The organism is Pelagovum pacificum (genome assembly GCF_016134045.1).
GTDB classification, from domain to species: Bacteria; Pseudomonadota; Alphaproteobacteria; order Rhodobacterales; family Rhodobacteraceae; genus Oceanicola; species Oceanicola pacificus_A.
Genome location: NZ_CP065915.1, coordinates 1,617,185 through 1,728,551 on the forward strand (window position 1 = coordinate 1,617,185; position 111,367 = coordinate 1,728,551).

Annotated in this window: 109 protein-coding genes, 3 tRNA genes and 2 pseudogenes (2 of these 114 cut by a window edge); 63 read left to right on the plus strand and 51 right to left on the minus strand. The window is 65.6% G+C overall.

Annotated elements, in window-relative coordinates; all coding sequences use genetic code 11:
• A protein-coding gene (locus tag I8N54_RS07975; protein WP_140193069.1) for a CoA-acylating methylmalonate-semialdehyde dehydrogenase crosses the window boundary here: on the minus strand, positions 1-788 show its 5' portion. The gene continues 712 nt to the left of window position 1, outside the view; the window shows 788 of its 1,500 coding nt (coding positions 1-788); it begins with the start codon at positions 786-788; the stop codon falls past the left edge of the window.
• An 89-nt stretch (positions 789-877) separates the two neighbouring features.
• Here I8N54_RS07975 and I8N54_RS07980 point away from each other — a divergent pair, with 89 nt between their 5' ends.
• The 5 genes from I8N54_RS07980 (at position 878) to I8N54_RS08000 (ending at position 4,348) form a co-directional block, all read left to right on the plus strand.
• Entirely contained in the window at positions 878-1,747 is an 870-nt protein-coding gene (locus tag I8N54_RS07980) for a LysR family transcriptional regulator (protein WP_140193068.1), read from the plus strand.
• A gap of 57 nt (positions 1,748-1,804) precedes the next feature.
• Entirely contained in the window at positions 1,805-2,239 is a 435-nt protein-coding gene (locus I8N54_RS07985) for a CBS domain-containing protein (RefSeq protein WP_140193067.1), read from the plus strand.
• Positions 2,240-2,320: 81 nt separating this feature from the next.
• A complete protein-coding gene (coaD, locus tag I8N54_RS07990) occupies positions 2,321-2,824 on the plus strand; it encodes a pantetheine-phosphate adenylyltransferase (protein ID WP_140193066.1) in 504 nt (167 codons plus the stop codon).
• The gene (locus I8N54_RS07995) at positions 2,821-3,576 is read left to right on the plus strand and encodes an alpha/beta hydrolase family protein (RefSeq protein WP_140193065.1); all 756 of its coding nucleotides are present in this window, start codon (positions 2,821-2,823) and stop codon (positions 3,574-3,576) included. The genes coaD and I8N54_RS07995 overlap by 4 nt, the downstream gene beginning before the upstream one ends.
• 16 nt (positions 3,577-3,592) lie before the next feature.
• The gene (locus I8N54_RS08000) at positions 3,593-4,348 is read left to right on the plus strand and encodes an alpha/beta hydrolase (RefSeq protein ID WP_197097457.1); all 756 of its coding nucleotides are present in this window, start codon (positions 3,593-3,595) and stop codon (positions 4,346-4,348) included.
• Between the two features lie 102 nt (positions 4,349-4,450).
• Here the strand turns inward: I8N54_RS08000 and I8N54_RS08005 are convergent, their stop codons facing one another.
• The 10 genes from I8N54_RS08005 to I8N54_RS08050 form a co-directional block, all read right to left on the minus strand.
• A complete protein-coding gene (locus I8N54_RS08005) occupies positions 4,451-4,609 on the minus strand; it encodes a DUF1127 domain-containing protein (protein WP_197097456.1) in 159 nt (52 codons plus the stop codon).
• A 194-nt stretch (positions 4,610-4,803) separates the two neighbouring features.
• Complete coding sequence (gene gap, locus I8N54_RS08010) at positions 4,804-5,805, minus strand: type I glyceraldehyde-3-phosphate dehydrogenase (RefSeq protein WP_140193063.1); 1,002 nt, start codon at positions 5,803-5,805, stop codon at positions 4,804-4,806.
• Positions 5,806-5,890: 85 nt separating this feature from the next.
• Positions 5,891-6,034, minus strand: a complete 144-nt coding sequence (locus tag I8N54_RS08015; protein ID WP_140193062.1) for a glyceraldehyde-3-phosphate dehydrogenase — start codon at positions 6,032-6,034, stop codon at positions 5,891-5,893.
• Positions 6,035-6,113: 79 nt separating this feature from the next.
• The gene (locus tag I8N54_RS08020) at positions 6,114-6,482 is read right to left on the minus strand and encodes a VOC family protein (protein WP_140193061.1); all 369 of its coding nucleotides are present in this window, start codon (positions 6,480-6,482) and stop codon (positions 6,114-6,116) included.
• Between the two features lie 148 nt (positions 6,483-6,630).
• Positions 6,631-7,440, minus strand: a complete 810-nt coding sequence (locus I8N54_RS08025; RefSeq protein ID WP_140193060.1) for a substrate-binding domain-containing protein — start codon at positions 7,438-7,440, stop codon at positions 6,631-6,633.
• A gap of 7 nt (positions 7,441-7,447) precedes the next feature.
• Positions 7,448-8,194 carry an ATP-binding cassette domain-containing protein gene (locus I8N54_RS08030; RefSeq protein WP_140193059.1) on the minus strand — a complete coding sequence of 249 codons (747 nt, stop codon included), beginning with the start codon at positions 8,192-8,194 and terminating at the stop codon, positions 7,448-7,450.
• The gene (locus I8N54_RS08035; RefSeq protein WP_140193058.1) at positions 8,184-8,894 is read right to left on the minus strand and encodes an ABC transporter permease; all 711 of its coding nucleotides are present in this window, start codon (positions 8,892-8,894) and stop codon (positions 8,184-8,186) included. Before I8N54_RS08035 ends, I8N54_RS08030 begins: the two co-directional genes overlap by 11 nt.
• A 117-nt stretch (positions 8,895-9,011) precedes the next feature.
• Positions 9,012-9,650, minus strand: a complete 639-nt coding sequence (locus tag I8N54_RS08040; RefSeq protein WP_140193057.1) for an HD domain-containing protein — start codon at positions 9,648-9,650, stop codon at positions 9,012-9,014.
• A 169-nt stretch (positions 9,651-9,819) separates the two neighbouring features.
• Positions 9,820-12,483, minus strand: coding sequence for a DEAD/DEAH box helicase (locus I8N54_RS08045; protein ID WP_140193056.1), 2,664 nt, complete (start codon positions 12,481-12,483; stop codon positions 9,820-9,822).
• Between the two features lies 1 nt (position 12,484).
• The gene (locus I8N54_RS08050) at positions 12,485-14,122 is read right to left on the minus strand and encodes a site-specific DNA-methyltransferase (RefSeq protein ID WP_140193055.1); all 1,638 of its coding nucleotides are present in this window, start codon (positions 14,120-14,122) and stop codon (positions 12,485-12,487) included.
• Between the two features lie 204 nt (positions 14,123-14,326).
• On the opposite strand from I8N54_RS08050, the gene I8N54_RS08055 reads away from it, so the two are divergent.
• A complete protein-coding gene (locus tag I8N54_RS08055; protein WP_140193054.1) occupies positions 14,327-14,965 on the plus strand; it encodes a hypothetical protein in 639 nt (212 codons plus the stop codon).
• A gap of 72 nt (positions 14,966-15,037) precedes the next feature.
• On the opposite strand, the gene I8N54_RS20150 is transcribed toward I8N54_RS08055, so the two are convergent.
• The 5 genes and pseudogenes from I8N54_RS20150 to I8N54_RS08075 form a co-directional block, all read right to left on the minus strand.
• Positions 15,038-15,355 carry a hypothetical protein gene (locus I8N54_RS20150; RefSeq protein ID WP_231592408.1) on the minus strand — a complete coding sequence of 106 codons (318 nt, stop codon included), beginning with the start codon at positions 15,353-15,355 and terminating at the stop codon, positions 15,038-15,040.
• A gap of 130 nt (positions 15,356-15,485) precedes the next feature.
• Positions 15,486-16,088: pseudogene (locus I8N54_RS20350) on the minus strand (MobA/MobL family protein); the annotation flags it as partial.
• 337 nt (positions 16,089-16,425) lie between these two features.
• On the minus strand, positions 16,426-17,568 hold the full coding sequence (locus tag I8N54_RS08065) for an AAA family ATPase (RefSeq protein ID WP_140193052.1): 1,143 nt from the start codon (positions 17,566-17,568) through the stop codon (positions 16,426-16,428).
• Positions 17,569-17,728: 160 nt separating this feature from the next.
• The gene (locus tag I8N54_RS08070; protein WP_197097454.1) at positions 17,729-18,955 is read right to left on the minus strand and encodes a tyrosine-type recombinase/integrase; all 1,227 of its coding nucleotides are present in this window, start codon (positions 18,953-18,955) and stop codon (positions 17,729-17,731) included.
• Positions 18,956-19,119: 164 nt separating this feature from the next.
• Positions 19,120-19,209, minus strand: a tRNA-Ser gene (locus I8N54_RS08075).
• 253 nt (positions 19,210-19,462) lie between these two features.
• On the opposite strand from I8N54_RS08075, the gene I8N54_RS08080 reads away from it, so the two are divergent.
• From I8N54_RS08080 to I8N54_RS08100, 5 genes are all read left to right on the plus strand, one after another.
• Complete coding sequence (locus I8N54_RS08080) at positions 19,463-20,179, plus strand: 50S ribosomal protein L21 (protein WP_140193050.1); 717 nt, start codon at positions 19,463-19,465, stop codon at positions 20,177-20,179.
• A 6-nt stretch (positions 20,180-20,185) separates the two neighbouring features.
• Positions 20,186-20,455: a 50S ribosomal protein L27 gene (rpmA, locus tag I8N54_RS08085; RefSeq protein WP_140193049.1), complete on the plus strand. Its 270-nt coding sequence runs from the start codon at positions 20,186-20,188 to the stop codon at positions 20,453-20,455.
• A gap of 136 nt (positions 20,456-20,591) precedes the next feature.
• Entirely contained in the window at positions 20,592-21,131 is a 540-nt protein-coding gene (locus tag I8N54_RS08090; protein WP_140193048.1) for a GNAT family N-acetyltransferase, read from the plus strand.
• Positions 21,101-21,628, plus strand: a complete 528-nt coding sequence (locus I8N54_RS08095; protein ID WP_140193047.1) for a GNAT family N-acetyltransferase — start codon at positions 21,101-21,103, stop codon at positions 21,626-21,628. The genes I8N54_RS08090 and I8N54_RS08095 overlap by 31 nt, the downstream gene beginning before the upstream one ends.
• A complete protein-coding gene (locus I8N54_RS08100) occupies positions 21,625-22,119 on the plus strand; it encodes a GNAT family N-acetyltransferase (RefSeq protein ID WP_197097453.1) in 495 nt (164 codons plus the stop codon). Before I8N54_RS08095 ends, I8N54_RS08100 begins: the two co-directional genes overlap by 4 nt.
• Here the strand turns inward: I8N54_RS08100 and I8N54_RS08105 are convergent.
• The 3 genes from I8N54_RS08105 to gyrA form a co-directional block, all read right to left on the minus strand.
• The gene (locus I8N54_RS08105) at positions 22,110-23,372 is read right to left on the minus strand and encodes an RNA polymerase sigma factor (RefSeq protein WP_140193045.1); all 1,263 of its coding nucleotides are present in this window, start codon (positions 23,370-23,372) and stop codon (positions 22,110-22,112) included. The genes I8N54_RS08100 and I8N54_RS08105 overlap by 10 nt on opposite strands.
• 40 nt (positions 23,373-23,412) lie before the next feature.
• Positions 23,413-23,832 carry a YciI family protein gene (locus I8N54_RS08110; RefSeq protein WP_140193044.1) on the minus strand — a complete coding sequence of 140 codons (420 nt, stop codon included), beginning with the start codon at positions 23,830-23,832 and terminating at the stop codon, positions 23,413-23,415.
• 174 nt (positions 23,833-24,006) lie between these two features.
• On the minus strand, positions 24,007-26,715 hold the full coding sequence (gene gyrA / locus I8N54_RS08115) for a DNA gyrase subunit A (protein ID WP_140195544.1): 2,709 nt from the start codon (positions 26,713-26,715) through the stop codon (positions 24,007-24,009).
• Between the two features lie 244 nt (positions 26,716-26,959).
• On the opposite strand from gyrA, the gene I8N54_RS08120 reads away from it, so the two are divergent.
• Entirely contained in the window at positions 26,960-27,223 is a 264-nt protein-coding gene (locus tag I8N54_RS08120) for an usg protein (RefSeq protein WP_140193043.1), read from the plus strand.
• A gap of 55 nt (positions 27,224-27,278) precedes the next feature.
• Here I8N54_RS08120 and gpt read toward each other — a convergent pair whose 3' ends face one another.
• Genes gpt through fabI form a run of 3 tightly spaced genes read right to left on the minus strand, consistent with a single transcriptional unit; the run spans position 27,279 to position 29,226 of the window.
• Positions 27,279-27,782, minus strand: coding sequence for a xanthine phosphoribosyltransferase (gene gpt / locus I8N54_RS08125; RefSeq protein WP_140193042.1), 504 nt, complete (start codon positions 27,780-27,782; stop codon positions 27,279-27,281).
• Between the two features lie 11 nt (positions 27,783-27,793).
• Positions 27,794-28,405, minus strand: a complete 612-nt coding sequence (locus I8N54_RS08130; RefSeq protein WP_140193041.1) for a LysE family transporter — start codon at positions 28,403-28,405, stop codon at positions 27,794-27,796.
• Complete coding sequence (gene fabI, locus I8N54_RS08135) at positions 28,405-29,226, minus strand: enoyl-ACP reductase FabI (RefSeq protein WP_140193040.1); 822 nt, start codon at positions 29,224-29,226, stop codon at positions 28,405-28,407. Before fabI ends, I8N54_RS08130 begins: the two co-directional genes overlap by 1 nt.
• Positions 29,227-29,404: 178 nt before the next feature.
• On the opposite strand from fabI, the gene pdxH reads away from it, so the two are divergent.
• From pdxH to I8N54_RS08160, 5 genes are all read left to right on the plus strand, one after another.
• Entirely contained in the window at positions 29,405-30,010 is a 606-nt protein-coding gene (gene pdxH / locus I8N54_RS08140) for a pyridoxamine 5'-phosphate oxidase (RefSeq protein WP_140193039.1), read from the plus strand.
• Positions 30,011-30,123: 113 nt separating this feature from the next.
• Complete coding sequence (locus tag I8N54_RS08145; protein ID WP_140193038.1) at positions 30,124-30,654, plus strand: cold-shock protein; 531 nt, start codon at positions 30,124-30,126, stop codon at positions 30,652-30,654.
• Entirely contained in the window at positions 30,630-31,112 is a 483-nt protein-coding gene (locus tag I8N54_RS08150; protein WP_140193037.1) for a DUF192 domain-containing protein, read from the plus strand. The genes I8N54_RS08145 and I8N54_RS08150 overlap by 25 nt, the downstream gene beginning before the upstream one ends.
• Before the next feature lie 83 nt (positions 31,113-31,195).
• Complete coding sequence (locus tag I8N54_RS08155) at positions 31,196-32,032, plus strand: hypothetical protein (protein WP_140193036.1); 837 nt, start codon at positions 31,196-31,198, stop codon at positions 32,030-32,032.
• A gap of 67 nt (positions 32,033-32,099) precedes the next feature.
• Positions 32,100-32,176 (plus strand) — tRNA-Pro (locus I8N54_RS08160).
• Between the two features lie 6 nt (positions 32,177-32,182).
• Here I8N54_RS08160 and I8N54_RS08165 read toward each other — a convergent pair.
• The gene (locus tag I8N54_RS08165; RefSeq protein WP_140193035.1) at positions 32,183-32,650 is read right to left on the minus strand and encodes a hypothetical protein; all 468 of its coding nucleotides are present in this window, start codon (positions 32,648-32,650) and stop codon (positions 32,183-32,185) included.
• 553 nt (positions 32,651-33,203) lie between these two features.
• Between I8N54_RS08165 and I8N54_RS08170 the strand changes: the two genes are divergently transcribed.
• Entirely contained in the window at positions 33,204-36,869 is a 3,666-nt protein-coding gene (locus I8N54_RS08170; protein WP_140193034.1) for a vitamin B12-dependent ribonucleotide reductase, read from the plus strand.
• Between the two features lie 357 nt (positions 36,870-37,226).
• On the opposite strand, the gene ssb is transcribed toward I8N54_RS08170, so the two are convergent.
• Complete coding sequence (gene ssb, locus I8N54_RS08175) at positions 37,227-37,751, minus strand: single-stranded DNA-binding protein (RefSeq protein WP_140193033.1); 525 nt, start codon at positions 37,749-37,751, stop codon at positions 37,227-37,229.
• 143 nt (positions 37,752-37,894) lie between these two features.
• Here ssb and I8N54_RS08180 point away from each other — a divergent pair, with 143 nt between their 5' ends.
• Positions 37,895-38,488: a lytic transglycosylase domain-containing protein gene (locus I8N54_RS08180; RefSeq protein ID WP_140193032.1), complete on the plus strand. Its 594-nt coding sequence runs from the start codon at positions 37,895-37,897 to the stop codon at positions 38,486-38,488.
• Here I8N54_RS08180 and I8N54_RS08185 read toward each other — a convergent pair.
• The 7 genes from I8N54_RS08185 to miaA all read right to left on the minus strand — a co-directional run bounded on the left by I8N54_RS08185 (position 38,485) and on the right by miaA (position 48,050).
• A complete protein-coding gene (locus I8N54_RS08185; RefSeq protein ID WP_140193031.1) occupies positions 38,485-39,342 on the minus strand; it encodes a DUF1206 domain-containing protein in 858 nt (285 codons plus the stop codon). The two genes, I8N54_RS08180 and I8N54_RS08185, sit on opposite strands and share 4 nt — an antisense overlap.
• Before the next feature lie 69 nt (positions 39,343-39,411).
• Positions 39,412-41,493 carry a dipeptide ABC transporter ATP-binding protein gene (locus I8N54_RS08190; protein ID WP_140193030.1) on the minus strand — a complete coding sequence of 694 codons (2,082 nt, stop codon included), beginning with the start codon at positions 41,491-41,493 and terminating at the stop codon, positions 39,412-39,414.
• 220 nt (positions 41,494-41,713) lie between these two features.
• Positions 41,714-43,171 (minus strand): ABC transporter permease, encoded by a 1,458-nt coding sequence (locus I8N54_RS08195; RefSeq protein ID WP_140193029.1) that lies wholly within the window; start codon positions 43,169-43,171, stop codon positions 41,714-41,716.
• A 13-nt stretch (positions 43,172-43,184) separates the two neighbouring features.
• Entirely contained in the window at positions 43,185-44,243 is a 1,059-nt protein-coding gene (locus I8N54_RS08200) for an ABC transporter permease (protein ID WP_140193028.1), read from the minus strand.
• A 111-nt stretch (positions 44,244-44,354) separates the two neighbouring features.
• Positions 44,355-46,028, minus strand: coding sequence for an ABC transporter substrate-binding protein (locus tag I8N54_RS08205; protein WP_140193027.1), 1,674 nt, complete (start codon positions 46,026-46,028; stop codon positions 44,355-44,357).
• A 220-nt stretch (positions 46,029-46,248) separates the two neighbouring features.
• A complete protein-coding gene (locus I8N54_RS08210) occupies positions 46,249-47,073 on the minus strand; it encodes a helix-turn-helix transcriptional regulator (RefSeq protein ID WP_231592406.1) in 825 nt (274 codons plus the stop codon).
• Positions 47,074-47,177: 104 nt separating this feature from the next.
• Positions 47,178-48,050, minus strand: coding sequence for a tRNA (adenosine(37)-N6)-dimethylallyltransferase MiaA (miaA, locus tag I8N54_RS08215; protein WP_140193026.1), 873 nt, complete (start codon positions 48,048-48,050; stop codon positions 47,178-47,180).
• Positions 48,051-48,160: 110 nt separating this feature from the next.
• Between miaA and pyrH the strand changes: the two genes are divergently transcribed.
• From pyrH to lpxB, 13 genes are all read left to right on the plus strand, one after another.
• Positions 48,161-48,883, plus strand: a complete 723-nt coding sequence (gene pyrH, locus I8N54_RS08220; RefSeq protein ID WP_140193025.1) for a UMP kinase — start codon at positions 48,161-48,163, stop codon at positions 48,881-48,883.
• Between the two features lie 232 nt (positions 48,884-49,115).
• Complete coding sequence (frr, locus tag I8N54_RS08225; protein ID WP_140195540.1) at positions 49,116-49,676, plus strand: ribosome recycling factor; 561 nt, start codon at positions 49,116-49,118, stop codon at positions 49,674-49,676.
• Between the two features lie 78 nt (positions 49,677-49,754).
• Complete coding sequence (gene uppS, locus I8N54_RS08230) at positions 49,755-50,483, plus strand: polyprenyl diphosphate synthase (RefSeq protein ID WP_140193024.1); 729 nt, start codon at positions 49,755-49,757, stop codon at positions 50,481-50,483.
• Between the two features lie 4 nt (positions 50,484-50,487).
• A complete protein-coding gene (locus I8N54_RS08235; protein WP_269434055.1) occupies positions 50,488-51,288 on the plus strand; it encodes a phosphatidate cytidylyltransferase in 801 nt (266 codons plus the stop codon).
• Positions 51,285-52,457: a 1-deoxy-D-xylulose-5-phosphate reductoisomerase gene (gene dxr, locus I8N54_RS08240; RefSeq protein WP_140193023.1), complete on the plus strand. Its 1,173-nt coding sequence runs from the start codon at positions 51,285-51,287 to the stop codon at positions 52,455-52,457. Before I8N54_RS08235 ends, dxr begins: the two co-directional genes overlap by 4 nt.
• A gap of 3 nt (positions 52,458-52,460) precedes the next feature.
• Positions 52,461-53,798 (plus strand): RIP metalloprotease RseP, encoded by a 1,338-nt coding sequence (gene rseP / locus I8N54_RS08245; RefSeq protein ID WP_140193022.1) that lies wholly within the window; start codon positions 52,461-52,463, stop codon positions 53,796-53,798.
• 85 nt (positions 53,799-53,883) lie between these two features.
• Positions 53,884-54,021 carry a hypothetical protein gene (locus I8N54_RS20155; protein WP_232790452.1) on the plus strand — a complete coding sequence of 46 codons (138 nt, stop codon included), beginning with the start codon at positions 53,884-53,886 and terminating at the stop codon, positions 54,019-54,021.
• A 127-nt stretch (positions 54,022-54,148) separates the two neighbouring features.
• Positions 54,149-56,479, plus strand: a complete 2,331-nt coding sequence (gene bamA / locus I8N54_RS08250) for an outer membrane protein assembly factor BamA (RefSeq protein WP_140193021.1) — start codon at positions 54,149-54,151, stop codon at positions 56,477-56,479.
• Positions 56,479-57,081, plus strand: a complete 603-nt coding sequence (locus I8N54_RS08255) for an OmpH family outer membrane protein (protein ID WP_140193020.1) — start codon at positions 56,479-56,481, stop codon at positions 57,079-57,081. The genes bamA and I8N54_RS08255 overlap by 1 nt, the downstream gene beginning before the upstream one ends.
• A 60-nt stretch (positions 57,082-57,141) precedes the next feature.
• Entirely contained in the window at positions 57,142-57,633 is a 492-nt protein-coding gene (gene fabZ / locus I8N54_RS08260; protein WP_140193019.1) for a 3-hydroxyacyl-ACP dehydratase FabZ, read from the plus strand.
• A complete protein-coding gene (lpxA, locus tag I8N54_RS08265; RefSeq protein ID WP_140193018.1) occupies positions 57,630-58,415 on the plus strand; it encodes an acyl-ACP--UDP-N-acetylglucosamine O-acyltransferase in 786 nt (261 codons plus the stop codon). The genes fabZ and lpxA overlap by 4 nt, the downstream gene beginning before the upstream one ends.
• 6 nt (positions 58,416-58,421) lie before the next feature.
• Positions 58,422-59,231, plus strand: coding sequence for an LpxI family protein (locus tag I8N54_RS08270; RefSeq protein ID WP_140193017.1), 810 nt, complete (start codon positions 58,422-58,424; stop codon positions 59,229-59,231).
• Positions 59,228-60,370 carry a lipid-A-disaccharide synthase gene (gene lpxB, locus I8N54_RS08275; protein ID WP_140193016.1) on the plus strand — a complete coding sequence of 381 codons (1,143 nt, stop codon included), beginning with the start codon at positions 59,228-59,230 and terminating at the stop codon, positions 60,368-60,370. The genes I8N54_RS08270 and lpxB overlap by 4 nt, the downstream gene beginning before the upstream one ends.
• A 1-nt stretch (position 60,371) precedes the next feature.
• Here lpxB and I8N54_RS08280 read toward each other — a convergent pair whose 3' ends face one another.
• From I8N54_RS08280 to I8N54_RS08290, 3 genes are all read right to left on the minus strand, one after another.
• The gene (locus tag I8N54_RS08280) at positions 60,372-61,556 is read right to left on the minus strand and encodes a pyridoxal phosphate-dependent aminotransferase (protein WP_140193015.1); all 1,185 of its coding nucleotides are present in this window, start codon (positions 61,554-61,556) and stop codon (positions 60,372-60,374) included.
• A gap of 33 nt (positions 61,557-61,589) precedes the next feature.
• Positions 61,590-62,051 carry a redox-sensitive transcriptional activator SoxR gene (soxR, locus tag I8N54_RS08285; RefSeq protein WP_140193014.1) on the minus strand — a complete coding sequence of 154 codons (462 nt, stop codon included), beginning with the start codon at positions 62,049-62,051 and terminating at the stop codon, positions 61,590-61,592.
• Positions 62,052-62,113: 62 nt separating this feature from the next.
• Positions 62,114-62,803, minus strand: a complete 690-nt coding sequence (locus tag I8N54_RS08290) for a M48 family metallopeptidase (RefSeq protein WP_140193013.1) — start codon at positions 62,801-62,803, stop codon at positions 62,114-62,116.
• Between the two features lie 175 nt (positions 62,804-62,978).
• Between I8N54_RS08290 and I8N54_RS08295 the strand changes: the two genes are divergently transcribed.
• Positions 62,979-63,122, plus strand: coding sequence for a hypothetical protein (locus I8N54_RS08295; protein WP_197097452.1), 144 nt, complete (start codon positions 62,979-62,981; stop codon positions 63,120-63,122).
• A 3-nt stretch (positions 63,123-63,125) separates the two neighbouring features.
• Here I8N54_RS08295 and I8N54_RS08300 read toward each other — a convergent pair whose 3' ends face one another.
• Genes I8N54_RS08300 through I8N54_RS08310 form a run of 3 tightly spaced genes read right to left on the minus strand, consistent with a single transcriptional unit; the run spans position 63,126 to position 65,125 of the window.
• On the minus strand, positions 63,126-63,296 hold the full coding sequence (locus I8N54_RS08300; RefSeq protein WP_197097451.1) for a hypothetical protein: 171 nt from the start codon (positions 63,294-63,296) through the stop codon (positions 63,126-63,128).
• Between the two features lie 21 nt (positions 63,297-63,317).
• The gene (locus tag I8N54_RS08305; protein WP_140193012.1) at positions 63,318-64,673 is read right to left on the minus strand and encodes a DUF2927 domain-containing protein; all 1,356 of its coding nucleotides are present in this window, start codon (positions 64,671-64,673) and stop codon (positions 63,318-63,320) included.
• Positions 64,670-65,125 (minus strand): GNAT family N-acetyltransferase, encoded by a 456-nt coding sequence (locus tag I8N54_RS08310; RefSeq protein ID WP_140195536.1) that lies wholly within the window; start codon positions 65,123-65,125, stop codon positions 64,670-64,672. Before I8N54_RS08310 ends, I8N54_RS08305 begins: the two co-directional genes overlap by 4 nt.
• Positions 65,126-65,734: 609 nt before the next feature.
• Between I8N54_RS08310 and dksA the strand changes: the two genes are divergently transcribed.
• Both dksA and I8N54_RS08320 read left to right on the plus strand, forming a co-directional pair.
• On the plus strand, positions 65,735-66,157 hold the full coding sequence (gene dksA / locus I8N54_RS08315; protein WP_140193011.1) for an RNA polymerase-binding protein DksA: 423 nt from the start codon (positions 65,735-65,737) through the stop codon (positions 66,155-66,157).
• Between the two features lie 4 nt (positions 66,158-66,161).
• Complete coding sequence (locus I8N54_RS08320) at positions 66,162-67,310, plus strand: FAD-dependent monooxygenase (protein WP_140193010.1); 1,149 nt, start codon at positions 66,162-66,164, stop codon at positions 67,308-67,310.
• On the opposite strand, the gene xth is transcribed toward I8N54_RS08320, so the two are convergent.
• The 3 genes from xth to I8N54_RS08335 all read right to left on the minus strand — a co-directional run bounded on the left by xth (position 67,277) and on the right by I8N54_RS08335 (position 69,072).
• Positions 67,277-68,056, minus strand: coding sequence for an exodeoxyribonuclease III (gene xth, locus I8N54_RS08325; RefSeq protein ID WP_140193009.1), 780 nt, complete (start codon positions 68,054-68,056; stop codon positions 67,277-67,279). The genes I8N54_RS08320 and xth overlap by 34 nt on opposite strands.
• 100 nt (positions 68,057-68,156) lie before the next feature.
• A complete protein-coding gene (locus I8N54_RS08330; protein ID WP_140193008.1) occupies positions 68,157-68,534 on the minus strand; it encodes a hypothetical protein in 378 nt (125 codons plus the stop codon).
• Between the two features lie 211 nt (positions 68,535-68,745).
• Positions 68,746-69,072 (minus strand): HesB/IscA family protein, encoded by a 327-nt coding sequence (locus tag I8N54_RS08335; protein ID WP_140193007.1) that lies wholly within the window; start codon positions 69,070-69,072, stop codon positions 68,746-68,748.
• 151 nt (positions 69,073-69,223) lie between these two features.
• Here I8N54_RS08335 and I8N54_RS08340 point away from each other — a divergent pair, with 151 nt between their 5' ends.
• From I8N54_RS08340 to I8N54_RS08370, 7 genes are all read left to right on the plus strand, one after another.
• Positions 69,224-70,414 (plus strand): deoxyguanosinetriphosphate triphosphohydrolase, encoded by a 1,191-nt coding sequence (locus I8N54_RS08340; RefSeq protein WP_140193006.1) that lies wholly within the window; start codon positions 69,224-69,226, stop codon positions 70,412-70,414.
• 236 nt (positions 70,415-70,650) lie between these two features.
• Positions 70,651-72,393: an arginine--tRNA ligase gene (argS, locus tag I8N54_RS08345; RefSeq protein ID WP_140193005.1), complete on the plus strand. Its 1,743-nt coding sequence runs from the start codon at positions 70,651-70,653 to the stop codon at positions 72,391-72,393.
• Between the two features lie 92 nt (positions 72,394-72,485).
• A complete protein-coding gene (locus I8N54_RS08350; RefSeq protein WP_140193004.1) occupies positions 72,486-73,517 on the plus strand; it encodes an SPOR domain-containing protein in 1,032 nt (343 codons plus the stop codon).
• Position 73,518: 1 nt separating this feature from the next.
• A complete protein-coding gene (locus I8N54_RS08355; protein ID WP_140193003.1) occupies positions 73,519-74,505 on the plus strand; it encodes a glycoside hydrolase family 3 N-terminal domain-containing protein in 987 nt (328 codons plus the stop codon).
• Positions 74,506-74,516: 11 nt separating this feature from the next.
• The gene (locus I8N54_RS08360) at positions 74,517-75,293 is read left to right on the plus strand and encodes a segregation and condensation protein A (RefSeq protein ID WP_140193002.1); all 777 of its coding nucleotides are present in this window, start codon (positions 74,517-74,519) and stop codon (positions 75,291-75,293) included.
• Positions 75,290-75,928 carry an SMC-Scp complex subunit ScpB gene (gene scpB, locus I8N54_RS08365; protein ID WP_140193001.1) on the plus strand — a complete coding sequence of 213 codons (639 nt, stop codon included), beginning with the start codon at positions 75,290-75,292 and terminating at the stop codon, positions 75,926-75,928. The genes I8N54_RS08360 and scpB overlap by 4 nt, the downstream gene beginning before the upstream one ends.
• A gap of 87 nt (positions 75,929-76,015) precedes the next feature.
• Positions 76,016-76,204: a hypothetical protein gene (locus tag I8N54_RS08370; RefSeq protein WP_231592403.1), complete on the plus strand. Its 189-nt coding sequence runs from the start codon at positions 76,016-76,018 to the stop codon at positions 76,202-76,204.
• A gap of 110 nt (positions 76,205-76,314) precedes the next feature.
• On the opposite strand, the gene I8N54_RS08375 is transcribed toward I8N54_RS08370, so the two are convergent.
• Positions 76,315-76,668, minus strand: coding sequence for an MmcQ/YjbR family DNA-binding protein (locus tag I8N54_RS08375; RefSeq protein ID WP_140192999.1), 354 nt, complete (start codon positions 76,666-76,668; stop codon positions 76,315-76,317).
• A 56-nt stretch (positions 76,669-76,724) separates the two neighbouring features.
• Here I8N54_RS08375 and I8N54_RS08380 point away from each other — a divergent pair, with 56 nt between their 5' ends.
• The 4 genes from I8N54_RS08380 to I8N54_RS08395 all read left to right on the plus strand — a co-directional run bounded on the left by I8N54_RS08380 (position 76,725) and on the right by I8N54_RS08395 (position 81,415).
• Positions 76,725-77,255, plus strand: coding sequence for a DUF1697 domain-containing protein (locus tag I8N54_RS08380; protein WP_140192998.1), 531 nt, complete (start codon positions 76,725-76,727; stop codon positions 77,253-77,255).
• Between the two features lie 187 nt (positions 77,256-77,442).
• Complete coding sequence (cysS, locus tag I8N54_RS08385; protein ID WP_140192997.1) at positions 77,443-78,813, plus strand: cysteine--tRNA ligase; 1,371 nt, start codon at positions 77,443-77,445, stop codon at positions 78,811-78,813.
• Positions 78,814-78,907: 94 nt separating this feature from the next.
• Complete coding sequence (cimA, locus tag I8N54_RS08390) at positions 78,908-80,530, plus strand: citramalate synthase (protein WP_140192996.1); 1,623 nt, start codon at positions 78,908-78,910, stop codon at positions 80,528-80,530.
• A 120-nt stretch (positions 80,531-80,650) separates the two neighbouring features.
• Positions 80,651-81,415: a squalene/phytoene synthase family protein gene (locus tag I8N54_RS08395; protein ID WP_140192995.1), complete on the plus strand. Its 765-nt coding sequence runs from the start codon at positions 80,651-80,653 to the stop codon at positions 81,413-81,415.
• Between the two features lie 4 nt (positions 81,416-81,419).
• Here the strand turns inward: I8N54_RS08395 and I8N54_RS08400 are convergent, their stop codons facing one another.
• The 3 genes from I8N54_RS08400 to cobA all read right to left on the minus strand — a co-directional run bounded on the left by I8N54_RS08400 (position 81,420) and on the right by cobA (position 85,001).
• Positions 81,420-82,637 (minus strand): MFS transporter, encoded by a 1,218-nt coding sequence (locus I8N54_RS08400; protein WP_140192994.1) that lies wholly within the window; start codon positions 82,635-82,637, stop codon positions 81,420-81,422.
• A 26-nt stretch (positions 82,638-82,663) separates the two neighbouring features.
• Positions 82,664-83,923: a cobyrinate a,c-diamide synthase gene (locus I8N54_RS08405; protein WP_140192993.1), complete on the minus strand. Its 1,260-nt coding sequence runs from the start codon at positions 83,921-83,923 to the stop codon at positions 82,664-82,666.
• Between the two features lie 241 nt (positions 83,924-84,164).
• The gene (cobA, locus tag I8N54_RS08410) at positions 84,165-85,001 is read right to left on the minus strand and encodes a uroporphyrinogen-III C-methyltransferase (protein ID WP_140192992.1); all 837 of its coding nucleotides are present in this window, start codon (positions 84,999-85,001) and stop codon (positions 84,165-84,167) included.
• A 101-nt stretch (positions 85,002-85,102) separates the two neighbouring features.
• Here cobA and I8N54_RS08415 point away from each other — a divergent pair, with 101 nt between their 5' ends.
• From I8N54_RS08415 to pgi, 8 genes are all read left to right on the plus strand, one after another.
• The gene (locus tag I8N54_RS08415) at positions 85,103-86,143 is read left to right on the plus strand and encodes a cobalt-precorrin-5B (C(1))-methyltransferase (RefSeq protein ID WP_140192991.1); all 1,041 of its coding nucleotides are present in this window, start codon (positions 85,103-85,105) and stop codon (positions 86,141-86,143) included.
• Positions 86,140-86,868 (plus strand): cobalt-precorrin-6A reductase, encoded by a 729-nt coding sequence (locus tag I8N54_RS08420; RefSeq protein WP_140192990.1) that lies wholly within the window; start codon positions 86,140-86,142, stop codon positions 86,866-86,868. The genes I8N54_RS08415 and I8N54_RS08420 overlap by 4 nt, the downstream gene beginning before the upstream one ends.
• A complete protein-coding gene (locus I8N54_RS08425) occupies positions 86,865-87,494 on the plus strand; it encodes a DNA-3-methyladenine glycosylase family protein (protein ID WP_140192989.1) in 630 nt (209 codons plus the stop codon). Before I8N54_RS08420 ends, I8N54_RS08425 begins: the two co-directional genes overlap by 4 nt.
• Positions 87,488-88,159: an alpha/beta hydrolase gene (locus I8N54_RS08430; protein WP_140192988.1), complete on the plus strand. Its 672-nt coding sequence runs from the start codon at positions 87,488-87,490 to the stop codon at positions 88,157-88,159. The genes I8N54_RS08425 and I8N54_RS08430 overlap by 7 nt, the downstream gene beginning before the upstream one ends.
• Positions 88,160-88,332: 173 nt before the next feature.
• Complete coding sequence (locus tag I8N54_RS08435) at positions 88,333-88,917, plus strand: HNH endonuclease (protein WP_140192987.1); 585 nt, start codon at positions 88,333-88,335, stop codon at positions 88,915-88,917.
• A 152-nt stretch (positions 88,918-89,069) separates the two neighbouring features.
• Positions 89,070-90,524, plus strand: coding sequence for a glucose-6-phosphate dehydrogenase (gene zwf / locus I8N54_RS08440; protein WP_140192986.1), 1,455 nt, complete (start codon positions 89,070-89,072; stop codon positions 90,522-90,524).
• Positions 90,525-90,626: 102 nt separating this feature from the next.
• On the plus strand, positions 90,627-91,298 hold the full coding sequence (pgl, locus tag I8N54_RS08445; protein WP_140192985.1) for a 6-phosphogluconolactonase: 672 nt from the start codon (positions 90,627-90,629) through the stop codon (positions 91,296-91,298).
• A 4-nt stretch (positions 91,299-91,302) separates the two neighbouring features.
• Complete coding sequence (gene pgi / locus I8N54_RS08450; protein ID WP_140192984.1) at positions 91,303-92,904, plus strand: glucose-6-phosphate isomerase; 1,602 nt, start codon at positions 91,303-91,305, stop codon at positions 92,902-92,904.
• A gap of 90 nt (positions 92,905-92,994) precedes the next feature.
• Here the strand turns inward: pgi and I8N54_RS20160 are convergent, their stop codons facing one another.
• The 4 genes and pseudogenes from I8N54_RS20160 to I8N54_RS08465 form a co-directional block, all read right to left on the minus strand.
• Positions 92,995-93,528 (minus strand): fasciclin domain-containing protein, encoded by a 534-nt coding sequence (locus tag I8N54_RS20160; protein ID WP_231592628.1) that lies wholly within the window; start codon positions 93,526-93,528, stop codon positions 92,995-92,997.
• A 75-nt stretch (positions 93,529-93,603) separates the two neighbouring features.
• Positions 93,604-94,125, minus strand: a pseudogene (locus I8N54_RS20165) (fasciclin domain-containing protein); the annotation flags it as partial.
• 106 nt (positions 94,126-94,231) lie between these two features.
• Positions 94,232-95,524 carry a T6SS phospholipase effector Tle1-like catalytic domain-containing protein gene (locus I8N54_RS08460; RefSeq protein WP_140192982.1) on the minus strand — a complete coding sequence of 431 codons (1,293 nt, stop codon included), beginning with the start codon at positions 95,522-95,524 and terminating at the stop codon, positions 94,232-94,234.
• A gap of 77 nt (positions 95,525-95,601) precedes the next feature.
• Positions 95,602-95,675, minus strand: a tRNA-Gly gene (locus tag I8N54_RS08465).
• Between the two features lie 134 nt (positions 95,676-95,809).
• On the opposite strand from I8N54_RS08465, the gene I8N54_RS08470 reads away from it, so the two are divergent.
• Positions 95,810-96,604, plus strand: a complete 795-nt coding sequence (locus I8N54_RS08470) for a class I SAM-dependent methyltransferase (RefSeq protein WP_197097450.1) — start codon at positions 95,810-95,812, stop codon at positions 96,602-96,604.
• On the opposite strand, the gene I8N54_RS08475 is transcribed toward I8N54_RS08470, so the two are convergent.
• Entirely contained in the window at positions 96,601-97,824 is a 1,224-nt protein-coding gene (locus I8N54_RS08475; protein WP_140192981.1) for a glycosyltransferase family 87 protein, read from the minus strand. The two genes, I8N54_RS08470 and I8N54_RS08475, sit on opposite strands and share 4 nt — an antisense overlap.
• A gap of 60 nt (positions 97,825-97,884) precedes the next feature.
• Positions 97,885-99,927, minus strand: a complete 2,043-nt coding sequence (locus I8N54_RS08480; RefSeq protein ID WP_140192980.1) for an ASKHA domain-containing protein — start codon at positions 99,925-99,927, stop codon at positions 97,885-97,887.
• A gap of 182 nt (positions 99,928-100,109) precedes the next feature.
• On the opposite strand from I8N54_RS08480, the gene I8N54_RS08485 reads away from it, so the two are divergent.
• The 4 genes from I8N54_RS08485 (at position 100,110) to I8N54_RS08500 (ending at position 106,452) form a co-directional block, all read left to right on the plus strand.
• Positions 100,110-101,222 (plus strand): hypothetical protein, encoded by a 1,113-nt coding sequence (locus I8N54_RS08485; RefSeq protein ID WP_140192979.1) that lies wholly within the window; start codon positions 100,110-100,112, stop codon positions 101,220-101,222.
• Positions 101,223-101,299: 77 nt separating this feature from the next.
• Positions 101,300-102,748, plus strand: a complete 1,449-nt coding sequence (gene guaB, locus I8N54_RS08490; RefSeq protein WP_140192978.1) for an IMP dehydrogenase — start codon at positions 101,300-101,302, stop codon at positions 102,746-102,748.
• Between the two features lie 95 nt (positions 102,749-102,843).
• Positions 102,844-104,019, plus strand: a complete 1,176-nt coding sequence (locus I8N54_RS08495) for an RsmB/NOP family class I SAM-dependent RNA methyltransferase (protein ID WP_140192977.1) — start codon at positions 102,844-102,846, stop codon at positions 104,017-104,019.
• A gap of 162 nt (positions 104,020-104,181) precedes the next feature.
• Complete coding sequence (locus I8N54_RS08500; protein WP_140195532.1) at positions 104,182-106,452, plus strand: ATP-binding protein; 2,271 nt, start codon at positions 104,182-104,184, stop codon at positions 106,450-106,452.
• Positions 106,453-106,902: 450 nt separating this feature from the next.
• On the opposite strand, the gene I8N54_RS08505 is transcribed toward I8N54_RS08500, so the two are convergent.
• On the minus strand, positions 106,903-107,808 hold the full coding sequence (locus tag I8N54_RS08505; RefSeq protein ID WP_140192976.1) for a LysR family transcriptional regulator: 906 nt from the start codon (positions 107,806-107,808) through the stop codon (positions 106,903-106,905).
• Between the two features lie 232 nt (positions 107,809-108,040).
• On the opposite strand from I8N54_RS08505, the gene I8N54_RS08510 reads away from it, so the two are divergent.
• The 4 genes from I8N54_RS08510 to ccmE all read left to right on the plus strand — a co-directional run.
• On the plus strand, positions 108,041-108,967 hold the full coding sequence (locus tag I8N54_RS08510; RefSeq protein ID WP_140192975.1) for a lysophospholipid acyltransferase family protein: 927 nt from the start codon (positions 108,041-108,043) through the stop codon (positions 108,965-108,967).
• Positions 108,948-109,760, plus strand: a complete 813-nt coding sequence (locus I8N54_RS08515) for a glutamate racemase (RefSeq protein WP_140192974.1) — start codon at positions 108,948-108,950, stop codon at positions 109,758-109,760. Before I8N54_RS08510 ends, I8N54_RS08515 begins: the two co-directional genes overlap by 20 nt.
• A 78-nt stretch (positions 109,761-109,838) precedes the next feature.
• Entirely contained in the window at positions 109,839-110,867 is a 1,029-nt protein-coding gene (gene argC / locus I8N54_RS08520) for an N-acetyl-gamma-glutamyl-phosphate reductase (protein ID WP_140192973.1), read from the plus strand.
• A gap of 155 nt (positions 110,868-111,022) precedes the next feature.
• Positions 111,023-111,367: the 5' portion of a cytochrome c maturation protein CcmE gene (ccmE, locus tag I8N54_RS08525; protein ID WP_140192972.1), read on the plus strand. Its footprint extends 108 nt past the window's final position; only the first 345 of its 453 coding nucleotides appear in the window; its start codon is at positions 111,023-111,025; its stop codon lies off the right edge, out of view.

The window sequence follows — 111,367 nt, forward strand, 5'->3', positions numbered from 1 at the left end:
TCCATGTCGGCGTCGGGCATGACGATCATGTGGTTCTTCGCGCCACCGAAGCACTGCGCACGCTTCCCGTTGGTCGCTGCGCGACCATAGATGTACTGCGCGATCGGGGTGGAGCCGACGAAGCCGACCGCTGCGACCGTCTCGTTGTCGAGGATCGCGTCGACCACTTCCTTGTCCCCGTTGACGACCTGCAGCACGCCATCGGGCAGGCCGGCCTCCTTCAGCAGTTCCGCCAGCAGCAGCGAGGTCGAGGGCGTGCGCTCCGATGGCTTGAGGATCATCGCGTTGCCGGACGCGAGTGCGGGCGCCATCTTCCACAGCGGGATCATCGCAGGGAAGTTGAACGGCGTGATCCCGGCGACGACGCCGAGCGGCTGGCGCATCGAATAAAGGTCGATACCCGGCCCGCCGCTGTCGGTGAACTCACCCTTCAGCATGTGCGGGGCGCCCATGCAGACCTCGACCACTTCGAGCCCGCGCTGCACGTCGCCACGCGCATCCGGCAGGGTCTTGCCGTGCTCTCGGGAAACGGCTTCCGCCAGCTTGTCCATGTTCTCGTTGATGAGCTGGCCGAACTTCATCATCACCCGCGCGCGCCGCTGCGGGTTGGTAGAGCCCCAGCCCTTCTGCGCCTCGGCGGCACGGGCGACGGCATCGTCGAGCTCGGCAGCGGAGGCGAGCGGCAGGCGGGCCTGCACCTCGCCGGTGGCGGGGTTCATGACGTCGGCAAAGCGGCCCGACTTACCGGTTACGCGCTGGCCGTCGATGTAGTGGCAAAGGTCTTCCATGGCGTCCTCCTTCTTTGGCCCCCGGATACTCTTGCGAAAATGCCGGATAAAGAGAGAATGAGCCAAAGTCATTTTGCGGAAATGCCGGTATGAACTGGGACGATATGCGCGTCTTCCTCGCCGTGGCGCGGGGGGAGAGCCTCACCGCCGCAGGCAAGGTTCTGAAAATGGACCCCGGCACCGTGGGGCGCCGCGTCGCGCGGCTGGAGGAGGGGCTCGGCCAGCCGCTCTTCACCAAGAGCCAGCAGGGCTATGCCCTCACCGACTTCGGCACGCGAATGCGCGATCATGCGGGCGCGGCAGAGACGGCGCTCCTCGCGGCGATGGAGGAAGGGCAGGAGGAGACGGGCCTCACCGGGCAGCTCCGGATCGGGGCGCCGGACGGCTGCGCCAATTTCCTGCTGCCGGGGGTGCTGGCTCGGATCGCCGACGCCAATCCCGGGCTCGATGTGCAGGTGCTGTCGCTGCCCCGCGTCGCCAACCTCTCCCGGCGGGAGGCGGACCTTGCCATTACCGTCAGCCCGCCGGAAACCGGGCGGCTGACGGTTCAGAAGATCACCGACTATCACCTGCACCTCGCCCTCCACCGTGACATCGCGGGCGATGGAGAGGGGCTGCCGGTGGTCGGCTACATCCCCGACATGATCTTCGACCGGGAGCTCGACTACCTCGGTGAGCTCGGCGTCGAGCGTGTGCAGCGGGCGTCGAACTCCGTCTCCGTGCAGGTCCAGATGCTTCGCCAAGGCGGTGCGGTCGGCATCGTCCACGACTTCGCGCTGCCCTTCGCGCCGGAGCTGCGCCGGATCCGCACCGACGACGTGTCGCTCACCCGCAGTTTCTACCTTGTCCGGCACGCGGCGGACCGCCGGTCGGACCGGCTCAACCGGTTGGCCGCCGACCTGATCGAGGGGCTTCGGTCCGAAGTCGCCCGGCTGGAGCTGTTGGCGCAGAGCGCTTGACAGAACGACTGCGCCGCGCCGACGCTGGACGCACAAGGTGCAAAAGAGGAGGTTTGCATGCTCGTCAATCAGATCCTGCGGTCCAAGCCCTCTGAGGGGGTGCTGACCATGACGCCCGAGCGGAGCGTCTCCGAAGCCGCCGCCTTCCTGTCCGAAAAGCGCGTCGGCGCCGTCATCATCTCCAAGGACGGCGAGACTGCTGAAGGTATCCTGTCGGAACGCGATATCGTCCGTGAACTCGGCAAGCGCGGGGCGACCTGCCTCTCGGACACCGTGACGACAATGATGACGAAGAAGCTCGTCACCTGCACCGGCACCGACGAAGCCGTGAGTGTGCTCGCCAAGATGACCGAAGGGCGCTTTCGCCACATGCCGGTCATGGACGGCAAGACGATGGTCGGGCTGATCTCCATCGGGGACGTGGTGAAGGCCCGCCTGTCGGAGCTGGCGATGGAAAAGGACGCCCTCGAAGGCATGATCATGGGCCACTAAGCCCGCGGATCGGGCACAAGGACTTGCGCATCCGGTCGCAATAATGTTGCGTGACGCCGAGTTGTCACGCGGGAGCGGCCCATGCGCATCGGACTATACCCCGGCACCTTCGATCCGGTGACCCTTGGACACCTCGACATCATCCGCCGCGCCTGTGCGCTGGTGGATCGTCTCGTGATCGGTGTCGCGATCAACCGCGACAAGGGTCCGCTCTTCACGCTGGAGGAACGAGTCTCGATGATCGAGGCGGAAGTCCATGCCCTGCCGGAAGCCCACGCGACCGAGATCGTCGTTCACCCGTTCGAGAACCTCCTCATCGACTGTGCCCACGATGTCGGTGCGGGCCTGATCATTCGGGGCCTGCGTGCTGTGGCCGACTTCGAATACGAATACCAGATGGTCGGCATGAACCGGCAGCTCGACGATTCCGTCGAGACGGTGTTCCTGATGGCCGAGGCGCAGCATCAGGCGATCGCCTCCAAGCTGGTGAAGGAGATCGCCCGCCTCGACGGCGACGTCTCCAAGTTCGTCACACCCTCCGTCGCCACCGCGCTTGGCGGAAAATTCGGGACCGACGCCGGATGATGTCGCTGGTCTTCGGCTACGTCGGGGCGGGTATGCTGGCGGAGTCGCTCTATCCCTTCAGTCAAGTGCCGTTCGAAGCTCCGGGTTTCGCCCGCGTTGAGGTCCGCTCAGCGGACCAGAACCTGCCGGTCTATGTCCACGACGCCGGGCAGGGCGCGCCGGTCGTGCTCTACTTCATGGGCAACCGGGGGACGCTGGATTCCGTGCGCGAGGATCTGGAAATGTACGCCGACGGCGGCCGCTCCGTCATCGCGATGACCTACCGCGGCGGCGGCGGAGAACCGGGAGAGCCGACCGAGGCCGGCCTGAAGGCCGACGCGCTGTTCGCATTCGATGCCATCGACTACATCCTGCCATCGCACGGCGCCGTGGTCCCGGTAGGCTATTCGCTCGGCACCGGGCTCGCACTCCACGTGGCGGCCAATCGGGAGGCCGACGGCCTGATCCTCGTCGCGCCCTATTCGCGCGTCTGCGACATCGCCTCCGAACGCGTGTCTCTGCCGGTCTGCAACGTGCCGTGGCTCGACCGTTGGCAAAGCACGCTCGACGCGCCGCGCGTCGCAGAGGACGTGCTGCTGCTGCATGGGCTGGCCGACAGCCTGATTCCGGCGTGGCACAGCACCATCCTGCTCGACAGCCTGCCGGAGACGACCGAGGTCGAGGCCATCTTCATCGAGGGCGGTGAGCATACGACGCTGCCGGACTTCCCGGTATATGCCGCCTCGATCGACCGTTTCCTTGACGCGCGTTAGGCGGGCAGGGGGCATCTTGGCGGGTCTCTACCTGATCTACGCGCTTCTCGCCTCGCTGCTGGTGCCGACCTTCATCTACCCGTTCGACCAGACGCTGTTTCAGGCGCAGGGTTTCCGTCGCGTCGAGGTCGCGGACACGCCACCGCTCTATGTCCACGACGCCGGACCGGACGCGCCGGTCGTGATCTACTTCATGGGCAACATCGGCTCGCTGCAGTGGTTCGGGCCGGATCTTCAGATGCACGGAGCTGCCGGTCGCTCGATCGTGGCCATGACCTACAGGGGCGGCGGCGGAGAATCCGGACAACCGTCCGAATCCGCACTGAAGTCCGATGCGCTTGCAACCTTCGACGCGCTCGAGGCCGTGCTGCCAGACCATGGCCCGGTCATCCTGCATGGCTACTCGCTCGGATCCGGGCTCGCCTTTCATGTCGCCGCGCGACGTGAGGCGGACGCCGTCCTCGTCGTCGCGCCCTATGCGCGGCTGTGCGAGGTGATGGCGCAGAAATCCTGGGTGCCGGCCTGCCGCGTGCCCTGGGTCGATCGCTGGCAGAGCCTGCCCGACGCCCGCGCGACAGATGAGCCGATCCTGATCCTGCATGGCACGGCGGACGAGCTGATCCCGATCACGCAATCCGAACGGCTCGCCGGGGATAGCCAGGTAGGCCCTGTCGAGTTCCGGCGACTTAATGCGACTCACACCGATATCGTGGTGAACGACGCCTATGCGTCGGAGGTCGGCGATCTGATCGCCGGGGCGCTCGGGAACTGAGAGGCCCCTAAAAGCGAAAAGGCCGGCGATCCGCCGGCCTTTCACATCTGGTTCGTTCTGTTCCCGCGTATCGCGGGCTCCCCCTCCGTCTGCTGCACGGCCTTAGCGGCCGTAGACAGCGTTGGAAGCGATGGAGCGCGCGTCGCCGGGGAAGATGCCGAGGTCTTCGACCGCGAGGCGGGTCGGAAGAGCTTCGAGCTCACGGCGGGTGCGGTTGTAGAGGGCGCGTTTCTGCATGGCAGTGCGGAAGGTAGTGAACATGTTTGTCTCTCTTTCCTGTTCCTGAGGGTTCGTCCGTGTTCGGGACTACAAATACCAACGCTGCGCCGCAGCACAACTGACGGAACCCCAAAGCCGCCCTGCAGCAGATGCATGGCGAGTAAATTATTGATTAAAAAGAAAAAGACCGCCCGGTTGGGCGGCCTTTCTGCAGGTGCATATCTGCCTTGCGCTGATCAGACGTATTTGCCCATCTCGACGGCAGTATCAGACATCCGGTTCGAGAAGCCCCACTCGTTGTCGTACCAGGACAGGATCCGGCACATCGTGCCTTCCATGACCTTGGTCTGGTCCGTGTGGAAGACCGAGGAATGGCTGTCGTGATTGAAGTCGGTGGAGACGAGCTTTTCGTCCGTGTAGCCGAGGATGCCCTTCAGCGGGCCGTCCGCGGCGGCACGGATCGCGTCGTTGATCTCTTCGACGCTGGTCGTCTTGGCGGCTTCGAAGGTCAGGTCGACGACCGACACGTTCGGCGTCGGCACGCGGATCGCGACACCGTCGAGCTTGCCGTTCAACTCGGGCAGCACGAGGCCGACGGCCTTGGCGGCACCGGTCGAGGTCGGGATCATCGACAGCGCCGCGGCGCGGGCGCGGTAGAGGTCCTTGTGCATCGTGTCCAGCGTCGGCTGGTCGCCGGTGTAGGAGTGGATCGTCGTCATGAAGCCCTTAACGATGCCGATGCTGTCGTTCAGCACCTTGGCGACCGGGGACAGGCAGTTCGTCGTGCAGGAGGCGTTGGAGACGATGATGTCGTCCGCACCGAGCGTGTCGTGGTTCACGCCGTAGACGATGGTCTTGTCCGCGTCTGAACCGGGGGCGGAGATCAGCACCCGTTTGGAGCCGTTGTCGAGGTGGGCCTGGCACTTCTCCTTGGAGGTGAAGATGCCGGTGCATTCCATCACGACGTCCACGTCCGACCAGGGCAGGTCGGCGGGGTTGCGGATCGCGGTCACGCGCATCGGGCCGCGGCCGACGTCGATCGTGTCCTCGGTGGTGGTCACCGTCGCCGGGAAGCGGCCGTGGACGCTGTCGTAGCGGAGAAGGTGGGCGTTGGTCTCGACCGGGCCGAGATCGTTGATCGCCACGACCTCGATATCGGTGCGGCCCGACTCGATGATCGCGCGCAGCACGTTGCGGCCGATGCGACCGAAGCCGTTGATTGCGACTTTGACTGCCATGAGAGAAGTCCTCCGCTAGGGTTATGCGTAGTGTTTCGGCGCCAACATCGCCAAAAGCCGTGGAAGGTCAACCTTGTTGGCGCTCTCAGCGCCAGAAGGCGATCCATTCGATGAGCTGAAAGCCCTTTCGGGCCAGGAAGATCATGATCTCCCCGTCGTTCTGCGTGATGTCGGCCACGATGCATCCGACGAGCAGCAGCAGGATCCAGAAGGTGGCCGACTTCAACATGGCCACTTTGATAGAGCAGGCGCCGACGAACGCAAGACGGCTGGACCGGCCCCGGCGCGATGCCGGGACCGGCCGTCCGCTAGCCGTAGACGAAGGCGTTGAACTTGTTGCCCTCGGGGTCGCGGAAGTAGCCGCCGTAGAAGCCCTCTCCGCGCGGGCCGGGCGCACCTTCGTCGCGGCCGCCGAGCGACAGGGCGAGGGCGTGGAGCCGGTTCACCTGTGCCGCGTCGCGCGCCATCAGCGCGATCATCGCGCCGTTGCCCGGCGTCGCGGCCTCCCCGTTCCAGGGGCGGGTGACCATTATGAGCGGCCTCTTGGGACCGAAGCCCCAGGCGATCATGGTTTCAAGCGTGTAGGCCCGCGCGCCGCCGAGTTCGGCGAACAACGGGTCGAAGAAGGCTGCGGCGGCGGCCGGATCGGCGGAGCCGATCGTGACATATCCGATCATGTCGGGGTCTCTCGATTGCAGGAACATCCGCGCGCGGTCCGGAGACCGGCGCGATCGACGGCCCGACTCGCGGCCGGCGTCAGTGGGTATGGTCAGGCAATCGGCACATACACGGGATAGCCCGCGCGGACCCGCCGCTCAAGCCCCGCTACTCGGCGTTCGGAAAGAACAGCTGCTGGCCGTCGACTTCGAACGCCGCGATCGCCGCCTGACCGGCATCGCCGAGGATCCACTCCTCGAACGCCTCCGCCGCGGCGGTATTCGCGCTCGGGCAGTGATCGGGACTCACGACGATCACGCCGTACTGGTTGAACAGCGCCTCGTCGCCTTCGAACAGGATGGTCGCGTCGCCCTTGTTGGCGAAGCTGATCCACGTCGCCCGGTCGGTCAGCGCGTAGGCGTCCTCGGCCACTGCGATATTGAGCGTCGCGCCCATGCCCGACCCGGTCTCGAGATACCAGTCGCCCGAGGCGCCCGTGGGATCGACCCCGGCAGCCGACCACAGCGCCAGTTCCGCCTTGTGCGTGCCGCTGTCGTCCCCGCGCGAGGCGAAGGCCGCCCCGCTGTCGGCAATCGCGGCGAACGCGGCGGCGGCGGAGTCCGCCGTGCCGAGGCCTGCCGGGTCCGCCGACGGCCCGATCAGGACGAAGTCGTTGTACATCACGTCATGCCGCGCCACGCCGAAGCCCTCGGCGACGAAGGCTTCTTCGGCCGGCTTGGCATGCACGAACAGAAGGTCGCCATCGCAATTCTGCGCGTTCGTCAGCGCCTGCCCGGTGCCGACCGCGACAACCTGCGCGTCGATGCCGGTGGTCTGCTCGAACTCCGGCAGGATCGCCTCGTAGAGACCGCTGTTCTGGGTCGAGGTGGTCGACTGGATCAACAGACGGCCGGTCTCCTGCGCCGTCGCGGGCGCAGCGAGCAGCAGAAGGGCGAGGGCAATGGGGAACTTGGTCATGGTCTTCTCACAGTAGAAGCCTTCCCTCGAGGTAGGCGCGGGCATCCGCGCTCTCGGGGCGGGCAAGGAACTCTTCAACGGGCCGGTGTTCGGTGATCCGTCCGCGGGACAGGAAGGCGACATCCGTCGCCAGTCGCGCCGCCTGGGCGCGGTCGTGGGTGACCAGCAGGACCTTCACGCCGGACGAGGCCGTCGCCCGGATCAGCGCCTCGATCGCGGCGGTCGAGGCAGGGTCGAGGTGCGCCGTCGGCTCGTCCAGCAGCAACAGGTTGGGTCGCGCGGCGAGCGCGCGGGCGATGGCGAGGCGCTGCCGCTCTCCACCCGACAGCGACCGGGCGGGCGCACCGCTCTGCTCGGTCATCCGGGCCGTCACCAGCAACTCCGCCAGTCGCCCGGCCCGGTGCCGGCGGGGCACGCGCGCCAGCCGGAGCGCGTGCATCAGGTTGGCCTTGGCCGAGCGGTTGAGCAGCACCGGCGTCTGAAAGACAAGGGCAGGGGCACCCGTATGGGGCGCAAGCTCGATCTCGCCTGAATCCACCGGGATCAGCCCGGCAATGGCCCGAAGCAGCAGGCTCTTGCCCGCGCCGTTCGGCCCGAGTAGCGCGGTGATCCCCCCGGTCTTCAGTCCGAGCGTGACCTCGTCCAGCAGCGGTCGTCCCTGCCGGCTGATCGTCACGCCCTCGAGCGTCGCGATCGGCCGGACGAGCCCGCTCTCCGCCTTGCGGAACGGGAGGACCTGGCGATCAGCGGGCATAGGCGACCCCGTAGGCTCTCGGCCTCAACCCGAGCGCGGCGGCGTTCAGAACCAGCGACAGCGACAGCAGCACCAGCCCGAGGCCAAGCGCCAGCGACAGCTCCCCCCGCGATGTCTCGAGCGCGATGGCCGTCGTCATCACCCGCGTGACATGGTCGATGTTTCCCCCGACGATCATCACGGCCCCGACCTCGGCGAAGGCGCGGCCCATCCCGGCCAGTCCCGCCGTCAGAAGCGCCGGCCGTGCTTCCCACAACAACGTCGCGATCCGCTGGCCCTTTGTGGCCCGCAGCGCGCGGAGGGTCTCGTCGAATTCCTCCATCAGCTCGGCGATGGCGGCGCGGGACAGGGCAGCGACGATCGGCGTGACCAAGACGGTCTGTGCGACGATCATTGCGGTCGGCGTATAGAGAAGGCCGAGCGCCCCGAGCGGCCCGGCGCGCGAGAACCCCATGTAGAGCGCGAGCCCGACGACCACCGGCGGCAACCCCATCGCGGCGTTCAGCACAAGCACGAGCACCCGCCGCCCCGGAAACCTCAGCACGGCCAGCACTGCGCCGAGCGGCATGCCGATCAGGCAGGCCAGCGCCACGGCCGACAACGATACGCGCAGCGACAGCAGGATCACCTGCAACAGCTCCGCGTCGCCCGTCAGCACGAGCCGCAGCGCTTCGGCGAATGATGTGGCGATGTCCTCCATTGTGAGAGCCTAGCCACGGGCCGGGGAGCGCTGTCAATCGGGTGCCGCGCGCCGATGGCGCAAGCGCCGGTGAGCAGGTCGGAGTCGGGCACCGGGCAGTCCGTTTTTCGAGCCCGGTCAGCCGACCTCGTCCAGCAAACCGTCGTAGACAGCCGCGAGGCGCTGTGTCCGTTTCTCGGCCAGCCGTGATCCGGTGGCAGTCTGCATGTGCCTGCCGAGCGTCAACAGCTTGGTGCGGAAGTGGTCGAGCGCGAAGGCCGCCTCGTCGAGTGGCCGGTGCTCCGCCGCCGGATCGATCGCATCGCAGATCGCACCATTGCTGGCCCCGGCGATGTAGAAGCACAGCGCTGCGCCGATAAAGCCGATCGCGTCGAGCCGGTCCGCGTCCTGCAAAATCCGCGCCTCGAGTGTCCGTGGCGCGATCCCGGCTGAATAGCTGTGCGCCTCGATCGCGTGACAGACCCCGTCCCTCCGGTCAGCGCCCCAGCCGAGCCCGCCCAACACTTCGCGCGCCTTCTCTGCCGCGAGGGTGGAGGCCATCGACCGCCGGGGCGAGCGTTTGTCGACCCATATGCAGTCATGCAGCAGCGTCGCCGCCTGCAGCACCTCCAGATCGCCGCCCTCCGCCACGGAGATCCGCACCACATTGCGCCAGACCCGAAGCAGGTGCGCCCCGTCGTGTGCCCCGTCGATCGTGTCGAACGAATTGGGCAGCAGCGCCTGCGCCAGCGCGGGATAGGGTAATTCAGTGTGCATGCCACTCCTGTCCTGGGACAAGCCGCCAAGGGCGGCGATCGTGGGCGGGACAGGGGGAATAGTGGCGGAGAGACAGGGATTCTGAAAGTTTCCATAACATACTGTAAAGGTTAGTATCTTTATAGAATAGAGGACCTCGCACCCACAAAAACACCCACATCCAGGATCATTATAAGATGGTCTGGTCGATCAGATCGAACTTCCGCTCGGTCGGCATGCAGAACAAACACTTTCCGCCGCTTGCATCTGCCCAAACTGCGCCGATCCGGCGCTTGTCGCCTTCCCCTTCGTAGAGATGGCCCCCTTTGTATTCTACGGCGAGAATCCGGCCGTCAACGAGCATGGCCATGAAGTCGGGATAGAACTTTTGGTGCGGTAGTTGAAGCCAGAACGAAGTTTTCTTGCCTTCTACATTCCTGATCCAGAACCGCACCTCGTCCATGGAGTCGAGGTAGGCGGCACAATCGAACTCCTCCCCCGTGGGTTTCAGGTCGCCGATCAGCGGCGTGTAGTGTTTGTTGAACTTACGCGCTCCTGCATAGGGCTGATTGAAGGCGTATGACTGCTCGTCGAAAATCATCGACAAGTCTGAATGTGTTGCGAAGTCCTCGGCGTTGGTTGCGAAGAGGGCGGAGTAGTTGCCTGTCTCACGCTCCCCCCGCAAGTCGGCGATGAACTGGGATATGGCACGGCGCAGATCATGCTTGTTTCTTGCCAACACATGGAAGTCATGGCCCGAAGCGATCAGGGCTTCGATGGCTTTGATGATAAAAAGGATTGCGCTTGGCTTTGTGATATCAGGATGACGAATGCCACTGTCGATGAAGTTGGCGAGTCGCGGTAGGGTCCATGCAGGTTCTTGAACGACGGCGGCAAGTTCGCCCTGAACCCGCTTCGCAAAGTCGATCTCAACCTTCCCCTTGTCCGACACATCAATCTCGCCGCTCTGGCTTTCATCGACGATTTTGAAGCGGGTCGTGATGTCGGATGGGTCGCATTCATCCAGCCTCCAAGGCAGGTCGAGGAAATGCTCCTTCGAAAAGAGTTGCAATTCGCCCTGTTTTCGAAAGCCAAGCATCGGCACGATGAATGGCGGTTTCTCGTCGTCCTGTGATGCGGCCAGTTGAAAGTTGTTCGTCTTCGCGTAGAGACGATCAATCGCGCGACTGGCTTTTGGAGATTTCGCCAAGGCCAGCTGAAGCAAGTTCTTGCTCTCACGGGTCATCGGCCCCTTGTAGGTCATCGACCGTTTCTCAGGATCGTAGGCGACGCGATTCCGCACTGATGTGGGCAATTTTGCAATCGCTTCTTCGACCTCCTGTGCTGGCGTTTCGTCTTCCACCAGCGGATCAGATTCGTGCTCGAAGTCGTCGGCGGCGTCGGCAAAGCCCATGTCGCCCTGCGGCGAGACGATCTGGTCGGCTTCCATCTTATTGAAGCCTGCACCTTCGACGAGACCGTCTTTCAGCATCTGGGCAGTGCTGTCGAAACTCTTGGACGCAACAAAGGCGTAAGCCTGATTGAGCGCATCGCGGCGCTTTCGCTGTGCCTTGGGCATCCGCAATACGCGGCCAAGCACCTGTTCAATCGCTGTAGCTGAAACCTGCTCGGCCACAGAACACAGGACATAGGCAAAGGGGCAATCCCAGCCTTCTTTCAACTTCGACACGGTGATGATGTATCGAATGCGGCAATCGTGGTCGGCGATCTCGTAAGCGTCGAGGTCTTTGCGGGGGCCAGTATGGACGGCGATTTCGGCCTCTGGGATTCCCCGGTCTTTCAGGTGCTGTTCAACCTTGTCGTAGGTGATCCGAGTTGCATCCGTCGCCGACGCGCTTTGTGCCTGAAACAAAATGATAGGTCGGATGTATTCGCCTGTTTCCGCCTGCTCTGCCTTCGCCGCTTCCTCCAAAGCCTCGCGGCAGTCGTAGGCTGCGCCTATGGTCTTTTGCCAGTTGCTGTCAGTTGTCAGCTTGATCGGCATCTTGATCATTTCTTCCGCCTTCAACTCGGCGGCCGATACGGAATAGAGGATGTTCGACGCGTGCTTGTCGCGTGGCGGTTTGTGTTCGGTCTGCGGCGTGGCTGTTAGTTCCAAGATGAGCGAAGGACTGAACCGCGCCAGCGTATCGAACGACAGGGCTGTGCGGGCGTTGTGGGCTTCATCGACGATGACCATGGGCCGGTGCAGGCGCAACAAGTTCGCAAGAGATGCCACGGGTCGGCCAGCGCCCTCTACCTGCTCCAGGCGGGCTTCCTGCGCCTCTGTGAGGCCGCTGAAATGGTCCATCAGGCTTCCGGCGTCCTGATAGACCTTCAGGCCTTCTTCATTGGGCTTTCCGTTGTCCTTCTCGCGCCGGAATGACTGAATAGTCGAGACGATGACACATGCACCGCCCACGGCATCTGCGCGGGACATGGCCAGCGCCTCGCCCTTGGTCAGGACCGAGACATTGCGACCGAAGTCCTTGGCGAGGGCCGCGCGGTAGGGGTGATCGGGGTCCTTCAACGCGGCGACGGTTTGTTCAAGGATCGGAGTCGATGGCACCAGCCACAAGACCATGGGGTTCTTGACCTCCATGAACTCCTGCGCGGCAATTCCGACAGCGTATGCGCCCATCACGGTCTTGCCGCCCCCAGTAGGAATGCGCAGGCAAATATATGGCGTGCCGTCCGCGATCACGGGGGCATGGCGGTAGGGCATGTTTGTGGCTTTATAAAAAGCGAGGTTCGCTCCGTCTGGGCCGATAGCGCTGGCATCACGCAGGAAAGATCGCAAGCGGTTGAGCGTCGTCTGCTGGTATTCTTTCAACTCGAAGTTCGTTGCGGCCATGTCAGTTCCCCTCGATCTGGTAGGGGATTTGCTTAAAGATCACGCCTTCCGCTTTCAGGCGCTCGGCGCTGACGGTGCAGCCTTCGGCGTAGACGATCCGAACGCCACCGAAATCATTGGATGGGGCAGGCAGGTTCGCCAGCGCCTCAGGCGTGAGGACATTGCCCGAAGCCTCGCGGGCAAAGCCCTGTTCGGCGGGCGAGAACAACAAATAGACAGCCGTGTTCTTGTGGGTGCCGATGAAATGGGTTGAGCCATCAACCTTGGCTGGCAAGGGCGATCCGGTTTCGGAAAAGAATACATGCGCGGCAAGGTCAGGGAAGACCACACTACCGTCGATGTCGCCAAACTCGTTGAACAGGGGAGAGCCGAGGCGGCAATAGCGGAAGCCGCCGCCAAGAGGTGCAACTGGCTTTTCCGGATCGCCGCTCTTGTCATAGCCGTTTATAGCACGACGAAGTCGTTCGGCGGTGATGTCGGGGGCGATGGCTTCATCCATCTCGACAAGAATAAAACGACGGTTTCCGCCCTCCCGCTTATTGAGATCAAGGACGGAATGACCTGTTGTTCCGGAACCTGCGAAGGAGTCAAGAATGAGGTCGCCGGGTGCGGAACCAATCTCAAGAATCCTTTGAATCAAAGTGGATGGTTTGGGTGTTGCAAACACCTCGGATTGACCATGAAAGATTTCTAATATTTGCCTTTTGGCGGCTTGATTATGGCCAACATCATTGTGGAGAAGCACCGTTCGCGGAACAACGCCACCAACCTCGAACAAGAACCGCTTATATCGGGGAGTGGAGTTCGCACCGTTTACCCCCCAATAGATACGGTTATCATCAACATGTTTTCTGTATGTTCCTTCGGGGTATCGCCAGACCGCCGTGGGCGATGGCCAGATTTCTTCGCCTGTATTTGGGTTTTTCACCGCATACCAGCCGTTAGGCCTTTCCTGCTTGTTCTTATTGGAAGTGTAGTTATCGGATTGCCATCGCCCTCGTGGATCATTATCCGGGTTCCTGTATTTTTCATCTTGTGCCTCGGATCGAGAGATCTTGTTTGGCGACCACTGCGGCTTCTGTCTCGCATATACGATTACATAGTCATGATCATCGCTGAAATATTTTGCGTCATTTGCTGGCGCGTATTTCTTCTGCCAAACAAGCGTCGCAACAAAGTTTTGCGACCCAAATATCTCGTCCAGCATCATTCTAAGACGATGATTTTCATCGTCGTCGATGGAAATGAAAATTGCGCCGTCTTCCCGCAGAAACTCTCGCAATAGTCGCAGGCGTGGATACATCATGCAGAGCCATTTATCATGGCGGGACAGGTCTTCGGCTTCCTTGCCTACGACCTTGCCAAGCCAAGCCTTGATCTCTGGAGATGCGACATTGTCGTTATAGACCCAGCCCTCGTTCCCCGTGTTGTAGGGCGGGTCGATGTAGATGCATTTCACCCTGCCCGCGTAGTAGGGCAGAAGTGCCTTCAACGCCTCCAAGTTGTCGCCCTGCACCAGCAGGTTGCCAGCGTCTGGATCGCCCGCTGACAGCTTTCCATCGCAGTGGATCAGGCGGTAAGGCACTTCGCGGTGATGATTGACGACGGCCTTCTTACCGATCCAGTCCAGTGTGGGCATGTGGGGTCTCTCGCTCTTTCGCCGCCTCGGTCGGCGGCTTGTTCGTTGCGGGCACGCTACACGCGAAGACGGCGGAAGCGCAACGCATTCAAGCGCTTGCGGAGCGAGGTGACCGGCACCTTTGATTGAGGCAGAAATCTTCTTCCTTGGCCAAGGAAAGATTCACATGTGGTTCCTACAAGACACCAACACGAGGACAACCCCATGAACTCCTGCCCTATCGAAACGACGGCCCTTCTTGCACAGCCGCTCCCCCGAGATGCGAACGGGAACGCCCGCTACTTCATTCCCGAAAGGCGCATGCCCGTTGCACCGGGGTCGAAACTGGCACGAAAGGTCGGGCTTCGAAAGTATCGGGGCAAGGATTTAGGACCAGGGTTCGTGATTCAGGCTCACCATCTGGCGACGGCACTGCATGAGGTCTTCGCGGCTTTGGATCATCATGCGCCTGAAGGCGCGCCACACGCGTTTCGGTCGGACGGACCGCTCTTCTTCGCGCTGCGGCTGCCTGACGAACAGTATCGATATATGACTGAGTTATTCGAGGCGCTTGCTCCATGGCTTTTCGAGAAAACTGAAGCATTTTCGAAAATCGTCATTGCTTCAGACCTTCCGGCGTCCAAACGGGAAGCAGCAGTGAACATGCTGATGACGTTCCCAGTCCTCCGATCTGCAATGGTCCGCCAACTGTCCTACAGAACTGCGGGCCAATACTATGGCCTTGAAGTGCTGATCCGTAACGACGGTTTCGCAACAGATGAGTTGACGGACCTTACCGATCCCTCTCGTGATCATGCTGCGATTTCATCCTTTCTGGCGCGGCGCGAGCCTCCGCCGCGTTGATCGGTTCTGGGCGCAAGCGGCTTTGCCCATCAATAGGCAAAAGCCGCGCTCTTAAAGTGTCACGGAGCCAGATTAGTTCGCGATATATGCGCCGAACCCCATACCGACGGCCAGCACGACGGCGAAGCCCAAGGCGAGTAAGCGGAAACTGACTTCCGCTTCGCCCTGGGCGTTGTCGCCGGTTGGGATCGGCTGCGAACGGTGGGAGTTTGCCTCGTGCGCCAGTGTTTCGAGCGCTTTCTTGAGCGCCAAGAGTTGCTGCGAATGGTGGCGCTGGATTTCCAGCACCTTGGCCACTCCGCCTACCGCCCGCTCGGCATTCATCGCCGCGCCGGTCGCGCTGCGCTCCGCCTTCGTCATCATGTCTTCCCAGTCGATATTCTCGTTCATTGATTTCTTCCTTTGCTTGGTTGATTTCTCGGATGATCTTGTTGGCTTCGGCGCGGCTGTGACCTTCGTCTATGCCTCGCCATTTCTCTTTGCCCTTCGGTGTCTTGCCTCCGCTTGACAGGCGGCGTGCTGCTGGGCCTTCGTGAATTGTCGGAATCCGGTCGCTGCCCTGATTTTTCAGGGACAAGTGCGAAATGGTGGATTCCGGGCCGTATCCCCATCGCGTAATCATGTCGTTGTGCAGGTCCGCCCACATCTTCGCAGTCGTCTCGATGGCCTGCTTTCGGGCCATTCCGAGGGTGCTCTTTGGACGGCCCCGGCCCCCTGACTTCACCATCACATCGAACGCCACGAGGTGAAAATGGGGGTTCTGTTTGTCGTTGCCTTGCTTGTCGTGGACCGCCGCAACATACCCGGCGACACCGCATGTCAGCTTCTCCGCGAATGCCTGTGCCAGCGCCTCGCGCTGCTCTGGTGTGGCTTCCCTCGGGAGGGCGACAATGAACCGCTCGCAGACTCGCCCCTTGCGTTGCTGGGCGGCGTCCTCGGCGTTCTTTGCGGTGGCTGAGTCTGTCAGGCCTGTCAGCCGCTCACGCAACACGGTGCGGGCAGCGTGCGGACGGGTGATGTAGCGCAGATGGGCAGCAGTCTGTCCCGCTTTGGCCACCCGAGATCCAGCCGTGCGCTTTTCGGAAAATGTCTTCACTGAGTGTCGAAATGAAAAAAGGACCATTGCTCCGGCTCCGTTTGGTTTGGCGTGGATAAAAACTTAGTTTTTATCCGCTGTGCGCCTTCAACTCCCATGGATATAGGAACCCAAAAATGACTTCGGAAATTACTCAGTCCCTCTGTCGAATAATCCATCTGTCGCTTCGCCACTGCCAGAGTAAGCGCTTGGCAAACTACGACCACATTCCTCTGACAAAGGAGTTCGTCGATACAGTCGGATCGTAAATGGTCGATCTATTCGAGCGACGGATCTCAGAACTGGATAAGAAAACGCCCCCGGGTGGGTCGGGGGCGTCTTCGGGCGCTTTTGGGGGTAGGCCCTCGCGGCAGCGAGGGCGGTATTAGTGGATCGTAGGTGAAGCGTCTGGCGCCGAGTTCGGTGTCTCGCGTTTAGCTACGCGGAAGTGTCCATCTTCATTCTTCTCGATCTCGCCGGACTCCAACAATGTCTGGAGAAACTTGCGAACTATACGGCCAAGGCTTTCTGTATTGTCGCGGAGAGAGTTGAAAGGCGTGCCGGTGTTGTCGCGGATAGTCGTCGCGTCAAACCATTCGTTCGGCCTTGAAGTAGCGAGATCGTCGAGAACGCGTCGTAAATCGGAAAGGCGTTCATCGGCCTGGCTTGGCTTAGTCTGCTTTCTTTTTGTCTGCGCTGCGAGACTACTTTTTGGTTCGAATGGAACTGCCATGGGAACCGTGAGCCGGTCGCCTTCGCTGTCGATGCCTCCATCAAATGCTTGGATGCGGAAAGCTACGGGTTCGCCTTTTTTAACGGACCTTTGCTTGCGTTGGGCGATGAACACGACGCCCTTGGGCTGCTGCTCGTCCGCGCGGTGAAGGGTAAGCAATGTGTCGACATTGCCCTCCATCGCCGTCGATCCGCGCGGTCGATTTCCATCATGACCCGCCGTGTGATGGATAATCATCACATGTGCGCCGGTCTCTCGGGCCACTCGCTGGGCATTGCCAATGGCCCTACCCATGTCACGGGCCGAGTTTTCGTCACCCTCGCCAATACACAGGTTGAGGGTGTCAATGACTGTCAGCAAGCGGTCGCAGTTTGCCGCTGTTTGGTATGCGATCAATTCTCCCACAAAATGATCGATCTGACGATCGGAGCAGAGATTGATTGGCAGCGGGAAGATATTGAACGGACTTGCTGCATTCAATCCTGCGTTCAGGTAGGGGTGAGCGCGATCAGCGATGCCGTTGGGGTCTTCGGCGGCGACATAGAGAACCGCAGCACGGCAGGTCCGATATCCTGCAAAATCACGGCCCTTCGCTACATGCGCGGCCACTGCGGCAATTACGGCTGACTTACCGGTGTTTGGCGCACCGCAAAGCATGCTGACCTGACCGGCCATGAGCAGGCCCTTCACGACATATCGGCGGTCCCGATTGAGCTGGTGGCCGTTCACGGACAGCAGACTTTCTCCCATGAAGACGGTTGGCATGCTGGTTGAGTTAAGTAGTTGGCGAGACATGAAAGTTTCCTCTTTTTCAGATCCGGAACCACACCATTGCGGTCCGGACAGGAGGAAGATGGGAATCTTTCGGGACCGAACAAAACAAGAACACAAAAAAGTTCGGACGGACGGACATCCCCCCTACAGGGGGTGTCCGTCCGTCCGTATCCGGCGGCAGCTACTTTACAATTTCGGTCGTCCGGTCGATGCGATGACGATTGAGCAAATCCTCGTAAGTGCCGTCCTCGCCTGACGCCCACATCCCCCAGACCTCCATCAGGTCTTCCCGCTCATCAAGATACTTCGTGCGAAGGTAGGCGCTTTCGACTTTGTCTGGGTTGCCGTGGGCCAGAACGGCCTCTTTCACTTCTCGCGATGCACTTGTGAAAATCTCGGCCCAGTCTCGATATGCGCTGCGCATGCCATGAACCGTCGCATCCGGGTAGAAGCGCTTGAGCGCCTTGGCCATCGTGGCTTCGGATATCAATCCTGATTTTGTCCGAAGTGAGAAGAACACCAGGTCGGTGTTTCTGGGGCGGTCAGCATAGAGGTTCTGCAAGAGTTGGCGTGCAGCATGGGGAAGGGGAACCTCATGTTCCTCATCGGCCTTCATGTTTTCTGCCGGGATGATCCACCTTTCAAATCCCTCCGTAAATTGACTCCATGTCGCCTTTCTCACGGCTCCTGACCGCAGAACGGTCAAAATTGTAAAGCGCAAAGCCAATGCTCCGACCCCCGGCATTTTTTCCAGTTTGTGCATCAGGTCGGGCGTTTCGTGCCACGGTATGGCCGCGAAGTTTTGCACCTTCACCTTCTTTCGCGGCAGGGCTGCCCGCACGGCCTCAACCGGGTTGGCTGCGGAACGAAACCCCTGCACATTCGCCCAGTCGAAGACGACCTTCATTCTTTGAAGCACGCGTCGTGCAGTCTCATGCTTTTCCAACCAGATCGGTTGAAGAACTTCGATGATGTCTTGTGTCGTAATCTCATCGACCGCCATGTCGCCAATTTTGGGGAATGCGTAGTTTTGAAGTGTCGCAAGCCACTGTTCCGTATGCTTCCCGTTGCGGCTGGAAGTCCGGATGTTGAACTTGTGGTATTCGGTGGCTGCGACCTCGAAAGCCATGGTGTTCTTGCGAGATTGATGAACCTTCTTCGTCAAATCGCCTCCCTTGGCGGCGATGACGCGATATTCGTGCGCAATCTCACGAGCGTCGGCGAGCGAAATGACCATCGCGGACCCAAGGCCGAAGTCTCGGCGCTTGCCGCGCACCATGATGCGCAAGACCCACCGGCGAGCGCCGGAATCCGACACATAGAGGTAGAGGCCGCCCCCGTCTGTATGTCTACCCGGAGGCGCAGACCGAACGAAGGCGGCTTTCAGTTGTTTTTCGAAATGCGGCATACGCCGCTTCCCGGTCGATGACCTTTGCTGAATACTCATTTCGACACCCACATTCGCGCCCACATTTTTCGCAGGATAGCGCGAACAATGGACATGCATAAAGCCCTGAAAAGCCTAAACTCTTCAGTATGCTTGGCACATGGGAATGGGCAATTTTAGGGTAGTGGCGGAGAGACAGGGATTCGAACCCTGGGACCCCGTGAAGGGTCAACGGTTTTCGAGACCGCCCCGTTCGACCACTCCGGCACCTCTCCGCGGGGGTCTGACGGGCCATGTATCCAGAGTGCCGGACCTCTGCAACCCCGAAGTCGCAGGCTGTTTGCCGGGACCTGCGGCGGTGTCCCCGCGGCACTTGACAGAAAGGCCGAGGCGTCCGATAAGCCGCGCTCCCGGAATCGGGAAATTGATGAACCACGTCCGAAAAGGACGCGCAGTCACAGGGCGGCGAGAGCCAACAACGCCTTCACCGGAAGGGGCCCGAGGACGCGGTAGATAAAGGAAAGACGCATGTTTGCGGTTCTGAAGACCGGCGGCAAGCAATACAAAGTCGCCTCGGGTGATGTCATCCGGGTCGAGAAGCTGGCAGCCGACGCGGGCGAAACCGTCCAGTTCAACGACATCCTTATGATCGGCTCCTCCGTGGGTGCCCCCTTCGTCGAAGGTGCGGGCGTTCAGGCCGAGGTGATCGACCAGATCAAGGGTGAGAAGACGATCAACTTCGTTCGTCGCCGCCGGAAGCACAGCTCCAAGCGGACCAAGGGCCACCGTCAGAAGCTGACCCTGCTTCGCGTGACCGACCTGCTTGAGTCGGGTGCCGACAAGTCCGGCGTGAAAGCTGCCGTCGGCGCGGGCTCCGTCTCCGCTTCCGCGATGGCCGCCGCTGCACCGGCCGCGGAAAAGAAGGCCGCTGCCCCCAAGGCAGAGAAGAAAGCCGCTCCGAAAGCCGAGAAGACCGAAGCCCCGGCAGAGGCCGTCGGCTCGAAGCCGTCCAACCTGCTCGACGCCGCGCGCGACGGCAAGGCCGACGATCTCAAGAAGATCTCCGGCGTTGGTCCGAAGCTCGAGGGTCTGCTGCACGAGAACGGCGTTTTCCACTTCGACCAGATCGCCGCTTGGGGTCCGGAAGAAGTCGCCTATATGGATGATCGTCTGTCCTTCAAAGGACGGATCGAACGTGATAACTGGATCGAACAGGCGACCCAGTTCGCCGCCGAGAAGGAGTAACATCAGATGGCACACAAGAAAGCAGGCGGTTCCAGCCGTAACGGCCGCGACTCCGCGGGCCGTCGCCTCGGCGTGAAGAAATTCGGTGGCGAAGCCGTCATCCCCGGCAACATTCTCGCGCGTCAGCGCGGCAACAAGTACTGGCCGGGCCAGGGCGTGGGCCAGGGCAAGGATCACACGATCTTCGCGACCGTCGAAGGCAACGTGACGTTCCACAAGGGCCTCAAGGGCCGTACGTTCATTTCCGTGCTTCCGGTTGCGGAGGCCGCCGAGTAAGCCGGAGCGAACAAGACAGCAGCTCAGGGGGGATCGGCGGAGACGCCGGTCCCCTTCGCATTTCGGGACGGTCGTCCGGCCGCCCCGGCATCAGGATCGCACCATGCGCGTCCGAAGGGTCAGGAGGATACCCGTGATGTTCGATACCGACACCGACCTGCCGACGATCGAGACAGACCGTTTTGTCCTGCGCCCCGTGCGCAAGTCGGATACCGGTCTCATCACGTTCTACACCTCCGACAAGCGGGTCGCGACGATGACCCGCAACATTCCCCATCCGTTGCCGCCCGGCGCCGTCGAGGCGTTCGTGACCGCCCAGACCGCCGAGAACCGGAAAGAAGATGTCTGGATCATCGACGGTTCGGCCAAGGATCTCGCCGAGGTGCTCGGCGTCGTCATCCTGACCCGGCTCGACCGGGGCCAGTCAGAGATCCGCTACTGGATCGCGCCCGCCTTCTGGAACGCGCATTTCGCGTCCGAGGCCGTGGGCGCGCTGCTCGACGCCAACCCGCATGGATCGGGCGAGATCTTCGCCGAGGTGTTTCAGGACAACCCCGGCTCGGCGAGAGTGCTCACCAACTGCGGCTTCGACTACCTCGGCGACGCGGAAGCCTTCTCCGTCTCGCGCAACGCGATGGTGCCGACATGGACCTACATGCTGAAGACGGCCCGGTAACGCTCCGCACGGAGCGGCTGGTCCTGCGTCCGCCCGAGATGGCGGACGCAGACTGGATCGCCGCCGGTGTGTCGCTGCCCGAAGTGCAGCGCTTCCTGACCACGCCGCCGCATCCCTACCGGCATGAGGACGCTATCGAATTCCTGTCCGGTTGCGGACAGCAGTCCGGTGTTTTCGTCATCGTCGAGGGCGAACGGCCGCTCGGGATCATCGCGCTGGAGCCGGGCGATGATGGCGACGAGTTCGGCTACTGGATGCACCCGGACGGCTGGGGCAGGGGGCTGATGACCGAAGCAGGGCGCGCGCTTCTCGGACATGCGTTCGAGACCGGACATGAGACCGTCCTGTCCGGCCATTACACCGACAACCCCCGCTCTGCCCGCGTGCTGACGAAGCTCGGCTTTCGCGAAGCCGGAATGGCACGGCATTTCTGCAAGTTCCGGGGCGAGGAGGTTCCGGTCCAGCGGCTGTCTCTTCACCGGGACGAATGGCTGTGAGCCCGTCCCTCCGGTCGGCGCGGCTGCACTACGCGCCGCTCTCGGAGGAGGATTTCGACGCGCTCCACGACATCATGTCGGACTGGTCCGTCGTGCGGCAGCTTGGAAGTTGGCCCTGGCCGCCGGAGCCGGACTTCACCCGTCTCCGCTGTCGGCCCTATCGGGGGACCGGCTTCATCTACGGCGTGCGGCTCGACGGCGTCCTGATCGGCACGAACGGCGTGACCGATGGCGAGATCGGCTACTGCTTCGGGCGCGACTGGTGGGGTCAGGGCTTTGCCACGGAATCCTCACGCGTCGTTATCGAACAGGCGTTCAACACCGGGCTGACGTCCATCGCGGCGAAGGTCTGGGATGACAACGCCTCGTCCTACCGGTTGCTGACAAAGCTCGGTTTCCGCGAGACGCACCGCTTCAGCGAAATGTCGAAAGCCCGGGGCATCGAGACCGGCAGCATCGCACTCGTTCTCGATCGCGCCGACTACGCCTGACAACAGGCCCCCGCGCGCTTCAGCAGGTAGGTCCGCTCGCCCGTGTTTCTCGTCAGGGTGGCAGCGAGTTCGAACGCCTGTCTTGCTTCGGGCAAGTGTCCGAGACGGAAAAGGCAATCGGCCCGGGCCGCCGGTAGCGGCGCGTAGCCGGGCAGGACACCGGCCTGTTCGATATCGGACAAGTGCAGCAGCCCTTCTTCGGGCCCGCGCGCCATCGACAGCGCGATCGCCCGGTTCAGCGCGATGACCGGCGTGCCGGCTTGGTCCCAGAGGTCGTCGTAGAGAGCGGCGATCCGCTCCCAATCCGTCGCCGCGCCAGTCAGTGCGCGGGCGTGGCAGGCGGCGATGGCGCCCTGCAACGTGTAGGGGCCGCGCTCCGGCTCCAGGGCTTCGGCCCGCTCGAGCGCCTTCAGCCCGCGCCCGATCAGCAGACGGTCCCACGCGGCGCGATTCTGGTCGGGCAGGGCGATCGGCGCGCCATCTGGCCCGGTGCGCGCCCGGAGGCGCGAGGCATGAAGCTCCATCAGCGCGAGCAGGCCCCAGACTTCGGGCTCGTCGGCCATGAGACCGGCGAGGATACGCCCGAGCCGCTGCGCCTCCGCGCAGAGGTCGAAGCGGATCAGCGCCTCGCCGGAGGTCGCGGCGTAACCTTCGTTGAAAATCAGGTAGATGACTTCCAGAACGGAGGGCAGTCGCGCGTCCCGGTCCGCCCCGCGCGGGACCTCGAAGGACAGGCCGGCGTCGGCAATCGCCCGTTTGGCACGGGTGATCCGCTGGCCGATCGTAGCCTCCGTCGCCAAGAACGCGCGGGCGATTTCGGACACGCTCAGCCCGCCGATCAGGCGAAGCGTCAGCGCGGCACGGGCCTCCCGCTTCAAGATCGGGTGGCAGGCCGTGAAGATCAGGCCGAGCAGCTCGTCCCCTATGTCGTCGTCGAGCGCTTCCTCAAAGGCAGACGTCCGGAGCTGGTCGTCCTCAAGGTCGGCGGCGATCTCGGCGTGCTTGCGCGCCATCATCTCGCGCCGGCGCAGGCCGTCGATGGCGCGGCGCTTGGCCGTCGCCATCAGCCACGCACCGGGGTTGTCGGGAACGCCGTTCTTCTTCCAGTCGGTCATGGCGACGACGAGCGCATCCTGCGCCAGCTCCTCGGCGCGCGAGACATCACGCAGCATCCGGGCGAGGCCCGCGATGAGCCTCGCCTGTTCCATGCGGAACACCGTCTCGACGGCGCGGGTGGTCTCGGCGTCGGTCATCGCCCCCGACTATGCGTCCGCATCGGTCGGGGGCAAAGGGTCACTTGGAAGTCCGGTCACGCATCTCTTCTTCCTGCGCGCGCAGCTCGGGCGTCATCGCGTCACCGAAATCCTCCATCTCGAAGAAAGGGCGGATTTCGAGCTCGGACGCCTCGGGCATCGGGTTCGGACAGCGCTTGGCCCAGGCGATCGCCTCGTCCATGTCCTTGACCTGCCAGATCCAGTAGCCGGCGACGAGCTCTCGCGTCTCGGCAAACGGGCCGTCGATGACGGTGCGGTCGGCGCCATCGAAGCGGATGCGCTTGGCATGAGAGGTCGGCTTCAGGCCGTCGCCGTCCAGCATGACGCCGGCCTCGACGAGCTCCTGATTGAACTTGCCCATCGCCTCCATCTCTTCGGTGGTGGGCATGATGCCCTTCTCGCTGGACTCGGTCGCCTTGACGAACACGACTACACGCATGGTGATCTCTCCTGTGGTTGCGGGCCGCGATCGGCCCCGTACCCAAACGACGAACGGGTTGGTGCCAATCCGACAGCGGGCGGAGAACTTTTTCAAACTTTTTCGCAGAGCTGACGAGAAAGGGGCGCGAACCTGCTGGTGCGCGCCCCTCAAGCCGTTGGAAAGCGGGTGAAATTACTCTTCCACGTCGCCTTCGATCTCTTCGTCGCCCTGGTCGGCGATCCAGGCCACGCTGACGACTTCTTCACCCTTGGAGGTGTTGAACACCCGCACGCCACCGGCGGAGCGGGAGCGGAACGAGATACCGTCGACCGGCACCCGGATCGACTGACCCATGTTGGTGACCAGCATGATCTGGTCGTCGACCTCGACCGGGAAACTTGAGACGAGCGCGCCGCCGCGCATCGCCTTGTCCATCGCCGTGACGCCCATGCCGCCACGACCCCGGATCGGGTAGTCGTGAGAGGAGGACAGCTTGCCCGATCCCTTGGCGGTGATCGTCAGGATCAGGTTCTCCGCCGCCGACATCTCGGCGAACCGCTCGAGCGGCAGTTGCCCGGCCTCGACCGGGGCTTCGTCCTCGTCGGCCTCGACCTCATCCGTCGCGCCCATCTGGGCCCGCCGCATCTTGAGATAGGCCGCCCGTTCCTCGGGCGAAGCGTCGAAGTGGCGGATCACGGCCATCGAGACAACCTGATCGTCGCCCTGCAGGCGGATGCCCCGGACGCCGGTGGAATCGCGGCCCTTGAAGACGCGCACGTCGGTGACGGGGAAGCGGATCGCGCGGCCGGAGTCGGTCACGAGCATGACATCGTCATCCTCGGAACAGATCCGGGCGTTGACCAACCGGGTGCCGTCCTCGGGCAGCTTCATCGCGATCTTGCCGTTCCGCATCACGTTGGTGAAGTCCGACAGCGCGTTGCGGCGTACGTCACCGGCGGAGGTTGCGAAGACGATGTTGAGATCGTTCCACTCTTCCTCGTCCCGGTCGACCGGCATGATGGCGGCGATCGACACGCCCGTCGGCATCGGCAGGATGTTGACGATGGCCTTGCCGCGAGAGGTGCGGCCGCCCTGCGGCAGGCGCCAGGTCTTCAGCTTGTAGACCATCCCATCGGTCGTGAAGAATAGCAGCTGCGTGTGGGTATTGGCGACGAAGAGCGTGGTGACCACGTCCTCTTCCTTCAGCCCGCCACCGGACACGCCCTTGCCGCCCCGGCGCTGCGCGCGGAAGTCGGCGAGCGGCGTGCGCTTGATGTAGCCGCCCTGCGTGACCGTGACGACCATGTCCTCACGCTCGATGAGGTCCTCGTCCTCCATGTCGCCGGACCAGTCGACGATCTCGGTGCGGCGCGGCACGGCGAACTTGTCCTTCACCTCCTGCAGCTCGTTGGAGACGATCTCGAGGATGCGCTCCCGGGAGCCGAGAATTGCGAGGTATTCCTTGATCTTCCCGGCCAGCTCTTCGAGCTCGTCGGTCACTTCTTTCACGCCGATCTGGGTCAGGCGCTGAAGGCGGAGGTCGAGGATCGCGCGCACCTGCGTCTCGGACAGGTTGTAGGTGCCGTCCTCGTTCATCTTGTGCGTCGGATCGTCGATCAGCCGGATGTAGTCGGCGATCTCGGCTGCGGGCCAGCGACGTTCCATCAGGCGCTCGCGCGCCTCGGCACCGTCGGCGGAGGACCGGATCGTCTGCACGACCTCGTCCACGTTGGAGACCGCGACGGCCAGACCGCAGAGGATGTGGCTGCGCTCTCGTGCCTTGTTCAGCTCGTAGGCCGTGCGCTTGGCGACGACATCCTCGCGGAAGTCGACGAAGGCGGTCAGGAAGGCCCGCAGCGTCAGCGTCTCGGGCCGGCCACCGTTCAGGGCCAGCATGTTGCAGGCGAAGGAGACCTGCATCGGCGTGAAGCGGAACAGCTGGTTCAGCACGACCTCGGCGGTCGCGTCGCGCTTCAGCTCGATCACCACGCGGACGCCGTGACGGTCGGATTCGTCCTGTACGTGGGCGATGCCCTCGATCTTCTTGTCGCGGGCGGCCTCGGCGATCCGTTCGATCATCGTCGCCTTGTTCACCTGGTAGGGAATCTCGTCGATGATGATCGCCCAGCGGTCGCGGCGCAGCTCTTCGACCCGCGTCTTGCAGCGGATCACGACGGAGCCGCGGCCTTCGGTGTAGGCCTTCCGAGCGCCGGAGCGGCCAAGGATGATCCCGCCCGTCGGAAAGTCCGGGGCAGGGATGTATTCGATCAGCTGTTCGGTCGTGAGGTCGGGATCCTCGATCAGCGCCAGCGTCGCGTCCGCGACTTCGCCGAGGTTGTGCGGCGGAATACGGGTCGCCATGCCGACGGCGATGCCCTCGGCCCCGTTGACGAGGATGTTGGGATAGCGCGCGGGAAGGACTGTCGGCTCAAGCCGCTCGTTGGCGTAGTTCTGTTTGAACTCCACCGTGTCCTTCTCGATGTCGGTGAGCAGCGACTCCGCGCTCTTCTCGAGCCGGCCCTCGGTGTAGCGGTAGGCCGCCGGCGGGTCGCCGTCCATCGAGCCGAAGTTGCCCTGGCCGTCGATCAGCGGCAGCGACATGGAAAAGTCCTGCGCCATCCGCACGAGCGCGTCGTAGATCGCGCTGTCCCCGTGCGGGTGATAGCGGCCCATGACGTCGCCGACCGCCGTGCCGCACTTGCGATACGGCTTGTTGTTGGTCTGGCCGTTTTCCCAGAGCGTGTAGAGAATGCGGCGGTGCACCGGCTTCAGCCCGTCCCGGAGGTCCGGAATCGCGCGCGAGACGATGACCGACATCGCGTAGTCGAGATAGGAGGTCCGCATCTCGTCTTCGATGGAGATCACCGGCCCGGTCGGTCGTCCCGACTCGCCGCCGCCCATTTCTTCGCCGTTTTCAGGGGGTTGGTCTTCGTCGCTCACGTGTGTGCCCGTCTGGTCGTTTTCACTATATCTTGTTGATTTTACTCTATCAGAGCCAAGGGATTGGGCGCAACGCCAACCCGACCGGCGGCGCCCGATGTCTGGCAGCAGCCGCGCAGAGCGACTGCTAACACATTGTTTTCATTGACTTGTGCGCGGCTTCTGCCGCGAAATCAGGGGAGATGCAACCGAGCAGGAGAAAAACATGACCGAAACGGAGATGCTTCTGAAGGGGTATGGGCTGACGACGGCGGAGATGTTCTACCGGATGCCCGACCATCCGCATGTGCTAAACACCTTCGTCTGGCAGGACTACGACCGCGCACCGGACCACGATCGGCTGCTGCGCTTCATCGACTTCTGGAAGGAGGAGATCGAAGGGCCGCTGCACTCCGTCCGCTACACGCATCGTACGCTCGTCGCGCCCGGCGCGTGGCGGCATGTCGTGGGGGAGTTTCCGGTGCATTGACGACAAGGGCGGCGAACGCCCGTCAGGCAACCTTCGAGGGCCGTGCGAGCGGCCCTCAGTCCACCCCGCGGTAGGGCTGCACGTATTGCAGCGCCATGTCCCACGGGAAGAAGATCCAGGTGTCCTGGCTTACCTCGGTGATGAAGCTGTCGACCTGGTTGCGGCCCTGCGGCTTGGCATAGACCGTCGCGACGTGGGCCTTGGGCATGTGCGCGCGCACCACTTCGAGCGTGCGGCCCGTGTCGACGAGGTCGTCGACGATCAGAACCCCGGTCCCGTCGCCGACCAGTGCCATGTCGGGGAACTTGATCACCTTCGGATCGGCCTGCGTCTGGTGGTTGTAGCTCTTGACGCTGATCGTATCGACGGTGCGGATGTCGAGCTCTCGTGCGACGATCATCGCGGGCGCCATGCCGCCGCGGGTGATCGCGACCACTGCTTTCCAGTTGCCGTTGTCGGGCCCGTGGCCGTCGAGCCGCCATGCCAGCGCCCGCGCGTCGCGGTGAAGCTGGTCCCAGCTGACGTGAAAGCCTTTTTCGTGGGGAAGTCTGTCCTGCATGGCTCTCTCCTTTAGCCGAGCGCGACGCGGAGGCCAAGCGCGCCGAGAACGCCGCCGAGGCACCGGTCCGTCACCGGCTTCAGCCGGCGGTAGGCGGCGCGGGCCCGGGCCGCCGAGAAGGCCCGCGCGACGACGAGATACCACAGCACCTCGTCCAGGAACACGGCGGCGATGATGGCGATGAGCCACGGCCACGGCGTGCCCGGCGGCACGAGGCCTACGAACACCGCGCCGAAGAACACGGCCGGTTTCGGGTTGGCGATGAAGGTCAGCAGTCCGGTGCGGATGGCAGAGGGCAGGCTGCGGGCCACCGAGGTCTCCGGCTCGTCCATCGGTTCGGGCGCATGGCGCCACATGGCGACGGCGATCCAGACGAGGTAAAGCCCGCCGACCACCTTCAGCACCGTCAGCAGGCCGGGCAGCAGTTCGAACAGGAGCGCGAGGCCGAGCAGGGCGGCCGATGCCCAGATCGCCGCGCCCAACCCGAAGCCTAGGGCTAGGCCGGCAGCGGGGCGGAACCCCTCGGCGGCGGCAGTGCGCACGGCGACCACGAAGGACGGCCCCGGCGAGATCGCGGCGGCCAGATGGATCGCGATGATCGTGAGGAACGCCGCGGGCGCCATCACTTCTTCTGGGGCGTGACCACGTCGATGTCGGGCGCATCGACGGCCTTCATGCCGACGACGTGGTAGCCGGCGTCGACATGGTGCACCTCGCCCGTCACCGCAGAGCCGAGATCTGACAGCAGGTAGAGCGCGGAGCCGCCCACGTCCTCGATTGTCACGTTGCGGCGCAGGGGCGAGTTCAGCTCGTTCCATTTCAGAATGTAGCGGAAGTCGCCGATGCCGCTGGCGGCCAGCGTCTTGATCGGGCCGGCGGAGATCGCGTTGACGCGGATGTTCTTCTTGCCGAGGTCCTCGGCGAGGTAGCGCACCGATGCTTCCAGCGCGGCTTTCGCGACGCCCATGACGTTATAGTGCGGCATCACCTGCTCGGCCCCGTAGTAGGTGAGCGTCACGGCGGAGCCGCCGTCCGTCATCATCTTCTCGGCGCGCTGCATCACGGCGGTGAAGGAATAGACGGAGATATCCATCGACATGGTGAAGTTGGCGCGGCTGGTGTCGACATAGCGACCGCGCAGCTCGTTCTTGTCGGAGAAGCCGATCGCGTGGACGATGAAGTCGAGCTGGCCCCAGGTTTCCTTCAGGGACTCGAACAGCGCGTCGATCGAGGCCTCGTCGCCGACGTCACAGGGCAGGACCAGCGTGCTGCCGAGCTGCGCGGCGAGCGGATCGACCCGCTTCTTGAGCGCGTCGCCCTGGTAGGAGAAGGCGAGGTCCGCACCGGCGTCGGCGCAGGCCTTCGCGATGCCCCAGGCGATGGATTTCTCGTTCGCGAGCCCCATGATGAGGCCACGCTTGCCCTTAAGAAGTTCAGACCCCATCGCCACATCCTCGTCAGCCGGAACCGATTACCATATCGGCCTTGTTGCCAATCGTTTAGGCGATCGGCCGATCCTCTTCAAGTCGGCGTGACCCCGGTGTCGTGCGGTTCGGGGATATTGCGCGGCCTTGTCATTTGACTTAACTGCCGCGTCGAAACCAGCTTCCCGGACCGCTTTCATGGCCGAGCAGACAGACATTTTCGACGCGACGGACCCGTTCGTGCTCACTCGCCGCTGGCTCGCCGAAGCCGACGGCGCGGAGCTCAACGATCCGAACGCGATCGCGCTCGCCACCGCGGATTCCGAGGGGTTGCCGAACGTGCGCATGGTGCTTCTCAAGGACATTGAGGACGATGCCTTCGTCTTCTATACCAACTACGACAGTGCGAAGGGACAGGAGCTGAGCGCTTCCGGCAAGGCGGCGTTCGTCATGCACTGGAAGTCCCTGCGCCGCCAGGTCCGCGTAAGAGGCCTCGTCGAACGCGAGGATGGCCAGAAGGCCGATGAATATTACGGGTCCCGCTCGCTCAAGAGCCGGCTCGGGGCCTGGGCGTCCAGGCAGTCCCGTCCGCTTGAGAGTCGCGCTTCGCTGATGGCGGACGTGGCGCGAGAAGGGGTCCGTCACGGAACCGACCCGGCCCGCCCGCCGTTTTGGGGGGGCTTCAGGATCCGCCCGCTCGAGATCGAGTTCTGGGCGGATGGTGCGTTCCGTCTGCACGACCGGTTCCGGTGGACCCGCCCCGAGGCGTCTGCCGACTGGACGGTACAGCGGCTCTACCCGTAAGGGCAGGTTGTGCCGGCAGGCCGGTTGGCCTTTTTTGTGTAACGTAAGAGTGATGATACCTACTCCATGACTTAATTGGAGGCGCCGTCATGGCCCCTCTCAGGTTGGAAAGAATGAACAACGACGAAACTGATGGCACGGAGACGGTCCAGGGCCAGGTGAAGTGGTTCGATCCCGCGAAGGGGTTCGGCTTCATCCTGTCCGACGACGGCGGCCCCGACATCCTCTTACATGCGAATGTCCTGCGAAACTTCGGACAAAGCTCGGTCGCCGACAGGTCCGGGATCCTGGTGGAGGTCCAGGTCACTCCGCGGGGAAAGCAGGCGCTGGCGGTGTTGGAAATCACACCGCCGGAAACACCCACCACAACCGGGCTTTCTGATCTCGACGAGTTCGATGCCGAGGATCTCGCGCAGGTGGAAATCAGCCCCGCGCGGGTGAAGTGGTTCGACAAGGGCAAGGGATTCGGCTTTGCGAATGCCTTCGGCCTCAGCGATGATATCTTCGTCCATATCGAGGTGCTGCGGCGCTCCGGTCTTGCCGACCTTCAACCGGGCGAGGCCGTGTGCCTGCGCATCGTGGACGGCAAACGCGGAAAGATGGCGATGGAGGTTCTGTCATGGGAAGCGGCATTGAACGACTAGCGGCCGCCGCCGCGATCTTCGTGACGCTGGCGGGGCAGGGCGCGGCGCAATCGCTCTGCGCCGACGACCGCGTGACGGTGATCGGCGACTTCGGGCAGGCCCGTTTCACGGTCTCCGTCGCCGACGACAACCAGGAACGCGCGCGCGGGCTGATGTATGTCCAGGAGATGCCGACGATGGCCGGCATGCTCTTCGTCTACGAGCGCCCGCAACCGGCGAGCTTCTGGATGGAGAACACGTTGATCCCGCTCGACATGATCTTCGCGGGCGAGGACGGCACGGTCGAAACCGTCCATGCCGAGGCGCAGCCGCTCGACCGGACCTCAATCTTCGGCGGGGACGAGATCAAGTATGTCCTCGAGATCAACGGCGGCCTTGCCGAGCAACTCGGGATCGAGCCGGGCGCGATCCTGCAGCACCCGATGATCGGGCCGGAGGCGGCAGCCCCCTGCGGCTGACGTCCGAGTGATTGGAGGCGAATCGGACGAGCCGCTAAGCTCGTCCCATTACCTTTTCGATTCACTCATTCGAGGCACGTAAAATGTTCCGTATACAGACCATGACGGCTGCCGCGTTCGCGGTGGCCTTCCCCGCGATGGTGTCCGCCGACTACACTCACGCGCTTGGCGACCTTGCCGACCACTTCTCTCACGCGCCCCACACGAAGCCCGGTCTTCTGCAGATCCCGGTGCCCGTCGATCCCGCCCATCGGGCCGGCATCGGGGAGGCGATCGGCGATGCGCTTGGCGATCTCCAGCAACGGCCCGGCTGCGGGGCGCAGGCCCGTTCGATGGCGGAGCTGTCGGGGATGCTCGACCAGCTCGGCCGGGACGGAATCGACCCCGGCGCGCTCGCCCTCGCGCGCGGCCTGATCGACGACATGAGCGACTGCGCGCCGCTCGATGTCGCGATGCTGCCCGAGCCGCTGGTGAAACCAGTGCCGGCGCCGCTCCCGCCGGCAGCACAGGCAGCGCCCACCGTCGACCCATTGCCGCCGGCGGACGACACCCAGACCGGCGACGACTTCGGCACGACCGCGGTGAGCTTCGCCGGCACATGGACCAACGCGCGCGCCTACTGGGCGGTCAGCGGCACCGAGCTTCAGATCGGCGAACATACGGTCTGGATCGAACATGCCGCCGCCCGGTCGGGCGCTTTCGACTACCAGTACGTGATGAGCAACGGCGAAGACAAACGCCTGTCGGGCAGCTGGTCCGCACCCGCCGACCTCAGCCGGATCGACATCACCTGGTCCGACGGCGACAGCCAGAGCCTGCCGCTCAAGCAGCTCGGCCCGGACAAGGTGTCGGTCGAGATCGACCCACCGTTCGAGACGGATGAGCATCTCGTCATCGAATTCGACCGGATCGAGGGCTGATTCCGTCTCATTGGCGATGCCCGGTCTTTCCAAAGGCCGGGCTTCGTTCTAAGGACGCCAGCACGGTCGGGGCGTGGCGCAGTCTGGTAGCGCACCTGTTTTGGGTACAGGGGGTCGTGAGTTCGAATCTCGCCGCCCCGACCACTTCCCTCAGAAGGGCACGCCGCCCGCACGCGCCATCACGTCCCGCATCACGGACTCGGTTCGGGTGTCGGGAATGCGAATCACGCGCACGCCGCCGTCCTGCTGGGGGACGTTGATGTAATTGTCCGCGGTCACGACGATGCCATCCGCCGACTGGCGGCTGGCAAAGCTGATGACGAAGCGCGGCAGATCGTCGACCGTACCGTCGAACTCCAGGATCAGGGACGCCGCGGCCTCGACCGGTGGCAGGGACTCGCAGCGAATCTCGTTGCGGCTGTCCTCGACGAGTGTCTGGCCCGGTTGATTGCAGGCAGCCCCGGCGGCGGCGAACAGCCCGGCGGGATGTTCCGCGAACAGGGCCCGGCTCTGCCCCGGTGCGATTCCCTCCGCAGTCACCGGCACGGGCTCCGGCACGGGGGCCGTGGCCGACTCGCCGCAGGCGGCGAGAAGCAGGAACGGGGCGAAAAGACTCATCGGACGCATACGTATCTCCGGTCAGGCGCTTGCACCGTTGCATGTATGCCGCTGCTCCACCACCGGGGAGGGGGAGCGGATAAGATCATGCCCCGGCGGTGGATATGTCGGCGCCAAGGCGTTCGGGGCGCGGTATGCAGCAGCGAACTGCCTTGATTTTTTGCCATTTCCGTCGGCTGTCAGTCGGCCGTCCGGCGGAGGCAATGTGGATCAAGCTGTGGGAGAATCGCGGGGGACCGCCCAAGAATCGATCTTGGCCACTTCATCAACCACAGTCAGGCACATTTTGTTAAAAATGGTCGTTGACCCCCTAGGTGTAGACGGGCAATCTAGTGGCTGTCGACCGAGGGCACACAAGATATAGTGGATCCGGCGACGCAGGGACAGACATCACCACCAGATGGGGCCACAAGTTGTGGTCCTCCATACCTCGGACCCTCATTCCGGGGTAGATGTCCCGCGCGTCGCGCCCAGGTCGGTGCAGGCTAACCGGCGCCCGTTGCGGCGCAGCACGACCGAAACCGCCGGAAGGGCGGCACCAAAGGGGCAGAGAATGAAGATCGAACGTCGTTTCACCAAGTCAGGCCAGGACGCTTACGCCGACATCGAGTTCCGTGTGACCTCGTCGGAGATCCGCAACCCCGACGGAACGACCGTCTTCAAGCTCGACGATTGTGAAGTGCCGACCCGCTGGAGCCAGGTCGCCTCCGACGTTATCGCCCAGAAGTACTTCCGCAAGGCTGGCGTGCCCTCGAAGATCGAGCGCGTGAAGGAAAAGGACGTCCCCGAGTTCCTGTGGCGCGGCAAGCCTGCCGCCGATGCCGTGATGGGCGGTGAGACTTCCGCCCGCCAGGTCTTCGACCGTCTCGCCGGCGCCTGGACCTATTGGGGCTGGAAGGGTGGCTACTTCACCGACGAAGCCGACGCCCGCGCCTATTTCGACGAGATGCGCTTCATGCTTGCCACCCAGATGGCCGCGCCGAACAGCCCGCAGTGGTTCAACACCGGCCTGCACTGGGCCTACGGCATCGATGGCCCGGCGCAGGGCCACTATTACGTCGACTGGAAGACCGGCAAGCTGACCAAGTCGAAATCCTCCTACGAGCACCCGCAGCCCCACGCCTGCTTCATCCAGTCCGTCGAGGACGATCTGGTGAACGAAGGCGGTATCATGGACCTCTGGGTCCGAGAGGCGCGGCTCTTCAAGTACGGCTCCGGCACCGGCACGAACTTCTCGTCGCTGCGCGCCGAGGGCGAGAAGCTCTCCGGCGGCGGCAAGTCCTCCGGCCTGATGGGCTTCCTCAAGATTGGCGACCGCGCGGCGGGCGCCATCAAGTCTGGCGGCACGACCCGTCGGGCAGCGAAGATGGTGATCGTGGACGCCGATCACCCGGACATCGAGGACTTCATCAACTGGAAGGTCCTCGAGGAGCAGAAGGTCGCGTCGATCGTAGCCGGTTCGAAGATGCACGAGCAGAAGCTCAACGCCATCTTCAAGGCCATTCGCCAGTGGGACGGGGCAGAGGCCGACGCCTACGACCCCAAGGCGAACCCGGGGCTGAAAGAGGCGGTCCGTGAAGCCAAGAAGGTCGCCATTCCAGAGACTTACGTCAAGCGGGTGCTGGACTATGCCCGCCAAGGTCATACCAGCATCCACTTCCCCACCTACGACACGGACTGGGATTCGGAAGCCTACAACTCCGTCTCCGGGCAGAACTCGAACAACTCGATCCGCGTGACCGACGCGTTCCTCGACGCCGTCCGCAGCGACGGCGAGTGGGAGCTCATCAGCCGCACCGACGGGTCCGTCACCAAGACCGTGAAGGCCCGCGACCTGTGGGAGCAGGTCGGCCACGCCGCATGGGCTTGTGCCGATCCGGGCATCCAGTTCCACGACACCGTCAACGCCTGGCACACCTGCCCGGAAGACGGCCCGATCCGCGGCTCGAACCCGTGCTCGGAATACATGTTCCTGGACGACACGGCCTGTAACCTCGCCTCGATGAACCTGCTGACCTTCTACAAGGACGGCGAGTTCCGGGCGGAGGATTACATGCACGCCTCGCGCCTCTGGACGCTGACGCTCGAAGTGTCGGTGATGATGGCGCAGTTCCCGTCCAAGGAGATCGCCCAGCGGTCCTACGACTTCCGCACCCTTGGCCTCGGCTACGCCAACATCGGCGGGCTGCTGATGAACATGGGCCTCGGCTACGACTCCGACGCGGGCCGGGCCCTCGGCGGTGCGCTGACGGCGCTGATGACCGGCGTGGCCTATGCCACCTCGGCCGAGATCGCCTCCGAGCTCGGCGCTTTCCCGGGCTACGAACGCAACGCGCAGCACATGCTCCGCGTGATCCGCAACCACCGCACGGCGGCGCACGGCAAGCACGACGGCTACGAAGACCTCGCTGTGAAGCCGGTCGCGCTGGACCAGCACAATTGCCCCGACCAGCGGCTCGTCGCGCTCGCGGCATCCGCCTGGGACGAGGCGCTCGCCCTCGGCGAGAAGCACGGCTACCGCAACGCCCAGTCGACCGTCATCGCGCCCACCGGCACGATCGGCCTCGTCATGGATTGCGACACCACGGGGATCGAGCCGGACTTCGCGCTCGTGAAGTTCAAGAAGCTCGCCGGCGGCGGCTACTTCAAGATCATCAACCAGTCGGTGCCCTCCGCGCTCGAGACGCTCGGCTACGGCCCGGCGCAGATCGAGGAGATCGTCGCCTACGCCGTCGGTCACGGCACGCTCGGCAATGCGCCCGGTATCAGCCACACGGCGCTTGTCGGACACGGGTTCACCCGGTCGGAGATCGACAAGATCGAAGCGGCGCTGCCGTCGGCCTTCGACATCCGCTTCGTGTTCAACCAGTGGACGCTGGGCGAGGAGTTCTGCAAGAAGACACTTGGCATCCCCGAGGCGAAGCTGAACGACCCGACTTTCAACCTGCTGCAGCACCTCGGTTTCTCCAAGGCCGACATCGACGCCGCCAACGACCACGTCTGCGGGACGATGACGCTCGAAGGGGCGCCGCACCTGTCGCCGAAGCACTACCACGTCTTTGACTGTGCCAACCCCTGCGGCAAGAAGGGCACGCGCTACCTCTCCGTCGACAGCCACATCCGCATGATGGCCGCCGCGCAGAGCTTCATCTCCGGCGCGATCTCCAAGACGATCAACATGGCCAACGACGCCACGATCGAGGATTGCCAGAAGGCCTACGAGCTGTCCTGGTCGCTCGGCGTGAAGGCGAACGCGCTCTACCGCGACGGCTCCAAGTTGAGCCAGCCGCTCGCCGCCGCGCTGATCGAGGATGACGACGACGCCCGCGAGACGCTGGAGAGCGGCACGCCGAACGAGAAGGCGACCGTGCTGGCCGAGAAGATCGTCGAGAAGATCATCGTCAAGGAAGTCGAGCGTCAGCAGGCGCGCGAGAAGATGCCGCAGCGTCGCCGGGGCTACACCCAGAAGGCGATCATCGGCGGCCACAAGGTCTATCTCCGCACCGGCGAATACGACGACGGCAAGCTCGGCGAGATCTTCATCGACATGCACAAGGAAGGCGCCGGCTTCCGCGCGATGATGAACAACTTCGCCATCGCCGTGTCCGTCGGCCTTCAGTACGGGGTGCCGCTGGAGGAGTTCGTGGACGCCTTCACCTTCACCAAGTTCGAGCCCGCGGGCATGGTTCAGGGCAACGACTCCATCAAGTCGGCGACCTCGATCCTCGACTACATCTTCCGCGAGCTGGCGGTCTCCTACCTCGACCGGACCGACCTGGCCCACGTGAAGCCGGAAGGGGTCAGCTTCGACGACCTCGGCCGCGGCGAGGAAGAGGGCGTGTCGAACGTCCGTCCGGTTCCCGACAGCCGTGCGGCGTCGCCGATCGAGGTGCTGAAGCAGGTCGCCTCCTCGGGCTACATGCGCAAGCGCCTTCCGCAGGAGCTGATGGTCCTGAATGGCGGGGCAGGGGCGGTCGCGCTCGACGGGGCCGACCCGGTCGCGACGCTCTCGACCCTCGTGCCGGAAGTGGGCACGGCGACGGCGAAGGCCAGCTCTGCTGGCGCGGCGACCTCGAGCATGGCGCTCAGCTCTCGCGACAAGGCCAAGATGCAGGGCTACGAAGGCGACCCGTGCGGCGAATGCGGCAACTACACGCTGGTCCGCAACGGCACCTGCATGAAGTGCAACACCTGCGGCGGCACGTCCGGCTGCAGCTGAGGGGAGACAAGTCATCCGGTCATGGGGGATCCTCCGCCGTGGGAACGACGGAGACCATGACAGGCAAACGTTAAGACGAGGTTTCGGGGGCGTGGCAGTCAGGCTGTCAGCCCGCCTCCGACCCGCCCCCTGCCTAGAGGGGGCATGACGTTCAGGCCGCAGGCAGAAACCGGGCGGTACACATAATCGAGCCTGAACGGCAAAACTCAGGGGGCTTCGGCCCCCTTTTTCTTTGCCCGGAGGCGGACGACCGACCGGTTGGCGACAGGTGTAGCGAAACGGTCGGCTGGTCGGTAGCGGACAGCAAAACGGGGGCCCGTGGCCCCCGTCTGAAATCGTCCATCTGTCCGGTATCGGTCAGAACGGGATCTCGTCGTCCAGATCGCCGCCGCCGGACGGGCCGCCGTAGCCGCCTCCGCCGCCGCCGCCCTGATTGCCGCCGCCGTAGCCACCGCCACCGCCGTTGCCGCCACCATAGCCGCCACGGTCGTCGGAGTAGCCACCGCCGCCACCACCGCCGCCGCCTTCACCACGCCCGTCGAGCATGGTCAGCGTGGAAGTGTAGGGCCGCAGCACGACTTCGGTGCTGTAGCGATCCTGGCCGGACTGGTCCTGCCACTTGCGGGTCTCGAGCTGGCCTTCGATGTAAACCTTGGAGCCCTTCTTCAGATACTGCTCGGCCACGCGGACCAGCGGTTCGGAGAAGATGGCGACCGAGTGCCACTCGGTCCGTTCGCGCCGCTCGCCGGTGTTGCGATCCTTCCAGTTCTCGGAGGTCGCGATCCGCAGGTTGCAGACCTTGCCCCCGTTCTGGAACGTCCTCGTCTCGGGATCACGGCCGAGATTGCCGATGAGGATGACCTTGTTGACGCTGCCAGCCATGTCGCGCGCTCTCCTGCGTTCTAGAATCGTTCACGGACCCTACGCTTGCACCGGAATGGTTTACAGGGGCTTTCCCTACTTTTGCTGGTGAATCCGTCGTGGTTCTGTATCTTCGCCGGGACCTTAGGACCGGGGGATTTCAGATGACGTGGCGTATTGGCCTCGCGCTCATCGTGGCCGTGCTCGGTAGCACGGCTTCGGCGCAAACGCTCTCGACGGCGAATCGGTCGTCCTTGCTGAGCTCGCAGATCGACGTGCTCGATAACCGGGCATCCGCCCAGTACAATTCATCCGTCCGGCTGCAGCCGCCGCGCGTCGTCGTGCCGGGCTCGCCGCAGGCCGAGGGGCTTAACGTCTCCTACAGCGGCCGCTACAACGGACCGCTGCTTCAGGTCGCCCGCAGCGCGGCACGGCAGCACGGCGTGCCAGAAGAGCTGTTCCTGCGTCTCGTGAACCAGGAGAGCCGCTGGAACACCAACGCGCTGTCGCACAAGGGGGCGATCGGGTTGGCGCAGCTGATGCCGGAGACGGCGCAGTATCTCAACGTGAACCCGCACGATCCGCAGCAGAACTTGCAGGGCGGGGCGCGCTACTTGCGGATGCAATATGACCTGTTCGGCTCCTGGCGTCTGGCGCTCGCCGCTTACAACGCAGGTCCCGGCGCGGTTCAGCAGCACGGCGGCGTCCCGCCCTATCGCGAGACGCAGAATTACGTGCGCCTGATCCTCGGCAGTTAGGCGGCGGCCGCTTCGGCCTTCGCCTTCAGGCGCCGGCCGAGGCTTTCTACCCCGTCGTCGGCGATCTTCGGGATGATCCGGTAAGCCGCGTTGGTGAAGCAGAACAGCGCGAAGCCAAGCAACCCGATGCAGAGCAGCGTAACAAGGATCTGTCCGTAGACCTGCTCGCCGAGCCAGTCGAACGCGGTTCCCATGCCGCCGGCTTCGCTGCCGTCGGCGTGAAGCGCCGCCGAGATCACCAGCCCGCCGATGATCGCGATGGAGACGCCCTGCGCCGCCACGCCGGCCTTGAGCGCGGGATTCCACTTCATTGTGAAGCTGTTGGCGCGAAGCTCCTCGCGGTACTTCTCGGACCACGCCTTGTGCAGGTAGTAGAGACCCGCGCCGAGGATCACGAGACCCGCGATCCCGACAGCCCAGCGACCGCCGGGAGCGGACATGATCTGTTCCAGCATCCGTCCGGTGAACGAGCCTTCGCCGCCGCCAGCACCGCCACTGGCGAAGATGATCGAGAGCGCAAGCACCCCGAGCGCGCCGTGGATCACGCCGGTCACCAGCATCCCGATGCGGGCGACGATGCCTTTCGCCTCGGTGCCGTAATCCTCGAGATCCCAGATGCAATCGACGATGCGCCAGACCATGTAGGCGATCAGGCCCGCGCCGATCAGCACGAGGAGGATGTTGCCCCCTGGCGTTGTCTCCAGCGTCTGGAGCGCGCTGTTGGTGCCTTCGGCGTCACCGCCGCGCCAGATGGAGAAGAGGGAGAACCCCCCGACTGCAAGATACACGAGGCCTCGGCCCGCATATCCGATACGCATTACGGGCTTGGCCCAAGACAGGTCGGTGTCGCTCATGCAGTCCTCCGCGGTTGAAAGGCCAATGCGTGGAGGCCGCCGAGAGTTCCCGGATTCGTGAACTCTCCGTTATTCGGCGGCGACCTTGATGACCGGCTCCATGTTCGCGAACTTCTCGGCGGAGAGGTGGCACTTGATCTGGTGGCCCTCCGCGATGGTGACCTGCGGGGGCACCTCCGTCTCGCACTTGTTGCCCGGAACTTCGGATTTCCATCGGCAGCGCGTCTGGAAGGGACAGCCCGGCGGCGGGTTCATCGCCGAGGGAATGTCGCCCTCGAGCACGATGTGCTTCTTCTCGACCGACGTGTCGGCGATCGGCACCGCGGAGAGCAGCGCCTCGGTGTAGGGGTGGTAGGGCGGCGAGAAGACCTGTTCGGTCGTGCCGAGTTCCACCACGTGGCCGAGGTACATGACCATGACCCGGTCGGAGAGGTAGCGCACGATCGACAGGTCGTGGGAGATGAAGAGCAGCGTCGTCTTCTGCTCGCGCTGGATGTCCATCAGCAGATCGGTGACCGCCGCCTGCACCGAGACGTCGAGCGCGGAGACGGGCTCGTCCGCGACCACGATCCGGGCGCCGCCGGCAAAGGCGCGGGCGATGCCGACGCGCTGCTTCTGGCCGCCCGAGAGCTGACGCGGCATCCGCTCGGCGAAGGCGCGGGGCAGCTTCACGAGGTCCAGAAGCTCGAGCATCTTCTGCTCGCGCTCCTTCTGGGTGTTGCCGATCTTGAAGATCTCGAGCGCCCGGATGATCTGGTTGCCCACGGTCATCGACGGGTTGAGCGTGTCGAACGGATTCTGGAACACCATCTGAACGTCCGCGACCGTCTTGGTGTCGCGGCTTTCGATCGGCGTCCCCTCGATGTTGCGGTTGTCGAGCAGGATCTGTCCGTCCGTCGCCGTCTCGAGCCCCATCAGCACCTTGGCGAAGGTCGACTTGCCACAGCCCGACTCGCCGACAATGGCGAGCGTCTCGGACTCGCGGGCCTCGAAGGAGAGCGTCTCGTTCGCCTTCACGACCTTCTTGCCGCCACCGCCGAAGAGGGAGGAGGCCGCGACCTCGTAGTATTTCTTGAGGTTGTCCATCTTGAGGACGACATTGCCGGGCTCCGGCTTGGTCTTCCGGGCGCCGACCTCGGGCGGGGCCTTCCAGTCGATCTCCTCATAGCGCAGGCAGCGCGTGCCGTGGCGGTCGTCGCCGGCCACCTCGTACATCGGGATATCCTGCGCGTCGCAGCGGCCTTCCTCGAAGTAGTTGCAGCGCGGGCCGAAGTTGCAGCCGGGTGGACGTTCGTGGGGCAGCGGGAAGTTGCCGGGGATCGCGATCAGCGGCCGGTCGTTCTTGTTCGCGCCGGGCAGCGGGATCGAGCGGAACAGCGCCTGCGTGTAGGGGTGCTGCATCTTGTCGAACACGTCGGCGATCGAGCCCGTCTCGACCGCCTCGCCGGAATACATGACGCAGAGCCGGTCGCAGGTCTCGAGCACGAGGCCGAGGTTGTGGGAGATGAACAGCATCGAGGTGCCGTACTTCTTGCCGAGGTCCTTCACGAGTTCGACCACCGCCGCTTCGACCGTCACGTCGAGCGCCGTCGTCGGCTCGTCGAGGATCAGCAGCGACGGGTTGGCCATGAGCGCCATGGCGATGACGATCCGCTGCTGCTGGCCGCCCGACAGCTGGTGCGGGAAGCTCTTCAGCATCCGCTCGGGGTCGGGCAGTTTCACGTCGGTGACGACTTCGAGGGCGCGCTGGTAGGCTTCCTTTTCGGAGACGCCCTCGTGGATCATCGGGACTTCCATCAGCTGACGGCCGATGCGCATCGCCGGGTTCAGCGAGGCCATCGGCTCCTGGTAGATCATCGCGATCTCCTTGCCGCGGATGTCGCGCAGTTCGTCGGGACTCATCTCGTTCAGGTTGCGGCCCTTGAACTTGATCGACCCGCCGACGATGCGGCCGTTGACGCCGAGGTCCTGCATGACGCCGAGCGCGACGGTGGACTTGCCGCAGCCGGATTCGCCGACGAGGCCCATCGCCTCACCGGGTTGCACGGTGCAGGAGAAGTCCATCACCGCGGGGATCTCCCGCAGGCGGGTGAAGAAGGAGATCGAGAGGTTCTCGATCTCGAGGATCGGGCCGGTGTAGTCGTCTGCCATTGTTTCGATCCCTGTTATTGGTGTTGTTGGTTCGGGTGCGCATCAGGCGCGCACCCTACGGGGGCGACGCAGGGTGCGCCGTCACGGCGCATCGTGTCCGACGGTGTGCGTATTGCGGGTGCGCATCGAGCGCGCACCCTACGGGTGGGTCCTGAACCGTGCGTGAGCCCACCGGCGTAGGGTGCGCGTTCAATGCGCACCCGGTATCGGATGGACCCGCTCAATCCTTCAAACTCTCTTCGCGCAGGCCGTCGGCCAGCAGGTTGAGGCCCAGCACCAGCGTCAGCAGCGCCACGGCGGGCGGCAGTGCGGGGTGCGGGTAGATCGACAGAAGCCGGCGGCCGTCGTTGATCGTGGTGCCCCAGTCCGGGCTCTCGGGCGGAAGGCCGAGGCCGAAGAACCCGAGAGTGCCAAGCAGGATCGTCGTGTAGCCGATGCGCAGGCAGAAATCGACGATCAGCGGGCCCCGGGCGTTCGGCAGGATCTCCCACAGCATGATGTACCACGGGCCCTCGCCACGGGTCTGGGCCGCCGCCACGTAGTCCCGCGTCTTGATGTCGAGCGCGAGGCCCCGGACGATCCGGAACACCGTGGGCGAGTTCACGAAGACCACCGACACGAACACCACGAGGATGCCGGATGGCACGTCGAACCCGTCGAGAAAGCCAGGCAGGATGTGGATCGGCGAGTTCACCTCGGAGATCAGGGACAGGTAAATCCAGCCCGTGATGCCGAGCACGACCACCAGCAGCGGCGTGCGCAGCTTGGGTCGCGTGTAGTAGCGCGAGTTCAGCAGGATCGCGAGGAACACGATCGGGAACACGAACAGGACGGTCGCCATGTAGTTCGGAATGCCGGTGGCGATGATCTCGGGCGTCACCAGCAGGTAGAACAGCAGGATCACGGGGAAGGCGAGGATCAGGTTGGCGACGAAGCTCAGGAAGGTGTCGAGCTTGCCGCCGTAGTAGCCCGCCGGCAGGCCGAGGGTGATGCCCACCATGAAGGCGAACAGCGTCGCGAGAGGGGCGATCTGCATGACCACGACGGAGCCCTCGACCATGCGGCTGAAGACGTCGCGGGCGAGGTTGTCGCCGCCGAGCAGGTAGTGGGGGAACAGCCCGTCCTCCGTCGCGTCGGGGACCGGAACGCCCGGCAGCTTGTTCTTGAGCTCCACGATCTGGCTGAGCGGGTCGTGCGTCGTGATCAGGTCGAAGAAGCCGACGAAGATCGCCGTGAACACCCAGAACATGACGAGGCCGAAGCCGATCATGCCGATCGTGCTGTCGAAGAGCTTGCCGTAGAGGCCGGTCTTCCGCTTGGTGACGATCGACAGCACGAAGGTCGCGATCAGGGCGATCCAGACCGGCGTGAACCGGTCCGCCACGGCGCCGATCAGGCCGGCCGCGCCGTAGGGCATGACGATCCCGCCGACGATGTAGGCCAAGATGCAGGCCATTGTGCCGATGAACAGCCACTTCACCGCGTTCTCGAGCAGTGGCCCGACACCGCCGGAGCGCGCCAGCGTGCCGTCGGGATTGGCCCGCATGGTGACGGCGGGCACGAAGAAGGACAGGACGATCTGAACCACCACGGCGACGAGGAACAGGCCGCCGAAGGCGAAGAAGATCGGGTTCAGGACGCTCCCGAGGGAGCCGGTCCAGGTAAGTGGGTCTTCCATCTCTGCTGGCTCCTCAGGAAATACGGATGCGGGGGTTGAGGTAGATGTAGCCGATGTCCGAGATCAGCTGCGTGATCAGCACGACGAAGACCGAGACGACGGAGACGCCGAGCAGCAGCTCGATGTCGTTGTTGCCGGCGGCCTGGACGAGCGTCCAGCCGAAGCCCTTGTAGTTGAAGATCGTCTCGACGATCACGACGCCGTTCAGCAGCCACGGGAACTGCAGCATGATGACCGTGAAGGGGGCGATCAGCGCATTGCGCAGCGCGTGCTTCACCACGATGTTGCTGAAGCTGACACCCTTGAGCCGCGCGGTGCGGATATATTGCGCCGTCATCACTTCGGTCATGCTCGCCCGTGTCATGCGCGCGATGTAGCCCATGCCGTAGAGCGCGATGGTCAGGACCGGCAGGGTGAAGTTCACGAAGGTCGCGTCCTCCATCGCCGAGGTCGCGGAGCCGTTGAACCACCTGAGCCCAACGGCGGTCGAGGCGAAGACCGCGATGAAGATGACACCCGAGACATACTCCGGAGTGGCGGTCGTGATGATGGACAGGGTCGACAGGCTCCGGTCGGTGCGCGAGCCCTCGCGCATGCCCGCCAGGACACCGATCAGCAGGGCGCCGGGCACCATGACCATCATCACCCAGAACATCAGCTTGCCGGTGAGGGCGAGGCGGGTGCCGATGATTTCCTCGACGTTGGAGCGGAAGACCGTGGAATAGCCCCAGTTGCCCTGCAGGATGCCGCAGTAGGTCGAATGGCCTTCGGGCAGCGCGCCGTCCTCGCCGAGCTCGCCGCTGCAGCGCGACCGCCAGGTGCCATCGGTGCCTTCGATCACGTAGCCCGGCAGAACGCCCAGCCACTCGCCGTATTTCACGATCGTCGGCTGCAGGTAGCCCCGGTTGTTGAGCCAGGTCTCGACCTGCGCGTCGGTCATCCGGAAGTTGCCCTGGGTCTTGGAGAGCTTTTCGAGGTTCGGGTAGAGATTGGTCAGGAAGAAGACGATGAACGTGAGGCAGAGCGCGGTCAGGATCATCATCCCCACGCGCCTCAGTATGAACAGTCCCATGGCATCCCTTCGGTCTGGTGCGGGCCGGCCGGTATTCCGACCTTTCTTATCGGGAACGGGGTTCCCTTAATGAAGCGGGCCGCCCAATGGCGGCCCGCTCGATTTGTCGGCTCAGGCGGCGAAGCCGAGCTTGTAGGCGTGGATCTCGAAACTGGGGTGCATCTCCGCGCCGACCACGCCCGGACGGTAGTGGCGGTAAAGCGAGCGCCAGTAGGGCTGGATGAAGACCGCGTCGTCCTGCAGGATCCGCTCGACGTCCTCCATCACCGTCTTGCGCTGCTCGGCATCGGCGATCGACATCGCCTCGTTCAGCTTGGCGTCGAACTCCGGGTTGGCATAGCCCGTCTCGTTCCACGCCTCGCCGGTGCGATAGGCGAGCGCGATGACCTGCACGCCGAGCGGGCGGTGGTTCCACTCCGTCAGCGAGAAAGGGTACTTCGTCCAGTCGTTCCAGAAGGTCGAGCCGGGCATGACGGTCCGCTCGATGTTGATTCCGGCGTCGCGGATCTGCGCGGCGCAGGCATCTGCGGTGTTGCGGTTGAACCCGTCGTCGAGCGAGATCAGCTCGTGAACGAAGTCGGCCATGCCGGCTTCTTCGAGCAGGGCCATGGATTCTTCGGGCGCGTATTTGGGGCGGCCGATGTCGACATATTCCGGGTGCACCGGCGCAACGTGGAAGTTGTCGGCCTGCACGCCGAGGCCGGCGTAGCCGAGTTGCAGAAGGACGGCGTTGTCGACCGCCTGAACCAGCGCCTGTCGGACGCGCCGGTCCTCGTAGGGGAGCATGTCGCCGACCGGGGTCTGCTGGTTGAAGCGCAGAACCACGGTGGAGCCAGTCACGACTTCGGATTTCACCCAGCCGATCGCGTCGCCGATCTCGATGAACTCGTTGACGTTCTCGTAGAGCATGTCGACTTCGTCGGATTCCATCGCCGCGATCCAGGCCGAGGGCTCCGAGCCGTAGTCGACGTATTCGATCCGGTCGAGGTAGGCGCCCTCGTACCCCTCAGTGTTGTTGCCCCACCAGTCATGGTCGGTGTTCTTGACCAGCACGGCGCGCACGCCGGGTTCGAGGCTCTCGGGCAGGAAGGGTCCGGTGCCGACGGGGTTGTCGAGCATCGCGTTGGGGTCGTGGCTGGAATGGACGACGGCGGCCGGATAGTCGGCCATGCCGACAACGATCGAGATGTCGGGCACCTCGAGGCTGACGGTCACCGTGTAGTCGTCGACCTTGGTCACCGCGCCCTCGCGGAGCTGGTCGGTCTCGGAATCGATCAGGTTCGCCATGCGGCCAGCCATCGAGTTGCCCTCGACGTTGCGGTCGCACCAATATTCGAACATCCGCACCACGTCGTCGGCGTTGAATGCGTCGCCATTGTTCCAGGTGACGCCCTGACGGACGTTCAGGGTGTATTCGGTGGCGTCCTCGTTGGCCTCCCAGCTCTCGAGGAGCATGCCCCGAAGCGAGCCGTCACGGTTGTATTCGACCATGTACTCGAGCCAGCCGCGCATGAAGTTGCCGATCTCGGACCAGTCGGCGGTGCGCGGGTCCTTCACGGCGAGAACCTCGGTCAGGATGCGCATCGTGCCGCCGTCCTGAACGTCGGCGGCTTCCTGTGCCGTCGCCTCCAGCCCGAGCAAGCCGTAGGCCGCGACGCTGCTGACGCCGAGCGCGGTCGCGCGGGTCAGGAACTCGCGGCGGGACAGTTTCCCCTCCGCGACTTCGGCGGCGTACATGTGCGCCGCCGGGTGAATGAATTCTACGGATTTCTTGTTGTCGGCCATGCCGAACTCCCTGTCGTTTCTTGTCTTTACGTCTGACCCCGAAGCGACGTGCCCTGGCGAACCGTGGCGCGGTCCGGCCGGATGGCTGTCATCCCCTAGGCGACATTCCGCATGGTTTTGACCGTGAGGTCAACGACTTGATTCGGCACTTCGTGTCACAAAAACGACCTTTGCCTTGTCGTTGAGCGACAGGGTCCAGAATGCGGCAAACGGTCGGGAGTCAGTGGAGCAGGGGCGTCGTGGCCTTGCGGAAAGCGCTCGGCGTCTGGCCGGTCGCGGCCTGAAAGCTGCGGGTGAAATAGGCCGCCGACGAGAAGCCGAGCGCCGTGGCGATGTCCTTCACCGGTGTGCGCGAGCGGTTCAGCATCAGGCGGGCCTCGTAGAGGATCCGGTCGTTCAGCACGGCAAGTGCGGAGCGGTTGCAGGTCACCCTGCAGCATCGCGTGAGGTGGGTCGGCGTCACGCCGAGCGCGGCGGCATATTGCGCCACGCCCCATCCGGAGCGGTACTTGCGTTCGACGAGGTCGGTGTAGGCTGCGACGAGCCGCGCCTGCGTCGTGGCGCGGCGGGCCTCTTCCTCGTGGTGGTCGAGCTGGCGTTCGAACAGGACCGACAGCAGGCCGAGCTGGTAATGCGCCGCGCGGGTATGGGCCGTCTCGCCCGACCGCAGTTCCGCCTCGAGCAAGTCGAACTGGAGCGCCAGCTGCTTCTGCGAGACCACGTCACGAACCCGCAGGTGCACCGGCTCGTCCGGCCATTCCGAGGCCATCGCGGCGGGAATCGTCAGGATCTGCGCGTAGACGGTGTTGCCGACCTCGATGCCGTACATCGTGCCGGCAGGAATGAAGACGAGGTTGTTCGGCCCGTAGCCCGAGGTCAGCCCGGCGATGGTAATCCGCCCCTGTCCCTTGCCGACATAGATCAGGCGCGGGCTCGAGTGGCTGCGCATCGCTTCGGTACGCCAGCGCGTCTGGCCGGTGCCGTGGCTCAGCGCCCGCAGATCAAGGCTGTTGTTCATCTCGTCCCGCATCCCGTCGTCCAGCATCGCATCCCCGTCGCATGTTCGTTTTTCACAAGTTTCGACGGCGGAGGGCTTCGATCAAGCGTGACGATAGCGGTTTTTGTGAAGACCTGTGGATAAGACTGTGGTCAATCTGTGGAGGGGCGGTGGAGCCGTGTCCAATTTCCCATACGGTTCCGAAGCCAGGTCCTCTGACGCTTCGCATATTGCCGTGTTGCGACGACGGCACGGTCGCGCGCGACTTCAGGAAACAGTTCGCCCCGGACAACGCCGATTAATTCAGCAGCGCCGATGGCCTTGGACGAGGCGTGATGCGGCGAGAAGGTCGGCTCCATCCGCTTCGCCTCGTCCATCGCGCCCGAGTCGAGCATGAGGTCGAAGCGCCGCTCGATCCGCCCGGCCAGCCAGTCGCGGTCGGCGTCGACGACAATCGGCGTTGTGCCGGACAGCGGCAGCAGCGGCGGCGGTGTGTCCGCCTGCCAGTCCGCAAGCCCGCGGCCAGTGGCGCGCAGCACTTCCCACGCCCGCTGCACGCGCGCGCGGTTGCGCTGGTCGATGCCGTCCCGGGTTCGCGCATCGAGCGCAGAGAGAAGCCGGTCGAGGGGCAGGCCGTCGCCCTCCGCACGGACGTCCGACGGGGTTGGCGGAATCTCCGCAAGTCCTTCGGTTAGCGCGGTAAAATAGAGCCCGGTGCCACCGACGATGATCGGCCGCTCCCGCCCGTCGAGCAGCGGCGCCACCTCGCGCAGCCAGTCGCCGACGGAGTAGGCGCCATCGAACGGGACATGACCATAGAGATGATGCGGCACGCGCGCCTCGTCCTCGGGCGAGGGGCGGGCCGTCAGGATGCGCCAGCCGTCGAACACCTGAAGCGCGTCGGCATTGACGATCACGCCGCCCTGCGTCTCGGCGATCTCGAGCGCGAGCGATGATTTCCCGCTCGCCGTCGGCCCGGCGATCAGGACGGGCCGATCCGCTGCAACCGGAACGGGCAGTTTCATGCCGCAGTGCGGAAAAGTTTGCTGGTGCCGGTCAAAACCCGCCTCCGCGCCATTGTAAGGAGCTTCCTTTTGAGACATTTTGCCGGCGGCTGCAAAGAGGAGCGACCCCCATGAGCGACACTGGAAACTCGTTGTTCAAGAGGGTTCTTCTGAAGATCTCCGGCGAGGCCCTGATGGGCGACCAGGGATACGGCCTGCACCCGCCGACCGTCGCACGTATCGCCCGAGAGGTAAAAAGCGTCAGCGACATGGGCGTCGAGGTCTGCATGGTGATCGGCGGGGGCAACATCTTCCGCGGCCTCGCAGGTTCCGCGCAGGGGATGGAGCGGACGACCGCCGACTACATGGGGATGCTCGCGACAGTGATGAACGCGCTGGCGATGCAGTCCGCGCTGGAAGAGCTCGGCATCTTCACCCGCGTGATCTCCGCCATCCGGATGGACGAGGTGGCCGAGCCCTACATCCGCCGCCGCGCGGTGCGTCACCTCGAGAAGGGCCGCGTCTGCATCTTCGCCGCCGGCACGGGCAACCCGTATTTCACAACGGACACCGCCGCGACGCTGCGCGCCAACGAGATGGCCTGCGAGGCGATCTTTAAGGGCACCAAGGTCGACGGGGTTTACGACAAGGACCCCAAGAAGTTCCCCGATGCCAAGCGCTACGAGACGGTGAGCTACGACGAGTGCCTGCAGAAGCACCTCGGCGTCATGGATGCGTCCGCCATCGCACTGGCCCGCGACAACGACCTGCCGATCATCGTCTTCTCGCTGGATGAGCCGGGCGGCTTCCGCACGATCCTGGCCGGGCAGGGGACCTACACCCGCGTCGGCTGACCGGGCCTCACTGTCGCCATTGGGGTGCCGCGAGGGACCCGACTTATCCGCCATCTGACCGGACTGCGGCGCCCCGGCGGGAACGGCGGCATTAGTTTTCGTGCAACGCCCTGCGGAAGCTCTGCAGGAGCCCGCGCCCCGTCGCCCTATACAGCGCCGTAAAGGCAAGATATATGGAGGCCGACGCGTAGCAGGCACTACGCACATGACGCGAACCAAAGCAAAGAACTTCATGTCCGACGACTTTATTCTCGATACCGACGACCTTGGCCGCCGCATGGACGGCGCGATGGCGAACCTTCGTACGGAGTTCGCCTCCCTGCGCACCGGGCGGGCCTCGGCCTCCATGCTGGAGCCGATCCAGGTCGAAGCCTACGGGCAGATGACCCCGATCAACCAGGTCGGCACCGTGAACGTGCCCGAGCCGCGAATGGTCACCGTCAACGTCTGGGACAAGGGCCTCGTCAACAAGGTCGAGAAGGCGATCCGCGAAAGCGGTCTCGGCATCAATCCGCAGATGAACGGCACGATCATCATGCTGCCGATCCCCGAACTGAACGAAGAGCGCCGTCGCGAGTTGACGAAGGTGGCCGGTGATTACGCCGAGCGGGCCCGCGTCGCGGTACGCAACGTGCGCCGGGACGGCATGGACCAGATCAAGCGCGCCAAGGATCAGATGTCCGAGGACGACCAGAAGCTCTGGGAGACCGAGGTTCAGGAGATGACCGACAAGTACATCAAGATGGTGGACGAGTCGCTCGAGACGAAGCAGGCGGAGATCATGCAGGTCTGACCGCCGACCGGACGGACGAACGCAGGGGTCGGAGACCAGTGAAGCGGCCGTCTTGTGCCGCGAAGGAGTAGGCCAGTTATGGCGAAGGACACGATCACTCTCCCCGAGGGCCCGCGCCACGTCGCCGTCATCATGGACGGAAACGGTCGCTGGGCGCAGCAGCGCGGCAAACCCCGGCTGTTCGGTCACCATGCCGGCGCGAAACGCGTCCGAGAGATCGTCGAGGCTTGCCCCGACATCGGCGTCAAGTACCTGACCATCTTCGCTTTCTCGACCGAGAACTGGCGTCGCACCCAGACGGAAGTCGCCGGCCTGATGGGCCTGTTCCGACGCTATATCCAGCGCGAGGCCCGGGACCTGCTCCGCCGCGGCGTTCGCGTCCGGTTCATCGGCGACCGAATGAAGCTCGACGACAAGCTCGTTCAGCTGATGGACGACCTCGAACTGCTGACCGCCGACAACGACCGCGTCCACCTGACGATCGCCCTGAACTACGGCGGTCGTGACGAGGTGACCCGCGCCGCGCAGCGCCTCGCCGTCGAGATCGAACAGGGCCGCCTGAGCCACAATGACGTGGATGCCGAGACGCTCGGCCGATTCCTCGACACCCGGTTCCTGCCGGACCCCGACCTCGTGATCCGCACCAGCGGCGAGGCCCGGATCTCCAACTTCCTGCTCTGGCAGTCCGCCTACGCCGAGTACGAGTTCATCGACACGCTCTGGCCCGACTTCACGGACAAAGAGTTCACCCGCATCGTGACCAATTTCGCAGCGCGCGACCGCCGGTTCGGTGCCGTCAAGGCCTGAGCAATTGCCCGCCGGCGAACCTTCCGACCGCTGGTCCGACCTCCGGACACGGCTTGTCTCGGGCTCGGGGATGGTGCTGCTCGGCGCCGCCTCGATCTGGGTGGGCGGCGTGTGGTTCCAGATGCTCGCCGTCTTCGCCGTCGCGGTGATGGTGTGGGAGCTCTGGGGCATGATCCACCCGGACCGCCCGACCGACGGGATGTTGCTTGCCGCGCTCGTCGCCTCCGTCCTCTCCGGCTCTCTGATGGTCGACCGGAGCTGGTTCCTCGCCCTCCTGTTCATTGCTCCGATCATCGGCGGGTTCGCCGCCAAGCGGGAGCAGCTGACGTTCTTCGCCTTCGCCCTGGTGATCCAGATCGCGGGCTGGGGGCTCGTGACCTTTCGGCTCGACTACGGGGTGACCTGGCTTTTCTGGCTGATCATGGTGGTCGTGGTCACCGACGTCGCCGGCTACTTCGCAGGTAAGCTGATCGGTGGCCCGAAGTTCTGGCCGAAGGTCTCGCCCAAGAAGACGTGGAGCGGCACGGTCGCCGGCTGGCTCGGGGCCGGGCTCGTCGGCTGGGCCTTCGCAATTGCCACGCAGGCGGGGTGGGAGCTGGTTCCGGTGTCCATGCTGCTCAGCCTTTCCGGCCAGATCGGCGACATCTCCGAAAGCGCGCTGAAACGGCGGATGCGGGTCAAGGATTCCTCGACCCTGATCCCTGGTCACGGCGGTCTGTTCGACCGCTTCGACGCGCTGCTCGGCGCGTCGATCTTCATGCTCTTCACTGCCGCCGTGCTGGATATCCAGGGCCTGTCCTTTTGAAACGCGTGAGCATTCTCGGCGCGACAGGCTCCATCGGGCAGAACACGGTGAGCCTGATCGCCGCGGACCCCGACGCCTATGACGTCGTCGCCCTCACAGGTGGGCGCAATATCGATCAGCTCGCCGCCGATGCGATCCGGCTGAGGGCCGACGTGGCCGTGACCTGCTACGATGACCTGCTCGACGACCTCCGCGCGCGGCTCGAGGGGAGTGGAGTCGAGGCCGCAGCCGGGGATGCCGCGATGGCCGAGGCCGGGGCGCGGCCGGCGGACTGGGTGATGTCGGCGATCGTCGGGGCGGCGGGCCTCGTGCCCGGACTCGCAGCGATCCGGCAGGGGGCCGTTCTCGCCCTCGCCAACAAGGAAACGCTGGTCTGCGCCGGCCCGCTTGTGATGCGCGAAGTGGCGCAGCACGGCGCGACTCTGCTGCCGGTCGACAGCGAACATTCCGCCGTCTTCCAGGCACTCGTGGGCGAAGACATGGCGGCCGTCGAGCGCGTCATCATCACCGCCAGCGGCGGGGCCTTCCGGGACTGGCCACTCGAACGGCTCGTCACCGCGACGGTCGAAGAGGCGAGCGCCCATCCGAACTGGGACATGGGCCAGAGGATCACGATCGACAGCGCCTCCATGTTCAACAAGGGCCTCGAACTCATCGAAACGAAAGAGTTTTTCGGGCTGGACCCCGACCGTATCGAAGTGCTGGTCCATCCCGAAAGCCTGATCCACGCGCTGGTCGGCTTCACCGACGGAGCGCTGATGGCGCATCTCGGCCCGCCGGACATGCGCCATGCCATCGGCTACGCTCTGAATCACCCGCAGCGTGCACCGCTGCCGGTGGAGCGTCTGGACCTCGGCCGGATCGGCCAGCTCAACTTTCGGCCGCCCGACAGCGAGCGCTACCCGGCGCTGCGCCTCGCGCGTGGCGTGATGGAAGCGGGCGGTCTGACCGGCGCGATCTTCAACGCGGCGAAGGAAGTCGCGCTCGACGCCTTCATCGCGGGGCGGATCGGCTTCCTCGACATGGCGCATGCCGTCGAGGACACGCTGACGGCAATGTCATCCGACGCGAGCCTTCAAATGGACACCTTCGATCTCGATATGGTGCTGGACACGGATCAACGATCCCGCGTCCGCACCGACGAGATCATCAGCAGCATGGATCGGTAAGCATTGGATTTGTCGCAACTCGTCCCGCAATTCGGCGGGATCGCCTTCACCATCGTCGCCTTCGTCGTCGCGCTGTCGATCATCGTCGCCATCCATGAATACGGCCACTACATCGTCGGCCGCTGGTCGGGCATCCATGCCGAGGTCTTCTCGCTCGGATTCGGGCCGGTCCTGTTCAGCCGGGTCGACAGTCGCGGCACGCGCTGGCAGGTCGCCGCGTTGCCGTTCGGCGGCTACGTGAAATTCCTGGGCGATTCGAATGCCTCGAGCGTCGGGTCGGACGTTTCCGGACTGTCGGAGACGGAGAAGCGGCGCACCATGCTCGGCGCACCGCTCTGGGCGCGGGCGGCCACGGTCGCGGCGGGCCCGGTCTTCAACTTCGTTCTGTCCTTCCTGATCTTCGCCGCCGTCATCCTGTTCCAGGGGCAGGCGTCGGATCCGCTGACCGTATCGGACGTCCGCGACTTGCCTGATGGCTACGTGCAGGAGCTTCAGCCGGGGGACGAGATCCTCGCCATCGCCGGCCTCGACGCGCCGGCGCTGGCGGAATTCGATGCCTTCCTTCAGGAGCTCCCCGACGAGCGCGTCCTCGACTACCGCGTGCTGCGCGACGGCAACGAAGTGACAGTGCAGGGGCCCTATCCCTATCCGCCCACGGTCGAGGGGCTGAGCCCGCAATCCGCCGCGATGGATGTCGATTTGCGGATCGGCGACGTGCTTCTGTCGATCGACGGAGAAGAGCTCTGGACCTTCGAGGACCTGCGCGACGTGGTCTCGAACTCGGAAGGGCGCGCGCTGGCCGTCGAGGTTTGGCGGGACGGCGACGTGCTCGACTTCACGCTCGTGCCGCGCAGCGTCGATCTGCCCTCCGCCGACGGCGGCTTCGAGACGCGCTACCTAATCGGCGTCACCGGCGGTCTGTTCTTCGAGCCGGAGACCGAAAGCCCGGGCGTCTTCTCCGCGCTCGGCTATGGCATCATGCAGGTCTGGACGATCATCGTCACCTCGCTCGACGGTCTGTGGCACATGATCACCGGCGCAATCTCGACCTGTAACCTGAGCGGCCCGGTCGGCATCGCCGAAACCAGCGGCGCGATGGCGAGCCAGGGGGCGTCCAACTTCATCTGGTTCGTGGCGGTATTGTCGACGGCGGTGGGGATGCTCAACCTGTTCCCGGTTCCGGTGCTCGACGGCGGACACCTCGTCTTCCACGCCTACGAAGCGGTCGCCGGCCGCCCGCCGAGCGACGGCGCGCTGCGGGTGCTGATGGCGGCTGGCCTGTCCATCCTGCTGACGCTGATGCTGTTCGCGCTGGCCAACGACCTCTTCCTCTGCCCCTGAAACTCCGTTGCCGGAACACCTTTCCGCCACATTGTGATGGGAAATACCGGGGACTAAAAATTTTCAGGGCAGGAAGGTCTAGGAAATGCAGGCGCTCACGCAAGGTTACAATGGCGTATCGCTTCTGGTGAATCTGAACTGGGACCGTCTCCTCTACGGGGCGACGATCGCCGGTGCATTGTGGGCCGGGGCCTTCATAGGCTCGCTTCACACGGCACTCTGACGCCGTCCGACCTTCCCTCATCCGACCTAGCTCACGCGCCCCGATCCGGGGCGCGTTCTCGTTTTGACAAGACCCCCTGATCCCGATACCAGAGTTCAGCACTGGGATGTCTGCACGGACGGGACTTATGACTAAAAGCCGAAGCCACGCCGCCGCGTGGCCCATCGAACCGTCGGCGCTCTTCGCCGCAGCGCTGATGATCTTCAGCATCTTGGCGCTACCGGCCTTTTCCCAAACCTACAGTTTCAACTCGGTCACGATCGAGGGGAACGACCGGATCGAGGACGGCACCATCCTGTCCTACGCCGGCATCGCCCGCGGGCAGGCCGTCAGCGCCGCACAGCTCAACGACGCGACCCAGCAGGTGCGCGGCTCGGGCCTGTTCGAGACGGTCGAACTGGTGCCGCAGGGCAGCAACCTGCTGATCCGCGTGTCGGAATATCCCACGATCAACATCATCAACTTCGAGGGCAACGCCCGCCTCAACGACGACGTCCTGCGCAGCGTCGTCGCCTCTCAGGAGCGTCGCGTCTACAGCCCCGCCACGGCGGAGCGTGACGTCGCCGCGATCAGCCAGGCCTACGCCGATGCGGGCCGCGTCAGCGCGATCGTGCGGCCCTCGCTGATCCGCCGGGAGGGCGACCGCGTCGACCTCGTCTTCGAAGTGTTCGAGGGTGGCCTTGCCGAGGTCGAGCGTATCTCTTTCGTCGGCAACCGCGACTTCGGCGACCGCCGTCTGCGCGGCGTGCTCGAGACGAAGCAGGCCGGCGCGCTGCGCCTGCTGATCCAGCGCGACACGTTCTCGCCCGACCGGCTCGATTTCGACAAGCAGGTGCTGACCGACTTCTACAACTCGCGCGGCTATCCCGACTTCGTCGTCAACGACGTCGACGTGCAGCTGACCCGCGAGCGGGACGCCTACCTCATCACCTACAACGTGCAGGAAGGGCGCCGCTTCCGCATCGGCGGCGTCGGCCTGTCCAGCCAGATCCCTGAGGCCAATGCCGAGGAATTCCGCCGCGCCCTGCGCCTGCGCACCGGCAGCGTCTACTCGCCGGTCGGGATCGAAAACGACATCGCCCGGATCGAGAATCTCGCCATCCGCAAGGGTCTGTCCTTCGTCCGCGTCGAGCCGCAGATCACCCGCAACGACCGCGAGGGCACGCTGGACGTGAACTACGTGCTGGTCCCGGGCGAGCGTATCTTCGTCGAGCGGATCGACATCGAGGGCAACACGACCACGCTCGACCGCGTGATCCGCACCCAGTTCCGGACGGTCGAAGGCGACCCGTTCAACCCGCGCATGATCCGCCAGAGCGCGGAGCGCATCCGCGCGCTCGGCTACTTCGCCGACGCCAGCGTCAATGCGCGCGAAGGCTCCACCCCCGATCAGGTCGTCATCGACGTCGATGTCGAGGAACAGCCGACCGGCTCGCTTTCCTTCGGGGCGAACTACAACAGCGACAACGGCGTCTCGCTCGTCGCCAGCTTCCGGGAGCGGAACTTCCTCGGACGTGGCCAGCAGCTCGACTTCCAGATCTCCACCGGGGAATCCAATCGCAACTTCTCGTTCGACTTCGCGGAGCCGTTCTTCCTCGGCCGTGACCTGCGGTTCGGCATCGACCTGAACTATCGCACGACCGACAACCAGAACGCGCTCTACGATACCGAGCGGGTGAGGGTCAGCCCGAGCCTGTCCTTCCCGGTCAGCGAGAACGGCCGCCTGCAGGTGTACTACGCCTTCAACTGGACCGACATCACCGACGTGGCCGGCGACCGCACCGACCCGCCGGAGGACCGTGCCAGCCTCGTGATCTTCGAAGAGGCCGACCGCGGAGCCGTCGGCACGCAGTCGCTCGGCTTCGGCTACAGCTGGGACAGCCGCCGCAACGGTATCGACCCGACCACCGGCTACGTGCTGCGCTTCGGGCAGGAATACGGGATCGGCGACAACGAGTTCGTCCGCACCACCGCGCTCGCCGCCGCAGAGACCAAGGTCTGGTCCGAGGAACTCACCCTGCGCGCAACCGTCGAAGGCGGGGCGCTGCATTACAACACCGGCAGCAGCCGCGTGACCGACCGCTACTTCCTCGGCAGCAGCCTGATGCGCGGCTTCGAGCCGGGCGGCATCGGCCCGCGTGACGCCGACACCGACGACGCGCTTGGCGGCAACTACTTCGCCGTCGCGCGGCTGGAGGCGGAGTTCCCGCTCGGTCTGCCGGAGGAATACGGCATCACCGGCGGTCTGTTCCTCGACCACGGCTCCGTCTGGGACGTGGGCGACGAGCACGGCGCGACCGTTCTCTACAACGAGTTCGACACCCGCACCGTCGCCGGCGTTTCGGTCTTCTGGACCACGCCGATCGGTCCGCTGCGCTTCAACTTCAGCGAGCCGCTCGACATCCGTGAACGGGACGAGCCGAACAACTTCGACGTCACGATCTCGACCAGCTTCTGATGCGGCTGGTCGCGACGCTCGCGGTCGCGCTGCTGCTCGCCACCGGCGCGGCGGCGCAGGACGACGATCCGATCATCACGGTCGAACCGCCGGTGCAGCAGCCCGAGCCGGGGCAGGGCTCGGTGGTGCGCAGTCCCGTACTGACAATCGACCCGGAACAGATGTTCAGCCAGTCGCTCTACGGGCAGCGCATGGCGGACGAGCTGCAGGCCGAGACGGAGGCGCTCGCCGCCGAGAACCGCCGCATCACCGAAGAGCTCGAGACGGAAGAGCGCGCCCTGACGGAGCGCCGCCGCACCATGTCTCCCGAGGATTTCCGCGCCGAGGCCGAGGCCTTCGATGAACGCGTGCAGGAAATCCGCCGCACGCAGGATGCCAAGGAACGCGCCCTCGGCCAGACCCTGCAGGAGGGGCAGGACCAGTTCCTGCTCGCCATCCGCCCGCTGCTCGGCCAGCTGATGGCGGCGCGCGGGGCTGCGGTGATCCTCGACCGGCGCGACGTCATCCTCGGTGTCGGGGCCATCGACGTCACCGCCGAGGCGGTCCAGCTCATCGACTCAGAGCTCGGCACCGGCGAAGAGGCGCCAGTCGCGGAGGAGTGACCCGGCTTGCCCCGCTCCCGGGGGGTTGCTAACCAAGCGAACGACACTCGAGGAGCGACCATGACCGACGAAACCGCCGCCGCCGACGCAGCATCGACGCCGACCGAGGCCGACATCCTCCTGATCCAGTCGATCCTGCCGCACCGCTACCCGTTCCTGCTGGTGGACCGGGTGATCGACATCGACGGCATCAAGACCGCTCGCGGGATCAAGAACGTCTCGATGAACGAGCCCCATTTCCAGGGTCACTTCCCCGGCAACCCGATCATGCCCGGCGTCACCATCGTCGAGGCGATGGCCCAGACGGCCGCCGTCATGGTCGGCACCACCATGGGACTGACTGACGGCAACCTGTCGATCTATTTCATGGGCATCGACGCCTGCAAGTTCCGCCGCAAGGTGGTGCCGGGCGATCAGCTCCTCATGGACGTCACCACGACCCGCGGCCGCCCCGGCGGCAAGGTCTGGAAGTTCAGCGCCAAGGCGACCGTCGACGGTGAGATGGCGGCCGAGGCCGAGTTCACCGCGATGATGGAGCTGCCCGCCGCATGAGCGACATCCATCCGAGCGCGGTCATCGAGGACGGGGCGGAGATCGCCGCCGGCGTGAAGATCGGCCCCTTCTGCCATATCGGCCCGAAGGTGCGGCTTGCCACCGGTGTCGTGCTGCAGAGCCATGTCGTCGTCACCGGCGCCACCGAGATCGGTGAGGACACGGAGGTCTTTCCGTTCTCCGTCCTCGGCGCGATCCCGCAGGATCTGAAGTACGGCGGCGAGGAAACGAAGCTCGTCATCGGCAAGCGCAACCGCATCCGCGAGCATGTGACGATGAACGCCGGCACCGGCCACGGCGGTGGTCAGACGACCGTCGGCGACGACGGGCTGTTCATGGCCGGGTCGCACATCGCGCACGATTGCCGGATCGGCGACCGGGTCATCATCGTGAACCAGTCCGCCATCGCCGGGCATTGCGTGATCGAGGACGACGTGATCGTCGGCGGCCTCTGCGGCGTCCACCAGTGGGTGCGGATCGGCCACGGCGCGATCATCGGCGCGGTCACCATGGTGACCAAGGACGTGGTGCCCTTCGGCCTCGTCCAGGGTCCGCGCGGCGTGCTCGACGGGCTGAACCTCGTCGGGCTCAAGCGCAAGGGCGTCGCCCGCGAGGACGTCACCGCGCTGCGCGCCGCCTTCCAGACGCTGAAGGACGGCGAGGGGACCTTCGCCGACCGCGCCCGCCGCCTGCAGGCGGAGACGAAATCTTCCTACGTGCAGGAGATGGTCGGCTTCGTGCTCGGCGATACCGACCGCTCCTTCCTGACACCGGGGGGCTAGGCCGGGATGCTCGCACTCATAGCCGGGACGGGTGCTCTGCCGGGTCTGATCTGCGAGAGATTGCGGATCGAGGGGCAGAAACCGCTGGTCTGCGAGATGCGCGGCTTCACGCCCGACCTGCCCGAAGATCTGCCGCGCCTGCCGTTCCGGCTGGAGACGTTCGGCACGCTGCTCGCCACGCTCAAGGGTTATGGCGTCACGCGGGTCTGCATGGCCGGCGCCGTCCGCCGCCCGCCGGTAGAGCCCGACGCCATCGACGAGGCGACGCAGCCGCTGGTGCCGCGCCTGAAGGCGGCGCTGGCGCGCGGCGACGACGGCACCCTGCGCGAGTTCGTCGCGATATTCGAAGAGGCACGCATCGAAGTGGTCGGCGCGCACGAGATCGTCCCCGAGTTGCTGCCCCCCGCCGGCCTCTACGCCGGGGAGACGCTGACCTCCGGCATCCGCGCCGACGCGGAACTTGGCGAAGGCGTCGTGCGCACACTCGGCGAAGCCGACCTCGGGCAGGCCTGTGCGGTGCGCAACGGTCGCGTGCTGGCGCAGGAGGGGCCGGAGGGGACGGCGGCGATGCTCGCCTCCCTCTCGCTGTCGCCCGAACCGGGTGGCCTGCTCTTCAAGGCGCCGAAACCGGGGCAAGAGCGCCGGGTCGATCTGCCAGCCATCGGGCCCTACACCGTGACCTCCGTCGCGGAGGCGGGCCTCACCGGCATCGTGCTGGCCGCCGGCGGTGTCATGGTGATCGGTCTCGAGGAAGTGGTCCGCCGCTGCAACGAGCGCGGCATCCTCTTCTGGATCCGGGCCGCGGGCGAGTCATGAGGGTGTTCCTCGTCGCGGGGGAGCCGTCCGGCGACCGCCTCGGCGGGGCCCTGATGGAGGGGCTACGACAGCTCGTGCCCAACGTCACCTTCGACGGCATCGGCGGCTACCGCATGGAGCAGGCGGGTCTGTCCTCGCGCTTTCCGATGGAAGAGCTGTCGGTGATGGGTATCGCCGAGATCCTGCCGAAGTACTTCGACCTCAAACGCCGCATCGCCGAGACGGCACAGGCCGTCATCGACACGACGCCGGACGTGCTGATCACCATCGACAGCCCCGACTTCTCGCTGCGGGTGGCAAAGCTGGTGAAGGCAGGGTCGGACATTCGCACGGTTCACTATGTCTCGCCCACCGTCTGGGCCTGGCGACCGGGCCGGGCGAAGAAGATGGCGCGGATGATCGACCAGGTCCTCGCGCTCTTTCCATTCGAGCCACCCTACATGGAGGCGGAGGGCATCCGCTGCGACTTCGTCGGCCATCCCGTGACGACCGAGCCAGTGGCGACCGACGCCGAGGCCGAGGCGTTCCGTGCCGCGCACGGCATCGGGGCTGCGCCGCTGGTCCTCGCGCTGCCCGGTTCCCGCAAGGGAGAGATCGAACGCCTCGCCGACCGGTTCGGAGAAACGTTGTCCCGCGTCGTTGCCGCGCGACCCGATGCACGGATCGTCCTGCCCTGTGCCGCACCGGTCGCCGCGCTGGTGCGCGAGAAGGCCGCCAGCTGGCCCGGACAACCGATCCTCATCGACCCTGCCGAGGATGGCGATGGCTGCCGGAAGCGCGCCGCGTTCCGCGCCGCCAACGTGGCGCTCGCCGCATCGGGCACCGTGTCACTGGAACTCGCGGCCGCTGCGACGCCGATGGTCATCGCCTACGACATGAGCCCGCTGTCCCGCGCCATCATCTCGCGCATGTTGCGCGTCGATACGGTGACGCTGGTGAACCTCGTCGCCGAAAGCCGGACCGTGCCCGAATTCATCGGCAAGGACTGCGACCCCGCCCGGATCGCGCCTGCGCTGCTCGCCACGCTCGACGATCCCGGCCCCCAGCAGGAGGCCATGGCGCTGACGATGGAGCGGCTGGGGCAGGGTGGAGAGCCGCCGGGCCTTCGTGCCGCCCGCGCGGTGCTCGACGGGCTCTGACCTATTCGGCCGCCGCGCTGGCGAGACCGGCTGCAAAGCGGGTCAGCCGCGCCATCGCCTCGTCCAGCCTGTCGTCGGACACCGTGAGCGCGACGCGCACATGACCCGCCGCGCAGTCGCCGAAGCTCTCGCCCGGCATGACCGCGATCCGCTCCGCGTCGAGCAACGCCTCGGCGAACTCGAGCCCCGACAGGCCGGTCGCGCGGATGTCGAGCATCACGTACATCGCGCCGGCCATCGGCAAGGTGCGCACCAGCGTCTGCTCCGCCAGCTGCTTTGCCACGATGTGCCGCCGCCGCTCGAACGGGGCGGAGATCCGGCGCTCCAGCTCCGGCCCCGCCCGCAGCGCGAAGAGCGCAGCATCCTGGATGAAGCCGGGAATGCCGTAGGTCGTGTGCGTGGCGAGGTTGGCGATGTCGGCGATCGTCTCCGCCGGGCCGCAGACCCAGCCCACCCGGCTGCCGGTCATCGCGTGGCTCTTCGACAGCGAGCCGATCATCAGCGTGCGCTCGGCAAGGCCGGGCAGGGCGCGGGGAGAGATATGGGCGCCCTCCCAGACCTGCGTGTCGTAGACTTCGTCGGACAGGATCCACGCGTCCGCAGACGTCGCTGCCGCGCCGATCTGCTCCAGCGTCCGCCGAGGATAGACCGCGCCGGTCGGGTTGTTCGGGGAATTGACGATCAGCGCCCGCGCGCCGGTCAGGCCCTCGCTCAGCGCCTCCGCCGAGGGCATGAAGCCATCTTCGGCCCGCGTCGGGATCACGCGGGGGACGGCGGACGCGCCCCGGATCGTGCCGGGGTATGTCACGTAGTAGGGATCGATGTAGGCGACCGTCTCTCCCGGATCGGTGACGGCGTGCAGCGCGGCGAACAGCGCGGCCTGACCGCCGGCGGTCACGAGCACCTCATGCGCGCTCGTGGCGACGCCGGTGCGCGCCGTGATCCGCTCCGCGATGGTGCGGCGCAGTTCGGGCGTGCCCTCGCCGGCGGCATAGCCCGTGTGACCGCCAAGGGCGGAAGCGTTCATCGCGGCAAGGATCGACGGGTCCGTCCGCTCGTCATGTTCGCCGATGGTCAGCTCGATCACCGGCTCGCCGGCTTCGGCCATGCGGCGGGCGCGGCGATAGACGCCCCAGCCGTCGGGGCCTCCTGCGGTGACGGAGCGGATACGAGTCGATCTCTTCATGGCCGTCAGAGGGACCCGAGCGTGGCGCCGCCGTCAATCCGCGTCGATCACGTAGCGCGGTCCTGCGCCTTTCTCTGCCGCCCGGTCGTCGGGGTTCAGAAGGGCGCACCGCTCGAGGCTCAGGCAGCCGCAGCCGATGCAACCATCGAGCTTGTCGCGCAGCCGCTCGAGTTCGCCGATGCGGGCGTCGATGCGGGCGCGGAACCCTTCTGAGATCCCGGCCCAGTCGGCCGAGGTCAGCGCCTTGTGGTCCGGGAACGGGGCGAGATGCCCCGCGATCTCCGTCAGCGAGAAGCCGAGTCGCTGCGCGACCAGTGCGAAGGACAGCCGCCGGATGTCGGCCCGCCCGTAGCGCCGGTGCCCGCCGGCGTTCCGCACCGGCTTCACGATGCCGTAGGTCTCGTAGAAGCGGATGGCGGAAACGGCGAGGCCGGTGCGCTCGGCAAGGTCGCCGATGGTCAGTCCCTGGTTCGGTCGGGCGGCGGTGGTGGCCATGTCGGTCGCCTTTCCTGAAGTTCACTTCAGGTCTAGACGCCGCGCGGGCCCGCGATCAAGCCTCAGCCTTCGACTTGCCAGCGCCGTTCGTTCGCCTCGATCGCCGCGATGCGCTCTTCCGACTTCGGGTGGCTCAGCATCCAGGCCGGGGTGCCGCCGCCCGCGTTGCCGCTCAGTTTCTCGAGCTTGCGGAACAGCGACTTCTGCGCGTCGGTGCCGAGGCCCGACTTCATCATCAGAGCGGAGGCATAGGCGTCGGCCTCGTACTCGTCCTTGCGCGACAGCCGCGCAGCGAGCAGCGAGGTCAGGAAGGTGGCGATCATCGCGCCGACGCCCGGGATGAACCGCCCCAACACCATCGCAAGCGCCGTGCGCAATGCGTTCTGACCGGAGAAGTCGATCATCCGCCGCCGCGCGTGACCGTGCGCGACGTGCCCGATCTCGTGCGCGATGACGCTGGCGAGCTCCTCGGCGGAGACATCGCCGGCGCGGTAGCGTTCATAGAACCCGCGCGTGATGAAGATGCGACCGTCCGGCGCCGCGAGCCCGTTGATCGGCGAAATCTCGTAGATGTGAACGCGGATCCGCTCCACATCCAGCGCTTTGGCCATCCGCTCAAGCATCCGGCGCAGGGACGGATCAGCCAGTTCGGTCGACTTCTCGTCGAGGTCCCGCTTCGTCCTCCAAACGGAAAACCTATACATCGCGATGCCATAGAGAAGCGCGAGGAGGATGGGGAGCAGTTTAAGCATATTTAAGAATATGGGGGTATGAGGGTGCGGTGAAAAGACTGTGGGACGCGGGCCACGTTAACCATTCGTTAGCCCGAAAGATGGGAACCTCCGCCGGGGCGGGCCGTTCTTCCCCCGACGGACTAGGAGAGAGAGCAAACGATCGTCCGAGTGAATTTACGTGAGGCAGAGCCCGATGGATTACAAAGAAGCCGATAAAGCGGCCCTGAAGGAAGGACTTAAGAAGGCCTTCCGCGCGCCCCTTGAACAAGAGGATCGGTTTGCCGATCTGCTGCGCCGCCTTGCGAGCGCCGATGAAGATGCGCGGAACGAAGCCTGACGCTCAGATCGAGCTTCGGATCAGGAACACCATCACGAACAGGCCGATCAACCCGCCGATCAGACCCCAGACTGCGCCCCATTGCAGGATATCGGCGGTCTTGCCCTTGAGCTGACGCGCCCGGATCGCACCGGCAATAGCACCGAGAAGCAGGCCGATGAGCGGAATGAGCATGGGGAGCCTCGGAGGTTGGGATCAGAGGTTGGTATCTGGCCGCAGTCCCGAAACCTCACGCTGGCGCGCACGGACCAAGGCGTCTGACCCGAAGCCGTAACGCGCCCATGCAAGGCTGTCCATACGCGCGTTCTGTGCCTCCGCGTAACGTCCGAGAATATCCATCGCCTCCGCCTTGAACATCAGCAGCGTCGCGAGCAGCGCGGCGTTTTCGTGCTGCGTGGCCACGGGGATCGCCGGCTCGACCGCGGCGAGAACCCCCTGCGCATCCCCCGCAGACAGGGCGAAGGCCGCCAGTTGCACGGCGACGTGCGCCCGGTGGATCGCCATGACCGGAGAGGCGGCATAGGCCGCGTCGGCGGACCGGAAGGCGGCCAGCGCCGTCGGCGGGTCGATCCCCACCATCAGGCGGCCGTAGGCGTAGTTCGCGAAGCCGAGCCGCGCACCGCGCCAGCCGAACGCGCCGCTCAGACGGACCGCGTTCGCGGCGGCGCTTCTGCGCTGCGCTGCTGCGTTGCCGCTGCCGAGCGCCAGTTCGATGTTGGAAATCCAGTCGCGGCTCGTGCCGCTTTCGCCATGGGCCCGCGCGGATTGTCCGCCGGGGTTGAGGCGGGCGAGCAGGGCGGGCAGGCGGCTTGCGGCCTCGGCCCGGCTCATGCCGTTGCGCAGTTCCGGCGCGTAGTAGGCCCGCAGGATCAGCATGTCGAAGCCGGTCAGAACCGCGTGGATGTTGTCGTCGTTGAAGACCGAATCCGGCAGCCGGTAGAGGTCGTTCAGTGGTCCGATCGCCTGCGCCAGTTCCTCGTGGAGGCAGTCCCGGATTTCCTGCGGCGCCGCGTCGGATGGGACGAAGATCGCCGCCCGGTCACGCCTCGTCAGCGTCGTCCAGTCGACCTGCGAGGTGCGGCGCGCGACCTGAAACTCCTGCCAGGACGAGACGCGCGGCACCACGAAACAGGCGGCACGTGGCACGGCGCGCTGGAGCGTCGCCGAGGGCACGGCCTCCACCGTGATCGACGCGTTGCTCGCGTTGGTGAGCGCGATCTCGATCCCCGCCTCGTTCCGCAGCCGTGCGAGAAGCGATTGCAGGTCCTGCACGGTGGATTGCCGTGCCGGCCCCGCGATGCGCACGCTGATCGGCCCCTGGAACCGGGTCATGATCGGCAGGTTGCGACCGCTTTCCATGCGGAACGACAGGTCCAGGAAATCCTGTGCGATCTCGGCATTCGAGCGCGTCGGCCGGGAGCTGCCGCTCGTGCTGAAGGTCCGCATCGGGGGCAGTGTGCTCTCGGGGCTGAGCGCACGGTCCGGCGGCGGGGCGTAAGCCGGCGCACAGGACGTCAGAAGAAGGATGGCGAGGGCGGCGAGCCGGTTCATGCGGCGTCCTTCGGGCGTTCGTACTTGATGAAGGGCGTCGGGCTGCCGACCCGGTCGTACAGGGTGCGCGCCGTCTCGTTGAAATCCTGCGTCATCCAGTAGACGCCGGGTACGCCGCACGCATCCGCGTGGGCATAGACCGCTTCGATCAGGGCGCGGCCGACGCCAAAACCCCGCGCTTCGGGCACGGCATAGAGGTCCTGCAGGTAGCAGATGCCTTCGGGGCGCCAGCAATGCGCATGGAAGATGAAGTTGACGAGGCCGATAGGCTCGTCATCAGAGATGGCGAGGAAGCATCCCATGCTCTCGTCGGCACGGTCGGTCAGCCGTGCGAAGGTCGTCTTGTAGACCTCTTCAGGCACCGTCGTGCCGTAAAAAGTCAGATAGGCCGTCCACAATTCGCGCCATGCCGCCTCGTCCGCGGCATCGAGCGTGCGGATTTCGACCGGCATTTTTGCCTTGGTCAAACCTTTGCTCCTGTCTTCCCTTGCGTCCGACCTGCCAGCGGACTGGGGCCGCCTTTGGTCCGGACTTGGACAATCCGGGGGCGGCGGCACCGCGATAGGACCTCGTTAGCCGCCGAGTTTCACGAAATTCCTTTTTGTTACGGCGGATTGTGCCGGGGCGTGGCGCAAAGACCGCAGCCCCGGTGTGCCCGCTGTCCCGGTAGCCACAAGATGTTGAGGCGGTCGCACAAACCCGTCGCGGGCGGGATGACGCCCGCCGCGTTGGGCAGTCGCCTGCAACCCGACATGTGTTGCTTTAAGCAAGCGCTGTCGCCCCCGCCCGGTCACGCGTTCGCAGACCGCCCAAAGAGCGGGCGGCGTCACAACTCCAGCGCGCAGTTTCTATCGGTTTTTCTGTAAATTAGATGGGGCGCCTTACGTAACGGCTTGCCGCGATCCCGCGCGTGCCCTTGAAGGCGTCCAGCGCACGGAACTGTGGAAAATCGGGGGGTGACACCCCGCAGGCATCGGAGTAAACGGGCGCCAGATACGAGGGGACGCCGCATGACTGGTCACCTGCAAGAGCCAGTAGACGGCGAGGCAAGGGATAAGAAGATGAAGGCCGAGGTTTTCCTCCCTGACGATTATCGTCCGGCTGAAGACGAACCGTTCATGAACGATCTGCAGCTGGAATATTTCCGACGCAAGCTGCTCCACTGGAAGGCAGAGATCCTCGGCGACAGCCGCGACACGATCGAAGCCATGAAAGACCAGACCCGCAACATTCCCGACATCGCCGACCGCGCCTCGGAGGAGACCGATCGCGCTCTGGAACTCCGCACCCGTGACCGCCAGCGCAAGCTGGTCTCCAAGATCGACGCCGCGCTGCGCCGCATCGAAGAGGGCGAGTACGGGTATTGCGAGATGACGGGAGAGCCGATCTCGCTCAAGCGTCTCGACGCCCGCCCGATCGCCACGATGAGCCTCGAGGCGCAGGAGCGTCACGAGCGTCGCGAGAAAGTCCACCGGGACGACTGACCCGGTGGCATCCGTCGCGATCATCGGCGGCGGCATCGGCGGCCTTGCCGCGGCCCTCGCCTTCTCGCGGGCCGGCGCGCAGGTGTCGGTTTACGAACAGGCGTCCGAAATTGCGGAAGTCGGCGCCGGCATCCAGATCACACCGAACGGCGCACGCGTGCTCGACGCGCTCGGCCTCGGGGAAGAGGCCGCCCGCCGTGGTCTCCGCGCCGAAGCGGTGGAGCCGATGGATGCGCTGACCGGCGTACGCGTCACCCGCTTCGACCTGACCAAGCTCGACGGTCCGCCTTACCGCTTCTTCCACCGCGCGGACCTTATCGACCTGCTGCTGACGGGCTGCCGCGCCGCCGGGGTGACGATCCACCTCGACGCGCGGATCGAAAGCGTAGGCGACGACGGCACCTTCACTTCCGAATCCGGTCCACAGCGCGCCGACCTCGTCGTCGGAGCCGACGGCATCCGCTCCGTCTGCCGTCCGGTTCTGAACGGCACTGACGATCCCTTCTTCACCGGACAAGTGGCTTGGCGCGCGGTCATCGACGATCCCGGACATCCGTCCGCCGCCCGCATCTGGATGGCGCCCGGCCGCCACGTCGTGACCTATCCGCTGCACGGCGGGCGGCTGAACATCGTGGCCGTTCAGGAGCGGCGCGAATGGGCCGCCGAGGGCTGGAGCCACGCCGCCGAGCCAATCACTTTGCGAAGCGCTTTCAACGGCTTGTCGGGCAGAGTGTCAGGACTTCTCGACCGGGTGGAGGAGGTCGGCGAATGGGGCCTGTTCCGCCATCCCGTCGCGCTCACATGGCACCGGGATCGGCTCGCGCTGCTCGGCGATGCCGCCCATCCGACGCTGCCGTTCCTCGCCCAGGGTGCAAATCTCGCGCTTGAGGACGCCTGGACGCTTGTCGCCTGCTGGACGGCCGACCGTCTGGAGACATATGCCGCCGAACGGCGCGATCGGGTCAACCGGGCCATCGGGGTCGCCAACCGGAATGCAGTGAATTACCACCTGTCCGGTCCCCGCCGCGCGGCCAGCCATCTCGTTCTGAAGGGGATCGGCAAGGTCGCCCCGACGGCGTTCCTGAAACGTCTCGACTGGCTCTACGCCCACGACGTCACTCAGGCGTCGAGCTCCACCACGACCGGGACGTGATCGGAGGGCTTCTCGCGGCCCCGGACTTCGCTTTCGATGTGGATGTCGGTCATCAGGTCGGCCGCCTGCGGGCTGAGCAGGACATGGTCGATCCGGATCCCGTCGTTCCGATCCCATGCACCGGCCTGGTAATCCCAGAAGGAATAATGCCCCGGCGCCCGTGTCTTGGCCCGGAACGCCTCGGTGTAGCCGAGGTTCAGGATCCGGCGGAACGCCTCGCGCGTCTCGGGCAGGTAGAGCGCGTCCTTGACCCACGCGTCGGGCCGGGCCGCATCCTCGGGCTGGGGAATGACGTTGTAATCGCCGGCCATCAGGGCCGGCTCCTCCGCGGCGAGCAGATCGGCGGCGCGGGCCGCGAGACGCTCCATCCAGGCGAGCTTGTAGTCGTATTTGGGACCCGGCGCCGGGTTGCCGTTCGGCAGATAAAGCCCGCAGACCCGGACCGCCGTTTTGCCGACGACGGTGGCTTCGATCCAGCGCGACTGCAGGTCCTCGTCATCGCCGGGCAGGCCGCGGCGGACGTCCTCAAGCGGCAGCTTGCTGAGGATGGCCACGCCGTTGAATCCCTTCTGTCCGAAAGTTTCGAGGTTGTAGCCCCGGTCCTCGATGATGTCGCGCGGGAAGGTCTCGTCGACGGTCTTGATTTCCTGCAGGACCACGACGTCCAAATCGGCCTCGTCCAGCCAGTCGGTGAGAGCCTGGTGGCGGGCGCGGATACCGTTGATGTTGAAGGTTGCGATCTTCATGGGGCAGGGGCCTTGAACTGGAGTTGGCCGGACCTTGCCTGACGCAAAAAGAAAGGGCCAGCCCGAAGGCTGGCCCCTTTTTAGTTAGACTGACGATAGATCAGTCGTCGCCCATGCTGTCGCCTTCAAGGTCGATCTCGACCCAGGCAGCGGCAGTGTCCGGCGTCATCATGTCGGTCATTTCACCGATGTAGAGCACGGCAGCAACGTCGACCTGCGGCGCGGTGCCCACGTTCACTTCGACGTCGGAGTTGGCGCCGGCGGCAACCGGGGTGGAACCCAGCATTTCGCCGAACTCGCCACCGTTGTATTCGTAGATGACGACGGTGCCGTCAGCGTCGGCAACGACTTCGCCCAGCTCGATCGTCGAGTCCGCCTGCTGCGGCTCGTTGTCGATGTAGGTGAAGTAGCTGTCAGCTGCAGCGGCGGTGCCCAGGGCGGCGATGGCGGCGGAAGCGATAAGAATGTTGGTACGCATAAGATAACTCCTTCTCGTTGATGCTTGAGAACACAACAGCGTCCGGAGCATTTGGTTGCGCGGATATTCGAGAAAATTTTGACACATCCGTGATCTGCGCGTGTGCGCACCGATGTGGTGCGCCGATCTGCAAAGTTCCAGACATGACAGCGGTTTGACGCTTTACCTGCGCGTTGCCTTCAATGCCCGCACCTTGCTCCGCGCCAGATCCTCACATGGCAAAAGACGTACCGCATCCGCAGGAGCTGCTGGCGTTCGGATTCTCGATCGTGAACCGCGCGCCGATCAGTTCCTCGGTGAAATCGATCACCGCATCGGCGAGGAACGGCAGCGAAACGGAGTCGATGACTACCCGCTCGCCCTGCTCCTCGAGGATGAGGTCGTCGTCGCTCACGTCGTCGAGGTCGATCTGGTACTGGAAGCCCGAACATCCGCCACCCTCGACCGCGACGCGCAGCGCCTTGCCCTGGGCACCGGCGCCGATCTCGGCGAGGCGTTCGTAGGCACGGGGGGTCACTTTGGGGGGTAGGGTGAGCATGGCTTGTCCTTCCGGTCTCTCGCCCCAGAAATAAGGGCATGCCGCGCCCGCAGCAAGTGGCGCTCGCTTCCCGGTGGCGCGGCTGCTAGGGGAAGCCTCAGGCAAGGGGCGGCTGGCAGGCCGCCCGGGACAAATGAAAAGAGGCAGGGATATGGACGCCCCATTCGCCTGTGACCCGGTGCGGAGCCGGGGGCGGCTTCACGTGGAGCCCGACAGCACATTCCGATCCGAGTTCCAGCGGGACCGCGATCGTATCATCCACTCGTCCAGTTTCAGACGACTGAAGCACAAGACGCAGGTGTTCATCGAGCACGAGGGCGATTACTTCCGCACGCGCCTGACGCACTCGATCGAAGTGGCCCAGGTCGCGCGGACGATGGCGAAGACCCTCGGCCTCGATCAGGAACTCGCTGAGGCGGTGGCGCTGGCCCACGACCTCGGTCACACGCCGTTCGGTCACACGGGCGAGGAAGCGTTGTCGGAACTGATGGAGCCCTACGGCGGGTTCGACCACAATGCGCAGACGCTGAGGATCGTCACCTCGCTCGAACGGCACTACGCGGAGTGGGACGGGCTGAACCTAACGTGGGAGACGCTCGAGGGCATCGCCAAGCACAACGGCCCGGTGCACGCGCCGGTGCCGTGGGCGCTCGCCCGCTACGACGCACAGCACGATCTGGAGCTGTCGACCCATGCGAGCGCCGAAGCGCAGGTCGCCGCGCTTTCCGACGACATCGCCTACAACAACCACGACCTGCACGACGGGCTGCGGGCGGAGCTCTTCTCGACCGATGAACTGGCCGAGCTTCCCGTGCTGAAGGATTGCTTCGCCGCCGTTGACCGCAAGTATCCGGGCCTGAATTACTACCGCCGCCGCCACGAGGCCCTGCGCCGGTTCTTCGGGATCCTCGTCGAGGACGTGATCGCCGTGACCCGCGGCAACATCGAGGCCCTGCAACCCGAGAGCGTCGGCGACATCCGCAACGCCGGGCGGATGATGGTGCGCTTCTCCGACCCGCTCTGGTCCGACCTCAAGGTGATCCGCGAGTTCCTGTTTCACCGGATGTACCGTGCGCCCGCGGTGGTCGAGATGCGCCGGCAGGTCACGCAGGTCGTGCGCGACCTGTTCCCGCTGTTCATGAACGACCCCGCGATGCTGCCAAAGCAGTGGCGCAAGGACGTGGCCGACGCGGACAACGAGACCGAGCTTGCGCGTATCGTCTGCGACTACATCGCCGGAATGACCGACCGTTTCGCGATACAGATACATGCTAAGCTATGCGATCCGGACTCGCCCATTGCGCTGGAAGTCGCGCAACTGCACGAGATCGCGCCACGCTGAGGTCGCCGACCGACATTTGACCCTCAATGGCCCGTGCGTCTTCGGGCGTTCAAATATTCTCGGGGGTGAATTGCGCCGCAGGCGCAAGCGGGGGCAGACAGCCCCCGAACCCGACCGACCGGGAGGGAGGGCTCCCCGAGAGCACCGAAGGCGCCCCGCGTGACTGCCGCGAAGCTCCGCTTGACGCGCCGCGCGGTATTGGTAGGCACCGGCTGAGAGAAAAGGACCCGCTGCAGATGAATCTCTTCGCCGATATCCGTGACCTCGTCTTGACCGAGCTCGATGCGCTCGTGGCCGCCGGAACCCTGCCTGAAGGGCTGGACTACGCCAACGTGACGGTGGAGCCGCCGCGAGACGCGGCGCATGGCGACATGGCGACCAACGCCGCGATGGTGCTGGCCAAGCCCGCCGGCATGAAGCCGCGCGATATCGCCGATGCGCTGTCGGCGCGTCTCTCTGCCGACGACCGGATCGCGCTGGCCGAGGTCGCGGGGCCCGGCTTCCTCAACCTGCGGCTGGAGCCGGCCGCGTGGCAGGGCCTCGTCGCGACGGTGCTGACGCAGGACGGCTACGGCCGCTCCGCCATGGGCGCCGACGAGAAGGTCAACGTCGAGTTCGTCTCCGCCAACCCGACCGGTCCGATGCACGTCGGCCACGCCCGGCACGCGGCGGTGGGCGACGCGCTCGCCAGCCTGCTCGACTATGCCGGCTACGACGTCACGCGCGAATATTACATCAATGACGGCGGCGCGCAGGTCGACGTGCTCGCCCGGTCCGTCTACCTCCGCTACCTCGAGGCGCACGGCCGCGAGGTGGAATTCGCCGACGGCACTTACCCGGGCGACTACCTCGTCCCCGTGGGTGAGGCGCTGAAGGAAAAGGTGGGCGACCAGTTCATCGACAAGGGCGAGCAATACTGGCTGTCCGAGGTCCGCGAGTTCGCGACCGCCCAGATGCTGGAGCTCATCAAGACCGATCTCGCCTCTCTCGGCGTGACGATGGATCGCTACTTCTCGGAGAAGTCGCTCTACGGCACCGGCAAGATCGAGGCCGCGATCGACGACCTGCGCAGCAAGGATCTGATTTACAAGGGCACGCTCGAGCCGCCGAAGGGCAAGGTCCCCGAAGACTGGGAGCCGCGCGAGCAGACGCTGTTCCGCTCCACCGCGCACGGCGACGACGTCGACCGGCCGATCATGAAGTCGGACGGTGCCTGGACCTATTTCGCGCCCGACATCGCCTACCACCACGACAAGCTGGAGCGGGGCTATGCCCAGCTGATCGACGTGCTCGGCGCCGATCACGGCGGCTACGTGAAGCGGATGAAGGCGGCGGTCAGCGCAATGTCGGACGGCAAGGTGCCGCTCGACGTGAAGCTGATCCAGCTGGTGAAGCTCTACAAGAACGGCGAGCCGTTCAAGATGTCCAAGCGCGCCGGCACCTTCGTGACGCTGTCGGACGTGGTCGAGATGGTCGGGCCCGACGTCACCCGCTTCCACATGCTGACGCGCAAGAACGACGCGCCGCTCGACTTCGACTTCGACAAGGTGACCGAACAGTCCAAGGACAACCCGGTCTTCTACGTCCAATACGCGCACGCGCGCGTGCAATCGGTTCTGCGCAAGGCGGCGGAAGAGGGGATCGACACGTCGCCCGAGGTGCTGGCGAAGGCCGACCTCTCCGGTCTCACCCACGAGGCGGAGATCGCGCTTGCCCGGAAGATCGCCGAATGGCCGCGCCTGATCGAGATCGCGGCCCGCACCCACGAGCCGCACCGCGTCGCCTTCTACCTCTACGAGCTCGCCTCCGAACTGCACGCGCTCTACAACCGCGGCAACGAGGAGCACGGCCTGCGCTTCCTGCAGGAGGGTGACCCCACAGCAACACAGGCGAAAATTGCGCTGCCGGTGGCTACGGCGATTGTGATTTCCTCGGGCCTTGGTATCCTTGGCGTCACACCCGTGGACGAGATGCGCTGAAGCGCACCACCCTGGAGACAGGGATCGCGGGACACGAGCAGGCAACCCGAACGACAACCGGTGACGTCAGAACACCGGGGCTGTGAGGCACAATGGCAGACTTCCCCTACGGCGCAGATGCGCCGCAACCCGCATTCTCTGCAAGCACGCTGATGAACCTGACGGGCGCGGCACTTTCGCTCGCCCTGATCGCGGGGATCGGTATCTGGAGCTACAAGCTCGTCATGCGCGACGTGACCGGTATTCCGGTGGTTCGCGCGATCGAAGGCCCGATGCGGACCGCGCCGGAAGACCCGGGCGGCGAAGTCGCCGCGAACCGTGGCCTAGCTGTGAACACGATCGCTGCCGAAGGCGCGGCCGGTGCTCCGGAAGACCGGCTGATGCTGGCGCCGGCGTCCGTGCAGCCCTCCGACGAGGACCTCGAAGTCACGCTGGCCTCGGCCGAGTTGACGGACGAGGGGACGGATGACGCTGCTGGCATCAATGCCGCCGACGCGATTTCCGACATGGTGGCCGATGCCGCCGCCGAGACGCGCGGCGACAGCGACGAGCTGACAGAGGCCGATGTGCTGGCGCTCGCCGACCAGATCGCGGCCGGTATCCAGCCGCTGACCGAACTTCCCGAGGGCTACGACACGCCGGTTTCGCTCTCCGTCGATGGCGAGCAGGTGGGCAACCCGAACGCGATCTCCGCCGACGTACCCGGCGTTTCCCTGTCGCCGCGCCCGCCGGCGCGTCCGATGCGGATCACCGGTATCGAGCCGACGAACTCCGGCATCGTGCCGGCCTCCGCCTCTGCCGCTGATACCGGCGTGCCGGTCGCCAACGCCTCCTTCGAGCAGGCGCCCTCCGTCGCGCCGTCCGAGATCGTCGCGGGCACCAACCTCGTCCAGCTCGGTGCCTTCGACAGCGAGGCCGTCGCCGACGAGGAATGGACCCGCATGAGCGCCCAGTTCGCCGACTTCATGACCGGCAAGGCCAAGGTCATTCAGCGCGCCGAAAGCGGCGGGCGGACCTTCTACCGGCTGCGCGCCATGGGCTTCGACGACATGTCGGACGCACGCCGCTTCTGCGCGGCGCTGGTCGCCGAGGACGCTCTCTGCATCCCGGTTCAGGTGCGCTGACGTGAGCCGCGCGGTCATCTTCGGCTGCGAAGGTGCCGCGCTCACGCCAGACGAGGCCGCGTTCTTCCGGCAGGCCGATCCGTTCGGCTTCATCCTCTTCGCCCGCAACGTCGAGGCGCCCGACCAGCTTCGGGCGCTCACTGCGTCCCTGCGCGAGACGGTGGGCTGGAACGCGCCCATCCTGATCGACCAGGAGGGCGGCCGGGTGCAGCGCATGGGGCCGCCGAACTGGCGGCAGTATCTTCCCGCGCTCGACCAGATGCGGCAGGCCCGCGACCCGATGCGCGCGCAATATATCCGCAACCGCCTGATCGCCGCCGAGCTGCACGATGTCGGGATCGACGTCGACTGCGCCCCGCTGGCCGATCTGGTGGAGCCGCAAACTCATCCCGTCCTGCTGAACCGGTTGTACGGCGAAGATGTCGACACCGTGGTCGAGGCGGCGCGCGTCTGTGCCGAGGCGCTGCTCGACGGTGGCGTCCTTCCGGTGCTGAAGCACATTCCCGGTTATGGGCGCGCCTCGGTCGATTCCCACGCGGAGCTGCCGCGCCTGTCGGAGCCGGTCGAAGAGCTCGTGATCCGCGACTTCGCCCCGTTCCGCGCGCTGAAGGACATGGGGATGGGCATGACCGCCCATATCGTCGTGAACGACATCGACCCCGACCAGCCCGCCACGACATCTGAACGCATGATCCGCCTGATCCGCGAGGAGATCGGCTTTTCGGGACTGCTGATGACCGATGACATCGGGATGGAGGCCCTGTCGGGCACGATGGCGCAGCGTGCCGCGGGCTGTCTCGATGCGGGATGCGATCTTGTCCTCCACTGCAACGGCACTCTGGCTGAACGCGAACAGGTCGCCTCGGCCTGCACGCTGATGACCGGGGCAGCGAATGCCCGCGCGGATGCCGCGCTGTCGCAGCGCAAGGCGCCGCTGCCGATTGACACGAAGGCGATGGTGGCCGAACTTGCCGACCTTCTGAACTGAGAGGGCGGCACGTGCAGGACGGGGTCTCATCGACGGACGTACAGGATCGTCTCGCCGCCGAGGCGCTGATCGTCGATGTCGACGGCTACGAGGGCCCGCTCGACCTGCTGCTGCAGATGTCGCGAACCCAGAAGGTCGACCTCCGGGAGATCTCCATCCTGGCGCTCGCGCGGCAGTATCTGGCGTTCATCGAGAAGGCGCGGGAGCTTCGGATCGAGCTGGCGGCCGACTACCTCGTGATGGCGGCGTGGCTGGCGTTCCTGAAGTCCCGCCTGCTCCTGCCGCCGGATCCGGAGGAAGAGGGGCCGTCGGGCGAGGAACTCGCCGCGCACCTGGCGTTCCAGCTCGAACGGCTTGAAGCGATGCGCAACGTCGCCGCGCGACTGATGGCGCGGGACCAGCTTGGCCGCGACCGCTTCGCGCGCGGGATCACAGAAGACGTCACGCGGGTGCGGCGGGTGACCTACACCGCCAACCTGATCGACCTGATGCAGGCCTATGCCCGGATCCGCACGAAGGACGAGTTCCGCCCCTACGCCTTCGACCGCGAGAACCTGCTGACGATGGAGCAGGCGCTCGACCGGCTGCGGCCGATGATCGGCTTCATGGGGCAATGGGCCGACATCACCGCCTACCTGCCCGAGGGCTGGGGCGCGGAGCCCGGGCGGCGGCGTACCGCGACCGCCTCGACCTTTGCCGCGTCGCTGCAACTTGTGAAGGAAGGCCACCTCGAGATCCGTCAGGGCGAGACCTTCGCACCCATCCAGATCCGCCGGAAGCCGGAATGAGCGACGACAACCGCGAACAGAGCCTCTTCGAGGCCCCGCCGATGGCGGAGCAGGAGCGGATGGTCGAGGCCATCCTCTTCGCCTCCGCCGATCCGGTGTCGATCCGCGACCTCACCGGGCGGATGCCGCACGGCTGCGAGCCGGCGGAAGCCCTCGCCAACCTGCGCAGACGCTACGAGGGGCGGGGTGTGAACATCGTCCGGGTCGGCGATCTCTGGGCGATCCGCACCGCTGCCGACCTCGGCTTCCTGATGCAGCACGAGGTGGTCGAGACCCGCAAGCTGTCCCGCGCCGCGATCGAGACGCTGGCCATCATCGCCTATCATCAGCCCGTCACGCGCGCCGAGATCGAGGAGATCCGCGGCGTCGGCGTCTCGCGCGGCACGATCGACCAGCTGATCGAGCTCGACTGGATCCGCTTCGGCCGCCGTCGCATGACGCCGGGCCGGCCGGTGACCTTCGTCGTCACCGAGACGTTCCTCGACCATTTCGCGCTGGAAAGCGCGCGCGACCTGCCGGGGCTGAAGGAACTGCGCGCGGCGGGCCTTCTGGACAACCGTCCGGTTCCGGGCGACGCGACCGAGGACGAAGAGAGCGGCGACGGTGATCAGACGGACATGTTCGACGAGGAGTGACCTCTATCGGACGTCATCGTGTTGCCCTATATTACTGGTAATTCAGGTGAACGTACCGGATCGGGAGATAGTCACCAAATGGATCGAATGATCACCATGATCATCCGCATGTTCGTCCGCAAAGGCATGAACGAGGGGATCCGACGCATGTCGACCCGTGGCGGCAATGATCGCCCGCGGGATCCCGAGGCGCAGCGCCAGGCCGCGCAGGGCCGCGATAACAGCAAGCGCGCCCGGCAGGTGATGCGGATGGCGCGGCGTTTCGGCAAGTTCTGAAGGACGGTTGTCCGGTTCCGGATACCTGCGCTGTAGCGGTCGGGTGTTCGGTAGCAAACGCCGTACACGCTCGGACAGATGTCTTCGATCGAACAGCCGTCGGTTTCCGGTCAAGCCTCCGGCATCGGGCCGAGCGCCTCCTGCGCCTTCTTCGTCAGTCCAGAGCGGATAATGCCGTAGGACGTGAGTAGCCGCTCCTTTATCTCGTCCTCGCCGACGAGGCCCCACGGAAGCATCACCCATGAGCGATGGAAGTAGGGGGCCTTCACCGCGCGCTCCATCTCGATCAGCAGTTGCGCGTCCTCGATCGACGGCGTCTTGACCGACACGCCCTGATCCATGGCACCGACGCTGGCGAACATCTTGCCGCCAACCTTCCACGCATCGTGGCCGCCGCCCCACGGGTCGGAAACCTCCGCGCCGGGCAGTGTGGCGCAGTAGCTGTTGACGATGTCGCGACTCATGCGCTCAGTGTGGCAGCGCGGCGCGACGGATCAAGCGCCACGGGGAGGTCGCGGTGATGACGGTTCAGGTGGCACTGCTCAGGGCGATCAACGTCGGCGGCCGCAACAAGGTGCCGATGGCGACACTGCGCGGCTGTGCCAAAGCAATCGGCTGGCAGGACGTGCACAGCTACATCGCCACCGGCAACCTCGTGTTTCGCGCCGGGCCGGGCGATCACGCCACCACGTTGCGCAGCGCCGTTCGGGACGAGACCGGCGTCGACCCCGACGTTCTGGTGATGACCGGGGCCGAGCTGAAGCGGGTGCTGGAGGCGTGTCCCTTCGATCCGGAGGACGGCCGACTTGCCCATGTCTACTTCTGCTTCGACGACCCGGTGATCGATGAAGACCTCCTCGACCGGTTCCGCAGCGAGAGTGAACGTCTGTTGCGGACCGGCCGGGTCATCTACCTCGACGCGCCGGACGGGATCGGGCGCAGCAAGCTGGTGGAGCGGTTCGACAAGGTGGTCACCGGGACAGCGACGACCGGGCGCAACTTGCGCACGATCCGGCAACTGGTGGCGATGGTCGACGCGAAAGGGGCCTGACTGACGGCCCCGATCAAGGCGCTGGACGCAGTCGGTCAAGCCTGCTACGTCATCCGCCATGACGAGCATCCGCATCATCATCTGCTGCATTATTACCTGCTGACAAACGTCCGCGGGCCGCTCCTCCACGTTTCATCCGAAATCGTAAGTTGCTAGAGCCCGCGGGCCAACTCCGCGCGAGGACTTCATGGCGACCATCCGACTCCGCAACAGCATGACCCGACAGGTCGAGGACTTCGTTCCGATCGACCCCGGCAACGTGCGGATGTATGTCTGCGGCCCCACCGTCTACGACCGGGCGCACCTCGGCAACGCGCGTTCCGCTGTCGTGTTCGACATGCTTAACCGGCTGCTGATCCACGCCTATGGCGCGGAGCACGTGACCTTCGTGCGCAACATCACCGACGTCGACGACAAGATCAACGCGCGCGCCGCCGAGACGGGGCGCCCGATCGGCGACATCACCGCCGAGACGACGGCTTGGTATCACGACGACATGGGGTCGCTCGGCGTCATCCGGCCCGATCATGAGCCGCGCGCGACCGAGTGGATCGGCGCGATGAAGGAGATGATCGAGGGGCTGATCGCCTCGGGCCATGCCTATGCCGCCGAGGGGCACGTTCTGTTCTCTGTCGCCAGCGCGCCGGATTACGGCCGGCTTTCGGGGCGCAGCGTCGACGACATGATCGCCGGCGCCCGGGTCGAGGTGGCGCCTTACAAGCGCGCCGCGATGGACTTCGTCTTGTGGAAGCCGTCGGGCGAGGGGCAGCCCGGCTGGGACAGCCCCTGGGGTCGCGGACGTCCGGGCTGGCATATCGAATGCTCCGCCATGGCCGGGGAACTGCTGGGCGAGAGCTTCGACATTCACGGTGGCGGCAGCGACCTGATGTTCCCGCACCACGAGAACGAGCTGGCGCAATCGAGCTGCGCCCATCCCGACGGCCATTTCGCGCGCTACTGGGTTCACAACGAGATGCTGCAGGTCGAGGGGAAGAAGATGTCGAAGTCGCTCGGCAACTTCTTCACCGTCCGCAACCTGCTGGACGACGGCGTCCCCGGCGAGGTGATGCGGATGGTGATCCTCGGCAGCCAGTATTCCAAGCCGATGGATTGGACCGCCCGCAAGCGCGAGGACGCCGAGGGTGCGTTGCGCCGCTGGCGTGCGATGGTCGAGGGTGTCGAGGCAGGTGCGCCGGATCCGGCGGTCGTCGCCGCGCTGTCGGACGATCTGAACACGCCGCTCGCGCTGTCGGAGCTCTACCGGCTCGCGTCGGACGGCGATGCGGCGGGGCTGAAAGGGTCGGCGCAGCTGATGGGCCTTCTGACCGACGAGCTTGGCGGCTGGGAGCGGATCGAGGCCGGCGAAGGCGTGTCGCTGCTGATCGGCCAGCTGATCGAGGCCCGTGCGGAAGCGCGCAAGGCCAGGGACTTCGCCCGGGCCGATGCGATCCGGGACGGTTTCGCCGCTGCCGGGGTCATGGTGAAGGACACCGCCGACGGCGTGGAGTGGGAGCTGACCTCCGGCTTCGACGCAACCAAGCTGGAGGGGCTGGCATGACGGTCACTTATGACGGGATAGGGGGCTGTCGGCCCCGCGTCGCCAGCGGCGACTCCGCCAAAGACGATTTCCTGCCCAAAGAAGGACCGGGGCGATGAAACAGCGGCTTTATCTCTACGACACCACGCTGCGCGACGGCCAGCAGACCCAAGGGGTCCAGTTCTCGACCGGCGAGAAGCGCCGGATCGCGGAGATGCTGGACCGGCTCGGCGTGGATTACATCGAGGGCGGCTGGCCCGGCGCCAATCCGACCGACAGCGAGTTCTTCGCCGAAGTGCCCGAGACGCGGGCCCGCGTTGCCGCCTTCGGCATGACCAAGCGGGCCGGTCGGTCGGCGGAGAACGACGACGTGCTCGCCGCCGTTCTGAACGCCGGGACCGGGTCGGTGTGTCTCGTCGGCAAGACGCATGATTTCCACGTGGATACCGCGCTCGGCATCTCGCTGGAGGAGAACACCGAGAATATCCGCGCCTCGGTCGCTCATCTCAAGGCCCAGGGCCGCGAGGCGCTGTTCGATGCGGAGCATTTCTTCGACGGCTTCAAGGCGAACCGGGATTACGCGCTGGAGGCGGTGCATGCCGCTTACGACGCCGGTGCCGACTGGGTCGTGCTCTGCGATACCAACGGTGGCACACTGCCAGGCGAGATCGCGGAGATCGTGGGCGAGGTGATCGCCAGCGGCATCCCCGGTGAGAAGCTCGGCATCCATTGTCACAACGACACCGAGACGGCCGTGGCGGGAAGCCTCGCCGCCGTGGAGGCCGGTGCGCGCCAGATCCAGGGCACGCTGAACGGACTCGGCGAGCGTTGCGGCAATGCCAATCTGACGACGCTGATCCCGACGTTGCTGCTGAAGGAGCCCTACGCCAGCCGCTACGAGACCGGCGTGAGCCTCGAGGCGCTGTCGGGCCTGCGGCGCGCGTCGCGTCAGCTCGACGATATCCTGAACCGCGTGCCAATGCGGCAGGCGCCCTATGTCGGCGCCTCGGCCTTCGCCCACAAGGCGGGGCTGCATGCGAGCGCGATCCTGAAGGACCCGACAACTTACGAACATATCGACCCGGCGATCGTAGGCAACGAGCGGATCGTGCCGATGTCCAATCAGGCCGGCCAGTCCAACCTGCGCCGCAGGCTGGAGGATGCCGGGCTCGAGGTCGAGAAGGGCGCCCCGGCACTCGGCCGGCTGCTCGAGATCATCAAGGAGCGTGAGAGCCAGGGCTATGCTTACGACGGCGCGCAGGCGAGCTTCGAGCTGCTGGCGCGGAGCGAGATCGGGCTGATGCCCGACTTCTTCGAGGTCGAGCGCTACCGCGTGATCTCCGAACGGCGGCGCAACGCGAAGGGCGAGCTGGTCATCGTGTCCGAGGCCGTGGTGACGGTCGCGCTGTCGGGCGGCGAGCAGACGACGAGCTTCTACCAGAACCAAAACCCGACGGAGCAGCAGGACGCAGGCCCGGTGAACGCGCTGGCCGTAGCGCTCTCGATGGATCTCGGCCCCTACCAGGAGATGATCTCCGACTGGCGGCTGGTGGACTTCAAGGTGCGCATCACCAACGGCGGCACCGAAGCCGTGACCCGCGTCATCATCGACAGCGAGGACGACAAGGGCCGGCGCTGGTCCACCGTGGGCGTGTCTGCGAACATAGTCGACGCGTCGTTCGAGGCGATGCTCGACGCGGTGCGCTGGAAGCTGGTGCAGGAAGGCGCGCGCGGCTGAGGGGCGATCGGCGGTGCGGCGCGGGCCGGCGTTGCGACTCCGCTTGGGCGGGGGTAGGGGGGATGGCATGATTCGACCCTCCTCCTGCCTTGTCGACCGGCCTCTTTCGGGGTGGCGCACGTGAGCCTTGCCGCATGTGCAGGTGTCGTGGAGCGTGGCGACCCGGACCGGTTCCTTGCGGCCATGTCCTGCCCGCCGACCGCCCGGGAGGCGTTGTTCCCGCTCTACGCGTTCAACGTCGAGATCGCGCGCGCGCCGCACGTGACCGAAGAGCCGATGATCGCGGAAATGCGGCTGCAATGGTGGCGCGATGCACTGGAGGAGATCTCCGACGGCAAACCGCCACGCGCCCACGAGGTCGTCGGTCCGCTCGCCGAGCTGATCCGGACGCGGGATTTGCCCGTTTCGCTGCTCGACGATGCGGCGGATGCTCGGCGGTGGGACATCTGGAAGGACCCGTTCGAGGACGAGGCCGCCTTCGAGGCACATATCGGCCGCACCGCGGGGCACCTCGCGTGGGTCAGTGCGCTGGCACTCGGCGCCGACAGCGATCAGGAAGAGGCGGTGCGTGACGGTGCCTATGCCGGGGGCATCGCAGCCTGGCTACAGGCGATCCCGGCACTCGAGGCGCGCGGTCTGAAACCCTTGCCCGATGGCCGGCCCGAGGCCGTGCGCGCGCTTGCGGCCAGTGCGCTGGAGCGGTTGAAGGCCGTTCCGCGCCGGCTGCCAGAACCGGCAACGTTCGCGCTACGCCCTGCGTGGCAGGCGGAGGTTCTGCTGAAGCAGGCCATGGCCGATCCGTCTCGAGTGGCGGCCGGCACGCTCGGCCAGTCGGAGTTCCGCCGGCGTGGCAGCCTCGCGCTGCGGGCTGCGCGGGGGCGCTGACCGCTCAGGCCGGCTGACGCGGCCGCAGGGCGAGGCGGATCAGCGCGGCGCCGGCCAGGCAGAGGAACGGCGCCATCGCGAGATTGACCGCGGTCCAGCCCTCCTGCGGCGTGCCGCCGGCGCAGTTCATCAGGCTGCCGGAAGCCAGCGACGCGATCGTCACGCAACCGAAAACGAGCATGTCGTTGAGGCCTTGCGCCGCGCCGCGCTCCTCGGGGCGGTGGCTGCCGGCGAGCATCGAGGTCGCACCGATGTAGCCGAAATTCCAGCCGAGCCCGAGCAGGATGAGCGCGCCGAAGAAGTGGGTGAGCTCCACCCCCGCCAGTCCAACCGCCCCGGCCGCGGCGAGAATGGCGAGGCCGATGGCGATGATCTTCGGCGCCCCGAAGCGGGCGATCAGGTGACCCGTAAAGAACGACGGGACATACATCGCCAGCACGTGGGCCGAGACGATATCGCTTGCCCGCGACGCGTCGAAGCCGCAGCCGACCACTGCCAGCGGAGTCGAGGTCATCACGAGGTTCATCAGCGCGTAGCTGACCATTCCGCAGATCATCGCCGTCTGGATCCGCGCGTCGCCGAGCAACTGGCGGCGCGTCCGAGGCGGTGGGCCCGGCTCCGCCTGATCGCTCCGGGCTTCGGATTTCGACACGGCGAGGAAGGGGAACAGGAGCAAACCGAAGAGGTTCAGCCCGATCACCACGAGGTAGCTGCCGAGGAAGGGGATCGCGAAGCCGTCCATGACCAGCTTGTTGAGCTGCGGCCCCAGGATCGCCGAGACGAGCCCGCCGGCCAGCACGAAGGAGATCGCCTTGGGCCGGAACAGATCGGAGGCCAGGTCGGCGGCGGCGAAGCGGTAGAAGCCCTGCGCGGACATGTAGATGCCGGTGAAGTAGCTGCCGAGCAGAAACAGCGGATAGGATCCGACCGACAATCCATAGGCCGAGATCGCCGCGCCGCAGGCCCCGCCAGTGATGCCGACGAAGAACCCCGCGCGGCGCCCGAACCGCTGCATCAGGGCCGAGAGCCACGGCGCGGTCGTCATCGACCCGAACACGATGCAAGTGATCGGTAGCGTGGCGAAACAGGGATTGCCGGCGAGCATCCCGCCGGCCAGTCCGCCGACGATGAAGAGCAGCGGCATCTGCGCCCCGATGATCGCGCTCGCCGCGATCAGAAGCGCGACGTTGCGCCGGGCGAGTCGGTCATCAGGGAGTGTCATATGCCATGGCTAGACCCACGCCCCCGTCAGGACAAGCGGTCGATCAGATGCGCGAAGGAGCCGCTCGCCGGACCTTCGATCAGGCCCATGGCCGGCAGGACGTTGCCCTCCGCGTCTTCCGCGGTGAAGAGAGGCGTGCCGGTGGCCGTCACTGTGGTGGCGTAATGGAACTCGTGCGCGGCCCATTTGCCCGCGAAGGGGCCGGTTTCCGCCTGCAGCCGGCGATAGCCGAGGTGGAGCCGACGCTCGGCGAACGAGGTCTCCAGCCGCAGCAGGCCGGCCATCCGGTGCCGCATGCCGTCCGCATCCGTCAGCCAGTCCCCCATTACCATGTAGCCGCCGCATTCTCCGTGGACTCTGCGGTTCCGGAGGCTTTGCAGGAAGGTCGTCGCGGCGGCGAGGCGGGGCGCGTGAAGCTCGGGATAGCCACCGGGGAGGAGAACGAGCTCGGCCTTCGGCGCGGGCTCGTCGGCCAGGGGGGAGAAGCTCTGGATCGTCGCGCCGCCCCTGCGCCAGTCGTCGAGCAAATGCAGATAGGCGAAGGCGAAGGCCGCGTCGTTGGCGAGGGCGATGCTCGCTGCCGGTGGGGGCGTCCTCGGGGCCTGCGTCTCGGGCAGGGGCGCTGCCGTCTCCGCCAGCGCCAGCAGCGGGTCGATGTCGAGCGAGGCCTCCATCCTGCGGGCGGCCGTCGCGAGGAAATCGTCGAGGTCTGCGCGCTCAGCCGCCTGAACCAGCCCGAGATGGCGGGAGGGGTGGGCGAGGTCCGGTGCGCGGCGGACTGCGCCGAACACGTCGACAGCCTCCTGCGCGAGCGCGCGGCGAAGCATCGCCTCGTGCCGGTCAGAGCCGACGTTGTTCAGGATCACGCCGGCGACGCGGACTGCGGCGTCGTGGTCGCGGAAGCCTTTGACCAGCGGCAGGGCCGATTGCGCCATGCGGGCGGCGTCGATCACCAGCACGACCGGCAAGCCGAGGTGCCGGGCGAGGTCGGCCGTCGCACCCCGCCCGTCGGTGGCGGCGTCGAACAGGCCCATGGCACCTTCGACGATCAGCGGCCCCGGACCGGCGGCGAGGCTGCGGAGCCGCTCGGGCGACATCGCCCAGGCGTCGAGGTTGCAGCAGGAAGTATGGCAGGCGGCCTCGTGAAAGCGGGGGTCGATGTAGTCGGGGCCGGACTTGGCGGCGCGCACGGCGAGGCCGCGGTCATGGAGCGCGCGCAGAAGCCCGAGGGTGACGGTCGTCTTGCCGCTGCCCGACGAAGGCGCGGCGAGGATCAGGCCGGACATTCGGCGGTCCCGATCGGCCTGACCCGGCCCCAAATTTTCGCCGAAAATTTGTTGGCATAGACGGGTTTCGATTCGATGAAGGGCGGCGATATGTCCCTGTCGGAATTGACAGAGCCGGTCCCGAACAAGACCCGCCAGAGACCAGACCGCCCGGACCCCAAATTTTCGCCGAAAATTTGATATCCGCCGGGCATTGAGAAAACGCTAACCGGAACGGCAGAAATCGAGTGCATTCGACGGGTCAGGCGCTCTGCGCCGCGTCGCCGCGCCCGAGCGGGTCGAACGCCCGCACCGACTCGCCCCGCGCCATCGCCTGCCAGTCCAGCACCTGCCGCATAAGCACCGACCGCCCGACGCAGAGGATCGCGGGCGGCTCCATCCCGCTTTCCGCGATGTCCGCCTCGAGCCGGCCGAGCGTCGTCTCCAGCACCCGCTGCCGCTCGGTCGTGGCCTCCGTCACGACTGCCACGGGTTCGTCCACCGAACGTCCGGCCTCCAGCAGGGCGCCGGCGATCCGCGCGATGTGCTTCATCCCCATGTAGATCACGATCACCTGGCTCCCGCGGGAGATCGCAGCCCAGTCGAGCGATGAGGGCGCCTCGCCGGACTGGTCGTGGCCGGTGACGAAGGTCACGGACTGGTTCACGTCGCGGTGGGTGACGGGAATGCCGGCATAGGCGAGGCCGCCAATCCCGGCGGAGATGCCGGGCACGATGCGGATCGGGATCCCGTGCTGCACCAGCGTCTGGCCCTCTTCGCCGCCGCGTCCGAACACGAAGGGATCGCCGCCCTTCAGCCGCAGGACGCGTTTGCCGGCGCGGGCAAGCTCCACCAGCCGCAGCGAGATGTCGCGCTGCACGGCGGAGGGTTTGCCGCCGCGCTTGCCGGCATAGACGAGCTCCGCTCCCGGCGCCCAGGCGAGGATATCTTCAGAGACGAGCGCGTCGTAGACGACGACATCCGCCTGCCGCAGCGCGTTCAGCGCATGCAGCGTTAGCAGGCCCGGATCCCCGGGGCCCGCACCGACGAGCCAGACCCAGCCGGGTTCGAACCGGGGCCAGTCGTTCTGGGGAAGCATCACCTCGTTCACATCCGCTTTATGGCGCGTCGGCGCAGGTGAGGGAAGGGGCCTGCAACGGAGAATGGCGCCCGGCGCGCGGCCAAGCTAGGGTCGCCCCGATGGCCCGCCCTCCGAACAGAGACCTGCGCCGCGGCTGGACGACCGGCGCCTGTGCGACCGCTGCCCTGAAGGCGGCGCTCACGCGGCTTTGGGGCGGGGCGTGGCCCGACTCCGTTTCGATCACCCTGCCGCGGGGCGAGACGCCGCGCTTCGCGCTCTCGCATCGTGCGGACGGGGACGGCTGGACCGAGGCGGGGATCATCAAGGACGCCGGGGACGATCCCGATGTCACGCACGGCGCCGAAATCCGGGTCCGCGTGCGGGACGCCGACGCCGTCGTCTTCCGGGCCGGCGAGGGAGTCGGCACCGTGACGAAACCGGGCCTTCCAATTCCGCCGGGAGAGCCTGCGATCAACCCCGTGCCGCGCGCGATGATGGACGAGGTCGTGGCCGATCTCGCCATGACCTATGGCAAGCATCCGGGGGTCGAGATCACAATCTCGGTGCTGGGCGGCGAAACGCTGGCTCGGAAGACCTGGAACCCCCGCCTCGGTATCGAGGGCGGACTGTCCATCCTCGGGACGACCGGGATCGTCCGGCCCTTCTCCTGCGCGGCGTGGATTGCCTCTATCCACAGGGGCATCGACGTGGCACGCGCCGCCGGCCTGACCCATGTCGCCGGCTGCACCGGCGCGACGAGCGAGCGGACCGTGCAGCACCATCTCGATCTGCCCGATCACGCGATGCTCGACATGGGCGATTTCGTCGGCGGGCTGCTGAAGTACCTGCGCCGCCACCCGGTGCCGCGCATCACCATCGGCGGTGGTATCGGAAAGCTGGCGAAGCTGGCGCAGGGCGCGACGGACCTGCACTCCGGCCGAAGCCAGGCGGACTTCGCGCAACTGGCCGCGTGGACGGACATGCCGGAGCTCGAACAGGTCACAAGTGTCCTCGGCGCATGGGAGATTGCCGGAGACCCGCTGGCAGAGGCGATCGCGCGCCGTGCGCAAGAGCAGGCACAGGCGCTCGCCGGGCCGGAGATCACGGTCGGCATCATCGTGATCGACCGCGCGGGCACCATTGTCGCGGAGCGGACATGACCCTTCTGCTGCTGGGCGGCACCGCGGAAGCACGGCAGCTGGCGGAGCGCCTGGCGGCGGCGCGAGTCCCGGCCGTGCTGTCCTTTGCGGGGGTGACGCGTCATCCCGTGACGACCGGGTTGCCCACCCGGACCGGCGGGTTCGGCGGCGCGGCAGGCTTCGCCGAGTATCTTGGTCGCAACGCGATTTCCGCCGTCATCGACGCGACCCACCCGTTCGCCGCCCGGATCGGCCGGCGCACGAAGGAGCTCTGCGATCTTGAAGGTCTGCCCTACCTGCGCCTGCTTCGCCCGGAATGGCGGGCGGGCGACGGCGACGACTGGCATCTGATCGACCGCGCCGAAGAGGCGGCGGGGCTGATTCCGGACGGAGCGACAGTGCTTCTTGCGGTCGGACCGGGCTCGCTGGCGGGTTTCGCCAACCTCGAAGGTCGGCGCATCTTCTGCCGCAGGATCGACCCGCCGCTCGAACCGTTTCCGATTGCGGGCGGTGACTGGATCGTCGGGCGACCGACAGCCACCGTGGCGGACGAGGCGAAAACCATGACAGATCGGGGAATCGACTGGGTCGTGACGAAGAACTCCGGCGGGGCAGATGGCTACGGCAAGCTGCAGGCGGCGCGGAAGCTGTCGATCCCGGTGGTCCTGCTGCGACGGCCTGCGGGCTATCCCTGCGAGCGCGTGGAGACGGCGGACGAGGCCTTCGCCTGGGCGATCCGCCGTTGACGGAGCGGGTCATCACCCATGCGGGAGACGTCGAAGAGGGCGCGGCCTGGCTGGCGCGGGCGGAGCCGCGCTTCGCCGCGCTCATCGCGGAATCCGGTCCGCCGCCGCTGAAGCTCCGCGACGAGGGGTTTCGCGAGCTTCTGTTCCTCATCATCGGGCAGCAGGTCTCGACGGCGTCGGCGCTGGCCATCCGGGCGCGCGCCGATGCGGCCGGACTGACGACGCCAGAGGCCGTGAAGGCGGCCTCGGACGAGCTGCTGCGGGAGGTCGGGCTCACGCGGCCCAAGCAGCGCTACTTCCGCGCGCTGGCGGAGGCGAAGATCGACTACGCGGCGCTGCGCGAGCTACCGACCGATCAGGTGATCGCGACGCTGACGGCGGTGCCCGGCATCGGGCCCTGGACGGCCGAGATCTACGCGATGCTCTCGCTCGGACGGGCCGATGTCTTCGCGCCCGCGGACGTCGCGCTGCAGGAAGGGACACGGATGCTGTTCGATCTGCCGGCGCGCCCGACCGCGCGGGCCCTGCGTGACATGTCGGAGGCGTGGTCGCCGTGGCGCTCTGTTGCGGCCTGGGCACTCTGGGCCTATTACCTGCGCACCAAAGGTCGGGAGGTCACATGGTAACGCGCGCGCTCATGGCGAAACGGAAAGAGCCGGTATCCGGCGATCTCCGTTCGGCCGTCGTGTTCCTGCATGGCTACGGCGCCAACGGGGCCGACCTCATCAACCTCGCCGAGCCGCTGTCGGAGCATATGCCCGACACGCTGTTCCTGGCGCCGGATGCGCCCGAACATTCGATTGCTGCGCCGGGGATGCTGCAGTGGTTCCCGATCCCGTGGATCGACGGCTCTTCGGAAGAAGAGAGCCGTCAGGGCCTCGACCGCGCCGCCGCCGACCTCAACGCATTTCTCGACGGGGTCATGGTGGACGAGGATCTCCTGCCCGAGCAGGTCATGGTCTTCGGCTTCAGTCAGGGCACGATGATGGCGCTGCATGTCTGCCCCCGCCGCGAGGACGCGGTCGCGGGGATCGTCGCCTTCTCGGGCCGGCTGCTGGAGCCCGAGTTGCTCACCGATGAGGCCGTCTGCCGTCCGCCGGTCCTGCTGGTGCATGGCGACGAGGATGACGTGGTGCCCGTGGAATCGCTGCCGCAGGCTGCCGAAGCACTGCAGGAAGCGGGCTGGACGGAAGTCTACGCGCACCTGATGCGCGGGACCGGCCACGGCATCGCGCCCGACGGACTGTCGGTCGCGCTCGCATTCATGCGCGAACGGCTCGGCTATTCCTGACGCTCCGACCGTCACAGTCACGTGACAGAATCGGCCTAAGCGATGCTTGGCGGCGCGGCCAACATGTGGGGCTTGCCTAGTGTTTTCCGCCAGATATAGTCGACCTTGGTCGAAGGGCGGCGGCACCGTCCCGGCACCGGGGTCGAGGCAGCAGGGCGAGATCGGACTCGAGCATGGACGGAGACTTCAGGACTCACTTCGTGAGGGAGCCCTCTGGGCTGAAACACTTCCCGGCACTGGTGCTGAACGCGGATTATCGGCCCTTGTCCTACTACCCGCTCAGCCTCTGGCCCTGGCAGGAGGCGATCAAGGCGGCCTGGCTCGACAGGGTGGATATCGTGGCGGAGTACGACCACACCGTCAGGAGCCCCTCGACCGAGATACGCATCCCCTCGGTCGTCGTCCTCAAAGATTACGTGAAACCTCAGAAGCGCGTGGCATTCACGCGCTTCAATCTTTTTCTGAGGGACGAATTCTGCTGCCAGTATTGCGGTGCGAAGGGTGATCTGACCTTCGATCACGTGGTGCCACGCGCCCGCGGCGGCATCACGAGCTGGGAGAACGTCGTGGCCGCCTGTTCGCGCTGCAACCTGCGCAAGGGCAGCAAGAGCCTGCGCCAGTCCGGGCTTGTTCTGCGCAAGGCCCCGCGTCGCCCGGCCTCGGAAGAGCTGCGCAACATGGGGCGGAAGTTCCCGCCGAACCACCTGCACGACAGCTGGGTCGATTTCCTCTATTGGGACGCCGAACTCGAAGCGTGATGCGGACCGTCCGGCGGCGCGGTGGTGCGTGACCGGCAATCACGCGGATGAGCAGGGGTCTGGCAATCCGGGCATCACTTGCTAGACATGGGGCCGGGAGGCGGATAAGCACCCCGCGTTACCGCTAACGCGGGCAGAACCGAGAGGTAGCCATGGTTTCGCGCGTCATCCCCGTCGACAATTTCGACCTGGTGATCTTCGGCGGCACGGGCGATCTCGCCCGCCGCAAGATCCTGCCGGGCCTCTTTCGCCGTTTTCTCGCCGGGCAGATGCCGGCCGAGTCCCGAGTCATCGCCGCCGCACGATCGGATTTCGACGATGCCGGCTACCGCGCCGAGATCGAAGCCGCGATCCAGGAATTCGGCGGGCCCGAGTCAAAGGACAAGAAGGGGCTCGAGGCGTTCCTCGGCCAGCTTCATTACGTGGCCGTCGATGCGACCGGCGACGGAGGCTGGGACCAGCTTAAGAGCTTGATGCGCGACGGGGTCGTGAAGGCCTTCTATTTCTCCGTCGGGCCGAGCCTGTTCGGCGCGCTCGCCGAGCGGCTTCACAAACACAAGATCGCGGACCGCAGCAGCCGGCTCGTGGTGGAAAAGCCCTTCGGCCGCGACCTCGAAACCGCCAAGGAGCTGAACGCGACGCTGGCCGAGCATTTCGCCGAGGACCAGATCTACCGGATCGACCATTACCTCGGGAAGGAGACGGTCCAGAACCTGATGGCCGTCCGCTTCGCAAACGTGCTGTTCGAGCCCCTCTGGAACAGCCACTATATCGACCACATCCAGATCACCGTGGCCGAGACGGTCGGTGTCGGTGGCCGGGGCGGGTACTACGACAAGTCCGGCGCAATGCGGGACATGGTGCAGAACCACCTGATGCAGCTGCTCTGCCTTATCGCGATGGAGGCCCCGAACCAGTTCGAGGCCGACGCCGTCCGCGACGAGAAGCTGAAGGTGATCCGCGCGCTGCAGCCGGTCGACTACCATCACATCGTGCGTGGCCAATACGACGCGACCGAATCCAGCCCGTCCTACCGCGAGGATGTCGAGAACCCGCGCACCCACACCGAGAGCTTCGTGGCCATGAAGTGCCACATCGCCAACTGGCGGTGGGCCGGCGTGCCGTTCTACCTGCGCACCGGAAAGCGGCTGAAGGCGCGGGGCTCCGAGATCAACGTGGTCTTCAAGGATCTCGGCCATTCGATCTTCGAAGGCGACGAGGCGCGGCATCGCAACGTGCTGACGATCCGGCTCCAGCCGAACGAGGGGATCGACCTGCAGGTCACGATCAAGGAGCCGGGACCGGGCGGCATGCGGTTGATCGACGTGCCGCTCGACATGACCTTCGCACAGGCCCTCGGCGACGAGGCCGAGGACGTCACGGACGCCTACGAACGGCTCATCATGGACGTGATCCGTGGCAACCAGACACTGTTCATGCGCGGTGACGAGGTCGAGGCGGCCTGGTCCTGGACCGATCCGATCATTGAGGGCTGGACTGCGCGGGGCGATGTCCCGAAGCATTACGACACCGGGTCGGCCGGTCCGGAGGACAGCCTGATGCTGATGCATCGCGACGGACGCCGCTGGCGTGAGATAAAAGGCTAGGGTGGGCGCAAGCGCCGGCGGTCTGTGTCGGCGCGCGCTTCCCGCAGCAGAGCCGCCACGGCGGCCTTGCCCCACGTGATCGGCGAAGAAGGGGAGGACCCGATGGAACTCAAGGAATATCCCGATTCCGAGATGATGATGATGGATCTTGCCGACCGGCTGGCCGGCGAGCTTCGCTCGTGCCTCGCGCGGCATGATTTCGCCTCGATGGCGGTGCCGGGCGGGACGACGCCAGGACCGGTGTTCGACTCGCTCTGCGGCACGCATCTCGACTGGGAACGGGTGCATGTGATGCTGACGGATGAACGCTGGGTGCCCGAGAGCTCCGAACGGTCGAACACCCGATTGGTGCGCCAGCGGTTGCTGACCGATCAGGCGGCGGCGGCGAAATACGTTCCGCTCTATCTCGAGGGCGACGCGCCGGAGGACCGGCTCGACGAGATCGAGGAGAGTCTGAAGGACGAGCTGCCGCTGTCGATCCTGCTGCTCGGCATGGGGTCGGACATGCACACCGCGTCGATCTTCCCCGGTGCCGATCGCCTCGATGATGCGCTGCACGGGGACCGGCTGATCGTGCCGATGCGCGCGCCCGGCGCGCCGGAGCCGCGCGTCACCCTGTCGGCCAAGGTGCTGAAGGGGGCGATGTCGACGCACATCCTCATCAAGGGGCAGGACAAGCGCGAGGCGCTCGAGAAGGCGCGTCACCTGTCGCCGGACGAGGCGCCGGTCGCCGCGGTCCTGCGCGATGCAATCGTTCACTGGGCGGAGAGCTAAGAACATGTGGAACAGCCTGAAATCCCACCACGACAAGGTCGCCGACCGTCGTTTCGAGACCCTGTTCGAAGACGCCGGGCGGGCGCAGGACTTCTCGGTCGCGATGGGCGACATGCTGTTCGACTACTCGAAGACCAACATCGATTCCGAGGGCCGTGAGCTGCTGCTGAAGCTGCTCGACGAGGCCGGCGTGGCGGAGCGACGCGACGCCATGTTCCGGGGCGACAAGATCAACGAGACCGAGGGCCGCGCCGTGCTGCACACCGCGCTGCGCAACCTCGACGGCGGCCCGATCGAAGTGGATGGCAAGGACGTGATGCCGGGCGTGCTGGACACGCTCGACCGGATGGAGGCGTTCGCCGAGGACGTCCGGTCCGGCGCATTCGCAGGGCAGGGCGGCAAGATCACCGACGTTGTCAACATCGGCATCGGTGGCTCCGACCTGGGCCCCGTCATGGCGACGCTGGCGCTCGCGCCCTACCACGACGGGCCCCGCACGCATTTTGTCTCCAACGTCGATCCGGCCGATGTCGCCGCAGTCCTGCGCCAGTGCGACCCGGCGACGACGCTGGTCATCGTTGCCTCGAAGACCTTCACCACGATCGAGACGATGACCAACGCGCGCACCGCGAAGGCGTGGATGAGCGAGACGGTCTCCGATCCCGCCGCGCAGTTCGCGGCGCTGTCCACCGCGGCCGACAAGACGGCGGACTTCGGCATCGACCCGTCCCGCGTCTTCGGGTTCGAGGACTGGGTCGGTGGACGTTATTCGATGTGGGGCCCGATCGGCCTATCGGTCATGATCGCGATCGGCGGCGATGCCTTCCGCGCCTTCCTGCGCGGCGCGCAGGAGATGGACCGCCACTTCAAGGCGGCCGACTGGACCGAGAACATGCCGGCGATGCTGGCCCTCGTCGGCATCTGGCACAATCAGGTCTGCGGCCACGCCACCCGTGCCGTTCTGCCTTACGACAACTTGCTGATGCGGCTGCCCGCCTACCTCCAGCAGCTGGAGATGGAGAGCAACGGCAAGGGCGTCAGCATGGATGGCGAGGACCTCGCGACCGACTCTGGCCCCGTCGTCTGGGGTGAGCCGGGCACGAACGGCCAGCACGCCTTCTACCAGTTGATCCACCAGGGGACGCGGGTGATTCCTTGCGAATTTCTCGTCGCTGCCGAAGGTCACGAGAGCGACCTGCACCACCAGCACCAGCTTCTGGTCGCCAACTGCCTCGCGCAGTCTGAGGCGCTGATGAAGGGGCGCGACCTCGACGAGGCGCGCGGCAAGGTCGCGGACAAGTTCGAGGGCGATGAGCTGGAGCGGCAGGCGAAACACCGGGTCTTTCCGGGCAACCGCCCCTCGACCACGCTGGCCTATCCGCAGCTCGATCCGGCGATGCTGGGCCGGATCGTCGCGCTCTACGAGCATCGGGTTTTCGTGGAGGGCGCTGTGCTCGGCATCAACTCCTACGACCAGTGGGGCGTGGAGCTGGGCAAGGAGCTCGCCACTGCGCTGCAACCGGTCGTCGAGGGCAAGGAGACTGCGGACGGCAAGGACGGCTCGACCGCCGGGCTCGTCACATTCCTGAAGAAATACGGGCTCTGAGCCCGGAAGAGACCCCCTGACAAAAAGTTCCCCCCGCCACTCGGGTGACGGGGGGACTTCTTCATCGAACCAAACGAGGGGTCATAACGCTCAGTTCGGGAGAAGAACTCCGTCCACGACCTGGATCACGCCGTTGGACTGCATGACGTCGGCGGTGGAAACTTCGTAGACGTTGCCGCTTTCGTCGAACATGTAGATGCTGCCGGAGTCGAAGACCTGCGCGGTCAGCGCGTCGCCGGAGACCGCTTCAAGCTGCACGAAACCGTCGCTGTCGGCGGCATCCATGAGCGCCTGGGTCGTCCAGGTGCCGGGCACGACGTGGGCGGTCAGGACCTTCTGCAGCTGGCCGAGGTTCTCTTCCATCAGCAGCGTGTCGACCGTGCCATCGGGCAGGGCGGCAAAGGCTTCGTCCGTCGGGGCGAAGACGGTGAACGGACCTTCACCTTGCAGCGTCTCGACGAGACCGGCCGCTTGAACGGCAGCGACGAGCGTCGTGTGGATCGGCGAGTTCACGGCGTTCTCGATGATGTTCATGTCGGCCATCATCGGTGCGCCACCGACGGTCGGATTGTCGTTGCCGTCCATGGACATGTCGGAGTCCATCTCGCTGTCGTCCATGGTCATCTCGGTGCCCATGTCGCCGTCGCTCTGCATGGTGTCCATCTCACCGTCCATCGAGGCTTCTTCCTCGTCGGAACCGGGCAGCAGGACCGTGTCGATCACGTGGATCACGCCGTTCGACTGGACGACGTCGGCGGTCGTGACGGTGGCCACGTTGCCCATTTCGTCCTCGAGCTTGATCTCGCCGTCTTCCATGTAGGCCTGCAGGGTGCAGCCACCGACGGTCGGGACGGGGTGCCTGCCGCCATCATCCTCGATCATGCCCATGATCGCGTCGGACATCGCGTTGGCGGCGACGACGTGGCAGGTCAGGATCTTGGTGAGCTGCTCCTTGTTCTCCGGCATGACGAGCGTTTCGACCGTGCCTTCGGGCAGGGCGGCGAACGCATCGTCAGTCGGTGCGAAGACAGTGAAGGGACCTTCACCCTGCAGCGTCTCGACGAGACCGGCCGCCTGAACGGCAGCGACGAGCGTCGTGTGGATCGGCGAGTTCATGGCGTTCTCGACGATGTTCATGTCGGCCATCATCGGCGCGCCGCCGACGGTGGGGTTCTCCGCCATGTCGTCGCTTTGCGCGAACGCCGCCACCGGCGTCAGCATGGTTACGGCCAGAAGGGCCTTGATTGTGCGGTTCATGTATCTCTCTCCTGTCGGGCGCCTCTGCGGCGTTTGTGATGGGAGCCACGGGCCGTCGGGCAGGAGAGTTTCAGGATAGGTCGGGATTTTCCCCGGGCGGGGTGTCCGGCAGGTTCGGCGGGTCGTAGTCGGGATCGTCGCGCACGCGCTCCGCAATGCTCGGATCCGCGATATGTCCGGGCGGGACACGCCTCGGTTCCACAAGGGGAAAATACCAGATGAAGCCGGGTCGGCCCGGGGGCCATTCGCGTCGGGTCATCGACTTCGGCAGGATCTCGAGCGGCCACCAGCCGAGTTTCAACGACCCGTGAATTGGGCCCTGCGGATCGGGCCTGGCGTAGGGCAGGCCGTCCACCGTGGTAATGGTCGTGTCCCCTTCGAGGTAGCGCTTGCGCGCACCGCGCCGGAAGGTGAGACCCGTCGAAGGCTCGCTTCGGGAGGGCACGTTGCCGATGGCACGGGCATCCTCCGCGTCCGCGGCGGCCTCGTCCGCTGCGATACCGTCGAGCATCCACAGAAGGGTGACCTTGCCGACCCCCGACCGGTCCTCGGGCGGAGACCCCCCGATGTCGCCGTGATAGCCTGCGAACCAGCGCTGCTCGACATATTGCTGGCGCCGTTTGGAGGCGACGCGAAACCGGTTGCCGAAATAGTCGGTCCGCTCCCAGCCCAGGTTGCGGAACAGCGACCTTCGTTCGTCCAGTGCGCAGGCATGGCGCACGATCCGGACGGAGCAGTTGGTGCGGACATTGGCATGCGTGCCCTGTTCGACGAGGGAACCATGGTGGCGCAGGTTGTGGAGCGGCCGTCGGAAGCGGATTATAGAGCTGACCGTGTCGAACAGCCCGAGCGCGCGGATCGGCACGCCCTGATGGGGCCGCATCACGTCGACGTAGCGGCGCAGGCTGCGGAAGACCTCGTTGGCAGGAGCATCGCAGTCGGCGTCGGTTACCGCGCGGTAGGCGCGAAATACCTTGGGCAGGAGCCGCCCGTAGTCCCGCTCCACCAGTCCGAAATTGTGGATGAACCCGGCGAGCATGCGGGCCGCGTAGGCGCCGCGCGAGAAGCCGAAGATATAGATGCGGTCGGTTGATCCCTGCCAGTTGCGGCACAGGAACCGGTAAGCGTCGAGGACATCGTCCTCGAGCCCCCATCCGAAGGCGAGGCCGAGCACGGCGCGCGTCTTGCGCACCGCCGCGTTCGAGGACAGGCGGGAGCCTTCGAAGGTGCCGACGCCGGGCACATAGTGGACGAGTTGATCCCCGCTTTGCTCGAGCGCCTTGTAGAGCTTGAGGATGTTGGTCTCGTTCGGTCCGACTTCGTTGCCGGTGCCGTCGATGCAGATCACGATCCTGCGGCCCATCGTGTCCTCCCCGCTGTCGGCGTCAGCGTGGGCCGCGCGCAGCGGTCGGGCAAGTCGGGTATTCCGGGAGATCGGACTGGAGCGGGTAACGGGAATCGAACCCGTAACTTAAGCTTGGGAAGCTCGCGTGATACCTTTTCACCATACCCGCGCTGCGCAGCCTCATAGCACCGGCGGTCGAGAAGGTTCAACTGGCATTCGCGAGGGCCGGCGTTCTCGATAACCTTAGGTCACGAACGGGGAATCGCATTAGCCTGAACCGGTTTGAACTGGACCGGTTGTCAGATGAAGTTTTTCAGGAAGAAAGTCGAACCCAAGCGCGACGGAGAGGTCGTTCCGGGCTGGGTCCTCGAGCGTTTCAAGGACTATTCCAACCCTGCCTACGCAAGCCTCGTGGAGCTTATGGGCGACAGCCTGCCTCGCGAGCGCTACGGGCAGATGTCGGGAAAGAACCTCGTCAACGAGCTGTTTCCGAAGGACGGGGCACCGTCGGTCCTAGATGTCGGTTGCGGTCATGCGAAATCGAAACCGATGTTCCTTGACCGCAATGCCGGCACGGACTGGAACGGCATCGAGATCGCCGAGAGCTACAATGTCGCCGACCTGAACAACCTCCCCGAGGGCGTGAAGATCTATGACGGCGTGAATATCCCGTTCCCGGACAAACATTTCGACTTCGTCTTCTCCAATCAGGTTTTCGAGCATGTCCGGCACCCCGAGGACTTGCTGAAGGAGATCCGCCGGGTGTTGAAGGATGACGGGATCTTCTTCGGCTCGCTGTCGGGCGGCGAGCCCTATCACTGGCACAGCCTGTTCCACTTCTCCGCGCTCGGCTGGAAGACGGTCCTGCAGGACAACGGGTTCCGGCTGGATGCGCTCTATGCCGGGACGGACGCGCTGTCGTTGCTGCTGCATCACTGGTCGGCGAACCGGAAACAGCTCGGTCCCTATTTCCGGCTGTCGATCCTGAACGAGCTTCTCTCGCGCGAGAAGAAGCAGTCGGAGAAGGCCGTGCTCTACGAGAACGCGATCAAGCTGGCCTTCGCCGGGCACCTCGTCTTCAGGGCGACCAAGAGCTAGATCAGGACGTCGGCCCTCGTGGCATTAGGGCTTGTCTCCGGCCGCGTTTCGACCCGGTGGAAGGTCCAGAGCGTGACCGCCGCCAACCCCGCGAACAGCAGCCCCTGCGGTGCGATCAGCGCAGGCGCGCCGGGAAGGCCTTGTTGCAGGCCGGTGGCGAGCAGGCCCCAGCCGGTCACGACCAGCGTGGTGATGCAGAACAGGCGCCGGGCGGTCACGTCCAGCGTCGACTCGAGGTCCGGCCACGCGATGGCGAGCGCGATGGCAAGGCCAACGACGTCATAGTCGTAATTGTAGGGGCTGACCGAATAGGTGGCGAAGATCGCAAGTGCCACCTGGCGCCGAGGGGCCCATCCTGCGCGGATTGCGTAGCCCACGGCCGTCAGCGCGACGAGCGCGAAGAGGCCTTGGCAGATCATCGAGACGGAGGACGGCAGCCCGACCGACAGGGCCGAAGCGAAAACCGATGTCATCCGGAACAGCGGATATTCCCCTGATGTGAGATGCTCGCCCGAGCGGGCCACGCTCTCCGCCACGGCGGTCCAGACGGGCAGGCCGAGCAGCAGCGTGGAGAGGGCTAGGATCACCGCGAGTGCGCCAGTCGCGATGGCGATCGTCCGGAAGCGCCCCGCGAACAGCGCCGCCGCGCCAAGGCCGATGCAGAGGTGCGGCTTGTAGGCGAGCAGGGCGAGCGACAGGCCCTCGCGCCGGGCGTTGCCGGACAACGTCGCAGAGGCAGCCAGCGCGACGAGGCAGGCCGACAGCAGCCCGTTCTGTCCCGAGCGGATCGACACGGCAATGGCGGGCAGCACCAGCATCAGCGCCAGCATGCCGGCCCGCCGGTCGATCCGCAGGGTCAATGCCGCGAAGGCCAGCAATAGCGGCACGGTCCAGAGCAGGAGGCCGAGCCACGCCGGAACGGACGCAAGTGCCGCCGTCACGAGATTGAATTGCGGCGGGTAGGTCCACGGCATGAACAGCGTCGCCCCCGGCAGCCGCGCCTGTTCCTCCGCGAAGGTCGCGAAGTCGTAGGCCTCGGTCACCCGCCCGTCGAGCGTCAGCGCCCCGGCGAGGCGGAAGACGTGGTAGTCGACCATCTCCGCACTGCCAAAGCCGGCCATCCGCGCCGCGGTGATCCCGGCGAACAGCACCAGCATCGCCATCGCGATGCGGAAGGTGCCGGGCGTCACCGGCCAGCGTTTCGGAGTGTCGTGTGTCATCGGGGCCCACCCTGCGTCGGTCGGAGGCAAACAAGCACCCAAAACCGGCGGCAAGGTGACCTATCCGCGACGGCGGCGGCGTCTTTTCGTGGAATCGTCGCCACCGCCCGCGTTGAAATGGACCGCAGGCAGCGGCACCAGCGCGGAGAGGTGGGGGAAGGGCGCGGTGGCGTGTGGAATCGCGTTCGCGGCCACGAAATGCTCCTGAAAGCGGGGCTCGATCGCTGTCTCGACCTTGTGGATCCGGCGGACCTGATCTTCGATCCGGCTTCGCGCGGCGCGCGAGCAGAGCGCGATGCGCGCGCCCGTGCCGGCCGCGTTGCCGGCGGAGGTGACCTTTTCCAGCGCGACGTCGGGGATCATGCCAAGCACCATCGCATGTATGGGCGAGATATGCGCTCCGAACGCCCCGGCGAGCACCACGCGGTCCACGTCGTCGACCCCGAGTTGGTCCATCAGCAGCCGTGCGCCCGCGTAGAGTGCGGATTTCGCCAGCTGGATCGCGCGGATGTCGCCCTGCGTGATCGTGATGAGTGGCCCGTTCTCCGCCGTGCCGTCGTGCAGGACGTAGGAATGCGTCCGACCCTCGGGGATCGAGCGCGGCGTCCCGGTCTGCTCGGCAGAACCGATCAGGCCCGACGCGTCGAGCAGCCCGGCCATGCGCATCTCGGCCACCGCCTCGATGATGCCGGACCCGCAGATACCGGTGATGCCGGTCACGGCGGTCTCTGCGGCGAAGCCCGAATCGTCGGACCAGAGGTCGGAGCCGATCACCTTGAAGCGCGGCTCCTTCGTTGTGGCGTCGATCTCCACCCGCTCGATCGCGCCGGGCGCCGCTCGCTGGCCCGAGGAGATCTGTGCGCCCTCGAACGCCGGTCCGGTGGGTGAGGAACAGGCGAGAACACCGTCGCGGTTGCCGAGCAGGATTTCGGCGTTGGTCCCGACATCGACGATGAGGACGAGGTCCTCGCTCTTTTCCGGCTCTTCCGACAGCGCGACGGCGGCGGCATCCGCACCGACATGCCCCGCGATGCAGGGCAGGATATAGGTCCGCGCACCCGGATTGATCGAGGTGAGGCCGAGCTCCTTCGCCGCGAGGTGCATCGCCCCGGAGGTCGCGAGCGCGAAGGGTGCCTGGCCCAGCTCCACAGGGTCGATGCCGAGCAGCAGGTGGTGCATCACCGGGTTACAGACGAAGACCGTCTCGACGATGCGCGCCGGCTCGATCCCGCCTTCCTTGGCAATCTCGACACTCAGACGGTCCAGCGCCTCGCGCACCGCGCGCGTCATCTCCAACGCGCCGCCGGGGTTCATCATCGAGTAGCTGACCCGGCTCATCAGATCCTCGCCGAAGCGGATCTGCGGGTTCATGATCCCGGCCGAGGCCGTCACCTCGCCCGTGACAAGGTCCGTCAGGTGCGCCGCGATGGTGGTCGAGCCGAGGTCGATGGCAAGCCCGTAGAGCGGCCCGTCGAAAAAGCCGGGCCACAGGTCGAGCAGGGCATGGCCGTCGGTCTCTGCCGACTTGTGCAGCGCGACGGTGACCTTCCAGCCGCCCTTGCGCAGTTTGGGCTGGAGTTGCGACAGCGTCCGCAAGTCGATGGCGAGATCGTGGATGTCCCATTGTTCGGCAAGGGCGCGGGACAGGCGTTCGAAGTCGCCGGTCGGCTCGTGCATGTCGGGCTCTTCCACCTCGACGTAATAGAGCCGCGTGGCCGGGTCCATCGTGACCGCCCGGACCGTCGCGGCCTTGCGCACGACCTGCCGGTGAACCTGGCTTTCGGGGGGCACATCGATGACGATGTCCTTCAGGATCTGCGCCTGACAGCCAAGCCGTCGCCCCGTCGGCAGGCCGCGCTTGTCGTCGTAACGCTGCTCGACCGCGTTCCATTCAGACAACGCGTCCTCGGCCACCGTCAGCCCGTGCTTGGAGAACTGGCCGTAGCCCGGCGTGACCTGGCACTTGGAACAGATACCGCGACCGCCGCAGACGGAATCGAGGTCGACCCCAAGTTGCCGGGCCGCGGTCAGCACCGGCGTACCTGCGGGGAATCGGCCCCGCTTGCCGGAGGGCGTGAAGATGACGAGGGGATCGTTGGACATGGTGTGCCTATCGCGTGCGTTGCCGGCAACATAGCGTCACCGATGGCGATGTTGAGCGTGCGAAACCGGCGTCCCTTGGCATTCGAACGACGAGCCAGATTTGTGCCATTCTATGGCCGGCTTATGGCCGCAGATCGCATCCAACCTGCCGCCGCTGCCTGACCCCTCCGGGATGTATGTTCATGAGTGTTGATTTCGGCGAGCCCACCCTCACGGGGCTCGTCATCCTGTTGTTCGCCGCGCTGCTGAGGTTCGGCTCGAAACTCTCCGACGCCGTCGTGTATCGACTTCAGGTCGTCCGGGGGCGCGCCGTCCTTCACATGCCGATCGTCGACCACCTGCCGAAGGGCGCCGACGTTGAGGAGCTGGAGACGATCGTCGGCGATCTCGTCCGCGCGCAGAACTGGACGCGACTGTCCGAGGTCCTGACGCTGCTGTCGCACCAGCCGGCGGATGCGACTGATGGCCGGCGGCTCTATGAAGTCGCGATGGCGCGCGCGGTTGCCTCGATCCGCTGGGCCGGGGGGCTGGCCGTGGTCCGCGACCGTCTCGCCCGGTACGAAGAGGCCGCGGCGGTCGGCGATCCGCAGCTCGAGGCGATACGTGCCCGCGCCCTGACCGAGGCTGTCCGCCTGGCCGGCGCGCAGCCTGCTTCCATCGCCGCGCGGGCTCTGCGGCGGAGCTGGGCGGAGGACATCGGGCAGCTGCTCGGTGCCTCACGCCAGCGGGTCTCGCGCGTTCCCGCGCTCGCCGAGGCAGCGTTTCATGCGGGGTGTGCGTTGCCGGGCGCGGAGGGCCGCGTTCCCGGGCGCTTCCAGGTCTGGCGCGATGCCGACGCCTGCGACCCGAGGTCCTGCATCGCCTATGCGCGGTGGCTCCGGCAGCATGGCACGGCGAGCGCGATCTCCGCCCACCTGACGGTGACGCACGCCGCAATCCGCTGGTTCGGCACCCCCGCGCCCTTCATCGAAACCGCGCTGGCGCTGGCGGGCGAGCGGCCGCTGAACCGGGTGCCGGGGCTCGATGTCGGCGCGCTGCTGGTCCGGCTCGCCGACATCGCCGACAGCCAGCCGGGACAGGTGCTCGCCAACCGCGTCGCGGCCAAGGCGCTCGCCGACGGGGACGAGCTGCTGGCACGGACGGTTCTGTCCCGCCACATCAGGATCATCGTCACGACCGAGTGGCCGGACGCGGACACTGTGCTCGCGCTCTACTGGCGCGCGACACAGGGCGCCAGGCCGGCCCTGCCGTCCCGCGACCTCCGCGACGACCCCTTCGTGAGAGGCGCGGTCTGAGGTCGTTTCGCCCTTTCTCCCCCTCCGGCTTCGTGCGATAGGGACGCGCCAAACGAAGCAATCCGAGGAGCAGACCCGTGGAGATTCGTGAGGCACTCACCTTTGATGATGTTCTGTTGGTTCCCGCGGCATCGTCGGTTCTACCCTCGACCGCTGATACGCGCACGAAGGTGACCCGCGAGATCGCACTCAACATCCCGCTGCTGTCGTCCGCGATGGACACGGTGACCGAGGCGAAGATGGCGATCATCATGGCCCAGTCCGGCGGGATGGGCGTCATTCACCGCAACCTCGACATCGCCACGCAGGCCGACGAGGTCCGGCAGGTGAAGCGCTTCGTTTCCGCCATAGTCTACAATCCGATCACGCTGACGCCCGACCAGACGCTCGCCGACGCGCGGGGTTTGATGGAGCGCTACAACGTCACCGGCTTCCCCGTCGTGGGTGAGGATGGTCGCGTCGTCGGCATAGTCACCAACCGCGACATGCGCTTCGCCGCGGATGACCGGACACCGGTCCGCGTCATGATGACCTCCGACAACCTCGCCATGCTGACCGAACCCGCCGACCTCGACGAGGCGCGCAGCCTGATGAAGGCCCGCCGGATCGAGAAGTTGCTGGTCGTCGACAAGGAAGGCCGGCTGACCGGTCTGCTCACCCTGAAGGACACCGAACAGGCCGTGCTCAACCCGACCGCCTGCAAGGATCGGCTCGGTCGGCTTCGGGTCGCCGCGGCGTCCACCGTCGGCGATGCGGGCTTCGAGCGGAGCCAGGCGCTCGTCGATGCCGGTGTCGACATGATCGTCATCGACACGGCGCACGGCCACTCGGAAGGTGTCGCCCGTGCCGTCGAGCGGGCGAAGACGCTGTCCAACGAAGTCCAGATCGTCGCCGGCAACGTCGCCACCGGAGAGGCCACGAAGGCGCTGATCGGGGCCGGCGCCGATGCGGTGAAGGTCGGGATCGGTCCGGGCTCCATCTGCACCACGCGCATGGTCGCCGGTGTCGGTGTGCCGCAGCTGACTGCCGTGATGGATTGCGCCGCCGCCGCGGGCGACGTGCCCGTGATCGCTGATGGCGGCATCAAGTTCTCCGGCGACTTCGCCAAGGCTATCGCCGCCGGCGCGTCCTGCGCGATGGTCGGCAGCATGATCGCCGGCACGGACGAAAGCCCGGGCGAGCTGATCCTCTACCAGGGCCGGACCTACAAATCCTACCGTGGCATGGGCAGCCTCGACGCGATGGCGCGCGGCTCGGCCGACCGCTACTTCCAGAAGGACGCGGCCACCGACAAGCTCGTCCCCGAGGGGATCGAGGGGCAGGTGCCCTACAAGGGCTCCGCCGGCACGGTGATCCACCAGCTCGTCGGCGGTCTCAGGGCGGCCATGGGCTATACCGGCTGCGCCACGGTCGAGGAGATGCGCAGCAACTGCACCTTCGTGAAGATCACCGGCGCCGGCCTCAAGGAAAGCCACGTGCACGACGTGCAGATCACCCGCGAAAGCCCGAACTACCGTATCGGCTGAGCCTTCGATATGCCCGACGGGCTTCGCGCTTGTGCCAAGATTGCGCGCTAGCCCGTCGTCATGACCTGAAACCCGCCAGACCGAGGAGGGACGAGGTGACGCCAGCCGCCCGTTTCGCAAGCGCGATCGAGATCCTGGACGCATGGCTCGGGGGCTCGTCGCTCGACGGTGCTTACCGGCATTGGTCACGTAACGCGCGCTATGCCGGCTCGTCCGACCGGGCCGCGATCCGCGACCTCGTGTTCGACGCCGTGCGGCGGCGGCGGTCCTACTCCGGGCTCGGCGGCACCGACACCGGGCGTGGTCTGATGATCGGTGCGCTCCGGGCCGCCGGCGTCTCCGTCTCTGATGTCTTCAACGGGCGCGGCCATGCGCCTGCACCCCTGTCGCAGCCGGAGCTCGCCATCGACCGGGAGCTGACGCGGGCGGAGTGGCTCGACGTGCCGGACTGGCTGCTTCCGCGCTTCGAGGAGGCGCTTGGCGACCGCGCCGAAACTGTGATGCGTACACTCCGGGATCGCGCGCCGATCCACCTTCGGGTCAACACGCTCAACATCGACCGCGAGGACGTGATCGAACGGCTGTCCGAAGTCTCGATCAGCGCCGAGCCGCACCCGACGGTCGAAACCGCGATCACCGTGACCGAAGGCGCGCGCCGGCTGCCGCAGAGCGAGGTGATTGAAGAGGGCCTCGCCGAGCTTCAGGATGCCTCGTCCCAGGCCGTGATCGCACGGCTGGCCGGTCCTTCCGACAGCCGCATCCTCGATTATTGCGCCGGGGCAGGCGGGAAGTCCCTCGCGCTCTGCGACCTGTTCGATGCCGAGGTCCACGCGCACGATATCGACCCCGACCGGATGTCGGACCTGCCGGCGCGCGCGCAGCGGGCCGGAGTCGACATCGGCTACCGCACCACTGCCGAGCTGAAGGACGAAGCTCCCTACGACCTCGTGCTGTGCGACGCGCCCTGTTCGGGCAGCGGTACCTGGCGGCGTGACCCGGAAGGCAAATGGATGCTGACGCCCGACCGGCTTGCCGGGATCTGCGGCATCCAGTCGGAGATACTCGAGGACGTCGGCGCCAATGTCCGCCTTGGAGGTCGGCTCGCCTACGTGACCTGCTCCGTCTTCAAGGAAGAGAACGAGGATCGCGCGGCTGCCTTCCTCGCCGCGCACGAACGCTGGTCGCTGATCGACGAGCACCGCATCGACCCGAGCGAGACCGGCGACGGCTTCTATCTCGCCGTCTTCCAGCGGGGCCCGAGAACAACTTAAGGTTGCATTTGCCTCCTTCACCCCTATAGTCGGCATGTCTTAGGGGGACGGTAAGAATCTTCCTGTCGACTACGACCTGGGTCGAATCGGAAGGAGAGGGCAGTGACGCCGGCGCGTTCGGGAAAACTTCTGCCGAGGGATGGCGTCGAAAGCGGCGTCGACATGCGTCCATGGATCGTGATGCTGATTGCCATCGGTGTGCTGGTCACCGGCGCGCTGACTGCTGATCCGACCTATGCCGCAGGGCTGCGTCTTGTCGGCTGGGCGCTTCTGGTGACTGGTCTCGCCGGGTATCTCTGGCTGCTATACACACGCCACGGGCACGCCATCCGCCTCCGGGCGGCGGGGGAGCTCATCCGTAATGACACGCAGGTCGCCTTCGTCACGAACGAGGCGGGCGATATCCGCGAGCGCAACCTCGCGGCCCGCACGCGTTTCCACGACCCCTTCGTCGACACGCTCGGTTTCGTTCTGACCGATATCTTCGCCAACCCCGGCGCCGTCCTGTTCCGGATGCAGAGCCGGGCCCAGTCCACCGGCTTCGCGTCCGAGGATATCGTGACCCGCGCCGGTGCTGTCCGTCTCACCGTCCAGCGCATGGGGGAGGACATCTTCCTCTGGCGCCTGCTGGAAGAGGGGGAGCGTCAGCCGGCGGCACGGGGCGGCGACGCGCTGACCCTTCCGATGCTCACCGCCGGGCCGAGCGGGACGATCCTCTACATGAACGAGGCCTTCCGCCGGTTGATGGGCGGGCGGGTAAAGTCGCTCGACGCGGTATTCAGCGAGCTGCCCCTCGTCTCTGGCCGCCGCCACCGCGTGATGGGCGTCGACGGTCCGGTTCACTGCATCGTCGCCGAAGTGCAGGGCAGTGGTGGCAGGCGCGAGGTCTATCTCATCCCCGGCGAGGGCGAGGCACCCGACCGCGCCGGTCCTGGCTGGGACGCGATCGAGGAGATGCCGGTCCCTCTGCTGAAAGTGGCGGTCGGGGGTGAGATACTCGAAGCCAACCGGCAGGCCCGCGATCTGCTGCATGCCGACATGGGACGGGACCCGCGCCTCGGCGACCTTCTCGACGGGCTGGGCCGTCCGATTGCCGAGTGGCTGCGCGATGCGGCCCGCACCACACAGCGCACGACGGAGCCGGAGTTCCTGCGGATCACCAATGCACCGAGCGAGCGGTTCGTGCAGGTCGCTCTTAACCCGGCCGGACCGGAGGGGGAGCGTCATCTGATTATCGTCCTGAAGGACGTGACCGAGTTCAAATCGCTCGAGGCCCAGTTCGTCCAAAGCCAGAAGATGCAGGCCATCGGTCAGCTTGCCGGCGGGGTCGCGCATGATTTCAACAACCTGCTGACCGCGATTTCGGGCCATTGCGATCTGCTTCTGCTGCGCCACGATCAGGGTGACCCGGACTATTCCGACCTGGTGCAGATTCACCAGAACGCCAACCGCGCGGCGAGCCTTGTCGGACAGCTGCTTGCCTTCTCCCGCAAGCAGAACCTGCGCCCGCAACATCTCGACCTGCGCGATACGCTGTCGGACCTGACCCATCTGCTCAACCGGCTGGTCGGCGAACGCATCACGCTGTCCCTGAGCCATGACCCCGGTCTGAGCCCGATCCGTGGCGACAAGCGACAGCTGGAGCAGGTGTTGATGAACCTCGTCGTCAATGCCCGCGACGCGATGCCGGCGGGCGGCGAGATCCGGATCTGGACGGAGAATTTCTCGATCGCCGATCAGTTGGAACGCGACCGCGCGACCGTGCCGCCCGGCGATTACGTCGCGCTCCATGTCGCCGACGCCGGGATCGGCATTCCGCCTGAGATGCGCGCGAAGATCTTCGAACCCTTCTACACGACGAAGGAGTCGGGTGACGGCACCGGCCTTGGCCTCTCGACGGTCTACGGCATCGTGAAACAGACGGGGGGCTATATCTTCGTCGACAGCGAAGAAGGGAAGGGGACGACCTTCACGCTCTACTTCCCCGCCCGCGATGACGGGCCCGAGAAATTCACGACCGGTGCATTGCCCGGTCCGGACGTGGCGCCGGCCGAGCCGCAGGTCGATGACGACGCCGTGGTGCTTCTGGTCGAGGACGAGGCCCCGGTCCGGGCCTTCGCTTCGCGCGCGCTTCGGTTGCGTGGGTATACCGTCCTCGAAGCGAGCTGTGCGGAAGATGCGCTCGACATGCTGTCCGACGCGGCGCTGAAGGTCGACATCTTCGTCACGGACGTCGTTATGCCCGGCAAGAACGGCCCGACCTGGGTGCGCGAGGCCCTCGGCAACCGGCCCGACACGCGCGTGGTCTTCGTCTCGGGCTATGCCGAGGAATCGATCGCCGAGAACCAGACCCGGATCCCGAACTCCGTCTTCCTGCCGAAGCCCTTCTCCCTCACCGAACTGACGACGACGGTACGGCAGCAATTGCATTGATGGCAGCGTTGCCGTGCGGGCCGATGCAAGCGCAACTCACCCAAACATCCTGTTAAACATAAAAAAAGCCGGGCCAAAGGCCCGGCGAAGTCCAACAGGGAGGTATGAAGATGATGGCGCTGCGCGTCACCGCCTTCGAGAGATGAAATAGGAGGCAATATGTGAACGATCAAGTTCGATTTGGCCGCCGCGCTCACAAACCGGCCATGCGTTGCCGACATGTCTCAGGACGCTCGGCAAGGAATTTCGGTCTCAACCCTGTTGATACGGGGTGAATTCCGCCCGAACTCAACTCGCCGGGTGAAGCCGCGACAACTCGCAGGGTGGGCGCGGTCGCCTTTGCATCCCCGACGCCGGCGACCCGAGCTGACCGCGCCAGAATGCGAATGCCGAGGCTGCGTCGGATCCGGCCGGGCAACGTCCGAATCGACAGACAGCTAACCGGCCGGGTCAGGAGGCCAGCGCCTCACGCAACTTGCTGCGGTGGGCGATGATCTCTTCCTGCACGAAATCACGGAACGCCCCGATCCGCTTCGACTGGCGCAGCTCTTCCGGGTAGGCAAGGAAGACCGGCACTTCGGCGCTTTCCACTTCGGGCAGGACCCGGACGAGGTCCGGGAAATCCTCGACGACGTAGTCCGGCAGAATGCCGACGCCGAGGTGGTTGTTCACCGCCTGCAACACCCCGAAATAGTTGTTCACGGTCAGCAGGCTGGGCAGATCATGCGACAGCAGGTGCTGCGTCAGGGAGGTCGACGCCGAAACCTGCGCGCTGCCCGGGTTCTGACAGACGAGCCGGTGATCGCGCAGATCCTCCATCGTCTCGACCGGACGCCGGTCGGCGAGGTAGGTCTGCGAAGCATAGAGCCGCATGTGCACCGACATCAGCCGCTTGCGGATCAGATCGGCCTGGCTCGGCTCCTTCATGCGGATCGCGACGTCGGCTTCGCGCATCGGCAGGTCGAGCACACGTTCCTCCAGCATCAGGTCGATGCGCAGATCCGGGTAGCGTTCGTAGAACTTCACCAGCCGCGGGGCGAGCCAGAGCGTGCCGAAGCCGATCGTCGTCGTGACCTTGAGGTCGCCGAAGACCTCTTCCTCTGAATCCCGGATCCGGGCGGAGGCTGCCTCCAGCCGCTTGTTCATCGACTTGGTCGCATCGAACAGCAGCTCGCCCTGCTCCGTCAGGATCAGACCGCGGGCGTGGCGATGGAACAGGGTCGTGTTCAGGCTCTCCTCGAGCGCGCGAATCTGGCGCGACACGGCGGACTGGCTGAGGTGCAGCGTGTCACCGGCGGCCGTGAGGCTGCCGGCATCCGCGACCGCGTGGAATATGCGTAGTTTGTCCCAATCCATGGGTGCTGTACTTGCCATGCGTTTTTGAACTTTCCGGAGCCAGTATCTAAATCAATTCGGCAATGAAATGACACTCCCGCACTAAGTATTCCTCAAAAGCGCGACAATCCGGCGTCAGATGTGACCGAACGTAACGAAAGATTGCGCTGCCGATCGGCTCTCCCTCGCAACAGATTGCACTTCTTTTATGCGAAGTGTCGGCATATTTGTTGGAAAACGTCAGGGTGAGGACATGGCAGAGCGTCACGTCGCCAAGGACATCACTTACGCCACCTCGGCAACGACGAGGTCGGGCCGGGCCATGATCCGCGTGATGGAGAATGCCACCGGGCGCTTGTCCCTTATTCGCAAGGCGCGCGGCTACGACCTCGAAGTCGCGAGCGGTGCCGATTTCTGGCAGGTCATCACCGAACGTTACGGCCTGACGCTCGACGTCATGGGTGGCACGCTCGACAGCATTCCGCGCACCGGTCCGCTGATCGTGGTCGCCAACCATCCGTACGGCGTGCTCGACGGGCTGATGATGGGACGGATCCTGTCGGAGCGGCGGGGCGGCGATTTCCGGGTTCTCGCCCACCAGATTTTCCGCAAGTCGCCGGACCTCGAACGGGTGATCCTGCCGATCTCCTTCGACGAGACGAAAGAGGCCGCGCGCCTGAACCTCGAGACGCGGGCGAATGCGCTGTCCTACCTCTCGCAAGGCGGCGCGATCGGGATCTTTCCGGGCGGCACCGTCTCGACCTCGGTGAAGCCGTTCACGCCACCGATGGACCCCGGCTGGCGGACCTTCACGGCCAAGATGATCGCCCGCTCTGAGGCGACGGTCGTCCCGGTCTTCTTCGAGGGCGCGAACAGCCGGCTGTTCCAGATCGCGAGCCACGTCCACACGACGCTGCGGATGGCGATGCTGATCCGCGAGTTCAAGCGCCGCGCCGGCACGCCGGTCCGGGTGGTCATCGGCGAGCCGGTCGACCGGGCCGAACTTCTGGCCCGACGCTCGGAGCCGAAAGCACTGATGGAATACCTGCGGCAATCGACCTACGCCCTTTCGCCGCGTCCGATCCGCTACGGTATGGGCTTCGAGTTCGAAGACAAGTACAAGTCGCGGACGACAGAGGCGCAGAAGGGCAGATCGAAGGATGGCCGTAGGTATCTTTGACAGCGGGCTCGGCGGGCTCACGGTTCTCGACGCGGTGCAGAAGCGCCTGCCGGAGGTTCCGTTCGTCTATCTCGCGGATTCGGCGCATGCGCCTTACGGCGTGCGCGACGCGCAGGACATCTATGAGCTGACGACCGCCTGCGTCGCCCGCCTGTTCGAGGCGGACTGCGACCTCGTCATCCTCGCCTGCAACACGGCGTCCGCTGCTGCGCTGCGCCGGATGCAGGAAAACTGGCTCCCGCCCGGCAAGCGGGTGCTCGGTGTGTTCGTGCCGCTGATCGAGGCGCTGACCGAGCGGCAGTGGGGCGACAACTCGCCGCCGCGCGAAGTGGCGGTGAAGCATGTCGCGCTGTTTGCCACGCCCGCCACGGTATCGAGCCGCGCGTTCCAGCGGGAGCTCGCCTTCCGCGCGATCGGCGTGGATGTCGAGGCGCAGGCCTGCGGCGGCGTGGTCGACGCGATCGAGGACGGCGACATGATCCTTGCCGAAGCTCTGGTGCGCAGCCATGTCGACGCGCTGCTGCGCAAGATGCCGAGCCCCGATGCGGCCGTGCTCGGCTGCACGCACTACCCGCTGGTCGCCGAGGTGTTCCAGGACGCGCTCGGGCCCGACGTGAAGGTCTTCAGCCAGGCCAACCTTGTGGCCGAGAGCCTCGCCGACTACCTCGGCCGGCGACCGGAGATGCTGGGATCAGGCACGGAGAGTGCCTATCTGACCACCGGGGACCCCAAGCGCTTCGGCAATCACGCCACGACGTTCCTGCGACGCAAGATCACGTTCGAGGCCGCCTGAGCCCCGATGATCCCGGTCCCGACGGGACCCGACCAGACCTTACGAGGCCCCGCGCGGGCCAGCGCTACGGATAACAATATGACTGCAAAAATCGCGATTCTCGGGGCATCGGGCTATACGGGGGCCGAACTCGTCCGCCTGATCGCCACACATCCCGGCATGGAGATTGCCGCGCTTTCGGGGAATTCGAAGGCAGGGATGGAGATGGCGCAGGTCTTCCCGCATCTGCGCCACCTGGACCTTCCGCGGTTGACGACGATCGAGGAGATGTCCTTTGACGGTATCGACCTCGTCTTCTGTGCGCTCCCCCACGCGACCAGCCAGGCAGTCATCAGCGAGCTGCCGCGGACGCTCAAGATCGTCGACCTCTCCGCCGACTTCCGCCTGCGCGATCCGGCGGACTACGAGAAATGGTATGGCAAGCCACACGCTGCCGTGGAAATGCAGAAAGAGGCCGTCTACGGCCTGACCGAGTTCTACCGGGACGATATCGCGGGTGCGCGACTGGTGGCGGGCACCGGCTGCAACGCCGCAACCGGGCAATATGCGCTGCGCCCGCTGATCGAGGCGGGAGTCATCGACCTCGACCGGATCGTGATCGACCTGAAGGCGGCCGTCTCCGGGGCCGGGCGGTCTCTGAAGGAGAACCTGCTGCACGCGGAGCTGTCGGAAGGCGCGCACGGCTATTCGGTCGGCGGGGTGCATCGCCACCTCGGTGAGTTCGACCAGGAATTCTCCGCCATCGCGGGCCGGCCGGTGCAGGTCCAGTTCACACCGCATCTGATCCCGGCGAACCGGGGGATCCTTGCCACCGTCTATGTCGACGGCGAGGCGGATGCGGTGCACGCCGCGCTGGCGGACCGATACGCGTCGGAAGAGTTCATTCTTGTCCTGCCTCAAGGCGAGCACCCCTCGATCCGGCATATCCGGGGCTCGAACTATTGCCACATCGGGGTCGTGGCGGACCGCATCGCCGGACGCTCGATCGTGATCGCGACGCTCGACAACCTCGCCAAGGGATCGTCGGGACAGGCGTTGCAGAACGCGAACCTGATGCTGGGGCTGGACGAGGGTGAGGGGCTGCGCCTCGCGCCGGTGTTCCCGTAAGGGCGCCTGATCCAGCGGTGCGCGCCTTGCGGCGCGCGCAGGATGTCCCGGCCTGACGGCCGGCGGGGAGGGGGCGCTGCCCCCGTCGCCTTGAGGCGACTCCCCCGGAATATTTGCCGGCCCGAAGAAGCAGGGGCCATCGAGAGGATGCCACGATGCGTTCGCTGAAGAAGAAAAGACGGGTTCAGGTCATCGTCCTGACGTTCGTCGCGCTCGCCGGAGCGACGGCGCTGATCGGCTATGGCATGCGCGACGGGATCAACTTCTTCCGCGCACCGTCCGAAGTCGTGGCGGCGCCGCCTGAGTCCGAGGAAGTCTTCCGGCTTGGCGGGCTGGTGGTCGAGGGATCTCTGGTGCGCGACGAGGGCGAGACGGTGCGGTTCGAGGTCTCTGACGGCGGCGCGACGATCCCGGTCGTCTATACCGGGATCCTGCCGGACCTGTTCGAAGAGAACCAAGGCATGATCGGGCAGGGGCGCTACGTCGACGGCACCTTTGAA

What these genes read in the sequence shown, in the direction of transcription:
- lpxA (WP_140193018.1), top strand. Translation starts at nt 57,630, where the DNA reads ATGAGCGACATCCATCCGAGCGCGGTCATCGAGGACGGGGCGGAGATC.
- I8N54_RS08180 (WP_140193032.1), top strand. Translation starts at nt 37,895, where the DNA reads ATGACGTGGCGTATTGGCCTCGCGCTCATCGTGGCCGTGCTCGGTAGC.
- I8N54_RS08195 (WP_140193029.1), bottom strand. Translation starts at nt 43,171, where the DNA reads ATGGAAGACCCACTTACCTGGACCGGCTCCCTCGGGAGCGTCCTGAAC.
- I8N54_RS08350 (WP_140193004.1), top strand. Translation starts at nt 72,486, where the DNA reads ATGGCAGACTTCCCCTACGGCGCAGATGCGCCGCAACCCGCATTCTCT.
- argS (WP_140193005.1), top strand. Translation starts at nt 70,651, where the DNA reads ATGAATCTCTTCGCCGATATCCGTGACCTCGTCTTGACCGAGCTCGAT.
- I8N54_RS08070 (WP_197097454.1), bottom strand. Translation starts at nt 18,955, where the DNA reads ATGCCGCATTTCGAAAAACAACTGAAAGCCGCCTTCGTTCGGTCTGCG.
- I8N54_RS08500 (WP_140195532.1), top strand. Translation starts at nt 104,182, where the DNA reads ATGCGTCCATGGATCGTGATGCTGATTGCCATCGGTGTGCTGGTCACC.
- I8N54_RS08185 (WP_140193031.1), bottom strand. Translation starts at nt 39,342, where the DNA reads ATGAGCGACACCGACCTGTCTTGGGCCAAGCCCGTAATGCGTATCGGA.
- I8N54_RS08510 (WP_140192975.1), top strand. Translation starts at nt 108,041, where the DNA reads ATGGCAGAGCGTCACGTCGCCAAGGACATCACTTACGCCACCTCGGCA.
- I8N54_RS08515 (WP_140192974.1), top strand. Translation starts at nt 108,948, where the DNA reads ATGGCCGTAGGTATCTTTGACAGCGGGCTCGGCGGGCTCACGGTTCTC.
- I8N54_RS08055 (WP_140193054.1), top strand. Translation starts at nt 14,327, where the DNA reads ATGAACTCCTGCCCTATCGAAACGACGGCCCTTCTTGCACAGCCGCTC.
- I8N54_RS08045 (WP_140193056.1), bottom strand. Translation starts at nt 12,483, where the DNA reads ATGGCCGCAACGAACTTCGAGTTGAAAGAATACCAGCAGACGACGCTC.
- soxR (WP_140193014.1), bottom strand. Translation starts at nt 62,051, where the DNA reads ATGGCCACCACCGCCGCCCGACCGAACCAGGGACTGACCATCGGCGAC.
- I8N54_RS08415 (WP_140192991.1), top strand. Translation starts at nt 85,103, where the DNA reads ATGGCCCGCCCTCCGAACAGAGACCTGCGCCGCGGCTGGACGACCGGC.
- I8N54_RS08475 (WP_140192981.1), bottom strand. Translation starts at nt 97,824, where the DNA reads ATGACACACGACACTCCGAAACGCTGGCCGGTGACGCCCGGCACCTTC.
- argC (WP_140192973.1), top strand. Translation starts at nt 109,839, where the DNA reads ATGACTGCAAAAATCGCGATTCTCGGGGCATCGGGCTATACGGGGGCC.
- I8N54_RS07985 (WP_140193067.1), top strand. Translation starts at nt 1,805, where the DNA reads ATGCTCGTCAATCAGATCCTGCGGTCCAAGCCCTCTGAGGGGGTGCTG.
- I8N54_RS08290 (WP_140193013.1), bottom strand. Translation starts at nt 62,803, where the DNA reads ATGCTTAAACTGCTCCCCATCCTCCTCGCGCTTCTCTATGGCATCGCG.
- I8N54_RS08015 (WP_140193062.1), bottom strand. Translation starts at nt 6,034, where the DNA reads ATGTTGAAGTCGGCCACCTTCTGGATCCTGCTGCTGCTCGTCGGATGC.
- I8N54_RS08255 (WP_140193020.1), top strand. Translation starts at nt 56,479, where the DNA reads ATGCGGCTGGTCGCGACGCTCGCGGTCGCGCTGCTGCTCGCCACCGGC.
- I8N54_RS08065 (WP_140193052.1), bottom strand. Translation starts at nt 17,568, where the DNA reads ATGTCTCGCCAACTACTTAACTCAACCAGCATGCCAACCGTCTTCATG.
- I8N54_RS08165 (WP_140193035.1), bottom strand. Translation starts at nt 32,650, where the DNA reads ATGAGTCTTTTCGCCCCGTTCCTGCTTCTCGCCGCCTGCGGCGAGTCG.
- cobA (WP_140192992.1), bottom strand. Translation starts at nt 85,001, where the DNA reads ATGCTTCCCCAGAACGACTGGCCCCGGTTCGAACCCGGCTGGGTCTGG.
- dksA (WP_140193011.1), top strand. Translation starts at nt 65,735, where the DNA reads ATGAAGGCCGAGGTTTTCCTCCCTGACGATTATCGTCCGGCTGAAGAC.
- lpxB (WP_140193016.1), top strand. Translation starts at nt 59,228, where the DNA reads ATGAGGGTGTTCCTCGTCGCGGGGGAGCCGTCCGGCGACCGCCTCGGC.
- scpB (WP_140193001.1), top strand. Translation starts at nt 75,290, where the DNA reads ATGAGCGACGACAACCGCGAACAGAGCCTCTTCGAGGCCCCGCCGATG.
- I8N54_RS08050 (WP_140193055.1), bottom strand. Translation starts at nt 14,122, where the DNA reads ATGCCCACACTGGACTGGATCGGTAAGAAGGCCGTCGTCAATCATCAC.
- cimA (WP_140192996.1), top strand. Translation starts at nt 78,908, where the DNA reads ATGAAACAGCGGCTTTATCTCTACGACACCACGCTGCGCGACGGCCAG.
- I8N54_RS08305 (WP_140193012.1), bottom strand. Translation starts at nt 64,673, where the DNA reads ATGAACCGGCTCGCCGCCCTCGCCATCCTTCTTCTGACGTCCTGTGCG.
- I8N54_RS08040 (WP_140193057.1), bottom strand. Translation starts at nt 9,650, where the DNA reads ATGCACACTGAATTACCCTATCCCGCGCTGGCGCAGGCGCTGCTGCCC.
- I8N54_RS08170 (WP_140193034.1), top strand. Translation starts at nt 33,204, where the DNA reads ATGAAGATCGAACGTCGTTTCACCAAGTCAGGCCAGGACGCTTACGCC.
- pyrH (WP_140193025.1), top strand. Translation starts at nt 48,161, where the DNA reads ATGAGCGACACTGGAAACTCGTTGTTCAAGAGGGTTCTTCTGAAGATC.
- I8N54_RS08480 (WP_140192980.1), bottom strand. Translation starts at nt 99,927, where the DNA reads ATGTCCAACGATCCCCTCGTCATCTTCACGCCCTCCGGCAAGCGGGGC.
- I8N54_RS08295 (WP_197097452.1), top strand. Translation starts at nt 62,979, where the DNA reads ATGGATTACAAAGAAGCCGATAAAGCGGCCCTGAAGGAAGGACTTAAG.
- I8N54_RS20160 (WP_231592628.1), bottom strand. Translation starts at nt 93,528, where the DNA reads ATGACCATGGACGACAGCGAGATGGACTCCGACATGTCCATGGACGGC.
- I8N54_RS08205 (WP_140193027.1), bottom strand. Translation starts at nt 46,028, where the DNA reads ATGGCCGACAACAAGAAATCCGTAGAATTCATTCACCCGGCGGCGCAC.
- I8N54_RS08310 (WP_140195536.1), bottom strand. Translation starts at nt 65,125, where the DNA reads ATGCCGGTCGAAATCCGCACGCTCGATGCCGCGGACGAGGCGGCATGG.
- I8N54_RS07995 (WP_140193065.1), top strand. Translation starts at nt 2,821, where the DNA reads ATGATGTCGCTGGTCTTCGGCTACGTCGGGGCGGGTATGCTGGCGGAG.
- I8N54_RS08035 (WP_140193058.1), bottom strand. Translation starts at nt 8,894, where the DNA reads ATGGAGGACATCGCCACATCATTCGCCGAAGCGCTGCGGCTCGTGCTG.
- I8N54_RS08110 (WP_140193044.1), bottom strand. Translation starts at nt 23,832, where the DNA reads ATGCGTGTAGTCGTGTTCGTCAAGGCGACCGAGTCCAGCGAGAAGGGC.
- I8N54_RS08130 (WP_140193041.1), bottom strand. Translation starts at nt 28,405, where the DNA reads ATGGCGCCCGCGGCGTTCCTCACGATCATCGCGATCCATCTGGCCGCC.
- I8N54_RS08025 (WP_140193060.1), bottom strand. Translation starts at nt 7,440, where the DNA reads ATGACCAAGTTCCCCATTGCCCTCGCCCTTCTGCTGCTCGCTGCGCCC.
- I8N54_RS08340 (WP_140193006.1), top strand. Translation starts at nt 69,224, where the DNA reads ATGGACGCCCCATTCGCCTGTGACCCGGTGCGGAGCCGGGGGCGGCTT.
- I8N54_RS08300 (WP_197097451.1), bottom strand. Translation starts at nt 63,296, where the DNA reads ATGCTCATTCCGCTCATCGGCCTGCTTCTCGGTGCTATTGCCGGTGCG.
- I8N54_RS08280 (WP_140193015.1), bottom strand. Translation starts at nt 61,556, where the DNA reads ATGAAGAGATCGACTCGTATCCGCTCCGTCACCGCAGGAGGCCCCGAC.
- fabZ (WP_140193019.1), top strand. Translation starts at nt 57,142, where the DNA reads ATGACCGACGAAACCGCCGCCGCCGACGCAGCATCGACGCCGACCGAG.
- I8N54_RS08120 (WP_140193043.1), top strand. Translation starts at nt 26,960, where the DNA reads ATGACCGAAACGGAGATGCTTCTGAAGGGGTATGGGCTGACGACGGCG.
- I8N54_RS20150 (WP_231592408.1), bottom strand. Translation starts at nt 15,355, where the DNA reads ATGAACGAGAATATCGACTGGGAAGACATGATGACGAAGGCGGAGCGC.
- I8N54_RS08105 (WP_140193045.1), bottom strand. Translation starts at nt 23,372, where the DNA reads ATGACCGACGCCGAGACCACCCGCGCCGTCGAGACGGTGTTCCGCATG.
- xth (WP_140193009.1), bottom strand. Translation starts at nt 68,056, where the DNA reads ATGAAGATCGCAACCTTCAACATCAACGGTATCCGCGCCCGCCACCAG.
- I8N54_RS08090 (WP_140193048.1), top strand. Translation starts at nt 20,592, where the DNA reads ATGTTCGATACCGACACCGACCTGCCGACGATCGAGACAGACCGTTTT.
- I8N54_RS08435 (WP_140192987.1), top strand. Translation starts at nt 88,333, where the DNA reads ATGGACGGAGACTTCAGGACTCACTTCGTGAGGGAGCCCTCTGGGCTG.
- I8N54_RS08430 (WP_140192988.1), top strand. Translation starts at nt 87,488, where the DNA reads ATGGTAACGCGCGCGCTCATGGCGAAACGGAAAGAGCCGGTATCCGGC.
- I8N54_RS08210 (WP_231592406.1), bottom strand. Translation starts at nt 47,073, where the DNA reads ATGCTGGACGACGGGATGCGGGACGAGATGAACAACAGCCTTGATCTG.
- I8N54_RS07980 (WP_140193068.1), top strand. Translation starts at nt 878, where the DNA reads ATGAACTGGGACGATATGCGCGTCTTCCTCGCCGTGGCGCGGGGGGAG.
- I8N54_RS08270 (WP_140193017.1), top strand. Translation starts at nt 58,422, where the DNA reads ATGCTCGCACTCATAGCCGGGACGGGTGCTCTGCCGGGTCTGATCTGC.
- I8N54_RS08155 (WP_140193036.1), top strand. Translation starts at nt 31,196, where the DNA reads ATGTTCCGTATACAGACCATGACGGCTGCCGCGTTCGCGGTGGCCTTC.
- pdxH (WP_140193039.1), top strand. Translation starts at nt 29,405, where the DNA reads ATGGCCGAGCAGACAGACATTTTCGACGCGACGGACCCGTTCGTGCTC.
- uppS (WP_140193024.1), top strand. Translation starts at nt 49,755, where the DNA reads ATGGCGAAGGACACGATCACTCTCCCCGAGGGCCCGCGCCACGTCGCC.
- I8N54_RS08405 (WP_140192993.1), bottom strand. Translation starts at nt 83,923, where the DNA reads ATGTCCGGCCTGATCCTCGCCGCGCCTTCGTCGGGCAGCGGCAAGACG.
- I8N54_RS08375 (WP_140192999.1), bottom strand. Translation starts at nt 76,668, where the DNA reads ATGAGTCGCGACATCGTCAACAGCTACTGCGCCACACTGCCCGGCGCG.
- I8N54_RS08400 (WP_140192994.1), bottom strand. Translation starts at nt 82,637, where the DNA reads ATGACACTCCCTGATGACCGACTCGCCCGGCGCAACGTCGCGCTTCTG.
- I8N54_RS08145 (WP_140193038.1), top strand. Translation starts at nt 30,124, where the DNA reads ATGAACAACGACGAAACTGATGGCACGGAGACGGTCCAGGGCCAGGTG.
- coaD (WP_140193066.1), top strand. Translation starts at nt 2,321, where the DNA reads ATGCGCATCGGACTATACCCCGGCACCTTCGATCCGGTGACCCTTGGA.
- I8N54_RS08200 (WP_140193028.1), bottom strand. Translation starts at nt 44,243, where the DNA reads ATGGGACTGTTCATACTGAGGCGCGTGGGGATGATGATCCTGACCGCG.
- cysS (WP_140192997.1), top strand. Translation starts at nt 77,443, where the DNA reads ATGGCGACCATCCGACTCCGCAACAGCATGACCCGACAGGTCGAGGAC.
- I8N54_RS08470 (WP_197097450.1), top strand. Translation starts at nt 95,810, where the DNA reads ATGAAGTTTTTCAGGAAGAAAGTCGAACCCAAGCGCGACGGAGAGGTC.
- I8N54_RS08505 (WP_140192976.1), bottom strand. Translation starts at nt 107,808, where the DNA reads ATGGATTGGGACAAACTACGCATATTCCACGCGGTCGCGGATGCCGGC.
- bamA (WP_140193021.1), top strand. Translation starts at nt 54,149, where the DNA reads ATGACTAAAAGCCGAAGCCACGCCGCCGCGTGGCCCATCGAACCGTCG.
- gyrA (WP_140195544.1), bottom strand. Translation starts at nt 26,715, where the DNA reads ATGGGCGGCGGCGAGTCGGGACGACCGACCGGGCCGGTGATCTCCATC.
- I8N54_RS08420 (WP_140192990.1), top strand. Translation starts at nt 86,140, where the DNA reads ATGACCCTTCTGCTGCTGGGCGGCACCGCGGAAGCACGGCAGCTGGCG.
- frr (WP_140195540.1), top strand. Translation starts at nt 49,116, where the DNA reads ATGTCCGACGACTTTATTCTCGATACCGACGACCTTGGCCGCCGCATG.
- ssb (WP_140193033.1), bottom strand. Translation starts at nt 37,751, where the DNA reads ATGGCTGGCAGCGTCAACAAGGTCATCCTCATCGGCAATCTCGGCCGT.
- miaA (WP_140193026.1), bottom strand. Translation starts at nt 48,050, where the DNA reads ATGAAACTGCCCGTTCCGGTTGCAGCGGATCGGCCCGTCCTGATCGCC.
- I8N54_RS08005 (WP_197097456.1), bottom strand. Translation starts at nt 4,609, where the DNA reads ATGTTCACTACCTTCCGCACTGCCATGCAGAAACGCGCCCTCTACAAC.
- I8N54_RS08380 (WP_140192998.1), top strand. Translation starts at nt 76,725, where the DNA reads ATGACGGTTCAGGTGGCACTGCTCAGGGCGATCAACGTCGGCGGCCGC.
- pgl (WP_140192985.1), top strand. Translation starts at nt 90,627, where the DNA reads ATGGAACTCAAGGAATATCCCGATTCCGAGATGATGATGATGGATCTT.
- gap (WP_140193063.1), bottom strand. Translation starts at nt 5,805, where the DNA reads ATGGCAGTCAAAGTCGCAATCAACGGCTTCGGTCGCATCGGCCGCAAC.
- I8N54_RS08370 (WP_231592403.1), top strand. Translation starts at nt 76,016, where the DNA reads ATGATCACCATGATCATCCGCATGTTCGTCCGCAAAGGCATGAACGAG.
- I8N54_RS08485 (WP_140192979.1), top strand. Translation starts at nt 100,110, where the DNA reads ATGAGTGTTGATTTCGGCGAGCCCACCCTCACGGGGCTCGTCATCCTG.
- I8N54_RS08330 (WP_140193008.1), bottom strand. Translation starts at nt 68,534, where the DNA reads ATGCGTACCAACATTCTTATCGCTTCCGCCGCCATCGCCGCCCTGGGC.
- I8N54_RS20155 (WP_232790452.1), top strand. Translation starts at nt 53,884, where the DNA reads ATGCAGGCGCTCACGCAAGGTTACAATGGCGTATCGCTTCTGGTGAAT.
- I8N54_RS08335 (WP_140193007.1), bottom strand. Translation starts at nt 69,072, where the DNA reads ATGCTCACCCTACCCCCCAAAGTGACCCCCCGTGCCTACGAACGCCTC.
- I8N54_RS08080 (WP_140193050.1), top strand. Translation starts at nt 19,463, where the DNA reads ATGTTTGCGGTTCTGAAGACCGGCGGCAAGCAATACAAAGTCGCCTCG.
- I8N54_RS08030 (WP_140193059.1), bottom strand. Translation starts at nt 8,194, where the DNA reads ATGCCCGCTGATCGCCAGGTCCTCCCGTTCCGCAAGGCGGAGAGCGGG.
- I8N54_RS08460 (WP_140192982.1), bottom strand. Translation starts at nt 95,524, where the DNA reads ATGGGCCGCAGGATCGTGATCTGCATCGACGGCACCGGCAACGAAGTC.
- I8N54_RS08095 (WP_140193047.1), top strand. Translation starts at nt 21,101, where the DNA reads ATGGACCTACATGCTGAAGACGGCCCGGTAACGCTCCGCACGGAGCGG.
- I8N54_RS08190 (WP_140193030.1), bottom strand. Translation starts at nt 41,493, where the DNA reads ATGGCAGACGACTACACCGGCCCGATCCTCGAGATCGAGAACCTCTCG.
- rpmA (WP_140193049.1), top strand. Translation starts at nt 20,186, where the DNA reads ATGGCACACAAGAAAGCAGGCGGTTCCAGCCGTAACGGCCGCGACTCC.
- gpt (WP_140193042.1), bottom strand. Translation starts at nt 27,782, where the DNA reads ATGCAGGACAGACTTCCCCACGAAAAAGGCTTTCACGTCAGCTGGGAC.
- fabI (WP_140193040.1), bottom strand. Translation starts at nt 29,226, where the DNA reads ATGGGGTCTGAACTTCTTAAGGGCAAGCGTGGCCTCATCATGGGGCTC.
- zwf (WP_140192986.1), top strand. Translation starts at nt 89,070, where the DNA reads ATGGTTTCGCGCGTCATCCCCGTCGACAATTTCGACCTGGTGATCTTC.
- I8N54_RS08150 (WP_140193037.1), top strand. Translation starts at nt 30,630, where the DNA reads ATGGGAAGCGGCATTGAACGACTAGCGGCCGCCGCCGCGATCTTCGTG.
- I8N54_RS08020 (WP_140193061.1), bottom strand. Translation starts at nt 6,482, where the DNA reads ATGATCGGATATGTCACGATCGGCTCCGCCGATCCGGCCGCCGCCGCA.
- pgi (WP_140192984.1), top strand. Translation starts at nt 91,303, where the DNA reads ATGTGGAACAGCCTGAAATCCCACCACGACAAGGTCGCCGACCGTCGT.